The sequence below is a fragment of the Rhizobium sp. JAB6 genome, assembly GCF_003024605.1.
GTDB lineage: Bacteria > Pseudomonadota > Alphaproteobacteria > Rhizobiales > Rhizobiaceae > Rhizobium.
Genome location: NZ_PYJQ01000009.1, coordinates 1 through 113,233, shown reverse-complemented (window position 1 = coordinate 113,233; position 113,233 = coordinate 1). Strand labels below are relative to the sequence as shown.

The following is a 113,233-nucleotide window of genomic DNA, read 5'->3' as shown; positions in this document are numbered from 1 at the left end:
ACAACCAATGAGAAAAATCTTCGCTGTGTTTCTCGCGGCGTCGGTCGTGGGGACGCCGCTGGCCGCGATTGCGCAAGTCAAGCCTGCATCCGCCGGCAAGCAGGCCGTCGTCCAGAAGGACGTGGTGAAGAAGAAGGTCGTGATCCGCAAGGGCGGCTGGGTCAAGGGGCGTCGGCTCTCGGCCTCCGACCGCCGCCGCGCAACGGAGATCGACTATCGCGCCTTCCAGCTGTCCACGCCTCCGCGCGGCTATCATTGGATTCGTCTCAAGAACAACTTCCTCCTGGTCGGTATTACCAGCGGTTTGATCTCGCAGGTGCATGAGGCCCGGTAAGCCGGATGGAGCTACTGCAAGCAAATCAAGGGTGCTCGAGAGCCGCCTTTTTCGTGCCTAAAGCCTAAAGCAGCCTGAAACAAAAATCCCCGACATCTCTGCCGGGGATCGGGTAGTCTCTCTTCTCAATCTCAGTTCAGGCGGCCTGCCGCATGGGCCAGCATGGTGTAGACCTTGCCGGTATCCGAGGTGAGATAGGACTGCGTGACGGTGCGATCGCGATCGGTGCGCGCGACGTCGGCGAGCAGCTTTTCGAAATCGGCGATGTAGCGATCGACCGCGGTGCGGAATTCCGGCTCGCGGTCGTATTTGCGTTTGATCTCGTCGAAGGTCTGCTGGCCCTTGAGCGTATAGAGGCGGCGGGTGAACACGTCGCGTTCGCCGCGCTGGTAACGGCGCCACAGATCGACCGATGCATCATGATCGATGGCGCGGGCGATATCGACGGAAAGCGAGTTCAGCGATTCCACGACATGGCGCGGGTTGCGTGCGGCAGGAGCAGGAGCCTGTTCCGCCGGGGTTTTCGGCGCCGGCTGGCGGGCCGGCTGCAGACCAGCATTTTCATCGCGTGACGCGCCACGCAGCAGATCGCTGATCCAGCCGCCGCCGGCCGCTTCCTGGCGGGGGGGAGCTGCTGGTTCGGCCGGACGCTGCGGCTGTGCTGCCGGGCGTTCGGCGGCGAGCGATCCACGCAGGCCGAGGGATTCGATCGGAGGCTGCTGCGGCTGCGGTGCCGGGCGCTGAACCGGCTGTTGGGCGACCGGCGGCTGTGGCGCCGGTTGTTGCGGCCGTGGGGCTGCGGCCGCCGGAGCAGATGCGGCGGGCTGCAGCCGCGGGGCAGGCTGTGCTTCCGCCAGCGCGCGAGCAGTCGGCTCGGAAATCTCCAGCTGCTGCGTCGAGCGGCCGACGATCTGCGAGATGTCCTGCAGGGCCTTGATCTGCTCCGCGACGGCGCGACGCATGGCTGCAGCGCTCTCCTTGGCCTCTTCCGGAAGGTCGAAGGCACCGCGCTTCAGTTCGCTGCGGGTGAGGTCGAGCTCGCGGCGGATATCGCCGGCCGAGCGGCGGATTTCATCCGTTGCACCGGCGAAACGACCGATCGCGTCATCGACCGCGACACGCAGCGTTTCGCGCAGCTGCTGGGCAGCCGTATCGGAAGTCTTGCCGGCATCGGCGAGCATCTGCTCGACCTCTGACAGCGAAGCCGTGAGGCCGCCACGCAGCCGATTGGTGAGATCGCTGGAGCGGCGCTCGGCATTGGCGAATGTGTTCTCGACAGCCTGGTTGGCTTCCTCGCCAGCCTTCTGCAACGCAGTGCGCATGTTTTCCGCCGCATCTTCGGCGCGCTTCTCGGCGTCGGAGAGAACGCGACCGATATCGGCGAAGGAAGACTGTACGCTCTGGCGAAGATTGCCGGTCACCTGGTTCGACCGCTGCTCCGCACGGTCGAAAGCCGTTTCCACCATCGAGCCGAGGGCGCGCATGGTGTTCTCGATCTCTTCCGAGCGCTGAACGAGGCCGACAGCCAGGTTCTGCAGCGCCGTTTCGCGCTCTTCCAGTGTCGATACGAGGTTTGACTGGGCGGCGCCCAGGAGTTGGGATGCTTGTGTCAGCACCTTGGAATGATCGTCGAAACGACCAACGATGCTGCCGACCTGCGACAGGGTCTGGCCGGTGATCTCGGACAGCTTGTCGACCTTGCCTTCGAGGAGGCGGCTGGAGGCCGAGACCATCTCGCCGGCTTTCGCGGCGGATTCGGCGAAGCGTGACGAGGTCGCCATGAGGCGGTCATCGACGCTTGCGAATTCGCTCGCGGCATTGGACAGCAGTCCGGCAATTGCGGAGTTGTTGTCCGCCAGACGGGCGATGATGCCGTTGACGCTCGCAAGCAGGTTGTTTTCGAGCGCGCTGACGGTGTTGACGGCATGTTCGGTGCGCGACGAAATCGCGTTGATCAGCGCGGCGTTTTCGGCGCGCAGACGCTCCGTGCTTTCCTGAGCTGCCGCCGTGATGAGAGCGGCCGCCTCCTGACCCGTTGCGGCATAGCGATCGACGATCGGGCGAGCCTTTTCGTCGATCAGGCGCGAGAGCTCGGTGGAGCGTCCAGCCAGCATCGAATTCAGCTCGCGGGTGCGCTCGTCGAGCGAAGTGCGGATGGAGGAGCCACGGGCTTCCAGGGCCTTGTCGACATCGGCAAGGGTCGAGTCGATCTCGCGGGCGCGTTCCTCCAGCGAACTGCGGATCGCCGTGCTGCGCTCATCGAGCGTGCGCTCGACCTGTGCCATGGTGGCGGCGATCTGCTCGCTGCCGCCGGCAAGCGTGTTGCGAATGGCCGCGCCGCGGGCTTCCAGCGACTGTTCCGCCGAGGAGAGCGCCTGCGAGATCGTATTCACCTGGTTGCTGACGAGGCCTTCGGCTTCGGCGACCTTGTTGACGATCGCATTGCCCGCCTCCGAGAAGGTCTGGGCGACGGCCGCAGCCTGGCTTGCCAGTCGGTTCTGCGTTTCCGAGACACGGTTGACGAGGTCATCGGAACGTTCGGTCATGGCGCGCGCGAAGGCATCGCTGTGGCTGCCGAGGTTTTCAGCGAATTGCTGGCCGGTATTGGCGAGCAATTCGGCCGTGCGGGTCGCTTCCGTGTCCATGCCCTGCGCGGCATCGGCAACGGCCGTGCGCAGCGTCGTCGCAAGATTGGCGGCCTTGCCCTCGATCGTGCGGTTGACGGCTTCGAGGCCGAGATTGAGGGCCCGATCCATTGTCGAAAGGCGCTCTTCGATACGCGCAGCTGCCTGGCTGCCGCTGTCGTCGATCTTTGCCGCGCCGCTCGCCAGCGTATCGGAGAGGCGGTTGCCGGCGGCATCGACCTGGGCGGCAACGCCTGTGACGCCTTCGTGGATGCGATTTTCGAGAGCAGACAGGCTCGCCTCGACCCGCGAGCCGGTTTCGGCAAAGCGGTCCGTCATGCCGTCGATCGACTGGTTGAGGTTGGACGAGAAGGTTTCGGCCGAGCGCGCGATGTCGCCGGCGGCCTGCTGGATACGGCCGGCGATGTCGCCCGCACCGCTGTTCAGGCGCTCTTCCAGCGCCCTTGCGCTGGCGTCGATGGTCTGGCGCAGTGAAGCCTCACGGTCTTCAAGCGACATTTCCAGCATGCTCGCGCTGGTGGCGATCGAGGTGCCGATGGCGGTCGTCTGTTCCATCAGCGTGTTGTCGATCTGAGCATGGGCGTCACGCAGGGCAAGATTGATCGCATTGCTGCGGTCGTCCAGCGTGGAACGCATACGCTCATAGGCCGAGGCTAGGTTCTGATCCATCTGCGACAGACCGGCGCCGAGCGTGTTCTCCAGCTGACGTGCCGTGGTGCCGAGAACGGTTTCGACGCGATCGCTGTTGGCGCCGAGCATTTCGGAGAGGGCGCCCGTATGAGCGGCGAGCGAGCGGTCGAGGCGTTCCTGGTTTTCGCTATAGGCAGCGCGGATGGCATCTGCCTTGTCGCCAAAGGCACCGGCAACGCGGGACTCTGCATCGGAGACGCTGTTGAGGAGTGCGTTGGCGCGTTCCTCCAGGGCGCTTTCGAAGCGGTTCTGGTTTTCTGCAAGCGAAATTGCGAAGGCCATGCTTTTGTCGTCGAGCGTGTTGGTCAATGCCTCGTGGCCGCTGGTGACGGTATGGGCAATGGCCTTGGCGCTGTTGGAAAGAGTGTCTTCGAGCTTCGCGTGGCCTTCAGAAAGAGCGCTGGCAAGCGCCGTCGTCCGGTCGTCGAGGCTGTTGACGATTTTGTCGTGAGTGCCGGCGACAGTTTCCGAGAGGGCGTCGAGACGGCTGGACACCGCATCCTCAAGGCGCGACTGGGTATCAGAGAGCGAAATGGCGAGAGCCATCGCCTTATCGTCCAGTGCGTCGGCCAGCGCGTTATGGTTGCTGGTAAACGCATTGGTAATCGCCTCGGCGCGATTGGCAAGCGTCGCTTCGAGACGCGACTGCCCCGAGGTCAGCGCATCGGCGAGCGCCCGTGTCTTGCCTTCGAGCGTGTCGGCAACGCGGTCGGCATGGCCGGAGACGGTATCTTCAAGGCGGGCCTGGGCTTCCGACAATGCGATGGCCAGCGCCATCGTCTTGTCGTCGAGCGTGCTGCCGACGCTTTCCGCGTGACCGGCTATAGTGCTTTCCAGGCGGGATTGGCTTTCACTGAGCGCGATGGCGAGCGCCATGGTTCTGTCGTCCAGCGCTTCGGCCAAGGCATTATGATTGCCTGCAAATGCCTTGATGATGGCTTCGGCGCGGTTCGCGAGGGTTTCTTCAAGACGAGCCTGGCCGGAGGTCAGGGCGGCGGCGAGGGCACTGGTCTTGCCTTCGAACGTGTCAGCGACGCGGTCAGCATGACCGGCAACGGTTTCCTCCAGCCGTGCCTGGCTCTCTGAAAGCGCGATGGCGAGTGCCATCGTCCGGTCGTCGAGGGCATTCGTGACGCTTTCGGAGTGACCCGAGACGGTGCTTTCGAGCCGAGCCTGGCCCTCGGCCAGCGCGCGCGCAAGTTCATTGGTCTTGGCATCCAGCGTGCCGGCAACACGTTCCGCATGGCCGGAAACCGTGTCCTCCAGACGCGATTGGCCTTCGGAAAGCGCGATGGCAAGCGCCATCGTCTTGTCGTCGAGCGTGTCGGCCAGTTTGTTGTGGGTATCGGCCATTGCGCCGGTGATCGCATCGGCGCGGCTCGCAAGCGTGTTTTCGAGGCGCAGCTGGCTTTCGGCAAGCGAAATGGCCAGCATCGAGGTGCGCTCGTCCAGGGCGGCGGTCAGATGTTCGTGGGAACCGCTGACGGCGCTGGCAATCGCTTCCGAACGCTCGGCAAGCGTCTGCTCGAAACGGGACTGGTTATCGGCCAGCGCGCCGAACAAGGCGTTGCTGCGGGTGGCCATGACGGCATCGACCCGCTCGTGGGCGGAACTCAAAGCCTGCGTGATCTCGTTGGTGCGGGCAGAGAGGGTGTTGTTGATATCGTTGGCGCGGCCGGTGAAGGCCGAGGTGAGTTCTTCCGTACCGCTTTGCAGCGCGGCGGAGACATCGCGCGTGACACCCTGCACGGCGGATGTGAAGGCGCCGGCATGCGAGGCGAGCGTGGTGTTGAGTTCGCTCGTGCCCGAGGTCAGGGCGGAGGAAATACCTGTCGTGGCGTTCTGCAGCGCGGAGGTGATCTCGTTCGCCTTGGAGCCGATCGCGCTTTCCAATACTTCCTGGCCGGTTGCCAGCGTCGTTGCCAGAGCGAAGGACTGGTCGGTGAGATGCGAACCCAGGCGCTCGATGCTGGAAGTCAAGATGCCTTCCAGCGCATCCGAATTGCTGCCGAGCGACTGATTGATGCGGGCAAGGCTTTCCGAGAGCTTGGTGTCCAGGGAGCCGGCGCGCTTGTCGAAGGCCGAGGTGAATTCCGATACGCGTTCGTCGAAGGTCGTCGAAAGCTGCGCGATCGTCGACTGGAAGCGCTCTTCGAAGAAGCCAGAGCGCAGATCGATATCCATGATGGCGTCATCGGCCGTCGACTGCAGGCTTTGACGGAAGCTCGCGCCTTTTTCGTCGAGTGCCGTGTTGAGGCGGGACAGAACATTGTCCAGCGTGCCCGTGATGGACCGCTCGCCGCCGCTGAGGCTTTCGCTGATTTCCTTCGTGCGGGCAACCAGCGTTTCGTTGAGCTGGCGTGCACGTTCGTTCAATGCGGAGTTCAGCTTTTCGGTGTTTGCATCGAGCGTCGAAGCGCGGGTTTCGAACTGGCCGAGCAACTCCTTGCCGCGTTCGGCAAGGGTCGACGACAGGGATTCCAGACGGGAATCGAATTCGTGGCTGAGAGCGAGGCCCGAGGCGTTGAGGTTCTGCAGCAGGCTGTCGGTCTTGGCGGAAAGCAGGGTGCCAAGGGCTTGGACCGCGGAATCCGACTTCTCCATTAACGCGGCTGCGCGCGTGTCGATCATCGATGCGAAAGCTTCGCCTGATGTGGAGAGGCGCACGGCGATTTCTTCGGTCGCCAGCGATAGGTCTTCCTTGATCTGATCGTGCACGCCCGAAATCGATGAGCGGATACGCTCGGCGTGATTGACGATGGCGTCGCGTTCTGCGCCGAGCTCGTGGACGAGGCCGCGCACGCGTAATTCGTTGTCGGCGTAGCTGCGCTCCAACGCGTTGACCTCGGTATGGACGAGGGTTTCGAGCTCTGTCGCGCGTGCAATGGTGCGCTCGATGCCTTCGTTCATTGCCGAGACTTCGCGGCGAACGGCCTGACCGACCGTCATGATGCGCTCGGAAGCAATGGTTTCCGGCTCGACGAGACGCAGGGCAACTTCCGCCATGGAACGAGCCGCATTGCGCATCTCATGCGCACGCGAGATCATCATGCCGAAAGCATAGAAAAGCAGCACCGGAACGATAATGCCGACGATGCAGGCGATCACGCCGGGAAGGTCTGCGAGATCCGCGATCGAATGGATATTTCGGATCTGGGTGCCATAGAGCATGAAGGCGAGGCCGGCCCCGCCGATGATCCAGAACAGGGAGAAGATCGTGGCATTTCTCACCGCATGGCTCTGGGAGGCTCCATCAAGCGCTCTCAATATGCTGGCGGAACTTGCCCGGTTGCCGTCATTGGCGGCAGCGAGGTTCGGGTTCCTCGGTGCCTCGGCTGGGCGAGGAGGGGCGGCAGGGGCCGCAGTGCTGCGCGCGCCGCCATTCTTGCGGGCTGCATCATCCCTGGTCTGCTTTATCGGCTGTTTGGGCGGCTCAGACACATTTTGCTCCGGGATATCGGGCGTAGTGCCGCTGCGAGACTCCAAGCTCTCGTCACTGAAATCGATCTGCAAAGCTTCGTCCAACGCCTGAAAGGCCTTGTCCTCGACCGACTCGATGTACTTTTTGTTCGCCATGCGGTTACGCCTCGTTACAACTCACTCGGGCTTGCCGTGTCTTTTCCGGTAATTCCGCCGCGTCCGGAAAAAACGAACCCTGCCTCCCGTGGGGTCTTCCGCCTTCGGTCAGCACCGAGTTTGGATTTCCCATTACATTCAGAGTGGATAACTGGTTTTTCAAACGGATGTTATGAAAACATTACCATCATCCACTTCCGGGGCAAAGGCATGTGCCATCTACCCAATTTACCAGTATCGTAGTGACACATTCCCCCAGTTATGACAATTAATTCCACCTTAAAGCCAGTGGATCATTAAGGGACGATTAACCCTGTTTGGCTGTTCAATGCTGTGAAAACCCAAGTTTTTGAGGATGTTTAACGCACGTTAACCATGTCTGGAGTTTTCAGCCCTGAATGTGCCAAAATTTAACTGGATGGCCATGTCCGGGCCGCAACTATGCGGCGGGTTCCTAAAACAGTCACAGATAAAAGACGGGAGCATTGGCACATGGCCGCTTTGAACATCGCATTTGAATCTCCGGACAACGCACGGGGCGCGGCTCCCTCGCGGGAGCGGGCGATCGATCTTGTTCACCTCGGAAAGCAGACGATGGGCGACAAGGCGCTGGAAGTCGAGGTGCTGCAGATGTTCGCAAGGCAGGCACGCTCCTGTCTGCAGGAGTTCGGCAGTGGCGATCCCAAGCGCGTGGAGGCCGCATCGCATAAGCTGAAGGGCGCCGCCAGCGCCGTCGGCGCTTTCCGAGTGGCGGATGCTGCCGGAGCGCTCGAAAGCAGTGCCAGTGACGCCGCTTGCATGGCAGCGGTCACCGCCAGCGTAATCGAGGCCGAAAACTTCATTTTGAAGCTTTCGCGCTGAGCCGGGCGTCCGAAGATCAATCATACGCATTCTTGCGCCGCCAGACGGGATAGACCGTTTCGGCGGCGCAAATGTTGACTGCTCCAGCGATTTGTTGGAAGTAAAATTCCGATCGTCCTTCATTCAAGCAATTCGGAATTCACCCACATGACCAAATTGACCATCGTCGCCTTCGACGGCACGCGCTTTGACCTCAATGTCGACGAGGGCTCCACCGTGATGGAAAATGCAGTGCGCAACTCCGTGCCGGGTATCGAAGCGGAATGCGGCGGCGCGTGTGCCTGTGCCACCTGTCATGTCTATGTCGACGAGGAGTGGACCGAAAAGGTTGGCGGACCGGAGGCCATGGAAGAAGACATGCTCGATTTCGCATTCGACGTCCGTCCGAACTCGCGGCTTTCCTGTCAGATCAAGATGAAGAGCGCCCTTGACGGGCTTGTGGTGCATGTGCCCGAACGCCAGGCCTGAGGCAGGGTTTCGACGCGCCTTGCTCTATTTCCCGGCCACATTCCTGTAGAAGCTCATCATTCAAAAAGATGCCCCGCTCAGCTGGTGCAGCGAGCGAGGCAAGGCGGGCGCATCACCGCAGGCAAGGGAGGAAACACCTGCGGCTTCAGGACGCGCCAGGAGAACATTTAGCGCATGCTTCGAAAAACAAACCCCGACTGCGCCGAAGAGCGAATAAACCCGCCGACGCAGGCACTCGAAATCGATCCGTATGAGGCGTCCGCCCGGCCATTTTCGAATCGACCGGTGCATTTGTCTCTGTAATTGATAAGGAAAAACCTATTTCAGCTTCTCGTAAAGTTCAAAGAGCTGCGAAATCGCACGATTCACAACATATAGTGACCGATTTCCCACAGCCGTCATTGCTCGATACCCTTTGCGCTGGGGCAATCCCGGGGAAAGTGCGCAGCTGTTTCCGTCCGGAATTATGGGAAGCAAAGAGATAGCGCGGCTCAGAGATTCCATGAAAAGCGCAGCCGCTCGAAGGGCCGCTCTTCCGCCTATTGGGAATTGCCTTGTCGGCTGCGATAATAGAGCAGCCTCTGCATGCGGCTCGTGAAATTGAGCGCTTCGATGCGGTCGAAGCGCGCCTGATCGGCATCGTGCCGCTCGGTTTCGCGAGATGTCACCGCGTTTGCCCGTTCCTGCAACGTATCGCAATTGCCGGCGGATGGCAGAGCCAGGATCTGTTTTTCCATCTGCCGTGCATGCTGGCGAGCGATTTCGACATGCCGGTCCTCATGGCGCCGGATGTCGGCGGCCAGGGTATCCCAGATCATGGATAGCTGCTTGCTGGCGTGCCGCCGATCACGCCACCGCGGCAAGATGATTTCCGTATCGACCGTTACCTTGACGCTGGAGATGCGGCAGCGGCCGTTTGCTTCGCTATAGGTCGCATTGCCGCCGAAGCGGATCTTCGTTGCGCCGGGATGGTGGCTGCTGGAGCCTATCGCCAAGGGCCCACGCTGATTCAAGGCCGCGTCAAGCTCGTCGGCGGTGCTGCCTTTGATGTCGAAATAGGAAATGGTTTTGCGGGCGATGACTTCCGCACCGGCCACATCGGGTATGCAGACCGCGAGCAGCAAGGCACACGAGAGGGTGAACTTATGGGATGCAAGCGGCATTCGTGTTGCTACCATGTTGAACTTCTTTGAACCTTGCGGCATAGCCACTGTGAGCGCAATATCAAGCGCAAGGTTTTTCCTTTCAATGGGATGGACAGTTCGTGACGGAGCTTCGCAGCCAAACCTGGCATGTCGCGCATGGCCGCAGCATCGATGTCGGCCAGCAGAGCGTCATCATGGCTATCGTCAATGTGACGCCGGATTCCTTTTCCGATGGCGGCCACTATGAGGCCGTCGATGCTGCTGTCGCCCATGCGCTGGCTTGTGTCGAGGAGGGTGCCGCCATCATCGATATCGGTGGCGAATCGACCAAGCCGGGTGCTGCCCCCGTCAACGCTACGGAGGAGCAGGGACGAGTATTGCCTGTCATCGAGGCGCTGCGCGGGAGGACCGACGCATTGATTTCGGTCGATACCTACCGGGCCGACACGGCGCGGCTGGCGATCGGAGCCGGGGCCCATATCGTCAACGATGTCTTCGGCCTGCAGCGCGAGCCCGACATCGCCGCCATGGCGGCGCAAACGGGCGCGGGTCTCTGCATCATGCATACGGGCCGTAACCGGCAGAAGCTGCCTGATGTCATCGATGACCAGCTTTTCTTTCTCAATCGCTCGCTGGAAATCGCGGCTGCCGCAGGCGTAGACAGGCGGACGATCGTGCTCGACCCGGGTTTCGGCTTCGCCAAGGAAAATGCCGAGGAAAATCTGGAGCTGATGGCGCGCTTCAATGCTCTGCTGCGCTTCGACCTGCCTCTATTGGTCGGCACCTCGCGCAAGCGGTTCGTCGGCACGATAACCGGCCGCGAATCAGCCGATCGCGATGTGGGTACCGCCGCAACCAGCACAATCCTGCGATTGCAGGGAGCTGCGATATTCCGCGTACACAATGTCGCAATCAACAGGGACGCGCTGGCGGTTGCGGATGCTATTCTCAGGACGCGCGCGAGACTTAAAGCGTAATGCTCAAATCTACGGAGCGGTTTTCGGAACCGATCGCGCCTGTTCGAAACGGAGGGACGCCATGAGCGCTGTGACCTATACCATTACTCTGCAGAATTGCGCCTTCTTTGCCCGGCACGGCGTGCATGACGAAGAGGAGTTCCTCGGGCAGCGCTTCTTTGTCGACGCCGAACTCGATGTCGAAGCGGGCGATGCGCTGGAGCGCGATTCGATCGACGATACCGTCAATTACGGCATTGCCTTCAGCGTCATCGAGGAAATCGTGACCGGCCGTCGGCGTTATCTGATCGAGGCGCTGGCGCTCGATGTGGCGAAGGGGCTATGCCGCCGTTTTCCGAGTATCCGCCGCGCCAAAATCACGGTACGCAAGCCCAATGCCCCCGTTCCGGGCGTTCTCGATTATGTGCAGGTGAGCATTGAGCATTTTGCCTGAAGATGTAGCCGTGCGGACGACGCTCGGTCTGGGCGGCAATCTGGACAACCCGATCCACGCCATGGCGCTAGCCTTGCGCATGCTGGACGCGCGCGCCGATTGTCGGGTGGTTTCGGTGTCGCGGCTTTACCGCACGCCGCCCTGGGGCAAGACGGATCAATCCTTCTTCTACAATTCCTGTGCCGCCCTCGATACGACGCTTTCGCCGGAAGCGTTGCTCGACGTGTGTCTCGACATAGAGCGGCAGATGAAGCGCGTGCGGATCGAGCGCTGGGGACCGCGCACGATCGATATCGACGTGCTGACCTATGGAGATCTGGAACAGGCCGAGCCGCTGCTCACCATTCCGCATCCACGAATGGTCGAGCGCGGTTTCGTGCTGATGCCGCTTGCCGATTTTTCCGCCGATCTCGTCGTTAAGGACCGCACGATCCGCGACTGGCTGCTGGAAGCCGACGTCCACGGCATCGAGATTGCGGATGAAAGCCGCGATTGGTGGCGAACGGCATGAACCGCACGGATATAGAAAGAAAAAAGCCGACAAAATTGCCGGCCTTCTTATTCTGAGCTCTTGTTCGATGCCTACTGGATTGACCCGACCGCCATCTGGTCGACGTCGGCCCGCTTCAGGGTGACACCGATGACCGGCACCATCTGATCGCCGACCTTCACCGAGATGGTGACATTCATCGACTTGCTGTCTGCAATGCGGGCGATCATGGCGCCGTTGAGCTTCTGGCGGTTCAGGCCGAGAACGACCGTGTTGTCGTTGACCGTGCCGGACGTTACATCGAGACCTTTTCCGGCTGCGCCGTCCAGGAATTTTCCACTATAGGAACCGCCATTCTGCGTGATCTCGGCCGACATCGGCTGCTGAAAGACGCCGACGCGGCAGGTCCCGTCGAGCTTGACGCCGGCGCTGCTGCCATCGGATGGCTTGCCAGTGAGATTGCAGGTGAACTTCGTGCCCTTGTACTTGCCGGCGACGATTTCGCCGGGGCCGCTCCAAGTGCCCGAGATCGACTGGAAGAAGGCCCTGTCGCGGGGTGCCGCGTCGGCCGACTGCACCCAGGCGCCGGTGGAGATGGCTGCGGCGGCAAGGCTGCTGACAAGAAGAAATCGACGCGAAAACATGGACATTCCCTAGCGAGGCGAAACCGTGAAACTGGTTGTCACTTTTGCCGCAGAATGGTTAATGCTTGGTTTCCGGGGCGCAAAAGTCCCTAATTTGCAGGTCATCATGCGGGGTTGCGGCCGGTGACGTTCGGCGTGAGGTCGCCGGCGAAATCGGCAATGCCCGGCCGCCTGAGGGCCTTGAAGGGAAGCGGCCGGCAGAGGTCCATGGCGGCGATGCCGATTCTCGCGGTCATCATCCCGTTGACGACGCCCTCACCAAGGCGTGCGGAGAGTTTCGACGCCAGGCCGTGACCGATCAGCTGCTGCACGATGCTGTCGCCGACTGCGATGGAGCCGGTGACGGCGAGGTGGGCAATCACATCGCGCATCAGCCTGACCATGCCGAGCGTTCCGGGCCTGCCGCCATAGAGTTCGGCCATGGCGCGGACCAGCTTTGCCGCTTCGTAAAGAACATAGAGAATATCCACGAGAGCGCGAGGGCTGACGGCAGTTACCACCGAGACGCGTTTCGAGGCGCCGAGAATCAGTGCGCGGGCACGGCGGTCGAGCGGGCCGAGCAGCTCGCGTTCGGCAAGATCGATCAGCTGCGGCGCATCGATGATATCATCTTCGGCCGCCTTGAGGGTCGCGCGGCCTCTTGCCGTATCCGGATTGGCTTCCAGAATGGTGCAGAGGCGTTTGACCAATGCCTTGGCGCGCGCCGGCCGGGTTTCGATGATGGCAGCTTCCGCCTCCGCCTTGATGGTCTGCACGGCGGCGAGCCGCATCATTCCAGCCGTCTCGCGAATGACGATGGCAAGTACGGCCAGAATGCCGACGGCGACGACCGCCAGGGCGGCATAGCCAAGCCAGTCCGCCCGGCTGAACAGGTCGCGGATGAGCTGATCCGTCCAGAGGCCGAAGGCAAGCGAGACCAGAATGCCGAGCGCGCTGAGGGCCACCTTGCCAAAGGAGAACCCCTTGCGGCGGGGCTTGACGATGGCAGTTGCATCCGAATCGGCGCCGAGAGCCGGATTGATGAATGGATCTTCTGCATCCGGCGTGAGCACGATATCGGTATCGAAACTTTGTGGCTTGCGAACCGCCGGCGGAGCGGCCTTGTCGTCCAGCCCTGTCCCGGATGCCTCCGGTTCCAGCGTGAATGCCGCTGGGCGGCGGTTGCCGTTCGGCTCGTTTTCGGTCGATTTCGTCATGCGAGACGGTCTCCGAACAGGAACTGCATGGCGCGGTCGAGGCGGATATGCGGCACCGAAAGCTTGATGCCTTCCCCGGTTTTTTCCAGCTCCGGCGGGCGGAACCGCACGACATTCACTTCGGGCAGATGAGCCTTGGTGCCATCGGATTCAAGAGTTTCGAACAGCCAGCGCGGATTTTCGGGGAGATCGCCGGGGAAGACCGCCGTCTTGCGATTACCGTCGAAGGTTTCGCCGGCGATGGTTTCGCCGTCCATCGGCGTGCCGACGATGACGGGAAGCGTCTGCCCGTCGCGGGTCACGGTTGCCTCGCGGGTCGCCCGCACCGAAGCGATGGCCATGACATCGATCCCGGCACCGGTCATGCCGATACGCTCTATGGCGCGGTCGACGAGACGGCGCGTCAGTGCCTCCAGCCGGTCATGGCTTTCATGATGGAGGTGGTCGGCCTTGGTCGCGGCGACCAGCACGCGGTCGATGCGGCGGCCGAGCAGCGAGGACAGAAGGGAGTTTGTGCCCGGGCGGAAACAGGCCAGCACATCCGTCAGCGCCCGTTCGAGATCCTGCACCGCTTCCGGGCCGCGATTGATGGCCTGCAGGGCGTCCACCAGAACGATTTGGCGGTCGAGCCGGGCGAAATGTTCGCGAAAGAAGGGTTTGACGACGACGGCCTTGTAGGACTCGTAGCGCCGCTCCATCATCGCCCATAGCGATCCTTTCGGCGCGTTACCCTCTGAGGGCAGCTTCAGCGGCGCGAAGGTGAGGGCAGGCGAACCGTCGAGATCGCCCGGCAAAAGGAAACGGCCGGGCGGCAATGTGGAAAGCGAGCGTTCGTCGGATTTGCAGGCTTTCAGGTAATCGGCGAAAGCTGCGGCCAGATCGCGCGCCTTCATTTCATCCGCGGTTTCAGCGATATCTGCCGCCTCCGTCAAGCCGAGCCAATGACGGGACAGTTCCGCGCGAACGCCGGTCTCCGCCAGCGCCAGCGTTTCCTCGCTGAAAGCGCGGAAATTCTTGGCGAGCAACGGCAGGTCCAGCAGCCATTCACCCGGATAATCGACGATATCGATCGAGAGACGGCCGGGAGAGAACAGGCGGCTCCAGCCGCTGGCGCTTTGATAATCCAGCGTGAGGCGCAGCTCGGAAATTGCCCGCGTCGAGTCCGGCCAGATGCGGTCCTTTACGAGTGCGCGGATATGATCCTCGTACTGAAAGCGCGGCACGGCATCATCGGGCTGCGGTTCGAGACGAACGGCCGAAACGCGGCCGGATTGCACGGGCTCGAACAGCGGCAGGCGCCCGCCATTCAGAAGATTGTGTACGAGCGAAGAGATGAAGACGGTCTTGCCCGAACGGGAGAGGCCCGTGACGCCCAGACGAATTGTCGGATTGACGAGACCGGCGGCACGATCGGCCAGATTGTCAAAGGCAATGAGGGCGTCGTCGGTGAAAGAGGTCAGGCTTGGGGGCAAGGCGGGGTCCCTGGATGACAGCGTGGCCGTGAATATAGGGATGGAAACCTGCGCCGAAAAGATGAGCGGAGATGTGTCTGCAATCAGCGGCGCTACCGTGCGCGGCCCATCTCGGCGAAATCGCTATTTGGTGACAAAGTCGATCAGCACCCAGCCCGATGGCGTCGAATCGATAACGGCAAGGCCGGCTGTCGGAAAGCCGCGAGGAAGAACGCCGGCCAGAGCGTCGCGTCCGATCAGGGCCGCAAGCGTCATTTCGATGACCGGATTGTGTGCGACCAGCATGACGGAGTCCTGATCGGTCTGCGCGGCGATGAGCGACAGGTAGACATCCGGTGAGCCGTTATAGAGTTCGTCGACAAAACGGAACTCCGTGGACGGCGTGACGACGCGGCGTATAGCTTCGGCGGTCTGGCGGCAGCGCAGAGCAGTGGAGGAAATGACGAGATCCGGCTTGTAGCCTTTATCGGCTGCCTCGTCGGCGACAATCTCGGCTGCGGCGTAGCCATTGTCGCTCAAGGGACGGTCGAAATCCTTTTGGCCGGGTGCAGCCGGCAGGGCCTCGGCGTGGCGCAGAAGATAAATCCGGGAGGGCGGCGGCGAAATTGTGGTCATCGCGAATTCCGGGGCTCGGTTTCTTCAATGAGGTAGCGTCTGTTTACCGGTGCCGTCAACTGCTGCGCGATCCGCCAGAAGGCGAAATGCTCCATCATCACGGGAAGGTTACGAGCGCCAAGAATCCGGGTCGGTAAGAAGAAGCGATGAAAAATTAGACCCTTAGCCGAATTTTATGACAAATTTAAAAATCAGTTGACAGCATCTATTTGGCTTGAATCGGCACTATTGGTTGGGATATACAGCCCAGCCATATGAGATGTTCTTCAGGAGAATCGCGTTGAGTGAGAAGATCGATCTTAGCAATTATGTGCCCTCGGAAGACGAGGAGTTCATGAATCTGAACCAGCGGGCTTATTTTCGAGCGAAACTGGTAGCATGGAAAAACGATATCCTTAGAGAAGCGCGCGAAACTCTGGATCATCTGGCAGAAGAAAGCGCAAATCACCCCGATCTCGCCGACCGCGCGTCCTCCGAAACCGATAGAGCCATCGAACTTCGGGCTCGCGACCGTCAGCGTAAACTCATTTCCAAGATCGATGCCGCATTGCAGCGTATTGAAGACGGCACCTACGGCTATTGCGAAGAAACCGGCGAGCCGATCGGCCTGAAGCGACTGGACGCTCGTCCGATCGCGACCTTGTCGATCGAGGCACAGGAACGTCACGAGCGCCGCGAAAAGGTTTACCGCGACGAATAATGACGGCATCGGTTTCGACCGGATTAGTAACCGGTATAAGACCTTCGGTGCTGACGTCCTGCTGCAGTTTCGAGAATTGCGGCGTATGCTGCGAGCGTCCGGGACAGAGGCACCGGGAGCACGAAGGTGCGGGCAGGCCGATACATTGGATGAGCTGTGAGCTCGTGTTAGTAGCTGGCCGCCTCTGCGACTCGCCTGGTTGCGCCGAGAGCGCGAATCCGTAGTTGTCGTGTCGCCCGCAGCTCCCGTTGTTCAAACGACAGGAGACGCTAATGCGACGGGTTATCGGAATTGATATCCACCGAACGTTTGGCGAGGTGGTTTTTTGGGAAGACGGCCGGCTCCGCCATGGTGGCCGCGTCGACATGACGCGAACAGCTCTTGAGGGGTTCGGCAAGACACTTACGTCAACAGACGATGTTGTCATCGAGGCGACGGGAAACTGCATGGCTGTATCTCGTGTCCTTTCGCCGTTCGTGCGACGGGTCGTGATTGCTAATCCCCTGCAGGTAAAAGCGATCGCGCAGGCGCACGTAAAGACCGACAAGATCGATGCTGGCACACTGGCCAATCTCTATGCTGCTGGGTATCTGCCGGAAATCTGGACACCAGACGCCGCAACAGAACGCATGAGGAGGCTGGTGGCCCGTCGCTATCAGGTCGTGCGACATCGGACGCGGATTAAGAACGAGGTGCATTCTATCTTGAATGCTCACCTAATCCCGAAGTGTCCACATGCCGACCTGTTCAACGGCCGCGGGCGTGAATGGCTCAAACGTCAGCCTCTGCCTGACGATGAGCAGATTGCGGTCCAGCGGCATGTACGCGAACTCGACAGGCTCGGTGAAGATCTTGCGGTGCTTGATCGGCAAATTGCTGAAGGCACGATCGATGATCCCGCGGCAAAACGGCTGCTCACGATCACAGGCGTCGATCTCACCGTGGCGACGGGATTAATGGCCGCCATCGGCAATATCAGCCGGTTTGAAAGCCCGCAGAAGCTGGTCAGCTACTTCGGGCTCAATCCGCGGGTTCGCCAGTCTGGACTTGGCGCTGCCCACCACGGACGCATCAGCAAGATCGGTCGCAGCCATGCGCGGGCCATGCTGGTGGAGGCAGCGTGGGCGGCCGCAAAAGCACCGGGGCCGCTGCACGCCTTCTTCGTCCGGATCAGAGCCAAACGCGGCCACCAGGTCGCAGCCGTCGCAGTGGCTCGAAAGCTTGCGGTTCTGGTCTGGCACATGTTAACCAAGCAGGCCGACTATCTCTGGGCTCGCCCGAGTCTCGTGACACACAAGATTCGGGCAATGGAATTGCAGGCTGGGAAACCGCAGAAGAAGGGAAACAAACCTGGCCCTGCCTATGCCTATAACGTCAAGAAGCTCCGCGACCAGGAGATGCGCGTCGCTGAGCAAGCACAAAAGGGCTATGAACGCTTTGTCGATACGTGGCGTCCACGCCCGCCTGATGAGAAGGCGCGCGGACGCCTCAATCCGGCAAGGCTCGAGTAAGGTGGCCTGACGGTGCTTTCAGCCGATGCACCGCACTTCACCACGAGGTCATCCGCGCAAGGAAAAGTACCATATTTTTGAGCAAAGCGCTTGTCGATCTCATCCGTAAAATAAAGGCACGATGGAGATTTCCGTGGTGCCTTTTTCAATTCCGTCGTTTCCGAGGGGCCGCGCTTTATTTGTCGCGGCTGACGCTCATTTCGCCAAAGATGCGAGCGACTTCTTTCTGAAGAGCGCTGTCGGTTCCGGTCAGCGGAGCAAGCTCGGGCTCGACACGTTTTGCCGCGCTTGTGATCGGGGATGGTCCGGCATTCGGTTGCTGCTGCACCTGTCGCGACGCCGGCGCGTTGGGAATGATCCGTTCAGCGGTCAGGTTCTTCGACATTTCCGCTTCCAGTATGCGCTGGAAATCAGTGCTTGGTTCGGCCGATGGCGTCGGCGCGGGGATAGGTTCGGCCGGCGCCGGGCGTGCGGGAGCCGGTTGCTGCTGTGGCAGGACGACATGGCGGGCAGCGTCCAGTATGCCGGCGGCTTCGGCCTCACTGATAACGGGCCCCGGCTGAGGCGTCGGATGCGGCGGTTTGACGGCAGCGGGTTGCGGATGTTCGGCCACCTGCGGCACCGGAGCCGGCTGCACCGCAGGCTCAAGGCGTGACTCATTGCGCAGATAGGCTTCGATCTTGTCCTCGGCGGATTGCTGGCGCTGGGGAAGCGCCGCGGGAGGCGGCTCCACCGCAGCCGCCTTCGCCTGTAGCGGCTTGCGGTCTTCATATGCCATGGGGATATCGACTGGCGTCGTGGCAGTTCCGGCCCGGCTGCCATTGGAAATGCCCGATTCGATGACAATGTCCGTGGGGCCGCCGATCATGATCAAATGTTCAATGCCGTCGCGCCGAACGAGCACGAGGCGCCGGCGGGCATCGACGGCGGCGGCATCCAGCACCTGCAGGCGCGGCTGACGGTTCTTGCCGCCGCGCACGAAGGGAGAGGGTGCGCGATTGCGCATGATCCAGAGAATGCCGATCAGCACCAGCAGGGCAATGCCGACCCCGCCGGCTGCGAGAAGGAAGCGGCTGCCATAAGCTCCGGCGATGTCGTCCAACATATCGAGATACTCCGTAATTGTCCCCGATGTCGCGGTCTACAGCGCCGCGCGTCATATGTGACGCGCAAAGGTCGCTGTAGTACTTTAATCCCCTGCATAATTTTACCCTTAAATCGAATCCGATTTAGGGAGTTATGCAGTAAGCGCAACTGCTGCGGGTAATGATTTGACCATGACCCTTCTATACGGCGATCATATGAACAGGATTGCGCCGGAGACAAGATGTGATTGCGGGCTGATTGTATTCTATTGCTTGTGAATTCAAGCCTTTCTGGTCCGGCAAAGCTTTTTGCCGATGATGCAAATTGATAAAGAAGATTCGAAAGTCCGACTCTGGCGACCCCTAAACGTGTATGACATGTCGCAAGGAGAACGGCGGATACGAGGGGTTCATGACGAAGCAGCGTCCGTCCGACGAGTATAGCGTGCCGCTGGTGGATCGCGGGGTTCGTTCGGGAACGGTGCTGCGCATCATCCTGCTTGCGCTCGTTCTCGTGGCCGCCGCGGCGGCCTTCGTCGTCTTCAAGAACCAGCTGGACAATGAAGCGGTTCTCGGCGGCCTCGGCATTCTCGCCATGGTCGGCATCTTCTTCCTCGTTTCTTCGATCATCGGCTTTGTCGAGGTCATGCCGCAGCCGCAGTCCGACAGTCTGGCGCGCTCCTTCCTCAACAGCCAACCCGACGGAACCCTGATCACAGACGAGAAGGGGCGCATTGTCTATGCGAACGCCGCCTATGGCCGGCTGACCGGTGCGACCAAGGCGACGGAAGTGCAGTCGCTGGAGATGCTGCTGTCGCGGAATCGCGAGTCCAACGAGGCTCTCTATCGTCTTGCCAATGGCCTGCGCGACGGCAAGGAGGGATCGGAGGAGTTCCGCCTGCTGAAGCCGCTCGGGCCGATGGACGGAAGCGGCAATGGCGCGCATTGGTACCGGCTGAAGGCTCGCGTGCTGCCGGCCGAGCAAGGCGGCAACAAAATCCTGCATATCTGGCAGATCACCGACATCACCTCCGAGCGTGACGACCAGGAACGTTTCTTCAAGGAATTGCAGAACGCGATCGATTATCTCGACCATGCGCCGGCCGGCTTCTTTTCCGCCGGGCGCAAGGGTGAGATATTCTATCTCAATGCGACGCTTGCCGAATGGCTGGGCTTCGATCTGACGAAATTCGTGCCGGGCTCGATGACGATCGGCGATCTTGTCGCCGGCGAGGGGCTGGCACTCATTCAGTCCGTCCAAGCCGAGCCGGGATTGAAGAAGACGGTGACCCTCGATCTCGATCTGCGCCGTTTCAACGGGCAGAGCCTGCCGGTGCAGATCGTCCACAGCGTCACGTCGATGCGTGACGGCGCTCCCGGCGAGAGCCGCACCATCGTTCTGACCCGCCACAATGGTGGGGATACCGAACAATCGGCCTCTGCCGCCGCGATGCGTTTCAGCCGCTTCTTCAACAATACGCCGATGGCGATCGCGTCCGTCGACGGCAATGGCCGTATTCTTAGGACGAATGCGCCTTTCCTGAAGCTTTTTTCGGATCTGGTCTCGCGCGACGATATCGAGCGCGGCGCTGCCCTGGAGAGCGTCGTCAACGAAAGCGACCGGCCGCAGCTGCAGCAGGCGCTGGCGGCCGCCAAGGACCGGCAGGGCGATATTCCGCCGATCGATTCCCGCAATCCGAAGGACGAGACGCGGCATTTCCGCTTCTATATCAACGCCGTCATCGACCAGACCGACGAGGCGCCGGAAGAAGCCGCCATCGTCTATGCGGTCGAAGTGACCGAGCAGAAGGCGCTCGAAACACAGATGGCGCAGACGCAAAAGCTCAATGCCGTCGGCACGCTTGCTGGCGGCATTGCGCATGACTTCAACAATGTACTGACGGCGATCCTTCTGTCTTCCGACCACCTGTTGCTGCAGGCGCGGCCTTCCGATGCCAGCTTTGCGGATCTGATGGAAATCAAGCGCAATGCCAATCGTGCGGCCGTGCTGGTGCGGCAGTTGCTCGCCTTCTCGCGCAAGCAGACCATGCGGCCGACGATCCTGAACCTGACGGACGTGATCGGTGATCTGCGCATGCTGGTGGACCGGCTGCTGTCGGGCACGCATGTCAAACTCGACGTCGATTACGGGCGCGACCTCTGGCCCGTTAAAACCGATCTCTCGCAGTTCGAGCAGGTGCTGATCAACCTCTGCGTCAATGCCCGCGATGCCATGCCGGGCGGCGGCACGCTGACGCTGCGCACCCGCAATCTGCGCGCGGCCGATGTCAGTGCCTTCAACTATCCCTATCTTCCCCACGAGGACATGGTGCTCGTCGAGGTCAGCGATACCGGAACCGGTATTGCACCTGAGATCATGGACAAGATTTTCGAGCCCTTCTTCACGACCAAGGAAGTGGGTAAGGGCACCGGCCTCGGTCTTGCCATGGTCTACGGCATCATCAAGCAGTCCGGCGGTTATATCCAGCCGGAGTCGGAAGTGGGCAAGGGAACGACCTTCCGCATCTTCCTGCCGCGGCACATCGTGGAAATGCCTTCGGTGACGGAAGCCAAAGTGGTGGAAGGCCGCGATGTAGCGGCCATGGACCAGAACGCGGGTGTCGCCGCGTCGACGGAAGAGCCGGCCGATCTCACAGGCAAGTCCGCAGTCGTTCTGCTTGTCGAGGACGAAGAGGCGGTCCGCCGCGGCGGCAAGCGCATGCTCGAAACGCGCGGCTACACCGTTCACGAGGCCGGCTCCGGCGTCGAGGCGCTCGACATCATGGAGGAGCTCGATGGCCAGGTCGATGTCGTTGTCTCCGATGTCGTCATGCCGGAAATGGACGGGCCGTCGCTGCTGCGCGAACTGCGCAAGAAATATCCGGATCTGAAGTTCATCTTCGTTTCGGGCTATGCCGAGGATGCCTTTGCCCGCAACCTGCCGGCAGACGCCCAATTCGGCTTCCTGCCGAAGCCATTCTCGCTGAAGCAGCTTGCCGTCGTTGTACGCGAGACGCTGGACAAGAACTAAGTGAGAGGCGTTTTGCGCCTTCCCCATGTTGCCGACTGCGGCGCAACGGTATAAGCAACCTTCCATGATCGACCTTGCCAAGACCATTTGCCAAATGTGGTGGCGCTCCTTCTAGGAGCGGCAGTCGTCATATCTTGAAATCGACCCTGCCGCCGTGATCCGGCAGGTCCATTTCCGTTTTCCCTTCCCGATTGCGGCGGCTCCTTTTGCGGAGCTAAGAATGCATATTGCTACCAATACCCGTCCTGTCATCCTGACTGGCGACCGGACCACTGGTCCACTTCATCTCGGCCACTATGTCGGCTCGCTGAAAAGCCGCGTCGCTCTTCAGTGCAGCCACGAGCAATTTCTGCTCCTGGCGGATACACAAGCGCTCACCGACAATGCCGGCGATCCCGAAAAGGTCCGCCGCAACGTTCTGGAAGTCGCGATCGACTACCTCGCCGTCGGCATCGATCCGACGCTGACGACGATCTGCGTGCAATCGGCTCTGCCCGCACTGGCGGAGCTGACGCTGCTTTACCTGAATTTCGTCACGGTCAGCCGCCTGGAGCGCAACCCGACGATCAAGACGGAGATCCAACAGCGCGGTTTCGAGCGCGATGTGCCGGCCGGCTTTCTCTGCTATCCGGTTGCGCAGGCGGCCGATATCACCGCCTTCAAGGCGACCGTCGTCCCTGTCGGGGAGGATCAGGCACCGTTGATCGAGCAGACCAACGAGATCGTTCGCCGCATGAACCGGCAGATCGGGCGTGATGTGCTTGTCGAGGCGGCTGCCATGGTGCCAAAGGTTGGGCGGCTGCCCGGCGTTGACGGAAAGGCGAAGATGAGCAAATCCCAGGGCAACGCCATTCCGCTTTCGGCATCATCAGACGAAATCAGGGATGCGGTACGGCGCATGTATACCGATCCGGATCATTTGCGCGTCTGCGATCCCGGCAAGGTCGAGGGAAACGTCGTCTTCATCTACCTCGATGCCTTTTGCGAGGATCGGCAATTCGTCGAAGAGATGAAAGCGCATTATCGCCGCGGCGGCCTTGGCGACGTCACGCTCAAGAGACATCTTGAGGATGTCCTACAAGCGCTGCTCGCGCCGATCCGGGAGCGCCGCGCGCATTATGCCGCCGAGCCGGATTACGTCATGGGGATCGTGCGTGAAGGCACGCGAAAGGCGAGGGAGCGAACGGAGGCAACGCTTGCCGAGTTGCGGTCTGCCCTGGGTCTGTTTTCTCTGACTTGAAGGAAAGAGAACGGCCGGGGCGATCGCACCCGGCCGGTTCCTGTGACTAGAGACTTGATTATTCCGCCAGAGCGACGGCGATTTCTGCGGCCAGGCGCGCGTTGTTTTCGACAAGCGCGATATTGGTCTTGAGACTGCGGCCCTCGGTGATGTCGAAAATCGTGCTCAGCAGATAAGGCGTAACCGCCTTGCCGGTGATTTCGTCGCGCTCAGCGCTGTCGAGGGCGCGCTCGATGTAGATTTCCATCTCCTCGCGCGGGATCTCGTCGGCTTCCGGAACCGGGTTGGCGATCAGCATGCCGCCATCGATGCCGAGTTGCTCGCGGGTCATCTGGAAGTTGGCGATCGCGGCCGGGCTATTCAGCGTCAGCGGGCTCGTGAGCCCGGACGAGCGCGACCAGAAGGCCGGGAATTCGGTACTGTCGTATGTCACGACCGGGACGCCGCGGGTTTCCAGCACTTCGAGCGTCTTCGGGATATCGAGGATCGCCTTGGCGCCGGCGCACACGACGATGACGCCGGTGCGGGACAGTTCTTCAAGATCGGCTGAAATATCGAAGCTCTCTTCCGCGCCGCGATGTACGCCGCCGATGCCGCCGGTGGCGAAAACCTTGATGCCGGCGCGGGCAGCCGCGATCATGGTCGCGGCGACAGTGGTCGCACCGGTGCGGCGCTCGGCGATGGCAAATGCGATGTCGGCGCGCGAGACCTTCATCGCACCTTCCGTCTTGGCCAATGCTTCAAGCTCTTCCGGCTCAAGACCGATATGCAGCGTGCCGTGAATGACGGCGATGGTCGCGGGAACAGCACCCTCCTGCCGGATGATTGCCTCAACGCTGCGGGCCATCTCGATATTGCCAGGATAGGGCATACCGTGGGTGATGATGGTCGATTCCAGGGCGACGATCGGCGCACCGCGCAGCTTGGCGGCAGCGACTTCCTTCGAATAGGAGATCGGAAGCAGGGGCGAGATAGGCTGGGTCATTGTCATTTCCAATTCACTGAAACAGTACACGCGTTTTGAGCAGGCTTCATGACAGAAGTTCGGCCTCGGGAACAAGGGCCAACATCGTCTTCAAAAGCTCAGGAGAGAGATTTTCTGCCGTCGCATAGGGGGACTGGACCGTGATTGCCGCCGCCGCCGCGCCATGACGGACGGCTTCCGCGAGATCATAACCGGCCATCAGCGCCGAAAGAACACCGGAAGCAAGCGAATCTCCCGCACCGGTGACATCGGCCACATCGTCGACGACAGGCGGCTGCAGGCTGACGATAGTATCGCCAGAAAAGGCGATCAGGGGGCGTTTGCCGCGGGTGATGACGCCGTTGCGCAGGCCGAGCGCGCGCAAAGCACTCACCCATTCGCGCGGATCCTCCGGACGGATTTCGGTCAGCGCCGAGGCTTCGGCCTCATTGAGGAACAGGTGGTCGATGCCCGCAAGGCTTGGCTTCAGCCGCACCACTTTTGCCGGCGAAATGGCGATAGCGGCGACCGGCTTGCCGCATAGAGCGGCTCTTGCCGCAATCGCGCCCAGGGTTTCCGCCGGAAGATTCGAGTCGCAGAGAATGAGATCGGTCTCATCGAAGGCATCGCGAACGGCGCGAATCGCCAAGCGCCGTGGAACGAAAAGCTTGTAAAGCTCCATATCGGCGAGCGCGATGACCAGATTGCCGTCATTCTCGAGGATCGCGGTATAGCTCGGCGTCTTGCGATCGAGGAAGACGAAGGGCTTGTCATCGATGCCGGCATGGCTTGCGGCTTCCGCCACCAATTCGCCAGAAGGGTCGCCCCCGCGCGGCGAGATCAGCTTTACATCGAAGCCGAGGCGGGCGAGGTTTCGGGCGGCATTGAAGCCGCCGCCGCCAGGCTCCTCGAACCATGCGCCCGGGTTGCTGGCGCCGGGCGCCGTCTCGCCGAAAATGCGGCCGCGCCGGTCGATATGGGCGCCGCCGAGAACGAGAATCTTTTTCGCCATATGGTTATCCTCAGCGATCGAAAAGGCGAATCGAGCGGCGTGGCGACCGGCCCGAATTGATCATCCCGGAGCCGTAAGTGTCTGGGAAGAAAGAAGAAAACAAAAGTAGAACGAAATTCATTTTACCTTTTTCTTTCAATTGCTTGTTGTGCTCTTGCGATAAGAGAACAAATAGAGTACAGAATTCTCATCGGCGGCGACATTGCTAGAGCGGCTTCAATAACCTAAAGGTGGATCGGATGTCTCAGAATTCTTTGCGGCTTGTAGAGGACAAATCGGTGGATAAAAGCAAGGCACTTGAAGCGGCACTCTCTCAAATTGAGCGGTCGTTCGGCAAGGGCTCGATCATGAAGCTCGGCTCTAACGAGAACGTGGTCGAAATCGAAACGGTTTCCACCGGCTCTCTGAGCCTCGATATTGCGCTTGGCATTGGCGGCTTGCCGAAGGGGCGCATCATCGAAATCTACGGGCCGGAAAGCTCGGGTAAGACGACCCTGGCGCTGCAGACCATTGCAGAGGCACAGAAGAAGGGCGGCATCTGCGCCTTCGTGGATGCGGAACATGCGCTCGATCCGGTTTATGCCCGCAAGCTCGGCGTCGACCTGCAGAACCTGCTGATCTCGCAGCCGGACACCGGCGAACAGGCGCTTGAAATCACCGATACGCTGGTTCGCTCCGGTGCGATCGACGTCCTCGTCGTTGATTCCGTTGCGGCCCTGACGCCGCGTGCCGAAATCGAAGGCGAGATGGGCGACAGCCTGCCGGGCCTGCAGGCCCGTCTGATGAGCCAGGCGCTGCGCAAGCTCACGGCTTCGATCTCCAAGTCCAACTGCATGGTGATCTTCATCAACCAGATCCGCATGAAGATCGGCGTCATGTTCGGTTCACCGGAAACGACGACCGGCGGTAACGCGCTGAAGTTCTACGCCTCGGTTCGCCTCGATATCCGCCGCATCGGCGCCGTCAAAGAGCGCGAAGAGGTGATCGGCAACCAGACGCGCGTCAAGGTCGTCAAAAACAAGATGGCGCCTCCCTTCAAGCAGGTCGAATTCGATATCATGTATGGCGAAGGCGTTTCCAAGACCGGCGAACTGGTCGATCTCGGCGTCAAGGCCGGCATCGTCGAGAAGTCCGGCGCCTGGTTCTCCTATAACAGCCAGCGCCTGGGCCAGGGCCGCGAAAATGCGAAACTCTTCCTGCGCGACAATCCGGATCTCGCCCGCGAAATCGAATTGTCTCTGCGCCAGAATGCCGGGTTGATCGCCGATCGCTTCCTGCAGAATGGCGGGCCCGATGCCGATGATGGCGACGCCTCCGGGGAATAAGGGCTCCGGGAAGCAATTCCCGACCTGAGACCGAGACTGAAAGTCGAAACCGGCCGCATTGTCCAAGGGATGTGCGGCCGGTTTTGTTCGTGCGGCTGGACAGCGCCCGGAGCGAACGATAAAAGCCACTGACTTTGACGCAAGTTGTTGACGGCAGTACTGAAGGGCCCCCTATGAGCGGTGTGAATGAAATCCGGTCGACCTTCCTCGACTATTTTAAGAAAAACGGCCACGAGATCGTGCCGTCGAGCCCGCTGGTGCCGCGTAACGATCCGACATTGATGTTCACCAATGCCGGCATGGTGCAGTTCAAGAACGTGTTCACCGGCCTGGAGCAGCGCCCCTATACGACGGCCTCGACGGCGCAGAAATGCGTTCGTGCCGGCGGCAAGCATAACGACCTCGACAATGTCGGCTATACCGCCCGCCACCACACCTTCTTCGAGATGCTCGGCAACTTCTCCTTTGGCGACTACTTCAAGGAACGTGCCATCGAGCTTGCCTGGAACCTGATCACCAAGGAATTCGGCCTCGATGCCAAGCGCCTGCTGGTCACGGTCTACCATACCGACGACGACGCCTTTAACCTGTGGAAGAAGATCGCCGGCCTTTCCGACGACAGGATCATCCGGATCGCCACCAGCGACAATTTCTGGGCGATGGGCGATACCGGTCCTTGCGGTCCCTGTTCCGAAATCTTCTACGACCATGGCGACCATATCTGGGGCGGTCCTCCCGGTTCTCCGGAAGAAGACGGCGACCGCTTCATCGAGATCTGGAATCTCGTCTTCATGCAGTTCGAGCAGATCACCAAGGAGCAGCGCGTCGACCTGCCGCGCCCGTCGATCGACACGGGCATGGGCCTCGAACGCGTCGCCGCCGTGCTGCAGGGCAAGCATGACAATTACGATATCGACCTGTTCCGCGCCCTGATCGAGGCTTCGGAAGAGGCAACGGGCGTCAAGGCCGAGGGCGAGCATCGTGCAAGCCATCGCGTCATCGCCGACCACCTTCGCTCCTCCGCCTTCCTGATCGCCGATGGCGTGCTGCCGTCGAACGAAGGCCGCGGTTACGTGCTTCGTCGCATCATGCGCCGCGCCATGCGTCACGCTCAGCTGCTCGGCGCCAATGAGCCGTTGATGTGGAAGCTGCTGCCGGCGCTGATCCAGCAGATGGGCCGCGCCTATCCGGAGCTGGTGCGCGCCGAGGCGCTGACCTCAGAGACGCTGAAGCTCGAAGAAACCCGCTTCCGCAAGACGCTGGAGCGTGGCCTGTCGTTGCTCAACGACGCGACCTCGGCGTTGCATAAGGGCGACAGCCTGGATGGCGAAACCGCCTTCAAGCTCTACGACACCTATGGTTTCCCCCTCGACCTGACGCAGGACGCGCTGCGCGCGCGCGGCATCGGTGTCGACATTTCCAGCTTCACGGATGCCATGGAGCGCCAGAAGGCCGAAGCGCGCTCGCATTGGGCAGGCTCCGGAGACAAGGCGACCGAAACAATCTGGTTCGAACTCAAGGAAAAGCTCGGCGCGACCGAGTTCCTGGGCTATGACACGGAAACGGCCGAAGGCGTGATCCAGGCGATTGTCAAGGACGGTATTGCCGTCGACAGCGCCGATGCCGGTGACAAGGTTCAGATCGTCGTCAACCAGACGCCCTTCTACGGCGAATCCGGTGGTCAGATGGGCGATACCGGCGTGATTTCGAGCGACCACGGCACGCTAGTGGTCGGCGACACGCAAAAGAAGGGCGAGGGCCTCTTCGTTCACAGTTCCGAAGTTTCGGAAGGCAAGATCAAGGTCGGCGACGCCGTCGTCCTGACCGTCGATCATAACAGGCGCTCGCGCCTGCGCGCCAATCACTCCGCCACTCACCTCCTGCACGAGGCTCTCCGCGAAGTGCTGGGCACGCATGTGGCCCAAAAGGGCTCGCTGGTCGCGCCCGAGCGCCTGCGCTTTGACGTCTCTCATCCGAAGCCGATGACGGCCGAGGAACTGAAGGTCGTCGAGGATATGGCCAACGAGATCATCCTGCAGAATTCGCCTGTCACGACCCGACTGATGAGCGTCGACGATGCGATTGCGGAAGGCGCGATGGCACTGTTCGGCGAGAAGTATGGCGATGAGGTCCGCGTCGTATCGATGGGGCAGGGGGTGCGCGGTGCCAAATCCGGCAAGCCCTATTCGGTCGAGCTTTGCGGCGGCACGCATGTCTCCGCCACCGGCCAGATCGGTCTTGTGCGCATTCTCGGCGAAAGCGCCGTGGGCGCCGGCGTCCGCCGTATCGAGGCCGTCACCGGTGAATCCGCGCGTGACTATCTCGCTGAACAGGACGATCGCGTGAAGAGCTTGGCCTCGACGCTGAAGGTCCAGCCGGCCGATGTCGTTTCGCGTGTTGAAGCGCTGATGGATGAGCGCCGCAGACTGGAACGCGAATTGGCCGATGCCAAGCGTAAGCTCGCCATGGGCGGCGGCCAGGGCGGGTCGGCCGATGCGGTGCGTGAGGTCAATGGCGTCAAGTTCCTCGGAAAACCGGTTTCCGGCGTCGACCCCAAAGATCTCAAGGGCATGGCGGATGAAGCCAAGGCAGGTCTCGGCTCCGGCATCGTGGCGCTGATCGGCGTTTCGGACGATGGCAAGGCCAGCGCTGTCGTCGCCGTCACGGAGGATCTCACGAGCCGCTTCAGCGCCGTCGATCTCGTGCGCGTCGCTTCGGCCGCGCTTGGCGGCAAGGGCGGTGGCGGTCGTCCGGACATGGCGCAGGCCGGCGGCCCGGATGGCGCCAAGGCCGACGAGGCGATCGAAGCGATTGGAGCGGCGCTTGCCGGTTAAGGTTCTGATTTCCGATTGGTAATCAAAAATGGCGGATGCTTCGGCGTCCGCCATTTTTCTTTGTGCGGGCAATTCCGCAGGATTTGTCAAATCGGGTTATGCTCTTGTCGGGCCGATCGATTTGCAAGGGGTTTGACATGAGTGGTGGAACGGCGTGGACGCTTTACGAGACCCGGTTGCGACGGGTTTCGGCCTATATCCATGAGCATCTGGACGATGAGCTCGATATGGAAAAGCTCGCCGAGATCGCTTGCATGTCCAGCTATCACTGGCACAGGATCTATCGGGCGATCTACGGCGAGACGGCGACGGCGACCGTCAAGCGGCTGCGGCTGCATCGTGCCGCCGGCGATCTCGTCAACACCCGTCTATCCGTCAGCAACATTGCAAAGCGGTCGGGCTATCCCAACCTCCAGTCGTTCAACCGCATCTTCAGATCCGTCTACGGCATGCCGCCGGCGCGATATCGGAATGAGGGAAGCCACACGATCTTCGAACCCAGCACCCAAGGAAGGATCACGGTCATGTTCGACGTTACGCTTCGCACCATCTCCCCGATGTCACTGGTCGGTGTCGCCCATCGCGGCTCCTACATGCAGATCGGCCAGGCTTTCGAAACGCTTTTCGGCACCATCTTTGCCCGCGGCCTTGCAGGTCCCGATATGCGCATGATCGGCATCTATCTCGACGATCCTGACGTCGTGGAAGCGGAGAAGCTGCGCTCCTATGCCTGTGTCACCGCTGGCGACGCAGTCGTTGCCAATGCTCCGCTGGAGCGGCGCTCGCTCGACGGGGGCGACTATGCCGTGCTGCGCCACAAGGGGCCCTATGCGAACATGCACAAGGCGTATCAGTGGCTCTATGCGCAATGGCTGCCAGCCTCCGGCCGGCAGCTGCGCGATGCGGTCATGTTCGAGGAATATATCAATAATCCGCGCGACGTACCGCCAACGGAATTGCTCACGGATATTTATATGCCGCTGCAATAGCGGCATATATCCAGTCGGTGAGGATTTCTTCTCAGTGCCTTGTATTTTCAGGAATTTGCCGACTTTGGCATGGCGGCGTTGTCGATCTCGTTACCGCGGCGATAGGCATCGCGGTCGCTGACCCGACCCCAATAGTCGATGAAGGCTTGTCGCTTCTCGATGGTGCCGAAATTAAGGCCCCAGCCGACATGGGAACCGACATAGACGTCGGCGGCCGTAAAACGGTCGCCGGCGATGAACGGCGAAGCGGTCACGGCCTGTTCCAGGGTATCGAAGACATGGTCCAGGCTGCCGCAGCCCGCCATGCGCAGACGCTCAGCAGGGATTTCGAAGCCGAGGGCACGGTTGGTGACCGCCATCTCCATCGGCCCGGCGGCAAAGAACATCCAGCGGAAGTAGCGACCGCGCTCGGCCGCCGTCGGGGCAAGGCCTGCCTGTGGGAATGTTTCGGCCAGATAGGCGCAGATGGCGGCACCTTCGGTGACCACGGTGTCGCCATGCTTGATGGCCGGCACCTTGCCCATAGGGTTTATCGACAGATATTCTGGCGCTTTCATCGTGGTGCCGAAGTCGAGATATACGGTACGGTAAGGCTGGCCGACCTCCTCAAGCATCCAGCGGGCGATGCGTCCGCGCGACATCGGATTGGTATAGAAAACGAGTTCTTCTGCCATCTGCCTCTCCCTTTGTTGAGCGCATTCTTGCCACTGGTTAGCCCCGGCGGCAAGATTCAGGGCAAAAGAAAACCCGGCGATGAGGCCGGGTTTTCGTACCTGCTTATGTCGGCAAGGCTCAGGCAGCCATGGCCTTCCTGAGGTTCTCGTCGATCTTGTCGAGGAAGGCGGTGGTCGAGAGCCAAGGCTGATCGGGGCCGATCAGCAGCGCCAGATCCTTGGTCATGTAGCCGGCTTCGACGGTATCGACGCAGACCTTTTCCAGCGTCGAGGCGAACTTTGCGAGTTCGGCATTGTCGTCGAGCTTGGCGCGGTGCGCCAGGCCGCGGGTCCAGGCGAAGATCGAGGCGATCGAGTTCGTCGAAGTTTCCTGACCCTTCTGGTGCTGGCGGTAGTGGCGGGTCACCGTGCCGTGTGCGGCTTCGGCTTCGACCGTCTTGCCGTCCGGCGTCAGGAGAACCGAGGTCATCAGGCCGAGCGAGCCGAAGCCCTGGGCAACCGTGTCGGACTGGACGTCGCCGTCGTAGTTCTTGCAGGCCCAAACGTAGCCGCCGGACCACTTCAGCGCAGAAGCGACCATGTCGTCGATCAGGCGGTGTTCATAGGTGATGCCGGCTTCGTCGAACTGAGCCTTGAACTCGTTCTGGTAGACTTCTTCGAAGATATCCTTGAAGCGGCCGTCATAGGCCTTGAGGATGGTGTTCTTGGTCGACAGGTAGACCGGCCACTTGCGCATCAGGCCGTACATCATCGAAGCGCGGGCGAATTCGCGGATCGACTCGTCGAGGTTGTACATGGCCATGGCAACGCCGGCGCCCGGAGCGTTGAAGACTTCCTTCTCGATGACCGTGCCGTCTTCGCCGACGAACTTGATGGTGAGCTTGCCCTTGCCGGGGAACTTGAAGTCGGTGGCGCGATACTGGTCGCCGAAAGCGTGACGGCCGACGACGATCGGCTGCGTCCAGCCGGGAACCAGGCGCGGAACGTTCTTGCAGATGATCGGCTCGCGGAAGATAACGCCGCCGAGGATGTTGCGGATCGTGCCGTTCGGGCTCTTCCACATTTCCTTGAGGTTGAATTCCTTGACACGGGCTTCGTCCGGGGTGATCGTCGCGCATTTGATGCCGACGCCGTACTTCTTGATGGCGTTGGCGGCGTCGACGGTGACCTGGTCGTTGGTGGCGTCGCGGTTTTCGACCGAGAGGTCGTAATAGTCGATGTCGAGGTCGAGGTAGGGGAAGATCAGTTTTTCTTTGATGAGCTGCCAGATGATGCGAGTCATTTCGTCGCCATCGAGATCGGCAACGGGGTTAGCGACCTTGATCTTCTTCATGCTTCTGCCTCGTTTAAGCTGATGGGACCGGATGGTCCTGTGGGTAATAGGAAGTCCCGAGGGCTATAGCACCGCAAGTACGGAACGCAAAGCCGCTAGAGCCTCCAGCATCGCGTTTTTGATCATTCCTGACATCGCCCGCTTTTTGTGATCGGGCCATTGCCAAAGCGGTCGATGGGTCTAATGTCGCGCATGTTTTGCCTATTGCAACGGAATCATATCATGCAGAAATTTGCCGTATCCGCGCTTGCCTTCACGCTTTTCCAGTTCTCGCTCGGTGCGCATATGGCACTGGCGGCCGATGCGACGACTCCGGTCAAGGTCATCATGGATGCGACGGTCTCGAACTGGGCGGGCGGCGACAGCGACTGGCAGGATATTTTTGGCGAGGATAAGCTAAACGATATCTACAGCAAGGATTTCGGAGCGAAATACCAAGCGGCGGCGCAGTTTCCCGCCGCCGACGAGGATGGTATTTCGCCATTCGACTACGATGTCATCGTCAACGCGCAGGATGCGTGTCCGCTGGAGGATGTGAAGATTGCCGCGCAGCCGCCGAAGAACAATGTTACGGAGGTGCTTGCAACCTTCAAGAAATCCACCTGCATGGGCTCCGACGCCGATTCTCAGAAGGTGACTACGGTTCGCTTCGAGGTTATCGAAGAGGGCGGCAGGCCCGTGGTGGACGATATCGTCACCAACGACGACAATGGCAATCCGAGCTCGCTCAAGAGCGTGATGGTGGATCTCGTCAAACAACAGCAGCAACAGCCGACGGATCAGCAGCAGCAACCATCGGACAAGGCCAAGCCGGCCAATCCGCAGTGATCGGGCAAAGTACATCGCCGCGTTTGTGCGTAAAAACCTTGCCGACAGCCGCCTGTCTCGCTATTGCGGCTCCGGAATCGGGAAATAGAGCATGATGTCGTCCGAAAACCGCTCACACTTTTCGGCACCATGCTCGAATTGGCGCGATTGAGCGCGCGCGGAGATTTTAGGCGTCATGGCAGGTACGAACAGCGAGCGTCAACTTCTGGCCGAAGGGCCGGCCATCATTCTGGTCGAGCCTCAGATGGGTGAGAATATCGGCATGGTGGCGCGCGCTATGGCGAATTTCGGGCTTGCCGAGTTGCGTCTTGTCAATCCCCGCGACGGCTGGCCGAACGAGAGGGCGCAGGCGACGGCCTCCAAGGCGGATCACATCATCGAAGCGACGAAGGTCTACGAAACGCTGGAACAGGCAATCGCGGATCTCAATTTCGTCTATGCGACGACCGCGCGTGAGCGGGATGGCTATAAGCCGGTGCGTTCGCCCGTCGTTGCGGCTGAGACCCTTCGCGTCAAATTCAAGGCGGGCGAGGGCACCGGCATTCTCTTCGGCAGGGAGCGCTGGGGCCTGACGAACGAGGAAGTGGCTCTGGCGGACGAAATCGTCACCTTTCCCGTCAATCCCGCCTTTGCTTCATTGAACATCGCGCAGGCCGTGCTCCTGATGTCCTATGAATGGATGAAATCGGGCATGGAAGATCTGGGTGCCGTGCCGTTCCAGGCGATCGAGCAGCGGCCTTCGACGAAGGAGCAGCTTTTCGGCCTTTTCGACCAGCTCGAGGAGGCGCTGGATGCACGCAATTATTTCCATCCCGCCGGGAAAAAGCCGAAAATGGTCGACAATCTCCGGGCTGTCCTCTCGCGCCGGGCGTTTACCGAACAGGAAATCAGCGTCTTGCGCGGGGTGATCTCGTCTCTCGACCGTTTCTCGCGGAAGTCTCCGCGCGGCAGCGGCTCGCATCCCAGATCCGCTAAAATCCCCAAGGAAGCCTCAAGCGATGACAGCAGCGGCGAATGAGCTGAAACCGGTCCTTGTCTTCGATTCAGGGATCGGCGGTTTGACCGTGCTGCGCGAAGCCCGCGTGCTGATGCCGGAGCGCGGTTTCATTTATATCGCCGACGATGCCGGCTTTCCCTATGGGAGTTGGGAGGAAGCGGCGCTGAAGGAGCGCATCGTCGAACTCTTCGCAAAGCTGCTCGCGCAATATGATCCGGAAGTCTGCATCATCGCCTGCAACACGGCCTTCACGCTGGCGGGTGCTGCTCTGCGTACTGCCTTTCCGCAGATGACGTTCGTGGGTACCGTGCCGGCGATCAAGCCGGCCGCGGAACGCACGCGTTCGGGGCTCGTGTCGGTTCTGGCGACGCCGGGCACCGTCAAGCGTGCCTATACGCGCGACCTGATCCAGTCCTTCGCCACGCAATGCCATGTCCGGCTCGTCGGATCGCAGAATCTTGCTCGACTTGCCGAGGCCTATATTCGTGGCGACGCCGTGACCGATGAGGCCGTGTTGACGGAGATCGATCAATGCTTTGTCGAAATGGATGGCCGCAAGACCGATATCGTCGTGCTCGCCTGTACGCATTACCCCTTCATGGCCAATATCTTCCGCAGGCTCGCGCCCTGGCCGGTGGATTGGCTCGATCCGGCTGAAGCCATCGCAAGGCGCGCCCGCAGCCTGGTGCCGCAAGTGGCCGATGCCGTCCATCCCGATGATTTTGATTTTGCGGTCTTTACCTCCGGGGCACCGGATTTCCCCACGCGCCGGCTGATGCAGGGCTTTGGGCTCAGGGCTTGATCATGAAAGACAAGGTTTTGCTGCGGAAACTCGATCTCGCGGATATGCCGGCTGCCGCCGCCGTCCATCGCGCTTCCTTCAACGAACGGCTGCCGACGCTTGCCGGGCTTCATACGCCGGAAGAGGATGTCGGCTTTTGGAGCGCGGTCGTTTATAGGGATTGCCAGATCTGGGGTGCGGAAGAAGGAGGTCGTCTGGTCGGTGTCATCGCCTTTCTCGATCATTGGATCGATCAGCTCTACGTCCTGCCCGAGGCACAAGGGCGCGGCATCGGCAGCCGCCTTCTGGATGTTGCCAAGTCGGCCTATCCGGCGCTATCGCTCTGGACATTCCAGAGAAATGAGCCGGCGCGCCGCTTTTACGAAAAGCATGGCTTCTTCGTGGTTGACGAGTCGGATGGGGCGGGCAATGAGGAAAAAGAGCCGGATGTGCTTTACAAATGGGAAGCACGCTTGCACCGGTTGTGATTCAGGGTCCGGGCGGCAACGGAATATTGGAAGGTCGGTATTTGATGTCTTTTGAGAGTGATTGCAGTGTGGTCGAGGCAAGCCATGCGTCTGCGTGAATGCCATAACTTCCATGATTTTCGTCTTCTTGCGAAGAAGCGTCTTCCCGGCCCGATCTTCAACTATATCGATGGCGCAGCCGACGACGAAGTAACGCTGCGGCGAAACACGTCGAGCTTCGAAAGCTGCGATCTCGTTCCCAACGTCCTGCGTGGGGTCAGCGAGATCGACATGTCTGTCACCGTCATGGGACAAAAGCTCGCGACGCCCTTCTATTGCTCGCCGACGGCGCTGCAGCGGCTATTCCATCACCAGGGCGAAAATGCAGTTGCAGCCGCCGCCTCCTCGCTTGGCACGATGTTCGGCGTTTCCTCGCTCGGCACCGTCAGCCTTGAGGAAATCCGCAAGAAACATTCCGGGCCGCAGGTCTATCAGTTCTATTTCCACAAAGACCGTGGCCTGAACCGTGCGATGATGGAGCGGGCGAAGGAGGCCGGCGTCAATGTGATGATGCTGACCGTCGACAGCATTACCGGCGGCAATCGTGAGCGCGATCTTCGCACCGGATTTTCGATCCCGTTCAAGCTCAATCTTGCGGGCATCACCCAGTTCGCCATTAAACCTGGCTGGGCTCTCAACTATGTAACGCATGAGAAATTCCGCCTGCCGCAGCTCGACGAGCATGTCGACATGAGTGGCGGTGCCATGTCGATCGGCAAGTATTTCACTGAGATGCTCGATCCGTCGATGAACTGGAACGACGTCGCCGAGATGGTGAAGCATTGGAACGGGCAGTTCTGCCTCAAGGGCATCATGTCGGTCGAGGACGCCAAGCGTGCTGTCGACATCGGATGTACCGGCATCGTGCTGTCGAACCATGGCGGGCGGCAGCTGGACGGCTCGCGTTCGGCATTCGATCAACTGGCGGAGATCGTTGATGCCGTCGGCCCTCGCATCGATGTCATGATGGATGGCGGCGTGCAGCGCGGCACGCATGTGCTGAAGGCGCTTTCGCTCGGCGCCAAGGCGGTCGGCCTAGGCCGCTTCTATCTCTATCCGCTGGCCGCTGCCGGCCAGGCGGGCGTGGAGCGGGCGCTGAGGCATCTGCGCACCGAAGTCGAACGCGACATGAAGCTGATGGGCTGCACGTCCGTCAGCCAGCTGTCGCGGGCCAATCTGCGCTTCAGATAGGTCTCGCAATCGCCTGTGGGTTTTTTCAATCCACGGGCGCGAAGCTTGCAAATCTTTGCTAGACGGAGGCGCGTCCTTTCAGAAAGATGGGACGTATCCGCGTTTGATTCTTGCTCATAGGGGAAGTGCATTGCAGGTCGGCATCGACATGGGAACGGCGTCCGGCGGGACCAGCGCCCAGCTCGATATCGAGGAGCTGCTGGCAACCCGTCTCTTGGTGCAGGGAAATTCCGGCTCCGGAAAATCGCACCTCCTGCGGCGGCTGCTGGAGCAATCGGCGCAATGGGTGCAGCAGGTCATCATCGATCCCGAAGGCGATTTCGTCACGCTGGCTGACAAGTTCGGTCATGTCGTCGTCGATGGCGAGCGCACCGAGGCAGAGCTCGCCGGTATCGCCAACCGTATCCGCCAGCATCGCGTCTCCTGCGTGCTGACGCTGGAAGGGCTCGATATCGAGCAGCAGATGCGCGCTGCTGCCGCCTTTCTGAACGGCATGTTCGATGCCGATCGCGAATTTTGGTATCCGGTGCTCGTTGTGGTCGACGAGGCGCAGATGTTTGCGCCCTCGGTCGGCGGTGACGTCTCGGAAGATGCGCGCAAGATGTCGCTCGGCGCCATGACCAACTTGATGTGCCGCGGCCGAAAGCGCGGCCTTGCCGGCGTCATCGCGACGCAGCGTCTGGCGAAGCTCGCCAAGAACGTTGCGGCTGAGGCCTCCAACTTCCTGATGGGCCGCACCTTTCTCGATATCGACATGGCGCGTGCTGCCGATCTGCTCGGCATGGATCGCAGGCAGGCGGAAATGTTCCGCGACCTGAAGCGCGGCAATTTCGTCGCCCTCGGGCCGGCGCTCTCGCGTCGTCCGCTGCCGATCACCATCGGCGCGGTGGAAACCTCGGCGCGCTCTTCCAGCCCGAAGCTGATGCCGTTGCCGGATGCGCCGCAGGATGTCGAGGATCTGATCTTCACGCCGGACCCGGAAGAATTTGCGCGGCCCGTTGTCCGCCGCAGCACGCCGGCGCCGCGCCCGACCACCGATATTTTGGCCGAGCTTTCCCGCTCCGTGCCGGCGGCGAGCCCGGCACCTTCCGAGCCGAAAGTCAGCCAGCCGGAACTATCGAGCGAGGATCGTGAGGCGAGGGTGAGCGCGGTACTCTCCGAAATCCTCGACGACCCGGCCTCGGGCTTCCGTACCGATTCCGTGCTTTATCAGGAGTTTCTTGTACGCTTGCGCATGCGCCGCGTTCCGGGTGCCCCCATGAGCCTCTCCGAATTCCGTCGCCGTGTGGCGATCGCGCGCTCCGGTGCGGACGAGGAGGTCATGGCGACGGATCAATGGGCAACCGCACTCTCGTTGTCTGCCAGTGTCACCGATGACCTGCAGGGCGTCTTCCTGATGCTCGCCAAGGCCGCGATCAGCGGCGAGCCATGCCCTTCCGACGCCCGCATCGCTCGCGCCTACGGCACCCATTCGGCCAGACGCGCGCGGCGACTGCTAAGCTATTTCGAAGAACAGGGCAGCGTTGTCGTTCACACGGATTTCTCCGGCAAGCGCATCGTCGCTTTCCCGGACATGGGGTCCCAAACAGCGCCCGGCGATGCCAATGCGCCCGATCTGGATGGTGGCGAGCAGGCGGCGGCGGAATAGCTGCGAACTACTGATTGCCGGCGATGATATGTAGCGCCGCTTTTCCATTCTTGACGGCTGCAGCCGACAGGCGCCGATCAAGCGTTGCCAGCTGGCCGTTGTGAAATTTTGCAAGTGCCAACAAATAGGTGTCGGTGATTTGGCCGGGTGTGAGAAGCCGGGTCGAGTCCACTAAACTTTCATCTAACAAGCTGACGTCATCGGCCCAGAATTGATGACCCGGCAGACCGCGAAGCTGCGAGACCAGAAGAGCCACAGCGGAGGGAGGCCCGGGAGAATTTGGGTAGTTCGACTGGCTGAGAATCCTGACGACGCCGTTTTCCGTCAGCGGACAGGTTGCCCAGCTATCGCTGCCTAACGAATGAAACCAGTCATGGGCAATATCATGTGCTACATGGGAGGGATCGAACAGAGCAATCAGAACATTGATGTCCAGCAGAAATGTCATGGAAGCTCGTCACGAAGCTTGTTGACGAGATCAAGCGTGACGGGCGGATTGCCGGGCTTGGGTGTCAGTAGCGGGATACCATTGCGCTCCTTTAGTGCTTGCGGACGATTGAGCGATCGGCGAGCCAAATCGGAAATGACATCGCCGACGCTTCGACGCTGCTGCTCCGCCATCGTCTTGGCGGCTGCAAGCACATCGTCATCGATTGCAAGAGTTGTCCGCATGGTCACACCTTGATTGCGCATCAATCATCACGCATCAGATATAGCATCTGCTGCCACATTCTCAACCTTGGACGCGCGACGCTGTTGACATTTTCATGACGACCCCTTACAGACCGCGCCAACGCCGGGCAGAAATGTCCGGTGTTTCATTTGACATGTCCCGTGGCTTCGTCCGTTCGCTAACGTGAGAAGCCTGTCAGAGCTCGAAAACGGAGTTCAGAGGAGGGCGTGTTTCCTTCGCGGTTCGGCAACGAGCCGCCATAACACTTGAAAGGAAATGCGATGAGCAAGCGCGAATCGTCCAAGTACAAAATTGACCGCCGTATGGGCGAAAACATCTGGGGCCGTCCGAAGTCCCCGGTTAACCGTCGCGAATACGGTCCGGGCCAGCACGGCCAGCGCCGCAAGGGCAAGCTTTCCGACTTCGGCGTGCAGCTGCGCGCCAAGCAGAAGCTGAAGGGCTACTACGGCGACCTGCGTGAAAAGCAGTTCCGCGCCATCTTCGACGAAGCCAACCGCCGCAAGGGCGACACCTCGGAAAACCTGATCGGCCTGCTCGAATCGCGCCTCGACGCGATCGTCTACCGCGCCAAGTTCGTTCCGACCGTCTTCGCTGCCCGTCAGTTCGTCAACCATGGCCACGTCACCGTCAACGGCGTTCGCGTCAACATCGGTTCCTACCGCTGCAAGGCTGGCGACGTGATCGAAGTTCGCGAAAAGTCCAAGCAGCTCGTAACCGTTCTCGAATCGGTTGCCCTGGCTGAACGTGACGTTCCGGACTACATCGAAGTCGATCACAACAAGATGGTTGCGACCTTCGCCCGCGTTCCGGCCCTCGGCGACGTACCCTACGCCGTCGTCATGGAACCGCATCTGGTCGTCGAATTCTATTCGCGTTAATAAGCGGATAACTTTCTTGATGAATGAAAAAGCCGCTCGGTTTGAGCGGCTTTTTTGTCTTTGGAGCGCCTCATGACGGATTTGAAGGCCATTCTCGACGGCATTCATGCGGAGCTTTCGCCGCGCATCGGCGAGGGCAAGGTTGCCGATTATATTCCCGAGCTGGCAAAGGTCGATCCGAAACAGTTCGGCATGGCAATCGCGACAGTCAACGGCGATGTCTACAGCATCGGCGACGCCGGCGTTCCTTTCTCCATCCAGAGTATCTCCAAGGTCTTCATGCTGACCCTGGCGCTTGGCAAAGTCGGTGAGAGCCTCTGGAAGCGTGTAGGTCGCGAACCGTCGGGCACCGCTTTCAATTCCATCGTCCAGCTGGAGCGGGAAGAGGGTATTCCCCGCAATCCCTTCGTCAATGCGGGTGCCATTGCCGTCAGTGATGTCGTACTCGCTGGACATGAGCCGCGCGAGGCGATCGGTGAGCTGCTGCGCTTCGTCCGCTATGTAGCCGACGACGAGACGATCAGCATCGATGACAAGGTGGCGCGTTCGGAGACGCAGACAGGCTTTCGCAATTTCGCGCTCGCCAATTTCATGCGCGCTTATGGCAATATCCACCATCCAGTCGAGCATGTGCTCGGCGTCTACTTCCATCAATGTGCGCTTTCCATGAGCTGCCAACAGCTTGCCAAGGCGGGGCTCTATCTCGCCGCCCGCGGCAGCAACCCGATCACTGGCCATTCCGTCGTCTCGCCGAAGCGGGCGCGGCGCATCAATGCTCTGATGCTGACCTGCGGGCATTATGACGGTTCGGGCGACTTCGCCTATCATGTCGGTCTGCCCGGCAAGAGCGGCGTCGGCGGCGGCATTCTAGCCGTGGCGCCGGGTATCGGCTCGATCGCCGTCTGGTCGCCGGGCTTGAACAAGGTCGGCAATTCGCAGCTCGGTGCTGTCGCGCTGGAGATGTTGGCGGCGCGCACCGGCTGGTCTGTATTCGGCGATTGACACCATGTCTTCTCGTCCCGCTTTCTGCTATCAGCGTGGCGAGATGGAAGGAATGACGGAATGAATATCGCGACAACGGTGAACGACGACATCGATATCGAAGCTGACGATGGCGGTTCTGCCGCGCATCCTATGTTTTCCGATGCGCCGCGTTCGGTCTCCTTCAACAAGCTTCGCAAGCGCCTGTTGCGGCAGGTGCGCCAGGCGATGGAAGACTTCCAGATGCTGAAGGGCCAGAAGCGCTGGCTGGTCGGCCTTTCCGGCGGCAAGGATTCCTACGGTCTGCTGGCGCTGCTCCTCGATCTGAAATGGCGCGGTCTGTTGCCGGTGGAGATCGTCGCCTGCAATCTCGATCAGGGCCAGCCGAACTTTCCGAAGCATATTCTGCCGGAGTATCTGACCAAGATCGGTGTCGCGCATCGCATCGAGTATCGCGACACCTATTCGATCGTGAAGGAGAAGGTGGCGGAGGGGGCAACCTATTGCTCGCTCTGTTCGCGCCTGCGCCGCGGCAACCTCTATCGCATCGCTCGCGAGGAAGGTTGCGACGCGCTGGTGCTCGGCCATCACCGCGAGGATATTCTCGAGACCTTCTTCATGAACTTCTTCCATGGCGGCCGGCTGGCTTCCATGCCGGCCAAGCTGCTCAACGACGAGGGCGACTTGATGCTGTTGCGTCCGCTTGCCTATGCCGCTGAGGATGATCTCGCCAAATTTGCGACAGCCATGCAGTTTCCGATTATCCCTTGCGATCTCTGCGGCTCGCAGGATGGATTGCAGCGCAATGCCATGAAGGACATGCTCGCCGATATCGAGCGGCGCATGCCGGGCCGCAAGGATACGATGCTGCGCGCGCTGGCGCATGTGAACCCATCGCACCTGCTCGATCCCAAGCTGTTCGATTTTGCAGGTTTGATGGCGCAGGGCTCTTCGAGCGGTTCCGCTTAATTTCAGGGCTTTTGCCACACCCATGTCATCGAATCGGGCATAAGAGGAAGCCCTTTCAAAACAGAGGCTTCCTATGAATTTCTCCGATGCTGATTTCGACTACGTGATGACGATCGTTGCCGAGGCGGCGTCAAAGGAAATCATGCAGCGCTTCCGCAATCTGGATGCTGGCGACATATCGGAAAAGACGTCGGCTATCGATCTTGTGACCGAGGCCGATCTTCTGGCCGAGCGGCACATCACCGCGGCGTTGAAGACGCGTTTTCCGAAAGCCGTGATCGTCGGCGAAGAAGCCTATGAGGCCGATAAATCCGTCGTGCCGGCGCTGGCGCATGCCGACTTGGCCTTCACCATCGACCCGGTGGATGGCACATTCAATTTCGCTGCCGGACTGCCGGTTTTCGGGACGATCGTCGCCGTCGTCGCCAATGGCGAGACGATCGCCAGCATCATTCACGATCCTGTGCTTGGCGACACTCTGACTGCCATGAAGGGTGGCGGGACTTTCCTGCGCCGGCAGAGCGGGCAGGCAAGGCGGCTAGCCGTCGCCGGTCCTGCTCCCCTGGCCGGGATGACGGGCGCTATATCCTGGGGGCACATGGATGAACCGGACCGGTCGCGGATCAACGCCAATCTATCGAAGGCCCGCATGGCTTTCTCGCTCAATTGCTCGGCCTACGAATATTGGATGGTCGCCTCGGGCAAGTGGCATTTCATCGGCCATTCCAAATTGATGCCGTGGGATCACCTGGCCGGCGTGCTGGCCCATCAGGAGGCGGGCGGCTATACCGCCAAATTCGATGGTACGCCCTACAGGCCCGGCGAAACGACCGGAGGCATCATTTCTGCGCCGGATGAGGAAAGCTGGCGGATGATCCGCCGCGAAATCATCGGCGCCTGACGCGAAAGGAAAAAGCATGACATCGCTCGTTGACGTTACCACGCTTGCCCATGTGCTGCGCCGCGCGGCGCAGACGGAGATCCTGCCACGTTTTCGCAGGCTCGGCAGCGACGATGTCCGCGCCAAGAGCGAGGCGACGGATCTGGTGACGGAAGCCGACGAGCGGGCCGAGCGCATGATCAAGGCAGAGGTTGCCCGACTCTGGCCCGAGGCGCTGTTTATTGGTGAGGAATCGGTTGCCGCCGATCCATCGCTGCTGAGAAAGCTGCAGGATGCCGATCTCGCCATCATCGTCGATCCTGTTGACGGCACGTTCAATTTCGCCGCGGGGATTCCGGCCTTCGGCGTGATGGCTTCGGTCGTCTCGAAGGGCGAGACCGTTGCCGGCATCATTTTCGACCCGATGGGCGATGACTGGGTGCTGGCGGAGCGGGGAAGCGGCGCATGGCTGCGGCGACCGGATGGCGAGACGCTGCGTTTGAAGGTGGCTCAGTCGGTCCCGCTGGAAGAGTTGGTCGGCATGGCGGCCACCGGCTTTCTGCCGAAGGAAAAGCGCGCCGAAATCATGGGTAATCTCGCCAAGGTGCGCTATACGACCTGCTATCGCTGCGCGGCGCATGAATACCGCACGCTTGCGGGTGGCTATGTGCATTATCTCATGTACAACAAGCTGATGCCCTGGGATCACCTGGCGGGATCGCTGATCTCGGCCGAAGCCGGCGCCTATGTTCGCCGTTTCGACGGTTCGCCCTATCTGCCGCACCATCTTGATGGCGGGCTGCTGATCGCTGCGGACAAGGACACATGGGAACTGCTGCGGCACGAGGTCTTCACTCTCTAACCGCGAGCCGTGTGCAAGGATAGCCGGTAGGGCCCCTTGGAAAGTCACCGCGGCGAGGTTATCTTTGCTCCAACAGGCAAGAGCCTTGGTCGGCGCTTGCCGCGAGGGTGAGGCAGATGTCCGAGACGAGCCGCAAGCTGACCACCATCTTCTGCGCCGATGTGCAGGACTATACGCGCCTCATGGGTAGGGACGAGGAGGGGACGCTTTCGACCCTTCGTCGTTACCGCGATGCGATGAAACGGTTGATCGAAGCGCATGGCGGCCGGGTCATCAACACCTGGGGCGATGGCGTCTTCGCCGAATTTCCGAGCGTGGTTGAAGCCGTGCGGGCTGCGATCGACACGCAGAACGAGCTTGCCGGCTACAATGCCGTAACCGACCCCGACAAGCAGATGCTCTTTCGCATCGGCCTCAATCTCGGTGATGTGATCGCCGATGGCGACGACCTCTATGGTGACGGCGTCAATATTGCCGCCCGGCTGCAGTCGCGCGCTGCGCCGGGCGGTATCGTCATTTCCAACACCGTCTATGACCAGGTCCGTAACAAAGTGGCGGTGGGTTTCGATTTTCTCGGGCAGCTCGAGGTCAAGAATATCGAAGGTGGCGTGCCGAGCTACGCGGTGCGGATCGGCGGCGTGCAGGTTGTCGATACTACTTCCGATTATCAATCTGCCCCGGTGCGGGCTCCTGTGCGGGCCCCGGAAGTAGCGATGCAGGAAGCAGTGCCGCAAGACTGGCGCCGCCGCTACGGTGCTGTCCTAGTCGTGTGCATGGGCCTTGCCGTTCTCAACGGGTTGACCTGGCATGGCGAATTCTGGGCGAAATGGCCGATACTCGCGATCTTGTGGGCCAACGCGTATCGTTACGTGCGTAGCAACCCGCAGATCGATATGGCGATTGCCGGCCTTGTCATCACCGGCATCGGCATCGTAGCGATCAACCTTTTCACTTGGAACGGAACGCCGTGGGCGATGTGGCCGCTCTTTGGGCTTGCGATCGCTGCGGCGGTGCGCTGGGTGAGCCGGCCGCGCAGCGGCGCTTAAGAACGAGAGGCACGACGCTCAGACGTGCCCCATGCCGGGTTCCAGCGCCGGCGTATCGCCGGGATGGGTGAAGAGCTTGCCGCGCTCTGCCCACAGCGTCGCAAGAATCGACAGCACGCCAAATATGGTGAAGCCGGCAAGCAGCGGCTGTGCGGTGCCATCGAACATCTGGCCGACGATGCCGCCGATCAGAACGCCGGCTGTCGTGGAGACCGAACTGGTGATGGCGGCTGCGGTGCCCGCCAGATGCCCCATCGGCTCGAGGCTAATGGCCATGCAGTTGGTGGTGATGACGGCGAACATCATCAGCATGATCGAGATCAGCACGTAAATGAAGGTGAAGCTTGGCTGGCCGAACATGCCGACGGCGTAGCCGATAGCGCCAAGGACTGTGAAGACGATCATGGCCGCATGAGAAATTCGGCGCATGCCGAAGCTGCGGACGAAATAGCCATTGGCGAACTGCGCCACCGCGGTGCCGGCTGCCGTTGCTGCAAAAGCGATCGGAAACGTGTCGCCAAGCCCATAGACCTCGCCGAAGACCTGCTGCACCGAGACGATGTAGGCGCAGATGACGCCGGTATAGAGCGTCAGGCCGATCATGTAGCCACAGGTGATGCGGTTGGTGAGCACAGTCTTGAAGCCGGAAAGAACCGACGAGACCGAGAGCGGCAGGCGCTCTTCGGTGGGCAGCGTCTCCTTCATGCGGAAGAAGGCGACCAGGAAAAGGCCGGCGCTGACGATCCCAAGCAGGATGAAGATCCATTGCCAGTTCGAATAGGCAACGATCATCTGACCAACGAAGGGCGCTACCATCGGCATGATCATGAACACGATCATGACATAGGACATGACGCGGGCCATTTCCCGGCCGCCGAAGCAATCGCGGACGATGGCGAGCGTGGTGATACGAACGGCTGCGGCGCCGACACCCTGGGCGAAGCGCATGGCCAGCAAGGCAAACAGGCTGCCGCTCCAGGCGGCGGCAAACAGGGTCACGGTATAGAAGGCAAGACCGCCAAGCAGAATATACCGCCGGCCATAGGTGTCCGACAGGCTGCCGAAGAAAAGCTGACAGATGCCGAATCCGAGGAAATAGACGCCGATGACGAGCTGGGTGTCGTTGGGATTGGCGACATGCAGCGACTGGCCGATATTCGGCAGCGCCGGCAGCATGCTGTCGATGCCCATGGAAATGCTGGCGGTCATCAGGGCGATCGTGAGGATGAATTCCACGATGCCGAGGCCGATGCGGCTGGAGCCGGACTGCGCCGGCGGCTGGACCGCTGGCTGAGACTGAGGCGGGGTTGTCATTCGAATATGCCTGTCAATGTAAAGCGAGGGACTGATCGGCCGGAGGGGGCGCATTGTGCGGGCGGAAGAGGCGCCCTCTTTCGGCGGCCAGCACGAATACGAGACCGATCAACGAGACGGTGAAGTAGCCGATCACCATCGGGGTCGCCGTGCCGTTGAAATACTGACCGATACCGGCACCGATCGAGGCGCCGCCGACCGTGCTCATGAAGCCGAGCACGGAGGAGGCAGTGCCGGCGACGTGACCGAGCGGCTCCATGGCAAGAGAATTGAAATTCGAACCGATCCAGCCGAACTGGAACATTGCCAGAGCGAAAAACAGCATGAACAGTGGGAAGGGCATTGGTGCTGGGCCATAAAGCTGCACCAGCATCCAAATGAAGGTGATGAAGGAAAAGCCGAGCAATGCCGCATGCGAAAGCCGCCGCATGCCGAAACGGCCGACGAGCTGTGAGTTGATGAAGGAGGATAGCGCCATGAACAGCGCCACGCCGCCAAAGGCGACCGGCGTATACACGCCCAGCCCGTAAATGCCGCTATAGATCTGCTGCGCCGAATTGATGAAGCCGAACAACGCCCCGAACAGGAAGGTGCTGGCAAGGGTGTAACAGAGGGCCACGCGGTTCGTCAGAACCATCCTGAAGCCGGAGGCGACCGACCTGATAGTCAGCGGACGGACATTTTCCAGCTTCAACGTCTCCGGAAGCCGGAAATACATCCAGAGGCCGACGAGCGTTGCCATGGTGCCGATGAAGACGAAAATCATGTGCCAGGTGCTGACGAGCATGATGATCTGACCGCTTCCCGGCGCGATGACCGGAACGATCATGAAGACCATCATAATGAGCGACATTACTTCTGCCATCAGGCGGCCGCCAAATACGTCTCGAACGATGGAAATGGTGATGACACGCGTGGCCGCAGAGCCCAGACCCTGGATAAATCGCAGGGCGAGAAGGCCGGCAAAGGAGGGTATCAGAGCGATGCCGAAAGCGGAGACGACGTAGACGGTGATACCGATCAGGAGGGGCAGGCGCCGGCCAAAGCGATCCGACAGCGGACCGTAGATGAGCTGCGCCGAGCCGAAGCCGATTAGATAGGCCGTCACCACATATTGCCGATGATTCTCGTTCGTCACGCCGAGGCTGGAACCGATCTGCTGCAAAGCGGGGAGCATGATGTCGATGGCGAGCGAATTGGTCGCCATCAGGAAGGCCGCGAGTGCGATGAACTCGCGTTTGCCCATGGGCAGCTGCCCATGGGACATGGCCTGAGATGAAGTCGTCACGGTTTTATTCCCATAAACATGTCAAGGCGCCGCCCGGCGGCAGCGCCCAATTGATCAAATTTAACAATGGAAACCGGACGAGGAGCCCGGTGCCCGGTCAGGCGGCGCCGCGAACGCTGATGCCGTGTTCCTGAAGGTGTTGCTGCAACTCGCCCGCCTGGAACATTTCGCGCACGATATCGCAGCCGCCGATGAATTCGCCCTTCACGTAAAGCTGCGGAATGGTCGGCCAGTTCGAATAGTCCTTAATGCCTTGACGAATCTCGGCATCGGCAAGGACGTTGATGCCTTTATAATCAACGCCGATATAATCGAGGATCTGGACAACCTGTCCTGAGAACCCACACTGCGGGAACTGGGGCGTGCCTTTCATGAAAAGAACGACGTCGTTGTTCTTAACTTCATTGTCGATGAATTCGTGAATGCCGCTCATTGTCCAGTTCCTTTCACATGCGGGGTCAAGGTCCGCAGCGTTACATCTGTCCCTTAAATAGCAAGCAGCCGAAAAGATTTCCAGCCGCAAAACATACGCATCGTCTTTTTCATCGCATGAATGGATTTACGGATACACGGTCATCGGCGGCAATGAAAATGGCCCATTGAATTGATTTTCTGAATAGTGCGTTTTGAAAACGGGCCTTCAACTCCATGCCTGAACAACACACATGAAAGTGAAGCAAGGGACGATTAGTATTAGCCTGCTATTTAATTTACAAACGATCGGTATGTTTGTTAAAGTTTGTCGATTGGTGCGATTTGGCGCGTATCGGTCCCGTGTGAACATTGCAGTCGTATTTTGAGGGAGCGGACACCATGAGCCACCACCATTATTCAGACGGGCAGCTTGGTGAGGAGCGGGAATTTTACAGCTCTGACGACACCAGCGAAGGCGAGCGGGAATATTTCGAGCATGTTCGTACGCCAAGAGCATCGGTCCTGAATAGCACCGTGACCGTAAGCGCCATCGTTCTTATATTGAGCATCGCTTTCGGCTACCGTGCCTCGACCGCCCCGACACAGCAGCCGGCAGCGCCGCCTAGCACCCAAAAAATCATGATTGCTCCACCGGTAGACTCATGTGCCGAGGCCTCTCCATACCCCCGACATGAATGCTGAGTTAGTGCAGTGTCGCGACCGAATGGTACGAGAGCGGCCAGGAATTCTTACGAGCAGCTTCCTTTCCACCTAAGCCATGATCGTAAATACTTGATTCGATATTTCTATTTTCAGCAAATTAGGCTACTCCGCCATGAAAAAGCCGGCAGTCCATGATCATGGCTGTCTTCCGTTTTTTATCAGTGCTATCGGCGCCTCGGGGACAGACTACAATATGAATCCTATCAAGAAGAGGGTGGTTCTCCACTTCCCTGGCTTCGAGCCGCTGGACGCTGCCGCACATCGGGCTCGTTACGAGCGCTCTGCGCGGCAGAGTGCTGCCGCCTGGGATTTCACCGCGTCGGTGGATGAAATAAAGAATTTCGGTCGGGCGCCGTATTTCGACGTCACTGCGACGGCTGCGGACTGGCATTCACAAAGCCGCATTCATATCGTCGATCACAATGATCTGGTCGCCACCCTGAACGGCAGGCCGTTCTTTACGCGGGTGATGCAGGGCTATCTCGCCGCTGCAAAAGTTGCCGCTTCCGGCGGGATGACCGGTTATTTCCGGTACGCATGGCGCTTTGGCCTCTTCTTTATCTTTCCCTTTCTGCTGATGCTTGCGGGACTGATTCTCAGCCTGTCGATCGCGTTTACGCCAATCTTTTTCGGGCTGCCAGCCTGGAGCCATATCGGCAGCATCGCGCTCGCGATCGCCTTCTTCGTCTATGTTTTTCTGCCGCAGGCGGAAAAACTGCATACGCTGCATCTCTTCTCCGATTGGGAGATGGCGGTCGCGATGGCGGGTTTGAACGGAATAGGCGCGGAACAGTGGCTGGAAGCCAGCGCCGCCAGCGTCCGGCAAGCCTTGGAAGAACCCGACGCCGAAGAGTTCGTCATCTCTTCGCATAGCATGGGCTCGTCCGTGGCCGCTCATGTGATCGGCCTCTTGCTGGAGCGTGAGCCGGACCTGCTGCAGGGCAAGCGCGTGGTGTTTGCCACCCTTGGCAGTGCCATCCTGCAATGTGCTCTCATGCGGCCGGCTAACGTGCTGCGCTCACGCGTGGGATTGATCGCACGCTGCAAGGATATCTTCTGGCTCGACGTGCACTGTCTGACCGATGCGATCCATTTTTATAAGGCAAAGGTCGCCGCTGTTTGCGGGCATGAGGATGCCCGGCAGGCCTCGATCCTCTTCGTGCGCTTCAAGCAGATGCTGTCCGAAAAGCACTACAAGAAGATCAAACGGGATCTCCTGCGGGTTCACCGGCAATATGTGCTCGGCCCCGATCTTAGGGCCTTCTTCGATTTCACGCTCATGACAGCCGGTCCGTTGCCGGCCGCGGATTTCGCTGAATTCTCGGTGAAGAGATTGCCGGAGCTGAGCTTCAACTCCGGCGAAGCGGCGCGGGCACTCTCAGTCGGGCGCTGACGTCTGCAGGGCGAGAGCGTGCAGCACGCCGCCCATATTGCCCTTCAGGGCATCATAGACCATCTGATGCTGCTGCACGCGGCTCTTGCCTCGGAAAGCTTCCGCGACAACTTCGGCGGCATAGTGATCGCCATCCCCGGCCAGGTCGCGAATCGTCACCTTGGCGCCGGGAATGCCGGCCTTGATCATGTCTTCGATATCGCCGGGGTTCATTGGCATAAGTGGTACCTCGATTATTCAGCAGCGGCGAGCGCGCCGCCATCCATGAAGGCAGGAAACCACGATTCATGCGCGTCGCGCAACTGTTCAACCGGAAGCGTTAACAGGCCATCGACGACGAGTGCATCGCCGCCGACCGTTCCGAGACGGCGGAAGGGCACACCGGCGCTTTCCGCATTGATGCAGACGAAATCCGCCACATCGGCCGGAACAGCGATGACGTAGCGGGCCTGATCCTCGCCGAAGAGGGCTGCATGCGGCAATGTCTTGCATTCGCCGAGATCGATACGCAGGCCCTTGCCGGATGCCATCGCCATTTCCGCCAGAGCGAGTGCGAGACCGCCGGACGAAATGTCGTGGCAGGCCGTGACCTGACCGTTGCGGATAGCGGAGCGCACGAAATCGCCATTGCGGCGTTCGGCGAAGAGATCGACTTCCGGAGCAGGGCCGTCGGTCGAGCCGATGATATCGCGCAGATAGATCGAGGAGCCGAGATGGCTGCCGTCGACACCGATCATCAAAACGTGGTCACCTTCCGAAGCGGAGCCGATGCGGGCCATGGCCTTCCAATCCGGCAGCAGGCCGACGCCGGCGATGGTCGGGGTCGGCAGGATGGCGACACCATTGGTTTCGTTGTAGAGCGAGACATTGCCCGAGACGATCGGGAAATCCAGTGCGCGGCAGGCTTCGCCGATGCCTTTGATGGCGCCGACGAACTGGCCCATGATTTCGGGCTTTTCCGGATTGCCGAAATTCAGATTGTCGGTCGCGGCCAGCGGCTCGGCGCCGGTTGCCGTGATGTTGCGCCAGCATTCGGCCACCGCCTGCTTGCCGCCTTCGAAGGGATCGGCTTCGACATAACGCGGCGTGACGTCCGAGGAAAAGGCGAGAGCCTTGGTCGGATGGCCCTCGACGCGGACGACGCCGGCGTCGCCTCCGGGAAGCTGCAGCGAGTTGCCCTGGATCAGCGTGTCATATTGTTCGTAGACCCAACGGCGGCTGGACTGGTTGGCGGAGCCGACCAACTTCAGCAGGGTCTGACCGTAGTCTTCCGGCGCAGCGACGAGATCGGCGGGCAGGGCGGCGCGCTTGTCGGATTCCCGCCACGGGCGGTCATATTCGGGAGCCTGGTCGCCGAGATCCTTGATCGGCAGGTTGGCGACTTCTTCGCCCTGATGGATGACGCGGAAACGCAGGTCATCGGTCGTCTTGCCGACAATGGCGAAATCGAGGCCCCATTTGACGAAGATCGCCTTGGCCACGGCTTCCTTTTCCGGCTGCAGCACCATGAGCATGCGCTCCTGGCTTTCCGAGAGCATCATCTCATAGGCCGTCATCTGCTCTTCGCGCACCGGCACCTTGTCGAGATCGAGTTCGATGCCGAGGTCGCCCTTGGCGCCCATTTCGACGGCGGAGCAAGTGAGGCCGGCCGCACCCATGTCCTGGATGGCGATGACCGCACCCGTCTGCATCAGCTCCAGGCAGGCTTCCAGCAGGCATTTCTCTGTGAAGGGGTCGCCAACCTGAACGGTGGGGCGCTTTTCCTCGATCGATTCGTCGAACTCGGCGGACGCCATGGTCGCGCCGCCGACGCCGTCACGGCCGGTCTTGGCGCCGAGATAGACGACGGGGAGGCCGACGCCCTTGGCTTCCGACAGGAAGATGGCGTTGGATTTCGCGAGGCCCGCGGCAAAGGCGTTGACAAGGATGTTGCCGTTGTAGCGCGCATCGAACTCGACTTCGCCGCCGACGGTCGGAACGCCGAAGGAATTGCCGTAACCGCCTACGCCGGCAACGACTCCTGAGACGAGATGGCGGGTCTTCGGATGATCCGGCTCACCGAAGCGCAGCGCGTTCATCGCGGCGACCGGGCGGGCGCCCATGGTGAAGACGTCGCGCAGGATACCGCCGACGCCGGTCGCAGCGCCCTGATACGGCTCGATATAGGAGGGGTGGTTGTGGCTTTCCATCTTGAAGACGACGCAGTCGCCATCATCGATATCGACGACGCCGGCATTCTCACCCGGGCCCTGGATGACGCGCGGTCCCTTGGTCGGCAGGGTGCGCAGCCACTTCTTGGAAGACTTGTAGGAGCAGTGCTCGTTCCACATGGCCGAAAAGATGCCGAGCTCGGTGAAGGTGGGCTCGCGGCCGATCAGATCCAGAATGCGCTGATATTCATCCGGCTTGAGGCCGTGGGCGGCAATCAGTTCCGGGGTGATCTGGATCGAATTGGAAAGGGTCATGGGCGCTCGAGTGTCCTTGCCTGTAAAGGATTGGAAGACCGGTCAGGGATCGGGGTCTCTTTAGCGCAACTCTCCCTGTCGTGCGACAGGAAAATCACCCGCGTTCACAACACGCCGGCGTGGGTGCAGCGGAAATCGGCGATGCGGCCATGGGCGGCCGCTTCGCAAGGATCAGAATTTATAACCGATCATGATGCCGGCGCGCGTCATGCCCCCGTTAGGCCCATCGCAAAGATTGGCATGCGACGAATGCGCGATCTGCGCCATTACGTTCCAATGACTGTCGAAATTATAGCCGAGGCCGGCATATTCATGGAAGAGCAGGCGGCAGCCGAGCATCGGCCCGTGCTCTCGCCAGTCGTCGAGGTTGCCAGTGTGCACCGTGCCGCCGAAGCCGAGTTCGGTGAAGATGCCGTTGCTATGCGTGAGCGTCCAGGAAAGGCCGCCATAGACCTGCGTCGCAGAGCCCGACGTACCGATCGACGTGCCTACATGGATGCGCGGATGGGTCAGTTGATCCTTCCAGTCGGCAGTTGGATTGTAGCCGAACGGATTGAAGAGGACCTGAACGTCCGGGAAGACACCATTTTCGTGCTCGTTGCCGCCTTGGATGGAGCCGCTGGCGCCGAAACGGAGTTCGTCGAAGATTTTGACTTGAGGGGCGGGAGCCGCCGCCACCGTATCGGCAGCGATTGCGGCCGATTGACCCGCGACGAATATCGAACTGACTGTCAGAAAACTCAAAACTAAACGCTTGCTCAAAAAGCCTGCAATAGCCATACGCTCCCCCTAGTGTAGCGGGCGAATCCTCGCTTTCCTTGATAGAACGGTAGTGTGCTAAGTGTCGAGGCGGCGAATGAGTATTTGCGCAAGATGTCTGTCGATAAATTGATAAGGCTTGCTTAAATGTGACTATCGTAACCTGACGAGCCGTTTTCCAACAACCTGCGTAATGTCATGAACCCCGCCGCGACATCTTCTCGCTGTGGCGGCGACGAAAAGGCGACGCGGACGCGGTGATAGACCCTGTCGATTCGGGCGGCCTTGAATTCATCCTCATCATCAATGAGCACGCCTTCGGAGAGGGCGGCGTTCTTGAACGTCCCGGAAAGCCAGGGCTCCGGCAGCTTCAGCCACAGGAATGGCAGATGCGGATGCGAATTGAACTCGAAGCCCGATAATGCCTCGCGCGCCAATTGCTCACGGGCCTTGATCTCTTCGACGGATTTGCGGCGCAGTTCCAGGGCATGGCCGCCGAGCACGAGCCGTGCGCAGGTTTCGGCCAATATGAAAGGCAAACCGCCGGTGGTCATCTTGTGGGTGACTTTGATGCGCTGGGCAAAATGGGGCGGGCAAGCGACCCAGCCGCCGCGCACGCCGGCTGTCACCGATTTCGACAGGCTGCTGACCACGAAAGTCCGCTCCGGCGCGATGGCGGCCATTAATGGGTTCTGGTCGCCGGTCATGCCGCCGTAGAGATCGTCCTCGATCAGCCATACGCTGTGCCGGCGCGCGATGGCGGCAATAGCCCGGCGTCTTGCCTCGGGCATTGTCACCAGCGTGGGATTATGGGCTGTCGGCATCAGGAAGGCGAGGCGCGGATGCTGCTGCTGGCAAAGACGTTCGAAATCCTCCGGGACCATCCCATGCTCGTCCGAGTCTACGAGGATCGAGCGTCTCCCAAGGAGGCGGGCGGCGCGGCTGATCTGCGTATAGGTGAGGTTTTCGAACACGATCTTGTCGCCCGGCGAGGTGACGGCCGATATGACTGCTATGGCGGCGGCATGCGCGCCGAGCGTCGGCACGATCGTCTCGATTGCCGGCTTCCAGCCGTTGCGCGCGAGCCAGATCTGCCCCGCCTGAAACCAACTGGCCGGAAAATTGCGGGAATAGGAGGAGATTTCCGTCTGATGCTCGCTGCTGATATCGGCGAAGAGCTTGCCGATGATCTGACCCTGGCCGATATCGGGCGCGGCGGTCGTGTCGAAGCGGATCTTGGCATCGGGCGTATTCAGGCCACGGGTGCCGGCAAGTGCCTGCGTGATCGGATCGACCGGTTCGATCTGCTTGCCGTTCGAGCGTTCCAGCACATAGGTGCCGCGACCGACTTCACCGGCCACGAGGCCGCGTTCGTGAACGAGGGCATAGGCTCTGCTGACTGTGCCGATGGTCACGCCGATATCATAGGCAAGGTTGCGCTGCGGCGGCAGCTTCGTGCCCGGCGGCAAGACGCCATGCGTAATCGCATTCTCGATGCTGTCGGCGACGCGGATGTAAACCGGGCCCGTTCCGCTTGAAATGTCAGGAAGCCAATTTGTCATAATGACAATTTCCTAGATTGTCTCTGTCCGCGAGTCAAGATTATGACTCAATTTGTATCGTTTGGCTCGATACTCGAGAATTGTCACCATCTTGCGAGAGTGAAAATGGGCACAATAGATACAATCTGCTCGGCTGAGGCGCAAGTTGCGTCCTTGGCAGGTGCAAAGGTCCGGACGGCGGTGCCAAAGCCGCATCCGTTGCGCCGGCTTTGGGCCGTTTATCGGCATTGGCTGGAGAAGCGTGAGAGCCGCTGGGTTCTGCGATATTTGACCGACGATCAACTGAACGACATTGGCCTGACCCGGAACGAGGCGGCAGCCGAAGCAAAGAAGTCGTTTTTCTGGGACTGAACAGGCAGCCGGCCTAATCGAGCTTCAGAATGGAACAAACGAAATCGGCGCGTTCCTCCACGCCGATTTTCGGCAGCACGTGGACTTCATAGCCGAGCGCCGGATAAGCGGTGCTCAGCCGATCGTATTCCGCGACCGCTGCTGTAAAATCATGCCTCCGCTCACGATCGCCGACATAGATCTCCGGCCAGGGCGGCGTCAGGAAGACATGTCTGTTATAGCGATGCAATCGGCCGAGCGAAGTCAGCACACGCTCACCCGTCAGGTGCTCCAGCGCAGATGCGGCATCGATCAATCCCCTGTCGAAGAAGACAGTACCTGGAATTGCCGCTGCTGTCTTGCGATCGGCGAGCGACAGGGCGATCGCCCGGCGCGCGAAGGCCGCTGCATCGACCCAGGGCAAGGCGGAGCCATCGCCTTCCAGTTCCTCGATGACGATGCGTCGCCCCGGCTCTTCGACGGCATTGTGGCCGCGACGCTTGAGCGCCTCCAGCAATGTGGATTTGCCGCCGCCGGAGCAGCCCGAAAGAATGACGAATCTGTCCATGACAATGATCCCCGAGATTGAGGGCACGTCATGCATCAGCTGGGGGGCTGCCGCTAAAGCGGATGGATTTCAGGCCACAGCCTAGCTGCAAGCCTTCGAGCCCCCAGCCCAGCGATTGACGTCGCCCGTGATGCGGCCGCCGGAAGCGCCCGACATCATCGGACCGAAGGCCTGCAGCTGTGCGGGATTGCCTTCCGCTTGCACAACGAGCGACGGCCGGCCGGTCGGATGCTTCTTGTCGACGACGAGGATGCGCGGCCGACCGGTAAAGGAGTTGAGCTCCGGAGCAAGCTGATAACTGGCAAAAGCCGGGTCCGAAGACTTGAACCAGCAGGTATTGGCGTTGAGCATGATGCGTTCCATCGTTGACAGGGCGCTGTGATCGGTCGCGGTGATGCTCGGCGGGCGCGGGCCGCACGAGGTGACCAACAGCCCAAGCATCGCGATGGCAGCGGCGGAGTAAAGTCCTGTCAGAAGGCGAAGACGCATTAATTTCTTTCCAATAAGGCGGTTAGAGCTGGTCTGCCGGGTGGTATTCCGGTGCCCTGCTGTTTGATCCAATAACGCCGATTTTATGGTTGCGGTCGCGACGCGACCTATCAGGCCGCAATCACGCCGAGTGCGGACGCAAACAGACCGCGACCGTCATTGCCGCCATGGGCCGCCTCGATCAGGTTTTCCGGATGGGGCATCATGCCGAGCACATTGCCCTTGGCGTTCATGACGCCGGCAATGTCGTTGACCGAGCCGTTGGGGTTGGTGCCTTCGGCATAGCGGAAGACCACCTGGCCGTTGTCTTCGATCGCCTTCAGCGTCTCGGCATCGGCGAAATAGTTGCCGTCGTGATGGGCGACCGGGCTGCGGATGATCTGGCCCTTGGCATAGGCGGTCGTGAAGTCCGTCTCGGCATTGACGACTTCCAGCTTCACCTCGCGGCAGACGAATTTCAAAGAGGCGTTGCGCATCAGCGCACCCGGCAGCATGCCTGCTTCCAACAGGATCTGGAAGCCGTTGCAGACCCCCAAGACCTTGACGCCCTTGTCGGCCTTGTCCTTGATCGCCTGCATGATAGGCATGCGGGCGGCGATCGCGCCGCAGCGCAGATAATCGCCGTAGGAGAAACCGCCGGGAATGACGATCAGGTCGACATCCGGAATCTCCGTTTCCGTCTGCCAGACCGTTACGGGCGCATGGCCGGAAATCTTGGTCAGCGCCGCGATCATGTCGCGATCGCGATTGAGGCCGGGGAGTTGGACGACTGCTGATTTCATGATGCTGGTCCCGCAAGAGGCTAGGGATGATCGCTGGAAGCGCTTCCAGAGCCATACTCCATTGCTTCAGGCAAAGGAAGGATGGCTCGCGAAAGAGAACGATCAGTCGATCGAAATGCTGAAATTCTCGATGACCGTATTGGCGAGAAGCTTTTCACACATGGCCTTCAGATCGGCTTCGGCCTTGTTCCTGTCGGTGCCTTCCAGTTCCAGATCGAAGACCTTGCCCTGGCGGACCTGATGGACGCCGTCAAAGCCGAGCGCGCCGAGCGCGCCTTCGATTGCCTTGCCCTGCGGATCGAGAACGCCGTTCTTCAGCGTGACGGTTACACGAGCCTTGATCACGATTGTCCTTCCTGAACTTACTTGACGAGAACCGGTCCCGTGCCGCGCACGGGTTCGTTTTCATTGATGATGCCGAGGCGGCGAGCCACTTCGGAATAGGCTTCCAGCAGTCCGCCCATATCGCGGCGGAAGCGGTCCTTATCCATCTTTTCGCGAGTTTCGATGTCCCAGAGACGGCAGCTGTCCGGCGAGATTTCATCGGCGAGGATGATGCGCATCATGTCGCCTTCGAACAGGCGGCCGCATTCGATCTTGAAATCGACGAGCTGGATGCCGACGCCAAGGAAGAGGCCCGTCATGAAATCGTTGACGCGGATGGCAAGCGCCATGATGTCATCGAGTTCTGCCGGATTGGCCCAGCCGAAAGCCGTGATGTGCTCTTCGGAGACCATCGGGTCTTCGAGCGCGTCGGACTTATAATAGAATTCGATAATCGAGCGTGGCAGCACCACGCCTTCCTCGATACCGAGGCGCTTGGCGAGCGAGCCGGCGGCAACATTGCGCACGACGATCTCGAGCGGGATCATCTCCACTTCCTTGATCAGCTGCTCGCGCATGTTGAGGCGGCGGATGAAATGCGTGGGAATGCCGATCTTGTTCAGATGGCTGAAGATATATTCGCAGATACGATTGTTCAGAACACCCTTGCCATCGATGACTTCGTGCTTTTTCTTGTTGAAGGCGGTGGCGTCGTCCTTGAAGAACTGGATCAGCGTGCCCGGCTCAGGCCCCTCGTAAAGGATCTTGGCCTTGCCCTCGTAAATACGGCGGCGACGGTTCATTGGTATTGTTCTCTGTCTTTGGCGCTCATGGGACAGCGCAAGTGGATCGTATGTGGCGTCCCCATAACGGATAAGAAGCGAATTCACAATCCGCCTGCGCCTCCTTCCTCGGAATTCCGGCCTTGGCTGGATGCCGACGCCAGATTCGGGGTCCAGTCATGGACTGTTTTACAGGCTTTTATTTGTCGATGGAATGAAGGCGCCCGGTACTTCACAGGCTAGTGGGCGAGACATTCCTTCTATCCATTATTACTCGTCAATAATACTAGGGCTTTAGCTGGCTGAGAAACTTGGCAAAGACCATCGTGCCCTCAGGCCAGGGGCCGTGGCCGGATTCGGTGTTGATGTGACCGGATTCGCCGGCATCTATCAGCATCGAGCCCCAGCTGCTGGCGATGTCATCAGCATGTTCGTAGCTGCCGAAGGGATCGTTGCGGCTGGCAATCGTGATCGACGGAAAGGGAAGCGGATCACGCGGATAGGGGCCGAACGTCATCAGATGCTTCGGCCGGATGGCCGGATTGGCAACGTCAGGCGGCGCGACGAAGAAAGCGCCTGCGACCTTGTTGCGGAAATGCGGGATCGCATGGATGACGGAGGGAACGCCGAGCGAATGCGCGACAAGCACGACGGGCTTGTCCGCGGCATTCACTTCTTCTGCAATGCGGGCCACCCAATCGTCGCGCACTGGCTTCGACCATTCCGCCTGTTCCACGCGCCGCGCGGTCGAGAGCTTCTGCTCCCAGCGGGTCTGCCAGTGGTCAGGGCCGGAATTCGTATAGCCGGGGATGATCAGGATGTTTGCGTCGGAGGCTTTCATGATTTCGCCGATGTGGAAAAGGGGAGCCCGACTGTCAAGGGAAAAGGCGACAATTGCGGCAAAATTTGCTAGCATTGCCGCTGCCGGTAGCGAATGACGATGTCGGCGACCCGTTTTGCCGCCATCTTGCGCCGCCAGCCGAGCACCACGGTTGAGGAGGAGAGCATTATGACGGCCTTTCACGTCATGGCTGGAGCGGATCACAGTTTTACGCGTCCCGCCATCCGTAAGATCGCTATCGCCGATCTCGTCGATGCCCTGAAAATGGGGCTGGACGATTTCAGCGAAAAGCCATCGCACTACGTCTTCCTGTGCCTGATGTATCCGATTGCCGGCATTGCGCTGGCGATCTGGAGCACCGATCAGAATCTGCTGCCATTGCTGTTTCCGCTGATGTCCGGCTTCGCCCTGCTCGGGCCACTGGCTGCGATCGGCCTCTACGAGATCAGCCGGCGGCGGGAAAAGGGGCTGGATACGTCATGGAGCCATGCGTTCGACGTGCGCTTCTCGCCGGCCTTGCCGTCGATCATCGTAGCCGGCCTCATGCTGTTCGGCCTGTTCATCGTGTGGCTCTTCGTGGCGAGGAATATCTACTTCATCTATTTCGGCGATGGTGTCCCTCCGACGCTCTCATCCTTCGTGTCGAGCGTGCTGACGACGCGCGAGGGCCTGGCGATGATGCTTTGGGGGGATTTGATCGGCTTCCTCTTCGCTCTCGTCGCCCTGACGACCACGGTCGTTACTTTCCAGCTGCTGCTGGACCGTGACGTCGGTGTCGTTGCCGCGATCGATGCGAGTATCCGGGCGACGTTGATCAATCCGGTTCCGATCGCTGTCTGGGGTCTGATCGTGGCGGCGCTGCTTATTGCCGGTACCATCCCGATCTTTGCAGGACTGGCAGTCGTTATGCCGATCCTGGGCCATGCGTCCTGGCATCTCTACCGCAAGCTGATCGTGGCTGAAGATTAAGGGCGACCGGCCTAGGAGGCAGGCCGCTACCGTTGGAACCGCAGGCCGGTTTTCACGTTGATCCGCATCACAAGGAGATGCGGATCATGACACGACTTACCCATGTTTTCACCCGTTTCGCAGTTTTGGTTTCGGAATGGGCCGGCAAGCCGGTCATTTTCGTGCTGGCGCTGCTTTCGGTGGTTCTTTGGGGTACCAGTGGGCCGATCTTCGGTTATTCCGACACGTGGCAGCTGGTCATCAACACCAGCACGACGATCGTCACCTTCCTGATGGTTTTCCTGCTTCAGAACGCACAGACGCGTGATACACGGGCCATTCAAGCCAAGCTCAATGAACTGATCCTGACAAGCACCGCTGAAAATCGCTTCATCGGGATCGAAAATCTGGACGAGGAGGACTTGAAACATCTCGCCGGGCTCGTCGAGAAGGCGGCGAAGCGCCACCAGGAACAGGGCGGGGAAGAGGCCAGCGGGAGCGTCGAGCATAACGAGGCGGTCGTCCTCGACGCCGCGAACAAGAAAAAGAGGCGGCGCGTCAGCCCCACCGCCTCAAGCAAGGCAAAATCGGAAACGGGAAATCCTAGCCGAAAACCCGCTTGAAGATCGTGTCGACATGCTTGATATGATAGCCAAGGTCGAACTTTTCGCGGATATCTTCTTCCGAGAGAGCGGCGCGCACCTCCTGGTCGGCCAGCAGTTCCTCCAGGAAATCCTTGCCTTCTTCCCAGACCTTCATCGCATTGCGCTGGACCAGGCGATAGGAATCCTCGCGGGAAACACCAGCCTGGGTCAGCGCCAGCAGGACGCGCTGCGAATGAACAAGTCCACGGAACTTGTTCAGATTCTTCATCATATTGTCCGGGTAGACCAGAAGCTTGTCGATGACGCTGGTGAGACGGGCCAACGCGAAATCAAGCGTGACGGTCCCGTCCGGGCCGATCATACGCTCGACCGAGGAGTGCGAGATGTCGCGCTCATGCCATAGGGCGACGTTTTCCATGGCAGGGATCGAATAGGAGCGAACCATGCGGGCGAGACCGGTCAGGTTTTCCGTCAGCACCGGATTGCGCTTGTGCGGCATGGCGGAGGAGCCCTTCTGGCCCGGAGAGAAATATTCCTCCGCTTCCAGAACTTCGGTGCGCTGCAGATGGCGGATTTCGGTTGCGAGACGCTCGATCGAGGAGGCGACAACGCCGAGGGTCGCGAAGAACATGGCGTGACGGTCGCGCGGTATAACCTGGGTCGAGACTGGTTCCGGCTTCAGGCCGAGGGCGGCGGCGACATGTTCCTCGACGCGCGGATCGATATTGGCGAAGGTGCCGACGGCGCCGGAGATGGCGCAGGTGGCGACTTCCTCGCGAGCGGCGATCAGGCGCTGCTTGCAGCGTTCGAATTCGGCATAGGCAAGCGCCAGTTTGACGCCGAAGGTGGTGGGTTCGGCATGGATGCCGTGCGAACGGCCGATGGTGACGGTGTCCTTATGCTCGAAGGCGCGCCGCTTCAGAGCTTCCAGCAGCTTGTCGATATCGGCGATGAGCAGATCGCTGGCGCGCACGAGCTGGACGTTGAAGCAGGTATCGAGCACGTCTGAGGAGGTCATGCCCTGGTGCACGAAACGGGCATCGGGACCGACGATTTCCGCCAGGTGCGTCAGGAAGGCGATGACATCGTGCTTGGTAACGGCCTCGATCTCATCGATGCGGGCGACGTCGAACGTGGCCTTGCCGCCCTTTTCCCAGATGGTATCCGCCGCCGACTTCGGAATGACGCCGAGAGCGGCCAGCGCGTCACAGGCATGGGCCTCGATCTCGAACCAGATGCGGAACTTGGTTTCGGGAGACCAGATGGCGACCATTTCCGGTCGGGAGTAGCGCGGGATCATAGGCTCAAAGCTTTCTTGGCTGGCGGAAAGGGAAAACTCGGCGCCCCCATAACAAAGACGGACGGCAATCACAATGTTTCAGAGGCACAATGTTTCAGGGCCTCAATCTCTCTGGCGCGCAAGATAGGCCGAAACGACGATCAGGCAAAGCAGGCCGAGCGGCAAAAACAGGGCGAGGCCGAGGACGGCGAACTGGTAGACGGCGCTGGCGCCGGTGAACAGGAACTGGAAGATCCAGATAAGCGAGCCGAACGGCGCGTGCCAGCGCGAATAAAACCAGCGATAGTCCATGGCGAAGAGGAAGGCCGTCATTGCCGCGGTGCCGATGGAGAGGGCCAGAAAGAAGGCGGCAAAACGCGCGCTGGTCGGCCGCTGGCGGGCAAAACGCCGGACAAGGGGCACCACGACGGGCCAGGAGAGGGCGCCGCCGAAGAAATAGACGAGGGTGAGGGCGGTGAGGTGGCTGGTCAGAAGACCATTGCGCAAATAGAGCGCCGCGACCGCCGAGGCGGCCATGGCCGCGCCCCAGCCGGTCGCACCGCAGGCAATTTCGAGACAATGCGAGGCGACGGACCGTCCCCGGCCCGTGGCTGTCATGACGTTGGTCGGTTTAGTTTGATCCAACGCGGCCTCGTTCGGCGGCGGCCCTGAGATCCCCGACCGTCTGTCGGTAGGCTTCAACCGATTCGCCCTTGAAGATGGCGGAGCCAGCCACGAGGACGTTGGCGCCGGATGCCGTGATGAGAGGAGCGCTTTCGACCGAGACGCCGCCATCGACTTCGAGCTCGATCGGCCTGTCACCGATCAGGGACTTGGCGTCGCGGATCTTGTCCGCCATGGCGGGGATGAACTTCTGGCCGCCGAAGCCTGGATTGACCGACATGATCAGGATCAGGTCGATGTCATCGAGCACGTTTTCGAGCACGGAAAGCGGCGTTGCCGGGTTGAGGGTAACGCCGACCTTCTTGCCGAGATGGCGGATCGTCTGCAGCGAGCGGTGCAGATGCACGCCGGCTTCGGCGTGAACCGTGATGCGGTCGCAGCCGGCCTTGGCAAAGGCTTCCAGATAGGGATCGGCCGGCGAGATCATCAGATGACAGTCGAAAGTGGCTGTCGTGTACGGACGCAGCGCCTTGATGACATCGGCGCCGAAGGAGATGTTCGGCACGAAATGGCCGTCCATGACATCGAGATGGATCCAGTCGGCGCCGGCTTCGGTCACATCCTTGACTTCCTGCCCGAGCTTGGCGAAGTCGGCGGCGAGAATGGAAGGGGCAATGCGGATCGGCAAGGTCATGGGTAGCTGAGCTCCAACTGATGTCTACAGCGCCGCGCGTCACATGTGACGCGCTAGGGTCGCTGTAGTGCTTTAGATTATGCAGTGGCGTCTGGATTAGCACCGCTCTCGCGGGCAAACAACCGCCCGAACGGATCACCTCAATTCGACGGCGACGTCATCGGCACGAAGGTATTGCCCCGCCATTCCAGCAGGCGATAAGGGTTTTCGGTCAATTCGTGGTTCTGTCCGAACGAGATCGGGCCGATTATTGTCTGAAAAACCGTTCCGACGAGCTTTTCGGCAATGGGTTTATTGTCCGCCTTGGCGCCGTGCGCTGCCTGGCTGGCGATCTGCGCCGCTGCCGCGGCCGGCAGCGTATAGCCGTCAGGTTCGATGCCGCCTGCGCGCATCGCCTGTATCGTGGGCTGGGCTGCCGGCAGGCCGGCATAGTCGGGCAGTGCGATTGCCTGCACACCCTCCAGCAAGGGAAGGGGCTGGTCTGCGGCACGCATGGCATCGCCGCCCATCAGGACCAACGGGATGTTCTCGCTCTTGGCGTCACGGGCGATCACGGCGACATCGCTGCGGTCGCCGCCGACGAAGACGCGCGTTGCACCTGCCTTCTTCAGTCGTCGCACGAGGGCGATCTGCTGGTCCTGTCCAGGACGGTACGTATCGGTGAAAACAGGCTTCAGCCCTTTTTCTTCAAGCGCATTGCGGATAGCGCCGACCAGTTCGCGGCCGTGTATCGTGCCGTCATCGATCAGCGCCATCGGTTCCGCAACCCAGTTTTTCAGAATTGTATCGATTGCCACGGCTGCCTCGGCGCTATCGACCGGTGCCAGGCGAAAGAGGGGCCAGCCGTTCTTCAACGCGTCTTCCATGAGGATGCGCGAGCGCACGGAAACGGTGATGACGGGAATGCCGGCATCCTTGAGGCGCGGCAGCGCGCCCTCGAGGGTCTCCGTGCAGAGAAAGCCAATTGCAACTTGTGCCTTGGCAGCCACCAGCGCTTCAGCGGCCGCTCGGCCGCCATCCTCCGTGCAAGGCTCGTTGACGACGGTCGCCGTATCCTTTTGAGCCTGGACCTCGAAATTTGCGCCAGCGGTTATCTCTGCCCCCAGCGTTGCAAAATTACCGTCCTGCGGGGCCACGACGCCGATGTGAATTCCCGCGGCATAGCTGCTGCCGGCTGCCGAAAGCAGCGCAAGCAGGAGCGGAAGGCGGCGCAGAACGTTCATCAATGGAGTATCCCGGACAATTTTTCTGCTCTATTTATCCGTCTGCGGGGCATCGTCAAAGAAAAAGCAGCAAAATCGCTCTGTTTTCAATAATCCTATTGTAGAAAAGCTAACGCCTGACCGTCATATTCCATGATAGGCAAGCACGACTCAACAAAGGAGACGGTGGTGCTAGACAGGCAACGTATGGATCCGGCGCTTTATCGCGATGCCATGAGCCGCTATGCCGGCCATGTGCAGCTGGTGACGACGGCACTCGGCGCGGAGCGGCGTGGCGTGACGATCACGGCCGCGTGCTCGGTGTCGGACAGCCCCGCGACGGTTCTGATTTGCCTCAACAACAGCAACGTCAAGAACGAAATCTTCTTCAAAAGCGGCATCTTTGCCCTGAATTCGCTGGGTGCCGATCATCAAGCCCTGGCAGATGCCTTTTCCGGCAAAACGCAGCTGACTGTCGACGAGCGTTTCGCTGCCGGCAAGTTCGAGACGCTGGTCACGGGTGCGCCGGTGCTTGCCGATGCGCTTGCCGCCTTCGATTGCCGCGTACTCGAGATCAAGCAGGCCTCCACCCACAACATCATCTTCGGCGAAGTGATGGCCATACGCTATAGCGAACCGAAGCCGGCACTCCTCTATATGAACCGCGGCTATCACACGCTATAACCCCTGCAAGGGAGTTATCATGGCGGATCAGACTTTACCTTCACTGCCGAGTTCGATCGATGAGACGATGGCATTGCTCGGCGCCCAGGACTATCTGGCCGGACGCGCGCTCGGCACTGTTTTGTTTCTCGCATTGAAGATGAAACGGCCGCTCTTTCTCGAGGGCGAGGCCGGCGTCGGCAAAACGGAAATTGCCAAGGTCCTGGCGAAGGCGCTCGACCGGCCGCTCATCCGGCTGCAATGCTATGAAGGGCTGGATGTCTCCTCGGCCGTCTACGAATGGAACTATCCGGCACAGATGCTGGAAATCCGACTGGCAGAAGCATCGGGGCTCACCGACCGCGACCGTATCGAAGCCGATATCTTCTCCGAGCGCTATCTGATCCGCCGGCCGGTGCTGCAGGCGCTGTCGTCCATCGGCGGTCGGGCGCCGGTCTTCCTGATCGATGAGTTGGATCGCACCGACGAGGCTTTCGAGGCATTTCTGCTGGAGGTGCTGTCCGATTTTCAGGTGACGGTGCCGGAGCTCGGAACCATCCGCGCCGCCGAACCGCCAATCGTCATCATCACCACGAACCGGACGCGCGAGGTGCATGACGCCCTGAAACGGCGCTGCCTCTATCATTGGGTCGATTATCCTGCGGCCGAGCAGGAGCTTGAGATCATTCGCCGCAAGGTGCCTGGCTGCAACGAAGCGCTGTCGCACCAGATCGTCGCCTATGTACAGAAGCTGCGCACGCTCGATCTCTTCAAGAATCCGGGCGTTGCCGAGACGATCGACTGGGCGACTGCCCTGACGGAACTCGATCGGCTGGCGCTCGATCCCGAGACAGTTTCGGATACATTGGGCACGCTATTGAAATATCAGGACGATATCGCCCGTATACAGGGCGCCGAAGGCAAGCGTGTGTTGGACGAGGTGAAAGCCGAACTGCTGGCGGCGGGATAAGCCATGGCATCGGGCACGCAGGATGGCATCATCGTTGCGCCGTCACCGCCCGGTGACGGGCGCCTTGCCGATAATATCGTGCTGTTCGGCCGGGCGTTGCGCAAGGCCGGGCTGAAGATCGGGCCTGGTGCTATTGCGGATGCCATCGAGGCGGTTGAGACCATCGGCATCGGCTCCCGCGAGGAATTTCACGCCGCCCTGTGTTCGATCTTCGTCAAGCGTCATGAGGATCTGGCCGTCTTCGACGAAGCGTTCCGGCTGTTCTGGCGTTCTCGCGATCTGGTCGCCAAGATGATCGCGATGATGTCGCCCGTCGCGCCCGACCACCGGCAGAAGGAAAAACCGAAGCCGGGCGAGAGCCGCGCAAGCGATGCCTTGCTTAGCAACCGTGACGAACGGCGCCCGCAGCGCGAGGCGCCCGATATCGAAATAGATTCGCGATTTACCAGCTCCGGCAGCGAGGTTCTGCGCCATCTGGATTTCGCCCAAATGTCGGCGGCGGAGATTGCCGTCGCCAAGAAGGAACTGGCGAAGCTGCAATTGCCGCTGGACCGTGTGCGCACGCGCCGTTTCGCACCGTCACGCACGGTGGCCAAGGTTGATCCACGTGCGACGATGCGCTCGGCCCTTCGGACGGGCGGAGCGCTGATCCTGCCGCGCTTCCGACGGCCGAAGGAAATGCAGCCGCCGCTGGTCGTGCTGGCCGATATCTCCGGCTCGATGAGCCAGTACACGCGTATCTTCCTGCATTTCCTGCATGTGCTCACCGAACGGCGGCGGCGCATGCATACGTTTCTGTTCGGAACGCGGCTGACCAACGTGACCAGAGCAATGCGCCACAAGGACCCGGATCAGGCACTGGACGAATGCGCGGCCGCGGTGCGCGACTGGTCCGGTGGCACGCGGATCGGCGAGGCGCTGAAGGAATTCAACAGGCTATGGGCGCGCCGCGTGCTGGGGCAGGGCGCAATCGTGCTCTTGATAACCGATGGGCTGGAGCGCGAAGGTGTGGAATTGCTTGGGCAAGAGATGGATCGTCTGCATCGCTCCTGTCGGCGGCTGATCTGGCTCAACCCGCTCTTGCGCTTCGAAGGTTTCGAGGCTCGAGCGCGCGGTGTAAAAGCGATGCTCCCGCATGTTGACGAATTCCGTCCCGTTCACAATCTATTATCTCTGGCCGATCTCGTATCGGCTCTCACCGCCGGCCGCGCGGATAGCTATGATCCCAGGCGGTTTCTCGGCAAGCAATGAGGCTCCGATGTCAGATATATCCGAAAGTCTGGATCCGCTCGTGATCGCGGAGGAATGGGTGTCGGCGGGCCGCAACGTGGCCCTGGCGACCGTTGTCGATACCTGGGGGTCGGCGCCACGCCCGTCCGGTAGCCATCTGGTTATCGACGGCGAAGGCAATTTTCACGGGTCGGTTTCCGGCGGCTGCGTCGAAGGCGCCGTCATCACCGAGGCGCTCGATGTCATCGAAACGGGCAAGTCGCGCATGCTGGAATTCGGCGTTGCCGATGAGACCGCGTGGCGGGTCGGCCTCTCCTGCGGCGGCCGCATCAGCGTCTATGTCGAAAGGCTCGGCTGATGGACCGTCAGATACTGGCGCGGCTGAACGAAATGCGGCGCAAACGGCAGGCGGCGATCCTCGTCACCGATCTCTCCGGAGGCCAGGATCGGCTCATCGTCGAAGGTGATGTACTCGAAGGCGCTCTCGCCGATGCGGCTGCAGCGGCATTCCGCTCGGGCAAGTCCGCGGCACTTGAGATCGGCGGGCAGAACCTGTTCTTCAATGTTCATTTGCCGCCGCCGCGCATCGTCGTAATCGGCGCTGTCCATATCAGCCAGGTTCTCGCCCCGATGGCCGCACTTGCCGGTTTCGACGTGACGATCATCGATCCGCGCAGCGCCTTCGCCACGCCGGAACGCTTCGAGGGCATAGACCTGATCGCCGATTGGCCAGTCGACGCGCTGAAGGAGCGGCCGCTCGACAGCTATATGGCGCTGGTTGCCGTAACCCATGATCCCAAGATCGATGACGAGCCGATTATTCAGGCGCTGAAGACCGGCTGTTTCTATGTCGGCGCGCTCGGCAGCCGCAAGACGCATGCCAGCCGCCTGGAACGCATGAAGCGGGAAGGCCTGAGCGAAACCGAGCTTGTCCGCATTCATGCGCCGATCGGGCTTCCCATCGGTGCCGCAAGTCCGGCCGAGATCGCGGTCGCCATTATGGCAGAGGTCATCGCTTCGCTTCGCGGGCGGGATGTCTCGTCGCCGAAAGGCGTTGCGCTATGATCTTCGGTGAATTTTTGACGGCGGAGGCGAAGGGTGCGGTTCTCGCGCATTCCGTTCGATTGTCTGACGGCAGCTTCTCCAAGGGGCATAAGCTCACCGGCGGAGATATCGAGCGACTCGCCGCCGCCGGAATCGACCGCGTTATCGCTGCGCGCATCGAAGCGGGCGACCTTATGGAAGACGAGGCCGCGGAGCGGCTGGCGCGGGCCATCGCACCGGATCATCTGACTTTTTCCGAGTCAGCGACGGGACGGGTGAATGTTTACAGCACCGTCGACGGCCTATTCATTGCGGATCGCATGGCGGTCGATCGGATCAACACTCTCGACCCGGCGATCACCCTTGCCTGTCTCGCGGACCATGTACCGGTGCGAACGGGCGACATGGTCGCGACCTTCAAGATCATCCCGCTCGCCGTTTCCGCCGCTAAAGTAGCGGCTGGTGTCGAAATTCTGCGGCGAATGCCGGTTTTTGAGGTCAAGCCCTTCATCCCTCATGCCGTATCGCTTGTTGCTACGGAGCTGCCGTCGCTGAAGGCCTCCGTCATGGACAAGACGGCACGCATCCTTTCGCAGCGGCTGCAGCCGGCGGCCAGCGTGTTGCAGCGGGAAGAGCGGGTTGCCCATGGCGCGGCCGATGTTGCCGGCGCGATCCGTCGCGCTCTCGCGGCCCAGGATCGGCTGCCCAAACTGGTGATCGTTTTCGGCGCTTCGGCGGTCATCGATGCCGGCGACGTCATTCCGGAAGCGATTCGGCTTGCCGGCGGCGAGGTCATTCAGGTCGGCATGCCCGTCGATCCGGGTAATCTATTGGTGCTCGGCAAGGTTGGCGACGTCCATGTCGTCGGAGCGCCCGGATGCGCGCGCAGCCCGAAGGAGAATGGCTTCGACTGGGTGCTGGACCGCATATTAGCCGGCGAACAACCGACGCGGCAGGATATCAGCGGCATGGGCGTTGGAGGGTTGCTGATGGAAATTCAGTCACGTCCACGGCCGCGCGACATTGCCGCCAAGCCGGCGGCTGAGATATCGGTCGCCGTCGTCCTGCTGGCTGCCGGCAAGGCGAGCAGAATGGGCGAAGGCGGTTCGCACAAGCTGTTGGCGGAATTCGAAGGCGTACCGCTGGTTCGCCGTTCGGCATCCGTGGCCATAGCAAGCGGCGCATCCCATATCGTTGCGGTCACCGGACATCGTCGCGAGGAAATCAAGGATGCGCTAAACGGTCTTGCCGTTGAGGTTGTATTCAATCCGGATTATGCATCCGGCATGGCGAGTTCGCTGGTTGCTGGTGTCGGTACGCTGGCGGCTCAAAAGGCCGATGGCATCCTTGTCATGCTGGCCGACATGCCCGGCGTTACAAATGACGATCTGAAAACCTTGATATCAGCCTTTCGTGAGGCAAATGGTCAGGCGATCGTGCGGGCCGTATCCGGCGGGAAGCGCGGCAATCCCGTTATCCTGCCGCGCTCCGTTTTGAATGCCGTGATGCGGCTGGAAGGCGATGTCGGCGCGCGGCACATCATCGAGACATCGGGGCTGCCTGTTGTCGACGTCGAGATCGGCGAGGCGGCCCATCTCGATGTCGATACGCCCGAAGCTGTCGTGGCGGCGGGTGGCATTTTGAAGGGTTAGTGGATGGATAATATCGATATCGAGGAAATGTTTCAGTCTCTCGGGCCTGTCACCATCAAACGGATGTTCGGCGGCAAGGGTATCTATCATATGGGGCGCATCCTGGCGCTCGAAGTGGACGATGAGATTCTCCTGAAGGCAGACGATGCCAGCGCTTCCGAATTCGAGGCGGCCGGCGCGCGGCGCTGGGCCTATGAGGGCAAGAAGGGGAAAGCCGTCAACATGCCCTATTGGTCGATACCCGACGATGCGTTCGACGATCCGGATGAAATGGCGCGCTGGGTGCGGCTCGCCTATGAGGCCGCACTTCGTTCCGACAAGTAAGCCTCAGCGAAAGTCTTCTTCGCTTAAATGGGCGATGGTTGCCTTGGCAAACTCGGAAAGCGGAGCCGGCAACTCGTTTCGGCCAAACCAGCCGAAATTGGAGAGCTTGTCCGGCTCCATCAGCCGGGGTTCGCCGGAAAAATCCCTGCAGAGATAGATGAGCGAAATCCAGTGCTGCCGGTCGGCCTCGATAATGACTTCCTCGGTGCAGAGATAATCGATTTTGCCGATGGAGAGGCCGCTTTCCTCTTCCGCTTCGCGAATGGCTGCCCTGGCGGCGGGCTCCATGTAATCGACCTTGCCGCCGACGATGCTCCAGCATCCGGCTTCCGGTGCCTTGAGGCGCCGGTAAAGCAAGAGCCTGCCGTCCCGCAAGATTGCGAGGCCGGTTCCTAATCCTGGGAAATCGATGCCAGGCTTGCCCAATAGTCAAATCCCGAAATTGGGCGCAGCACCCGGCAATCCAGCCTGCTGCGCATCCGAGAGGATATATTAGGCCTTGGCGTTTGCCACAATGAGCATGAAAGCGGGGATATCGTCACCGAATCCAACCGGAGTCGGGCCGTCGTCCTGATCGCGATAGCGGTTGCGGCGCTCGCGATGATCGTCATTGGCAGCAGGGAAGGGCCGGTGGCTGTTACGAGAACCGTTATTGGATCTGTTATTGTTGTTCTCAGACTTGCGCTCGTTCTTCACGCTTTCGGCCTTTGCTGGTGCTGCTTCGATCGCTACGACGTCATTGTCCTCGACGTCGATATCAGATTTATGACTCGAGGCGTTGCGGCCTCCACGGCTGCGATCGCGATCGCGGCCCTTACCCTTCTGATCACGGCGGCGTGAGGAGGAGCGGTTGTCGTCACCGCTCTCGTCAGCAGGCGGCAGAGCCGAGAGATCGCCGTTCAGCCATTGGACATCTTCACCGATCAGTTTCTCGATCGCGTCGACATGCTTGGTGTCGCGCTTGGTGACGATGGTGAATGCGGCGCCTGAGCGACCGGCACGACCGGTGCGGCCGATACGATGGACATAATCTTCCGAATGGATCGGAACATCGAAATTGAAGACGTGACCGACATCGGGAAGATCGAGACCTCGAGCTGCGACGTCGGAGGCGACGAGAAGCTGAATCTGTCCGTCACGGAAGTTCTGCAACATCGTCGTGCGAGAGCGTTGGTCCATGTCGCCGTGCAACGCACCGACAGAAAAACCATGGCGTTCGAGCGAGCGGAAGAGATCGGCCACATCTTTCTTGCGATTGCAGAAGATGATCGCGTTCTTCAAATCCGTCTGGGCGCGGATGAGATCGCGCAGCGTAGCGCGCTTCTCATAGTCCTTGCTATGCGAGGCAACGAAGCGCTGCGTCACGGTCTTGGCCGTCGATGCCGGCTTGGCGACTTCGACGCGTTCGGGGTTCTGCAGGAAGCGGTCGGCCAGCTTCTGGATTTCCGGCGGCATCGTTGCCGAGAAGAACAGTGTCTGGCGCGTAAAGGGTATGAGCTTGGCGATGCGCTCGATGTCCGGGATGAAGCCCATATCGAGCATGCGGTCGGCTTCGTCGATCACGAAGATCTCGACGGCGCTCATCAGCAGCTTGCCGCGTTCGAAATGATCCAGCAGGCGGCCGGGCGTGCAGATCAGCACATCGGCGCCACGCTCGAGCTTGCGGTCCTGCTCTTCGAAGGAAACGCCGCCGATCAGAAGGGCGATGTTCAGACGGTGGTTCTTTCCGTATTTTTCGAAGTTTTCGGCGACCTGCGCAGCAAGTTCGCGCGTCGGCTCCAGAATCAGCGTCCGCGGCATACGAGCGCGAGCGCGGCCCTTTTCGAGCAGCGTCAGCATCGGAAGCACGAAGGAGGCGGTCTTGCCGGTTCCGGTCTGGGCAATGCCGCAGATGTCGCGGCGCTGAAGCGCAAAGGGGATGGCACCGGCCTGGATGGGAGTCGGTGTGATGTAGCCCGCGTCAGTCACCGCGGAAAGGACTTTTTGGCTCAGGCCAAGGTCAGCAAATGTTGTCAAAGGGAAAACTAATTCCGTCTTGGTTCAGTCGAACACCATGAATCGACACGCATGAACGTGCCGCAATGCAGCGCGACATAGAACCAAATACCCATGAAGTCAAGGAAAGCAGGCGCTTCAACAGGCTCGAAGTTCATTCATAACGCAATTTTTGGATTAGTGCCATCTTTGTTGCGTGTTTGTCACAATTCCGGCAGCTAAATTGCGCCCAATCCGCTGATGTAACTTGCGAGTTTCGTGCCGGCGCCGATGAAATACATCGGGTCTACGGGATGCCCGTTCTCGCGCACTTCGTAATGCAGATGTGTTCCTGTCGAGCGCCCCGTGCTGCCCGCAAGACCGATCGCATCGCCGGCGCCGACCTTGTCGCCGACTTTAACGAGCACCTGTTCCATATGCCCATAGCGGGTGGTGATGCCGTCGCCGTGGTCGATCTCCACCATATTGCCGTAGCCGCCGGTCCATCCGGCCGAAACCACCTTGCCCGGGGCGGTCGCCTTGATCTTTTCACCGGGACTGAAATGGAAGTCGGTGCCGGTATGGAGCGCCAGCGTGCCGAAGAAGGGATCCTTGCGGTTGCCAAAGGGACTGGTGACGAGCTTGCCCGGCGCCGGGTTGCGGAAGGGGAGGCTTTCGGCGGCACCCCGCACGGTTTCCAGATGTGTCAAGGCGGTATCGAGCTGCGCCATGGATTGTTCGAACTGGTCTACGTTCTCCGGAGGCGCATAAGGTCCCCCCACCCCGTCGTCCGTATCTTCACGCGCAATGCCCGCGACCTGGTTCGGCACCTTGATGCCGACATTCTGCATGATCGATTGAATAGAATTGGCGGTTTCGGACGCGTCGGCGGTGAGATTGCGGATTCGAGACAACTGATCCTGTTCGATATGCTTCAGCGACAGCGTCACCTTGGAGAAGACCCGATCCGCGCGGTCGGCGACGGTTTCGGGGGCGGGGACGTAGGCAAGGGTGGAATTGTCGGGTGTGGCGTCAGCCGGCTTGCCGCTCGTGAGAAGCTTTTCGATTGCCTTGGGGGACGTCAGCTGCGCATGTTCATTCTTCTGCGCCGCAGCGCTGGCATCCGGATGCGCGCTCTTGTCGGTCAGGCCGGAATTCTCTGCCCTGTCGAGAAGGGTGCTGAGCTTTCCGTTGCGCGAGGAGAGTTGCTGTTGCTGTTCGATCAGCTTGTCGACCTTCTCCTCTACGACCTGCTGATCCAGGAGCTGGCGCGAGGTAACGCGATCGACCTGCGCCCGCAGAGCGGCGATCCGGTCTTCATAATCATATTGCATGCGCGCCTGGCGGGCCATCGTTGCGCCGATCAGATCGTCGCGCAGGACCAGGTAGGACGTGGCAAGGAGATAGCCGATCGAGAAGATGCCGACCAGGCAGACGGCAATGGCTGCCATCCACGGCCGCACGGTCATATGACGCACCGTATCGCCGCTGGCGAGGATGATGGTGTGATGTCGCCGTTGTCTACCGAAAACCCGGTTCTGAGGCTTTGCTGTCACCGAGAATCTCCCAATCGGTGCAGTCTGGCACCTAAGGGAAGTACACGGCATTATGGTTAATGAATGCTTTCTATTGCGGTATCAAATGCCGGAAAAACCGTTTGTCCTTGGTACGTCAAGCACTGCTTGTCGATGTCAGCGAGCGATAGAAGGACGGTGTCAGCCCGGCTTCCGCCCGTGCAATGTCATTGAACGGAGCCTTCAGCGAACCGCGGAAATTGGCGCGGACCAGCTCCTGGAAGGTTCGGGCGGGGTCGCGCTTTTCCCGCGCGCACAGGAAGCGAAACCATTTCGCGCCGACGGCGACGTGGCCTTTCTCGTCATTGTAGATGACGTCGAGTATGGCGGCGCTCTCCAGGTCGCCGGTTTCGCGCATTTTCGCCTGCAGCGCCGGCGTCACGTCGAGCCCCCTGGCTTCGAGAATCAACGGCACCACGGCTAGGCGGGCGGTGAGATCGGTGCGGGTCGCATGGGCAGCCTGCCACAGGCCGTCATGGGCGGGCAGGTCGCCATAGTCAGCGCCGAGTTCGCGCAGGCGCGCCCGCACCATGCGAAAATGCTTGGCTTCTTCGAAGGCGACCTGCATCCAGCCGTCAAAGAAGGAATTGGGGACCGGTCCTGTCGCAAAACGTGCGACGATATCGAGCGCCAGATCGACGGCATTCAGCTCGATATGGGCGATGGCATGCAGGAGAGCGATGCGGCCTTTCAGCGTATGCAGCGAGCGCTTCTCCATGTTTTTCGGGGGGACCAGTTCCGGCTTTTCCGGCCGGCCAGGCCGATCGGCGAGCGGCGGGTCGAGCGGGGAACGCAGCGACAGGGTACGCGCAAACCAGCGCCTTGCCGATTCCTGGGCAAGCTCGGTCTTACGATCGAGATCGGCCGAACGGATCGCGGTGATGGCGCCGCCGCGCAGCGACGCGATGGGTTCGGGACCGCCGGACATGGCCTTAGAGCTCCCTGGCTGCGGCCAGGACGGCTTCGGCATGTCCCGCCACCTTGACCTTGTCCCAGATTGCCGCGATGCGCCCATCGGCACCGATCAGGAAGGTCGAGCGGACCACACCCATATAGGTGCGGCCATACATGCTCTTTTCCCGCCAGACGCCATAGGCCATTGCCATGGTCTTTTCCTCGTCGGAGGCAAGCGGCACGGAAAGCGCATGCTTCTTGACGAATTTGTCGTGGCTTTTCACAATGTCAGGCGAGACGCCGAGGAGGGCGACGCCGAGTTTTGCGAAGTCGGCAGCCAGCGCCGTGAAGCTAATCGATTCGGTCGTGCAGGCGGTGGTATCGTCCTTGGGATAGAAATAGATCACCAAGGGCTTTCCAGCAAAATCGGCAAGGCGAACGCGATCGCCGCCATCGCGCGGAAGATCGAAATCGGGTGCCTTGTCGCCGACGTTCAGTTGAATCGGTAAAACTTCCGCCACGGGAAAACCTTTCTTTTGCCGGTTTTTTAGATGACACTTGAGGGAAGGCATATATACTGCTCGTGTGTGCCGTCCAATGGGACGCAGCGTCACCAACAAAATTGTATAAGCGAAAGGCACGCGCAGGAGTGATCCGAGGCGAAAAGATAACATTCCGCAAAAAGGATCTCGTATCGCTCGACCATCTGCCGTCCGCTCAGGTCGAAGATCCGTTGATCGTACACGTGCCGGAGCGCAGTCGCCGCAAGCGCTCGCATATTTGGCATGTCTGCCGCATGACGATGGTTTTCTGTGCGTTTCTTGCCATCATTCTCGGTGCCGTCATCGCGACCATCGAAGGCGGCATCTTCGATGCGCCGCTGTCCCAGAAAGCGCAAACGGCTCTCGATCAGGCTATCGGCCCGCGTTACAAGGCAGAGGTGGGCGCGACCGTGATCCGGTTTACCTCCGGCCTGCGGCTAGCGCTGGAAGCACGCGACGTCAATGTCGTCGATCAGGAGAGCGGCAAGCATCTGTCGACAATGTCGGCCGTCAACATGGAGCTGGACCCTTTGGCCCTCATCGAGGGCCGGGTGGAAGTGGCAAGTGTCGCGGCTGAGGGGATCGCGCTCGATACTTCGCTGCTGCCGCAAGGCGACCCGGTGGATTTGACCACTTTGCGTGTCGATGCCCTGCCCAAAGCCCTCAATGCAGCTTTCGACAATCTCGATTTCCTCGAACGTTTCGTCCAGCGAGGCGGCACGAATTCCGTGCGCATTTCCGGCTTCTCCATGAAGCTGGCGCGGCAGGAAGGCGAGCCGATCTCTGTTGTCGTGGACAATCTGGCCTTCGAGCGCACTGCTCCGAATTCCCTGCATCTCTTTGGCCAGGTGGCGCTCAATGGTTCCGTGGCGCTTCTGGATGTGCGGGCGGATCAAAAGGAGGCCGGTCGCAGCTCCTCGCTTGCGGCCAGGATATCCAATCTGGACCTCAAGCCGCTTACGATGACCTACGACCCGAACGGTACGCCGCGGCAGGGTTTGACGACCTTCGGGGACGTCACGCTTTCGGCCGTCAAGGGGCAGGCAGGCGCAGATCCGAAGCTGAACGCCACCATCGACGTCAAGCCCGGCGTCCTCTACATGGACCATGATCCGCAGGAGCTGACGCGAGCCGATATCAACCTGGCCTACAACTTCGATCACCAAACCCTGGAGATCGCTCCGTCCAATGCGCAGTTCCTCGGGACGAGCGTGCCGTTCTCCGGCGCGCTCATCGATCTCGATCGCGTTGACGCCAATGCGGGCAAAGGCTTCGGTATCGACTTCGTGATCAAGGATGGGGTTGCCGCTTCCTCCCTATCAGGGGAAAAGCCCATCAGCTTCGATGGTCGTGCCACCGGCCGGTTCTTTTCAGCGACCAAGGAATTCCAGTTCGACAATCTCGGCATATCGACGCCGCAGGGCGCGCTTTTCGGCTCCCTGCATATGAAGCTCGGTGACAGCTCGCCGGAGATCAGTTTCGGCGGCCGTGCAGACAAGCTCGATACGGCTGTGGTCAAGCAGCTATGGCCCTTCTGGATGGCCTCCAAACCCCGAACCTGGGTCGAGGGCAATCTCTTCGGCGGATCGGTTTCTAATGCCGTCATATCCGTTTTCATTCCTTCTGGCCGGCTGCGGGAAGCGTCACAGACCGGCAGGTTGCAGCTTGGCAAGAATGAGTTGCATATCGCCTTTGATATTGACGGCGCGCGAATGAATGTTCCGGGCGACATCCCGCCATTGCGCGATACCAAAGCGCATTTCGATCTTACCGGTCCGAATATGGTCGTCGATATCGCCTCGGCGACGTCCTACTTTTCGACAGGGCGTACGATCACGCTGAGCGACAGCAGCTTCTCGATCCCGGCGACCTACGATAAGCCGCTGATGGCCGATCTCGATTTGACGATTTCAGGCTCCGGTGACGCTATCGGCGAACTTCTGACCTACAAGCCTCTGGAGGTCCTGCAGCGGACCGAGTTCAAGCCGGAGGATTTCAATGGCAAGATCGTCGCCAAGGTCGATGCCAGGATAGGGCTGATCAGAGATCAGCAGCCGCCTCAGCCGGAGTGGCAGGCGACGCTCAATCTGGACAATGTCGATCTGCTGAAGCCCATGAACAATCGCAAGATCGACAATCTGACCGGTGTAATTTCGGCCGATCCGCAATCCGTGCACCTGCAAGCCCAGGCTCAGATCGATAGCATTCCCGCCCAGATCGAGATGGTCGAGCCCACCGACGGCAAATCGGCCGTCAAGCGCGCCCGCGTCATTACGGCAACGCTGACCGATGCGCAGCGCAACACGGTTCTGCCTGGACTTCGCGATATGATCGAGGGACCGGTCAAAGTGGAGTTGACGCGTATCGATGATGACCGCCAGGGCGTGAAGGTCGATCTCGGCAAGGCTGCTCTGACCGTTCCCTGGATCGGCTGGTCGAAAGGCAGCGGCATTGCGGCGACTGCGCAGTTCGAAGCGTCCGGTCCGGACAGCCAGACGGCGCTCAAGAACTTCACGCTCAAGGGCGATGGCTTCAGCGCCAGCGGCGATCTTCTGATCAGTAAGGGGAGCCTTACCTCGGCGAGTTTCACCAGCGTGAAGCTTTCGGCGCTCGACGATTTCGCGCTCTCGCTGAAGCGGAGCAAAAGCGGCGGCTATGACGTCGCCGTGTCTGGCAATTCCGCCGACATAAGGCCGATCCTCGCGCGCCTGAAGACATCCACATCCGGCGGCCAGCAGAGTTCGAACGGGGATGAATCGGCAAGCGCGACCGTTCGCGCCAATCTCGACAAGGTGGTCGGCTTCAATGACGAGACGATCGGCAATGTCAAAGGCGTCTATTCGATTTCCGGCGGCAAGACGACGGCTGCGGATTTTTCCGGCGTGACCCGTAGCGGCGAAGCGCTCGTCACCCAGATGAGCAAAGGGGCCAACGGCGTCATCCGTATCACGAGCGGCGACGCGGGGGCGGTTGCGCGCTTCACCGACCTCTACAAGCATTTGCGGGGCGGGCTGCTCAATCTGTCGCTGCGCTCGATCGGGCAGGATGACTGGGATGGCTCTCTCGATATCCGAAACTTCTCCATCACCGATGACAAGAAACTCTCGACCATCGTGTCGACGCCGAGCGGAAAGAACGGCAAGAGCCTGAATTCGGCCGTGAAGCAGAATATCGATACGCGTTCGCAGAGCTTCGAGCGCGGCTTTGCCCGGCTGGTGATGCGGGATGGGGTGCTCTCCGTCGAAAACGGCGTGGTGCGCGGGGTACAGGTCGGGGCGACGTTCCAGGGCGTGCTGAAGGACGCCGACGGCAAGATGGACATGACGGGAACCTTCATGCCCGCCTATGGCCTGAACCGGCTGTTCGCGGAAGTTCCGATCGTCGGCTTCATCCTGGGCAACGGCAGCGATCGTGGCCTGATCGGCATCACCTTCAGATTGACCGGCACGCTGGAGAAATCGAACCTGCAGATCAATCCTCTTTCGATCATCGCGCCGGGCGTTTTCAGGCAGATATTTGAATTTTGAGGGGCGGGCGCTTAGGCCTCTGACTTTCGATAGCGAAGGCAGGAAGGATTATTTTTCTTCCGCCAATCGCTCTCATATTCGTTCCGGCCCACCGTTCATGCGTCGGGCGAATGGTCGAGCGGGGTCCACGACACGCCAGAACGGAGCGGTGCCGTTCTGGCTGATCTGCACCAGATGTCGCTGAACGGTGACGGGGCAGCAGGCATCAGTGCCATATTGCCTGGCAAGCGCCTTTCTCACTTCCGCAATATCGGACAACCGGCCAGGCGGTGCCGCCCGCAGCGCGCGGACGATCATGCTCTCGCTGGGAATCAACATGCTTTGCGTGAGGCTTCGGCCTTTGCGCCTCATCTTGATCACAGGCAGTTCATCCATAGGTCACCTCCCAGCGTGCGATTTGAACTGAGAACGAATGGGCAGACTGCAATCCGACATGGGACTAAAAAAATTCGTCAGCATCGATAATGCTCCGCGTCATTGCCGGTCGAAAATGACAAAGCCGGCGCGAGGGGCGCCGGCTTGTTCGTTCTCGTGCCGATCGGATGCCTAGGCGGCGGGCCGGATCAGGATATGTTTCTTCTTGCCGAGCGAGAGCTTGATGACGCCATCGGCGGTGACTTCGCCGCTGCCGACGATCTTGCGCTCGTCGCCGATGGGCTGATCGTTGATGCGCACTGCGCCGCCCTGGACGTGGCGGCGAGCCTCGCCGTTCGAACCGGCAAGACCGGCGCGCACGATCAGAGCCAGCAGCCCGATGCCGACTTCGAGTTCGGAGGAGGGAACATCGACCGACGGCAGATTTTCCGACAGAGCGCCTTCTTCGAAGGTCTTGCGTGCCGTTTCGGCGGCCTGCTCGGCTGCCGCGCGGCCGTGAAGGATCGCGGTGACTTCCGTCGCAAGGATTTTCTTGACTTCGTTGAGTTCCGAGCCTGCAACGGCGGAAAGCCGCGCGATTTCCTCCATCGGCAGCGTGGTGAACAGCTTGAGGAAGCGCGGAACGTCCGCGTCCTCGGTGTTGCGCCAATATTGCCAGAAATCGTAAACAGGCAGCAGGTCGGCATTCAGCCAGACGGCGCCGGAAGCCGATTTGCCCATCTTGGCGCCGGAGGAGGTCGTCAGCAGCGGAGAGGTCAGGGCAAAGAGCTGATTCGTCCCCATGCGGTGACCGAGATCGATGCCGTTGACGATATTGCCCCACTGATCCGAGCCACCCATCTGCAGGCGGCAATCGTAACGCTTGGCCAATTCGACGAAATCGTAGGCCTGCAGGATCATGTAGTTGAATTCGAGGAACGAAAGGGACTGCTCGCGGTCCAGTCGCGTCTTCACGCTGTCGAAGGACAGCATGCGGTTGACGGAAAAATGCCGGCCGACATCGCGCAGGAATTCGAGATAGTTCAGCGAACGCAGCCATTCGGCATTGTTGATCATCAAGGCCGCGTTGCCGGGTTTGTTGTAGTCGAGATAGTTCGAGAAGCAACGCTTGATAGAAGCGATATTGTCCTCGATCATGTCGATGGTCATCAGCTTGCGGGCCTCTTCCTTGAAGGAAGGATCCCCGACCATGCCGGTGCCGCCGCCCATCAAAGAGATCGGCCGATGGCCGGTCGTCTGAAGCCAGTGCAGCATCATGATCTGGGTGAGATGGCCGACATGGAGGCTCGATGCCGTCGGATCATAGCCGATATAAGCCGTCACGGTTTCCTTGGCCAAGAGATCGTCGAGACCTGCTTCATCGGAAATCTGATGAATGAAGCCACGCTCTTGCAGGGTACGCAGGAAATCGGATTTGAACTCAGCCATGATCTTGGTCTCTCGATGCCGCATGCTGGAAGGCGCGGCGAAGTCGCTATTGTTTGATGTCGCGGTGGCGCGTTTAGCACCGATTTACCGACGCGTCATCATTTTGCTGGGAGTAGCCGACAAGTTTCGGCGCCGGCGAGATGTGTAAACGGGCGCTTCTGAACTCGACAGATTGTAACATGGCCGCGAAGCTGCCGGGAATAAGCCCCGCATTCGCCCAAATCAAATCCTAATCATTTCTTGTTGATCCCGTACGCACCTCATGTTTCGTGAAAGAAACCGGTATGTCACCTCTGCTTTCGAAGATGGGATTGTCATCCAAAAAGACGATCTGGGCATTTCTTGCCATGATGTTGGTTTTGGCCGGTATCGCTGCTGCGACCCCGGCCGAAGCGCAAAGTTCCCCGGAGAAGAGAATAGCCTTCGTCGTGGGCAATGCCGCCTACAAGGTGGGTGCGTTGCCGACGCCAGCCAATGATGCCGGTCTGATCGCACAAACGTTGCAGGCAGCGGGCTTCGATGTGATCGGCGCACGCGACCTCGATCAGAATGGCCTGCGCGACGCGATGCGCGACTTTCTGACGAAAGCGAATGCGTCTGGCCCCAATACGGTAGTCTTCGTCTATCTGGCGGGTTATGGCGTGCAATATCAGGGCGATAATTATTTCGTGCCGGTAGACGCGCAGATCGCCAATGCGACGGATGTTCCTGTCGAGGCGCTGCGCATGACGGATTTCACCAAATCGCTGGCTGCGATCGACAATCGCGGCAGCATCGTCGTACTGGATGCGGCGAGAGCCAATCCATTCGTGCAGTCCAACCAACCGCTGGCCGGCGGCCTGGCGCTGGTCGATCCCGACGCCAATCAGCTGATCGCGTTCAATGCGGCGCCCGGCACGGTCGCGCCGCAGGAGGCTGGTCCTTACGGGTCCTATGCGCATGCGCTGGCGGAGATGATCCGCGTGGGCGGTCTGCCGCTTGATGATGTGTTCGACCGCACGCGCCTGCGGGTCAGCGATCTGACCAAGGGCGCGCAGATTTCCTGGGACGCCTCAAAATTCAAGAATGCCTTCACCTTCTTCGACCGCGGCCCCGATGCGCCGGCAGCCCAGGTGTCCAGCTACGACAATGCGGCAATTCGCACGAAGGCGATCCGCGATTTCGACGAGCGGGATGCTTATTTCGCAGCGCTCGATCGCGATACGCTACAGGGCTATGAGGATTTCCTGGCGGCCTATCCCAATGACTCCATGGCAAGGCGGGTGCGCGCCATCATCGCCGCCCGCCGCGAGGCGATAACCTGGCGCGAGACATGGCGGGCCGATACGCCGGAGGCCTATTGGTCCTATCTCAGGCGTTATCAGCGCGGTCCCCACGTCTGGGATGCACGCCGTCGTCTCGAACATTTCGAGGCAGCGCTCGAGCCGCCGCCGTCCTTCACCGTCATCGAATATGACGTACCGCCACCGCCGCCGCCGGAAATCGTCTATGTCGAGCGGCCGGTGCTCTACTTCGACGATGCCGACTTCGGTTATGCACCGCCGCCGCCACCCGTCTTCCTGGGGCCGCCGCCGCCGGATTTCGTCGAGCTGGCACCGCCGCAGCCGGCGGTCGATCTCTACGTATTGCCGGAGCCGACCTATGTTCCGGTTCCCGAATGGGTTGAGCCCCCGCGAGATGTCGCACCGCCGGAAAACAATGTCATCTTCAACAACATCCATAATACGGTGGTGAACAACACGGTCGTCAACAACAATACGACTGTCAACGAGAATGGAGCCGCACCGGCGGCACCTGGACTGACGACCGGACAGAAGATTGCCGGAGCTGCTGTCATCGCCGGGGCCGGTGCTGCGGCACTGCATGTTGCCCTGCCGCCATCGGTACAGAAGAAGGCGGCCGTTCAGCAGCAACAACATCCGGCCGCGGTGATCAAAACTCCGACCGGAGCCGCACCGGCGGTCGCACCTACGGCCCAGCCGCAAGCGCAGCCACAGACAGGAAACGGTGCACACGCGCTTCCAGGTGCCAACGGGCAGCCCTTGCCGGCGGCCGGCAAGGTGCCGGCCACTCCGGGAGCGGCTCCGACGAAGCAGGCCCAGCAGCCGCAGGCGGCACCGAACGCCACGCATAATCCGGCTGCCGTCACCCAACCTGCCCAGCCGGGCACGAATACCAATGCCCACCCACTTCCCGGCGCGAAGGGCCAGCCCTTGCCCGCAACCGGCAATCCGCCAAAGGCTCCTGGCGCGGCACAAACCAAGCAGGCTCAACAGCCTCAGGCAGCGCCGAACGCCACCCATAACCCGGCCATCGCCACTCAACCTGTTCAGCCGGGTACAAATGGCAACGTGCATGCACTTCCCGGCGCCAAGGGGCAGCCCTTGCCGCCGGCCGGCAATACGCCTGCGGCGAAGGGACAAAATCAGATCGCCAAGACCCCGGCGCCGCATTCGGCTCCGATCACGAAGCCGAATGCCATTGCGGCTGCGCCGAAACCCAATGCGCATGTTCAGGCAATGAAGCCGGCGGCGCCCGCCTTGGCCGCCAAGCCCCCGGTGAAGCCCAACGTGGTCAACAATGCCCGGCCGCCGGTCAACAATCAGCCTCGCGTCGTGACCGCACCGCCGCGCCAGGTCAACCCGGCCGCGTCTCAGCCGAGGCCCGCGCCGCACGAGGCTGTGCAGGCGAGGCCACCCGCTCCTGCTCCGAAGGCGCAGGCTCAACCCAGGCCGCAGCCCCAGCCCCAGCCGAAGATCGCACAGCCGCAGGTGAAGGCGCCTCCGCCGGCACCGCAGAAGCCTCCGGCAAAGAAGAACTGCGGCGCACCGGGGCTGCCTGCATGTCACTGAGCGATGATATCGAACGATGTTCTAAAGGCCCGCTTCGGCGGGCCTTCACGTTCAATATTGTCGCTTCATTGCCTTGTTGAAATCGGACCTAGCGTTTAACTGAGTGGCCGGTTCCAAATCGGTTCCGTTATATTCGTCGTGGACTGGTTTATATTCGCCACGAAAACAGGCAGGCAGATGAGTGACATCATCATACTCGAAACCCCGCGCCTCGTGCTGACGATGTGGGACAAGGGTGATGCCGAAATGATTCGGCAATTGCATTCGACCATCGAAACAACGCGCTATCTCTCGGGTGCGGCGCCATGGACGCTGGAAAAAGCCGAGGAACGGCTGAAAAGCTGGTTTGACGAACATGCGCGAGATGGCACGACCAAATATAAGATGCTGCGGCGTGACGATGGGCGTTTCATCGGCCGCGCCGGCTTTTCGCGCTTCCGGGAACGCGGACGGGGCGAGTTCGAACTCGGCTATTCGATTCGGCAGGAGGCTTGGGGCAACGGCTACGCCACGGAGATCGCAGGCGCACTCGCGCAGTGGTTTTTCAGCCGCGGTCTTGCCAGGCAATTCATCGCCTTCACCCATCCGCAAAACGCTGCATCGCAAAGGGTTTTGCGAAAGATCGGCATGCAGGATCACCCGTCGATGACGATCGACGGGATCTCGTGTCCAACTTTCAGAATGGCCCGCTAACGGCCGTTTTTCTTAGCGGATGCGCTTGGCAGCCGGCTCCGGCACCAGTTCGCCATTCAGGCGACGATCGAGATAATCCTCGCATTCGCTGAGCAGCGTCTCGACCTGACCGTTGAAGAAGTGGTTGGCGCCCGGCACGGTCTTGTGCGTGATCAGGATGCCCTTCTGCGTCTTCAGCTTCTCGACGAGGCCGTTGACGTCCTTTTCCGGCGCAACCTTGTCGGCATCGCCGTTGATGATCAGGCCGGATGACGGGCAGGGGGCGAGGAAGGAGAAATCATAGATGTTCGGCTGCGGCGCGATCGACATGAAGCCTTCGATTTCCGGACGGCGCATCAGCAATTGCATGCCAATCCAGGCGCCGAAGGAATAGCCGGCAACCCAACAGCTCTTGGAATCCGGATGGAGGCTCTGGACCCAGTCGAGTGCCGATGCCGCATCGGAAAGCTCGCCGGCGCCGTGATCGAATTCGCCCTGGCTGCGGCCAATGCCGCGGAAATTGAACCGGAGGGTCGTGAAGCCGCGCTTCTGGAACATATAGAAGAGCTGGTAAACCACCTGATTGTTCATCGTACCGCCAAACTGCGGATGGGGATGAAGGATAATCGCGATGGGGGCGCTCTTTTCCTTGGAGGGCTGATAGCGGCCTTCAAGGCGACCAGCGGGGCCGTTGAAAATTACTTCGGGCATCGATACTCCGGCTCTTCTTTTTCTGCGTTCAAACCCAACGGCACGCAGCAAGTTGACTTGACGAATGCGCTCATCTTTTCTAGAACGCAGTTTAGAACAATTCGAAACTTGATGCGGTGTTCCGCGCGTTGTCTGTGCAACGGTTTGTGGAACGTGTCATAAGGCATGCCCGGCTGAAATTTCAAGGAAAATGAGCCGGCCGCAGCAAAGCAAAGTCGCGCAGGAAGAAGATTATGGCGGCAGCACGCCTCTATCTCGACTGGAATGCTACCGCACCGCTCCATCCGGCGGCCCGCGAAGCCATGCTGCGTTCGATGGATGTTCAAGGCAACCCCAATTCCGTTCACGGCGAAGGTAGGGCGGCCCGCGCGGCTGTCGAGGCTGCACGCCGGCAGGTTGCGGCTCTTACGGGTGCGGAAGCTGCCCATGTGGTTTTCACCAGCGGCGCCACCGAGGCTGCCAATATGGTGCTGACCCCGGAATTCCGGATGGGACGCACCCCGCTTGCTGTTGGCCATCTCTATATATCGGCGGTCGAGCATCCGGCCGTGCGCGAAGGCGGGCGGTTTGCCAAGGATAATATCAGCGAAATACCGGTGACATCGGACGGCACGGTCGATCTTGCCGCGCTGGAGGCGCTGCTATCAGCCCATGACAAGGCGAGCGGCCTGCCGATGGTTGCGATCATGCTCGCTAATAACGAGACGGGAATTGTCCAGCCCGTCACGGAGGCGGCGAAGCTCGTTCAGGCGGCGGGCGGCCTCTTCGTGGTGGATGCGGTCCAGGCAGCCGGCCGCGTTCCGCTCGATATCAATGCGATCGGCGCGGATTTCCTGATCGTCTCCTCGCACAAGATCGGCGGTCCCAAGGGTGCCGGCGCGCTCGTTTCGCGCGGCGAGGTGCTGATGCCGAAGCCGTTGATTCATGGCGGGGGTCAGGAAAAGGGCCATCGCTCGGGCACGGAAAACACGCTGGCCGTCATCGGATTCGGCGCCGCTGCCGAGGCCGCCGCCGAACGCATCGAGGTTCGCAATGCTGCGATCGCTTTATTGCGCGACCGGCTGGAAGCGGGCATGGAACTGGCGGCACCCGATGTCATCATTCACGGGAAGGATGGCCCGCGTGTACCGAATACGAGCTTCTTCACGCTGCCGGGCCTGAAATCCGAAACGGGACAGATCGCCTTCGATCTTGAAGGGCTTGCCATATCGGCCGGCTCCGCCTGCTCGTCGGGCAAGGTCGGCGAAAGCCATGTGCTCGTGGCGATGGGCTGCGACCCCAAACTTGGGGCGCTGCGTATTTCGCTGGGGCCGACCACAACCGAGGCCGATATCGATCGCGCAATCAGCGCCTTTGCCCGCATCGCGGAAAGGCGAAAGCTGGCGGGTGCAGCGGCCTGACGGCCACAATTTTGCGGAAACCGAAATTTCCGCTTGCCAAGCGGGGTGAAAAGTCCCTTTTGGCCGACTACATAGGGGGCAGACATAAGTCTGCCGCAACGTTGACAAGCTGCCGGACCTTGGATCCGGCGAGATTGGAGAACGAAATGCCTGCAGTCCAGGAAACGGTCGATCAGGTTCGCCAGATCGACGTGGACCAGTATAAGTATGGTTTCGAGACTACGATCGAAGTGGAAAAGGCTCCCAAGGGTCTTTCCGAAGACATCATCCGCTTCATCTCCGCCAAGAAGCAGGAGCCTGACTGGATGTTGGAATGGCGCCTTGAGGCTTACCGCCGCTGGCTGACGCTTGAAGAGCCCACATGGGCACGCGTCGATTATCCGAAGATCGACTTCAACGACATTCATTATTACGCCGCGCCGAAGAAGTTCGCCGGTCCGAAGTCGCTCGACGAAGTCGACCCGGAACTCTTGAAGACCTACGAGAAGCTCGGCATTCCGCTGCGCGAGCAGGAGATTCTTGCCGGCGTCGAAAAGCCGAAGATTGCCGTCGATGCGGTGTTCGATTCCGTTTCGGTCGTCACAACCTTCAAGGAAGAGCTGAAGAAGGCCGGCGTGATCTTCATGTCGATTTCGGAAGCGATCCGCGAGCATCCGGAGCTGGTACGCAAGTATCTCGGCTCCGTCGTGCCGACCTCGGACAATTTCTATGCGACGCTGAATTCGGCCGTTTTCACCGATGGTTCCTTCGTCTTCGTGCCGAAGGGTGTTCGTTGCCCCATGGAGCTTTCGACCTACTTCCGCATCAACGAGAAGAACACCGGCCAGTTCGAGCGCACGCTGATCATCGCCGAAGAAGGAGCCTATGTCTCCTATCTCGAAGGCTGCACGGCGCCGCAGCGCGACGAAAACCAGCTGCACGCGGCCGTCGTCGAACTGGTTGCGCTCGATGATGCCGAAATCAAGTATTCGACGGTGCAGAACTGGTATCCGGGCGACAAGCACGGCAAGGGTGGCATCTACAACTTCGTCACCAAGCGTGGCGATTGCCGCGGCCATCGCTCCAAGATTTCCTGGACGCAGGTCGAGACCGGCTCGGCGATCACCTGGAAGTATCCGTCCTGCATCCTGCGCGGCGACGACAGCCGTGGCGAGTTCTACTCGATCGCGGTTTCGAACGGCCATCAGCAGGTCGACAGCGGCACGAAAATGATCCATCTCGGCAAAAACACGTCGAGCCGCATCATCTCGAAGGGTATTGCCGCCGGCGTCTCGCAGAACACCTATCGCGGTCAGGTCTCGGCGCATCGCCGCGCGACCAACGCCCGCAACTTCACGCAGTGCGACTCGCTTTTGATCGGCGACAAGTGCGGCGCGCATACGGTGCCTTACATCGAGGCGAAGAATTCGTCCGCGCAGTTCGAGCACGAGGCGACGACCTCGAAGATTTCCGAAGACCAGCTGTTCTACTGCCTGCAGCGCGGCATTCCCGAGGAAGCGGCGATCGCGCTGATCGTCAACGGCTTCGTCAAGGAAGTCCTGCAGGAACTGCCGATGGAATTCGCCGTCGAAGCGCAGAAGCTGATCGGCATCTCGCTCGAAGGCAGCGTCGGCTGACGCATACGAACCAGAATTAGCTTCGGCGCGTCAGGCGCGCCGCACACTCATTCCTGCGATAGGATATCAAAATGCTTGAAATCAAGAACCTGCACGCCCGCATCGCCGAAGACGGCACCGAGATCATCCGTGGCCTGAACCTGACCGTGAAGGCAGGCGAAGTCGCCGCCATCATGGGGCCGAACGGCTCCGGCAAGTCGACGCTCTCCTACATCCTCTCCGGCCGCGAGGACTATGAAGTTACCGAGGGTGACATCCTCTATAACGGCGAGAGCATCCTCGAGCTCGACGCCGCCGAACGCGCCGCCAAGGGCATCTTCCTGGCCTTCCAGTATCCGGTGGAAATTCCCGGCGTTGCTACCATGCAGTTCCTCAAAGTGGCTTTGAACGAGCAGCGCAAGGCGCGCGGCGAAGACGAGCTGACGACGCCGGATTTCTTGCGCCGCGTCAAGGATGCCGCTGCCAAGCTGCAGATCAACATGGACATGCTGAAGCGACCCTTGAATGTCGGATTCTCCGGCGGTGAGAAGAAGCGTGCCGAAATCCTTCAGATGGCGTTGCTGGAGCCGAAGCTTTGCGTGCTCGACGAAACGGATTCCGGCCTCGACATCGACGCGCTGAAGATCGTTGCCGACGGCGTCAACGCGCTGCGCTCTCCGGATCGCGCCGTGATCGTCATCACCCACTACCAGCGCCTGCTCGACTACATCGTTCCGGACACCGTTCACGTCCTCTACAAGGGCCAGGTGATCAAGTCCGGCGACAAGACGCTGGCGCATGAACTCGAAGCCAACGGCTATGCCGACATCATCGGAGCTGCAGCCTGATCGAGGCGGAAAGGACACGTCGATGAACATTCAGACGACGAACCGCCTGACAGCAGCCGAAACGGCGCTGATCGAGGCGTATAACGACCAGATGGGCGATCTGCCCGGCGATGGCGAAGTTTTCGCCGTCCGCGATCGCCTGCTGGACGAGCTAAAGACCGCCGGCCTGCCGACGCGCCGGATCGAGGCCTGGCATTACACCGATTTCAAGAACCTGCTGCGGCTCATTCCGAGCGACATAGGCAAGGGTCTTGCGGAAGCGCTGCCGCCGACAGTCGAAGGCGCTTCGGTTCTGAGCGTCCTCCAGGGCAAGGCAAGCGAGAAGGCTGCCGTCAAGAATTTAACGGTCGGTCGCTATGCTGAAAGCCTCATCAGCGGCACCGCTGCGGCTGGGCTAGAAGCGCTCGGCAAGGATGACGCCATCGGTCGCATCAATGCGAGCTTCGTGCGCGACGGCTATGTCATCGATCTGCCCGACGGCACCGAACTTGAAGCGCCGCTGGAGGTGCAGTTCGTGCATGCCGGCGGGCAGATCCACAGCCGCTTGCCGGTTTCTTTCGGATCCCACGTCAAGGCGACGGTCATCGAACGCCATCAGGCTGTCGAAGGCGCTGCCGCTCTCGTTTCGTCGGTGAGCGAAATCAAGATCGGCAAGGGTGCTGAAGTGACCTGGATCGTCCTGCAGGAACAGGGATCCGAGGATACGCATCTCGGCCAGATCCGTGTCGATCTCGGCGCCGATGCGAAGCTGAAGCTCTTCGTCATCAATGCCGGCGGCAAGCTGGTGCGCCAGGAACTGCATGTGAAGGTGACGGGCGAGGGCGCCGACCTGACGCTTCGCGGCGTCAATCTCCTCGGCGGCGACACCCATACCGACGTGACGCTGGTGCTTGGCCATGATGTTCCGCACACCGGCTCGACCGAAGTGTTCCGCAACGTGGTGTTCGACCGCGCTCGCGGCGTTTTCCAGGGCATGATCCGGGTTGCGCCCGATGCACAGAAGACCGACGCCCGCATGGCCTGCAATACGCTGCTGATGTCGGATGACGCGGAATTCTCCGTTAAGCCGGAGCTCGAAATCTTCGCCGACGACGTCCAGTGCGGCCATGGCGCGACGGTCGCCGATATCGACGAGAACCATCTCTATTACATGATGGCGCGCGGCATCCCGAAGAACAAGGCGCGGGCCATGCTCGTCAACGCCTTCGTGGCCGAGATCGTCGAGGAACTGGAAGACGAAGCTCTGGTCGAGGCGCTGGAAGGCGTTATCTCGACCTGGCTGGAAAAGCACGCCTGATTGGAGGCAAAGCCCGTGGACAAGATCGTGCCGGCAACGGCCTATGACGTCGAAGCCATTCGCCGGGATTTTCCGATCTTGGCGAAGACGGTACATGGCAAGCCACTGGTCTATCTCGACAATGGCGCCTCCGCGCAGAAGCCGCAGGTCGTCATCGATGCCATCTCGCATGCCTATTCCAATGAATATGCGAATGTGCATCGCGGCCTCCATTTCCTGTCCAATGCGGCGACGGAAGCCTATGAAGCGGCTCGCGAAAAGGTGCGCCGCTTCCTGAATGCGCCATCGATTGACGATATCGTTTTCACCAAGAATTCGACGGAAGCGATAAATACGGTCGCCTACGGCTGGGGCATGCCTGAGATCGGCGAGGGCGACGAGATTGTCGTCTCCATCATGGAACATCACTCCAACATCGTTCCCTGGCATTTCATCCGGGAGCGTCAGGGTGCGAAGCTCGTCTGGGTGCCCGTCGACGACGAGGGCGCGTTCCATGTCGAGGATTTCGAGAAAAGCCTCACGGAACGCACCAAGCTCGTCGCCATCACCCATATGTCGAATGCGCTGGGAACCGTCGTTCCCGTGAAGGAAGTGTGCCGCATCGCCCATGAGCGCGGTATACCCGTCCTGATCGATGGCTCGCAGGGTGCGGTGCATATGCCGGTCGATGTGCAGGACATCGATTGCGACTGGTACGTGATGACCGGTCACAAGCTCTATGGCCCTTCGGGTATCGGCGTTCTCTACGGCAAGAAGGAGCGGCTTGCCGAGATGCGGCCGTTCCAGGGCGGCGGCGAGATGATTTTCGACGTCACCGAGGAAAACGTCACCTACAACGATCCGCCGCACCGCTTCGAAGCAGGAACGCCGCCGATCGTCCAGGCGATTGGTCTTGGCTACGCGCTGGATTATATGGACGGTATCGGCCGGGAAGCGATTGCGCGCCACGAGGCCGATCTGGCTGCCTATGCGGCGGAACGGCTGCGCGATATCAACTCGCTGCGCGTCATCGGCACGGCGCCCGGCAAGGGCGGCATCTTCTCCTTCGAGCTTGCGGGTATCCATTCCCACGACGTCTCGATGGTGATCGACCGCCAGGGTGTCGCGGTTCGTGCCGGCACCCATTGCGCCCAGCCGCTCTTGAAACGCTTCGGCGTCACCTCCACATGCCGTGCCTCGTTCGGCATGTACAATACGCGCGCCGAAGTGGATGCCCTGGCCGACGCACTGGAATATGCACGGAAATTCTTTGCCTGAGGAGGCAAGCGATGTCACTCGACGAAAGCGAACAGAAGATCGACGTACGCGAAGGGATCGTGCATTCCAGCATTCCCGCAGATGAGCTGGCGCGCCTCAGCGACGACATCATTTCTGCGCTGAAGACGGTCTACGACCCCGAAATTCCCGCCGATATCTTCGAGCTCGGCTTGGTCTACAAGATCGATATCGAAGACGACCGCATGGTGAAGATCCTCATGACGTTGACGGCGCCTGGTTGCCCGGTTGCCGGCGAAATGCCGGGCTGGGTGGAAAATGCCGTTGGCGCCGTGGAAGGCGTCTCTGGTGTCGATGTCAGCATGACCTTCGATCCGCCATGGACGCCGGATCGCATGTCGGAAGAGGCACAGGTCGCTGTCGGCTGGTATTGAAGCTTTAAGCCGCCGGCTTTACATTGAGAGTCGAAGCGCCGGATCTTGACCCCGGTTGCGGAAGGAGAATGAGCCAATGGGCTTTGCAGTCATGAGCATGACGGATGCGGCGGCCGCCCGCGTCAAGGCGATCGTCGGTAATTCCGGTCCCGATGCCAAGGGCGTTCGCGTCGGCATCAAGAAGGGCGGCTGTGCCGGGATGGAATATACCATTGATCTGGTGACCGAGCCGAATGCCAAGGACGACCTGATCGAGCGTGACGGAGCGAAGGTCTGGGTCGAGCCATCAGCAGTACTCTATTTGCTCGGCACGGAAATGGACTTCGAGGTGACCACGCTGCGTTCGGGCTTCACCTTCACCAATCCGAACCAGACATCGGCCTGTGGCTGCGGCGAATCCGTTGAATTGAAGCCTGCCGATCTCGCCGCTCTTGCTGCGCAACGACAGGCAGCGCAACCCGCTTAAAGCTGGTTCTCCATATTTCACCGCAATGCGTTTCGTGCTTTGATCAGCACACGCCTCGATTTATCCGCGACCTCTTTGGCTCCCGGCCAAACTGGTTAAAATCGTTGGTGCGTGCGGCGGGAGAATTTTATGGCGGCTGCGGCATGGGTTTATACATTGATCCCGGCGGGCGCTGCGATCGCCGGCGCCGCGGTTGCCGTGAATACGCGGCCAGGCCCCAATCTTATCAGCGCAATCCAGCATTTTGCCGCCGGCGTCGTGTTTGCGGCCGCAGCCGGAGAAATTCTGCCTGATATCATGCACCGCGGCTCTCCTGTCGCCACAGTGACTGGCGGCGCGATAGGTGTCGGCGTGATGCTGCTGGTCAAGCAATTGGAAAACTGGGCCAAAGGACCGGTCGGTCTTCTGGCCGCCATCGGCATCGACATTCTGATCGACGGCCTGGTGCTCGGCATCGGCTTTGCGGCTGGCCCTAAAGTTGGTTTGCTGCTGACGATCGCGCTGGCGCTAGAGGTGCTGTTTCTTGGCTTGACGGTAGCGAATGAGCTTGGTGAGAGCGTTCGCTCTCGAGCCAGGATCGTCGCAATCACGGCAGCGCTTGCGCTGCTGCTGCCGATCGGCGCCTTGCTGGGAACGCCGATCGCTTCATTGCCCGGCCCGATTCTGACTGGCTTCTTCGCATTCGGGCTGATTGCGCTTCTCTATCTCGTCACTGAGGAGTTGTTGGTCGAAGCCCACGAAACGCCGGATCGCCCGTGGGTGACCGCTATGTTCTTTGCGGGTTTTCTGATCCTTCTGACTTTGGAGGAATTGATCGGCTGATCATGCGGACTCACAATGCGTGGCCGGCACCGGCGTCAGCTTGAGCCCGAGCGCCCTGACGACCTTCAGGATCGTCGCGAACTCCGGATTGCCGTCGCCACTCAGCGCACGATAGAGTGCCGAGCGGTTCATGCCGACATCCTTGGCGAGCTTGCTCATGTTGCGTGTGCGAGCCACTTCACCCAAGGCCTTGGCGATCGAGGCCGGATCATCAGTTTCGAAGGCGGCGGCGATGTAGCTGTCGGGATTGTCCACGTCGAATCGTTCCGGCATAAATCTGAATTCCAGGGCCCCATTGCTGCGTCATCAAAAACGCCGCGCATCCGTTCGGACACGCGGCGTTTTCATAGACAAGTTTCACAATAGATTTATGTCTGTTTCCGCCGAAGCGACTGAACCGCTTCGCTTTTTTGCAAAAATCCTACTCGGCTGCTTCGGCGTAGGATTCCAGCGGCGGGCAGGTGCAGATCAGGTTGCGGTCGCCATAGACATTGTCGATGCGGTTGACCGGAGACCAGTATTTGTCGACGCGGAAAGCACCGGGCGGGAAGCAGGCCTGCTCGCGCGAATAGGGACGATCCCATTCTCCGACGAGATCTTCTACCGTATGCGGTGCGTTCTTCAGCGGATTGTTGGTCTTGTCCATCCGGCCGTCGTCGATGGCGCGGGCTTCCTCGCGGATGGCCAGCATCGCCTCACAGAAGCGGTCGAGTTCGGCCTTGGTTTCCGATTCGGTCGGCTCGATCATCAGCGTGCCGGCAACCGGCCAGCTCATGGTCGGTGCATGGAAGCCGCAATCGATCAGGCGCTTGGCGACGTCGTCGACCGTCACGCCGGCGGTTGCGGCGAGCGGGCGGGTATCGATGATGCACTCATGCGCCACGCGTCCGTCCTTGGACTTGTAGAGCACGTCGTAGGCGCCCTTCAGCCGGGCAGCGATGTAGTTGGCATTGAGGATCGCCGCCTTCGTCGCCTGCGTCAAACCTTCGCCGCCCATCATCAGGCAATAGCTCCAGGAGATCGGCAGAATGGAGGCCGAGCCGAAGGCTGCCGCCGAGACCGCGCCGCTGCGGCCGTCGGTTTCCGGATGGCCGGGCAGGTGAGGCGCCAGATGCGCCTTGACGCCGATCGGGCCCATGCCGGGGCCGCCGCCGCCATGTGGGATGCAGAAGGTCTTGTGCAGGTTGAGGTGGCTGACATCGGAGCCGATATCGCCCGGGCGCGACAGGCCGACCATGGCGTTCATGTTGGCGCCATCAAGATAGACCTGGCCGCCATGCTTGTGCACGAGATCGCAGATCTCTTTCACCGTCTCCTCGAACACGCCGTGCGTCGAAGGATAGGTGATCATGCAGCAGGACAGGTTGTCGGCATATTGCTCAGTCTTGGCACGGAAATCGGCCATGTCGATATCGCCGTCGTCGCTGACCTTGACGACCACGACCTTCATGCCTGCCATCTGCGCCGAGGCCGGATTGGTGCCGTGGGCAGAGGTAGGAATGAGGCATATGTCGCGATGACCCTGGCCATTGGCAATGTGGTAGTTGCGGATGGTGAGGAGGCCGGCATATTCGCCCTGCGCACCGGAATTCGGCTGCATGGAGAAGCCGTCATAGCCGGTGATGGCGCAGAGCTTGTCCGTCAGATCATCGATCATCTCGCGGTAGCCGAGCGCCTGGTCGGCCGGCACGAAGGGATGGATGTCGGAGAATTCCGGCCAGGTGATCGGCAGCATTTCCGCCGTCGCGTTCAGCTTCATGGTGCAGGAGCCGAGCGGGATCATCGAACGGTCGAGCGCCAGATCGCGGTCGGAGAGACGACGGATATAGCGCGTCATCTCGCTTTCAGCGCGGTTCATATGGAAGATCGGGTGCGCCAGGTATTCGCTGGTGCGCAGAAGAGTCTTCGGCAGGCGGTAGGACGGCTCGAAATCGGCAATGCGGAAATTGCCGCCGAATGCGCGCCAGACGGCTTCGACCGTTGCCGGACGGGTGCGCTCGTCCAGGCTCAGGCCGATCTTGGTTTCACCGACCTTGCGCAGGTTGACGCCTTCGGCGACGGCTGCGCGCAGGATCAGACCCTGCATATGGCCGACTTCGACGGTGATCGTATCGAAGAAGGTCTCCGGCTCGACTGAGTAGCCCAATTTTTCCAGGCCCTTGGCCATCAGTACGGCCTTCTGGTGGACCTGCTGGGCGATGGCTTTGAGACCCTGCGGGCCGTGGAAGACCGCGTACATGGAGGCCATGACGGCAAGCAGCACCTGCGCGGTGCAGATGTTCGACGTCGCCTTTTCGCGCCGGATATGCTGCTCGCGAGTCTGCAGCGAGAGGCGATAGGCGCGATTGCCGCGGGCATCGACCGAGACGCCGACGAGACGCCCCGGCATGGAGCGCTTGTAGTCATCCTTCACGGCCATAAACGCGGCATGCGGCCCGCCGTAGCCAACCGGAACGCCGAAGCGCTGCGACGAGCCGATCGCGATATCCGCGCCCATTTCACCCGGCGATTTCAGCAGGGTCAATGCCAGGAGATCGGTCGCCACGACGGCGATTGCCCCGGTCTGGTGCAGGCGGGCGATCAGGCCGCTGAAATCGTCGATGTGACCATGGGTGCCCGGATACTGAAAGATCGCGCCGAAAACAACGACCGGATCGAGATCGGTGAAGGGATTGCCGACGATGACGGTCCAGCCTAGCGGCTCCGCGCGGGTCTTGATGAGCGCGATGGTCTGGGGATGGCAGCCGGCATCGACGAAGAAGGCTTTTGCCTTCGATTTCGCGACGCGTTCCGCCATCGCCATGCCTTCGGCTGCGGCGGTCGCTTCATCGAGCAGCGAGGCGTTGGCGACATCGAGACCCGTGAGGTCGCTGATCATCGTCTGGTAGTTCAGCAGCGCCTCGAGGCGGCCCTGGCTGATTTCCGGCTGGTAGGGTGTATAGGCCGTGTACCAGGCCGGATTTTCCAGGATGTTGCGCTGGATGACTGGCGGCGTGATCGTGCCGTAATAGCCCTGGCCGATGAGCGAAACGAGAACCTTGTTCTTGTTGGCGGTCTCGCGCAGCCGGTCGAGCGCCTCGCGCTCCGTCATCGGCGCGCCCCAGGTGAGCGGCGTCTTCTGACGGATTGCCGGCGGCAACGTCGCGTCGATCAGGCCGTCGAGGCTCTTATAGCCGATCACTTTGAGCATATCAGCCATCTCCGAGGGAGACGGGCCGATATGGCGGCGATTGGCGAAATCGTAGGGCTGGTAGTCGGTGAATGTGAACTCAGTCGGCGTCGTCATTATCCGATCAGCTCCTTGTAACCGGATTCATCAAGGAGACCATCGAGATCACCGACATTCTTCAGTTTAAGCTTGAAGAACCAGCCGGCACCCATCGGGTCGGAATTGACGAGGGCCGGATCGGCAGTGATGGCTTCGTTGACTTCGGTGATCTCTCCGTCGAGCGGACAATAGACTTCGGAGGCTGCCTTGACGGATTCGACGGTTGCCGCGTCGGCTCCCTTGGAGAAGCTAGCGCCGACCTCGGGCAATTCCACGAAAACGAGATCACCAAGCTGTTCGGCGGCATGGGCCGTAATGCCCACGATTGCGACATCGCCTTCGACCTTCAGCCACTCATGTTCTTCGGTGAATTTCAGCATGGATAATCCTCTCTGGAAAAGACGTTCAGCGTTTGTAGGTAGGTGTGATGAAAGGCAGGGCGCTGACGGCGAGGGGCAGGTATTTGCCGCGTACTTCAGCGTAGATGATGGTGCCCGGAGCGGTGAATTCGCTCGGCACGTAGCCCATGGCGACCGGCCCCTCGACGGTCGGTCCGAAACCACCCGACGTGACTTCGCCGATCTCTGTCTTGCCTTCGGCATCGGCATAGAGTTTGGCGTGAGCGCGTACCGGCGCCTTGCCCTCGGGCTTCAGGCCGACGCGACGGCGCGCGGTGCCGCCGTCAAGCTCGCCGAGAATGCGCGCTGCTCCAGGAAAGCCGCCAGCGCGGGCGCCGCCGGTCTTGCGGGCCTTCTGGATCGCCCATTCCAGCGCGCCTTCGATTGGCGTCGTCGTCTGGTCGATATCGTTGCCATAGAGGCAGAGGCCGGCTTCGAGGCGCAGCGAGTCTCGCGCGCCGAGCCCGATCGGCTGCACGTCCGGATGCTCCAGCAGCCGCTTGGCGATATCCTCGGCCTTGTCAGCCGGGACCGAAATTTCGAAGCCGTCTTCGCCGCTATAGCCGGAGCGCGAGACGAGGCACGAGACATCGTGGAGGCGACAATGGCGCACGTCCATGAATTTCATATAGGCGATATCGGCCCAGAGCTCGGCAAGCACATCGACGGCGCGCGGTCCCTGCAGGGCGATAAGCGCGCGATCGAGTAATGTAATTTCGCAGCTATCGCCAATATGGTCTTGAAGCTGCTTGAAATCTTGTTCTTTGCAGGCAGCGTTGACGACAACAAAAAGATGGTCATCCAGGTGGGTGATCATCAGATCGTCGAGGATGCCGCCCCTGTCGTCGGTGAAGAAGCCGTAGCGCTGGCGGCCTTCGGCGAGGCCGAGAATATCGACCGGCACCAGGCTTTCCAGTGCCAATGCCGCATCCTCATATTTGCCGGAACGGGCGCGGATCGTCACCTGACCCATATGCGACACGTCGAACAGGCCGGCGGAGGATCGAGTCCAAAGATGTTCCTTCAAAACGCCGGGCGCATATTGCACGGGCATGTCGTAGCCCGCGAATGGTACCATGCGGGCACCGAGCGACACATGCAGGGCGTGAAGGGGTGTGGTTTTGAGGGCAGCGGTCTCGTCCAATGACGCCTCCGGGTTTTGCGCTCGTTTCGAAGCGCAGAGCTCACAATTTCGGCGCGATAACGCCTGACGATGAGCCCCCTCTGTCTGTTTGCCTGAGATTGTTATCCCTTCGGCGAACGCTTGCGCGCTTCTCTCCAGAGTTCCGTCTGCCCCTTGCTGGTCCTTTGGCCTGAGAGTTTCCGGGGCGGTTGCTCCTTCGGCACCGGCTTGCACCGGATTCTCCCAACAAGGTTGATAGCCATTATCCGGTCCCGGCTGAGGATGGCAAGTGGCAAATGTCGCCGCTGAACAAATTTTTGTCGCGCCGATCAATCCTGCGTTTCCTAATGAGTACGGGCCTTTGCAATGGAGATGGGAGAGGCTATCCCTTCTCGTCAATTGAGGAGCCGGGCAGGAGATGACCATGAACCGCAACCATGCCGCCGCATTGCTGATTTCGATTGGCGCATTTTCGCTTCCGTTCGGTGGAGCCATGGCTGAGGACGGCAGCGCGATGAAATCCATGCCCGGTATGCACATGGATGCGGGTGCGGCACCTTCCGGTTCGGCCGCCGCCAAGCTTGGCGATCTCGATATCAGCGGCGGCTATGTTCGCGCCATGCTTCCCGGCCAACCGGTCGGCGGCGGTTACATTACCATTCACAATACCGGCGAGACCGACGACAGGCTCACTTCTGTCACCTCATCATCCGCCGGTAAGGTGGAATTGCACGAGATGAAGATGGAAGGCGAGATCATGAAGATGCGCGAGGTGAAAGGCGGCATCGCCATTCCCGCCGGCGCGACCGTGACACTCGCGCCGAATACGATGCACATGATGTTCAAACAGGTGAAGACGCCTTTCAAGCAGGGCGGCACGGTGCCCGTGATGCTGATGTTCGACAAGGCGGGCATGGTGGACATCAATCTGCCCGTCGTCTCAGCCAAGGGAAATTGAGCCAGAAAGTTATCCTGCCGTATAATTCGGTTTCCACTTTTCCTCGAAATGCACTAAAGCCACGTCAAAAGGCCGGGAAATCTCCGGCTGCGGGCCGATTGTCCCGTCGTTTGAATTTGCATGCTTCCGCCGAACAGATGTTTGGCTAGGTCCGGAACATGCTGCGGTATTTGAAAGAAGAAGAATGGCCGGGATTGAGCATATTAAGGTCGAGCCTGACGAGGCCGGCATGCGCCTCGACCGCTGGTTCAAGGTGCATTTTCCGGGGCTGGGCTTCGGGCAATTGCAGAAGTTGATGCGCTCGGGCCAGGTGCGCGTCGATGGCGGCCGCGTGAAGACGGATGCGCGCGTGCAGCCGGGCCAGATGGTGCGTGTGCCGCCGCTCGATGTCGATGCAAAGGGAACGAAGAGCGGTCCGATCGCGGGCAACGACCTCAAACACTCCGGCGATGCCGAGCTTCTTGCACGCATGCTGCTGCATGAAGACGACAAAGTCTATGTGCTGAACAAGCCGGCCGGCCTTGCGGTGCAGGGCGGCTCCGGCCTCACGCGTCATATCGACAAGATGCTCGAGGCATGGACGAGCAAGAAAGGCGAGAAGCCGCGGCTCGTTCACCGTCTCGACCGCGACACATCGGGCGTGCTCGTTGTTGCCCGCACCCGCGGTGCCGCGCAGAAGCTGACGGCGGCCTTCCGTGAGCGCGATACCAAGAAGACCTATTGGTCGCTGGTCAAGGGCGTGCCGCGCAAGCATGAGGACAAGATCTCCACCTGGCTGGTGAAGGAAGCGACGCCGGACGGCGACCGCATGCGCATCGCCAAGCATGGAGAGGAGGGCGCCGATCACGCCATCTCCTATTATCGCGTGCTCGAGACCGCAGCGCAGAGCCTCGCCTGGCTGGAAATGGAGCCCTATACCGGCCGTACCCACCAGCTGCGTGTCCACGCGCTGCATATGGGCCATCCGATCATCGGCGATCCCAAATATTTCGATGACGATCCGAACTGGGATTTCCCGGGCGGTGTCCAGAAGCGCCTGCATCTGCATGCCCGCCATATCGATATCCCGCATCCGAGCGGCGGACGCCTGCGCGTCACCGCGCCTTTGCCACCGCACATGGTGCAGACCTGGAACCTTCTCGGCTTCGATATGGAATCGGCAGGGGAGCCGGACGACGAATGAAGCTGGTCCTATTCGATTGCGACGGCACGCTGGTCGACAGCGCGCGGCTGATCCACGAGGTCATGGCGCGCACCTTCGTGGCCTTCGGCTACAAGCGTCCCGATGTTTCCGCGACGAAATCGATCATTGGCCTGACGCTCGATATCGCCATTGCCCGCCTGCAGGGCAAGCCACATGTCGATGACGAAGCGATCGCCATGACGGCGCATTACAAATCGATCTTTCCCGGCGTTCGCGACGAGGCCGACATGCAGACGCCGCTTTTCGACGGCATCAAGCCCCTGATCGAGACGCTCGCGGCGCGCGATGAGTTGCTGATAGGTGCCGTCACGGGCAAATCCCGCCGCGGTTTGACCCATATCCTTGAGGTCAACGAGTTCACGCCCTATTTTATCGTCTCGCGCACTGCCGACGATTGCCCGTCGAAGCCGCATCCGGCGATGGTGACGGAATGCTGCGACGAGACTGGCATGGACCGTCACGATACCATCGTGATCGGCGATGCGATCTACGACATGCAGATGGCGAAGGCGGCGGGCGCGACTGCCATCGGTGTCGCCTGGGGCTATGCTTCCGTCGAGGAGCTGCTGGCAGCAGGCGCCGATGCCATCGCCCATCATCCGAACGATTTGTTGAGCCATATTCTCTGAGGTGACGCCATGCGCGACCTGTTGAACGATCTCTCCGAAGGTTTGAGCCATCCCGATCCGATCCGCCGCGCGCAGATCCAGATGAAGAAGCCTTTGCCGAAACGCTTCTACAAGGATGTGACGATCACCGAGGAAGAGGGCGGTCATGCCGTCGCTCTTGACGGCAAGGTGGTGAAGACGCCGGCGCGCCATTCCCTGGCCCTGCCGACGGAAGCGCTTGCCCGACTGGTGGCCTCCGAGTGGGCACGACAGACTGACGTAATCGATCCCGCCACCATGCCGGTAACGCGCCTCGTCAACACGGCCATCGATGGTGTTGCGACGGAAAGCCAGGCTGTATTCGACGAAATCGTCCGCTTTTCGGGCAGCGATCTGCTCTGCTACCGCGCCGAAGGGCCGGAGCGGCTTGTCGAGCGCCAATCGGAGCGCTGGAATCCAGTGATCGAATGGGCTGCGCGCGATTTCGGGGCTCGCTTCATTCTGGCCGAAGGCGTCATGCATCAGGAACAGCCTGGAGAGGCTATCGCGGCCTTCTCTTCCGCACTGCGCAAGTACGATACGCCGATGGAGCTTGCGAGCCTGCATACGATCACCACGTTGACCGGTTCGGCAATCCTGGCGCTGGCCTTCGCGGAGGGTTTCCTGCCGCTTGTGGAGGTCTGGTCGCTCGCTCATCTCGACGAGGATTGGACGATCGAGCATTGGGGTAGCGACGAAGAAGCCGAGCAGCGTCGTGCACAACGTTTTGAAGAATTTCAGGCCGCGACAGAGGTTTTTTCCGCGCTTCGCAGTTGAATATTGTTGATTTCCAGTCCTTTATATCGATCTGCGTATCTTGCAAATTCGAAAGTCGGGGCAGGGATCATGTTGTTGTGGAGGCCAAGAGCCATACCGGCGCTCGTGGGAGTTCTGGCATTGGCCGCTTGCTCGAGCTGGTCCGTCGATCCTCCACCTCCAACCTATGCCGTGCGCAGTGCAACCGTTGTAGCCGATCAGGCTCTGCCGCCGGTCTCGCCGGCGCTGGTCACAGCCGTCAATGATCGCGTCAACGCTGCGATCGCTGCAACAAGCTTCAGTCCGCAATTGCCGCCGGTTGCCATTACCATCCGACTGAGTGACGTCCGCAAGGCGCGCGGCTTCAATCGCGACCGCAGCAGCGCCAAAATCAATATCGATGCGGCCGCGGCCGATGGCGGCTCTGTGGTTGCCATGGCGTCGTTCGAGATCAGAACTGTCGCTCCTGATCCTGCCACCGCGGATGAGCTTATGGCGGAAGATATCGCCGCGCGGGTTCGCTCCATCTTTTCGCTGAACACACCACGGCTCGCAAACTGAGCCAACAGCTTCAAACAAGGCTCGCGCCATGCTAAGCCCAAGTGGTGAGGGAGAGAGGACCGCATGAAGGAAATCCTGCAGGAACTGGAACGTCGTCGTGAGATCGCGAGACTGGGCGGCGGGCAGGCGCGCATCGACGCGCAGCATGCACGCGGCAAGCTGACGGCGCGCGAGCGCATCGATATCTTCCTTGACGGGGGCTCTTTCGAAGAATTCGATATGTTCGTTGAGCATCGCTCGACCGATTTCGGCATGGACAAGAGCAAGATCGCCGGTGACGGCGTCGTGACCGGCTGGGGTACGGTCAACGGACGAACCGTCTTCATTTTTGCTAAGGATTTCACCGTCTTCGGTGGGTCTCTTTCAGAAGCACATGCAGAAAAGATCACCAAGGTACAGGATATGGCGCTGAAGAACCGGGCGCCGATCATCGGTATCTATGACGCCGGCGGTGCCCGCATCCAGGAAGGCGTGGCCGCACTCGGCGGCTATGCCGAGGTATTTCAGCGCAATGTGCTCGCCTCCGGCGTCATTCCGCAGATTTCCGTGATCATGGGGCCTTGTGCCGGCGGCGACGTCTATTCTCCGGCCATGACAGATTTCATCTTCATGGTGCGCGACACCTCCTACATGTTCGTCACCGGGCCGGATGTAGTGAAGACCGTTACCAACGAGACCGTGACATCCGAACAGCTCGGCGGCGCCTCCGTGCACACGACGAAATCCTCGATTGCCGACGCCGCCTATGACAATGATGTCGATACCCTGTTGCAGGTACGCCGCCTCGTCGATTTTCTGCCGCAATCGAATACGGCAGCGGTGCCGGAAATCGAGTGCTATCAGTCGGTGACGGAACCGGATAATTCGCTCGATACGCTGATTCCGGCGAATGCCAACAAGCCTTACGACATCAAGGAGCTGATCCTGAAGGTGGCGGACGAGGGCGATTTCTTCGAGATCCAGGAAAGCTTCGCCAAGAACATCGTCTGCGGTTTCGGGCGCATCGAGGGTGCTACCGTCGGCTTTGTCGCCAATCAACCGATGGTGCTTGCCGGCGTTCTCGATAGCGACGCCTCTCGGAAGGCTGCGCGCTTCGTGCGCTTCTGCGATTGCTTCAATATCCCGATCGTCACCTTCGTCGACGTGCCCGGCTTTCTGCCGGGAACGGCGCAGGAATATGGTGGCTTGATCAAGCACGGCGCGAAGCTGCTCTTCGCCTATGCCGAAGCGACCGTGCCGAAGCTGACCGTTATTACCCGCAAGGCCTTCGGCGGTGCCTATGACGTCATGGCCTCGAAACATCTGCGCGGCGATCTCAATTATGCCTGGCCGACGGCGCAGATCGCCGTCATGGGCGCTAAGGGCGCTGTCGAGATCATCTTCCGCAAGGATATTGCCGATCCCGAGAAGATCGCGGCCCATACCAAGATGTACGAAGATCGTTTCCTGTCGCCCTTCGTTGCCGCAGAGCGCGGCTACATAGACGAAGTGATCATGCCGCGTTCAACGCGGCGGCGGCTGGCGCAGGGGCTCCGGATGTTGCGTAACAAGGATCTGACCAATCCCTGGAAGAAGCACGACAACATCCCGCTTTGAGTCCGTGACAACGAGTCACGGACATCACACAGAAAATTGATCCGACGTCAGAAGCCGTGTTTTCACGTTGCCAGGCGTGCGCTCTATTGCTTCCTCGTGGGGGAGTTAAAACTGGAGTTTAACATGGCGCTTTCCAATCGGCTGAACCAATATCAGCCCTATGCTCTTACTGTCTTGCGCGTCGTCACCGGCGTGTTGTTCATCGAACACGGCTTGCAGAAGCTGTTTGGCTTTCCGCTCGGCGGTCAGTTCCCGAGCCCGTTGCCGACCCTGCTGTTGGTTCAGGGTATCCTTGAAGTCGTAGGTGGACTGGCGACGATCGTCGGCTTCTTTACCCGTCCGGTCGCATTCATTCTTTGCGGCAACATGGCAGTCGCCTATTTCATGGCGCATTATCCGAAGAATTTTTTCCCGGCCAACAATGGCGGTGACGCGGCGATCCTCTACTGCTTCGTCTTCCTGTTCCTGATCTTCGCAGGTCCGGGCCTGCTGGCGATCGACAACAACAAGAAGTAAGCAGCCTCTCCGTCGGGCTCGGTTGAATTGCCGGGTCCGGCGAATAAATTCGTCTCTCGCGTGTTTACTGCGTTATCAGCGAAGCGAGAGCACTTTTGACAGGATCTCCTTCGCATCCCCTATCGAACGGAGATCCTCATGTCATTTCCCGAGCGCTTCTCGCCTTATCAGCCCACTGCGCTCGCGGTTTTGCGAATCATAACCGCGCTGCTGTTCATCGAGCACGGTACGCAAAAGGTCTTCGGCCTTCCGCCGGCGCCTTACGAAATCACGACGTTGTTCTTCGTGGCGGGAATTATTGAACTTGTCGGCGGCATCCTTGTTTTGCTTGGGCTTTTAACCCGGCCGATCGCCTTTCTCTTGAGCGGTGAAATGGCGATTGCCTATTTCATGGTGCATATGCCGATCAATTTCTTCCCGGCCAATAACGAGGGAGAGGGAGCCATCCTGTTCTGCTTCATCTTCCTGTTTCTGGTGTTTTCCGGACCGGGGAAATGGGCGCTGGACAATCGCCAGCGCCGATGACTGCCGCCTCTTAAGCAGCAAGCTTCAGCCCGGCAATGCCGACCACGATAAGGCCGATGCAAAGCAATCGGACGAAAGTTGCAGGATCGCCGAGCAACCAAATGCCCAGCAGAACCGTGCCGACGGTGCCGATGCCGGTCCAGACCGCATAGGCTGTGCCCATCGGCAAGGTTTTTACGGCCAGACCGAGAAGCACGACGCTGATGACCATGGAGATGACGGTGAGGGTAGTCGGTACCAGCCGGGTGAAGCCGTCGGTATATTTCAGGCCGACGGCCCAGCCGATTTCGAACAAGCCTGCGAGGAAAAGCAGGAACCAAGCCATTTTACGCTCCTTCGTTAAGAGCGAGGCCGTCCCCGCGATGTCTACGGCCGATTTGTATGTCGGCCGCCGCAGCCGTCTGCCTGTTTCCCATATGCCTTCGCCGCCTAGTTATTTCAAGGCGATCGAGCTACCTTTACTTTTCCAGCCGTTCGGCATGCCACTTCAGGTGATCGTCCATGAAGGTGGAGATGAAATAGTAGGAATGATCATAGCGCTCGTGCATGCGTAACGTCAGGCTGATATCCGTGCCTTTGATCGCGTCTTCGAACAGCCAGGGGCGCAGACCGTTTTCGAGGAAGCTGTCTGCCTTGCCCTGATCGATCAGGAATTCGGGGAAGCGGGCGCCGTCTTCGACGAGCGCGCAGGCGTCATAGCGGCGCCATGGGGCTTTATCGCTGCCGAGATATTTTTCGAAGGCAGGAGCCGACCAGTCCGCCGTCGAAGGCTGCACGATGGGCGCGAAGGCCGAGCAGCTCTTGAAACGCTCCGGGTTCTTCAACGCGATCGTCATGGCGCCGTGACCGCCCATGGAATGGCCGAAAATCCCCTGGCGGCTCATGTCGGCCCGGAATTGCTTAGCGATGAGAGCGGGCAGCTCCTCGGTGATGTAGGTATACATCTGATAGTTTTCGGCCCAGGGCGTCTCGGTGGCATCGAGATAAAAGCCGGCGCCTTTGCCCATCTGCCAGTTGGTGAGCTCGTCCGGCACTTCATTGCCGCGCGGGCTGGTGTCGGGGCAGACGATGATCAGGCCGAGTTCGGCGGCCATGCGGCGATACTCGCCTTTTTCCATGACATTGGCATGGGTGCAGGTAAGGCCGGAGAGATACCAGAGGACCGGTCGAGGCTCCTTGATCGCCTGCGGTGGCACGAAGACGGCGAAGGTCATCTCGCATCTGCAGGCTTCGGACTCATGCGAGAAGACACCCTGCATGCCGCCAAAGGCGGTGTTCTGGGAAATGATGTTCACGGCTGGCCTCCAGGCGCTTGGTGGATTTTTGAACGTCGGCAAAGCCGGTCGAAAGTTTCGAGAAAGGCGGAGCGGTCGCGCGGCGAGAAGGCGGCGTTGTAGCCCTTGCTTTCGCCGGTTTCGCGAAGGTGCGCGCCGAGGTCGCGCATGGCGGTCGCCATGCCGATATTGGTCTTGTCGAAGATGCGGCCGGTGGGTCCCGTCACCAGCGCTCCGGTGGCAACGCAGCGGCCGGCAAGCGGTACGTCCGCGGTGACGACGATATCGCCGGCGCCGGCATGCTCGGCGATCCAATTGTCGGCAGCGTCGAAAGCATTGGAGACGATGACGTTGTGCACCATCGGATCCCGCGACGGCCGCAGCCCGGAATTGGCGACGAAGGTCACCTCAATGCCGTGACGTTCGGCAACCTTCAGGATTTCCGGCTTGACCGGGCAGGCGTCGGCATCGACATAGATCATGATATCAAATCTTTTCAGCGATATGCGGTGCATTCCTCACGCACCGCATTCGTCCAGTCGAATGGCTTTCTGCCTCAATAGAGTACGACGCTGCGGATGCTTTCACCGGAATGCATGAGCTCGAAGCCCTTGTTGATGTCTTCGAGCGGCATGGTGTGGGTGATCATCGGATCGATCTCGATCTTGCCCTGCATGTACCAGTCGACGATCTTGGGAACATCGGTGCGGCCGCGCGCGCCGCCGAAGGCCGTGCCCATCCACGAGCGGCCCGTCACCAGCTGGAACGGACGCGTCGAGATCTCCTGGCCGGCGCCGGCAACGCCGATGACCACCGACTTGCCCCAGCCGCGATGGCTGGCTTCCAGCGCCTGGCGCATCACCCTGGTGTTGCCGGTGCAGTCGAAGGTATAGTCGGCGCCGCCGATCTGGTCGGCCCCGCGCTTCGTCATGTTGACGAGGTGAGGAACGATGTCGTCGCCGACCTCCTTCGGATTGACGAAATGCGTCATGCCGAAGCGCTCGCCCCAGGCCTTCTTGTCATTGTTGAGATCGACGCCGATGATCATGTCGGCACCGGCAAGCCTCAGGCCCTGGATGACATTGAGGCCGATGCCGCCGAGACCGAAGACGATCGCGGTTGCGCCCATCTCCACCTTGGCGGTGTTGATGACGGCGCCGATGCCTGTCGTCACACCGCAGCCGATATAGCAGATCTTGTCGAAGGGGGCGTCGGGATTGACCTTGGCGACGGCAATCTCCGGCAGCACGGTATAGTTGGCGAAGGTCGAGCAGCCCATATAATGGTGGATCTTGTCCTTGCCGATCGAGAAGCGCGAGGTGCCGTCCGGCATCAAGCCCTGGCCCTGGGTCGAGCGGATCGCCGTGCACAGGTTGGTCTTGCGGCTGAGGCAGGACGGGCATTCGCGGCATTCGGGCGTATAAAGCGGAATGACGTGATCGCCCTTCCTGGCCGACGTCACGCCCGGTCCGACATCGACGACGATGCCGGCGCCCTCATGGCCGAGGATGGCCGGGAACAGGCCTTCCGGATCGGCACCGGACAGCGTGAAATCATCGGTGTGGCAGATGCCGGTCGCCTTGACCTCGATCAGCACCTCGCCGGCCTTCGGCCCCTCCAGTTGAACCGTCATCACCTCAAGCCGCTTGCCCGCCGCAACCGCGACCGCTGCTCTTACGTCCATCGGAAATCCCTCCAAAATCAATATTCTATGATCGATATCTAACTCGACTTATCAGCGGATACCTTTGCCCACAAATCGAGTATTTCTTGCCGCATAAGCAGCGATTCTTCCCAGCGGTCGGTGGTATCTTCACCATCCCTCCCGGTGATCGCATAGGGCTTGGGGCCCAGCTCGCAGGTGAAGGCGAGCGTTGCGTCTTTTGCGGCGCGCTTCCTCCAGCTTTTGAAGCCATATTCCCACCAGCCGAGGAAAAGGTCGACCCAGGGCCGGTGATGCGGAAAGGAAATCTCGATCTGGACCTGTTCGCGTGAGGCAACGCGGCCATGAAAAGCCCAGGAGCTATCCAGTATCCGATGGATGAGTGCATGGTTCTCGTCGGATACCGGCCACGCGAATTCGCGCCCCACAAGGAAATGGGAGATATCCCCCAACAGTCGCAGATCCGGCAGCCGATCGAGGAGATCGAGCGTGAAGAATAGATCCGTCGTCATGCGGTCACGATGCGTCTCGATCCAGACGTCGACGCCTGCCTCTTCCGCCAGCTGCTGCCAGCCCTCCAGCAGCGGAATACAGTCCTCCAGCCGACGCAGCCGCACATCGGGCTGCAGGCAGATATGATGGACGTTGTATTCGGCCGCGACCTCGAGCACCGGCTTCAGATCGTCGACGGTCTTGGGGAAACATTGACCCTCCGCCTGCAGGCCATGCTGTTTGAGCAGGCCCGCGACACGAGAAACGACCTTACGGTCGTACCAATGGGTACTGATGCCTTGGAAGCCTGCGGACGCGATCTTTTCGATATTTTCCTCCAGAGAAAGCTCTGGATATTTCGCACTGCGTCGCTCCATGGACCAGAGCGACTGGAATATGAGTAAGTTCTGCATAGTTCCTCCCACCAGTGGTTTGCTCAGATCATGAATCCCAAATCTTTGCCAGCTGCGACGGTGATGGCTTTTGATCATGGACGCGTTTCATTGCAATGCGGATGTATTCGCTTGGTCGAGAGCCCTCGGCCTGAGGGTTTTTCATCAAAATACTTTCGGAGGCCTCCCCTTCCCTTGATCAGCGCCGCGGCGAAGGTCCCGCCGTGAGCAAATTTCATCAAATCAATGCTGTCGTTTCGAGCCGACGTCGCTGACACTGACCGCATAGTTCATCCACCGGGAGGCACACTATGGACGACACGCTCTACGGCACGCGCGACAAGCGCGGCGACTGGAAACCCAACAAGCTTCTGCAATATCCGCCCGTCTTCATCTGGCCGGCCAAACCGGTTGCCTTCCTGAAATGGTTCTTCGGGTATCCCGGCTATCTGACGCCCTGGAATACCGTCTATGCCGTCGTCGCAACATTGCTGTGGCTCTATGCGACACCTTCCATGGAAATGATGAAGACACTAGCGCCGGGCTGGATCGCCTATCTTCTCGTGCGCAACGCCGTCCTGGTCTTTCTGTTTTTCGGCGCCTTTCATCTGCGCCTCTACATGCAGAAGAAGCAGGGCACGAGTTTCAAATACAACAGCAAGTGGCCGTCGAAGGATAATTCGGCCTTCCTGTTCAGCAACCAGACCGTCGACAACGTGATCTGGACCTTTGCAAGCGCCGTGCCTTTATGGACAGCATTCGAAGTGCTGACGCTCTGGGCCTTCGCCCACGGCATTATTCCCTATGTCGACGTTGCCAAACACCCGATCTATTGCGCCATCATCATGCTGCTGATCCCGGCGTTCCGCGATCTGCATTTCTATCTGGTGCATCGCCTGATCCACTGGCCGCCGCTCTATCATGGGGTCCACAAGCTGCATCACAACAACGTCAATCCCGGTCCGTGGTCAGGTCTCGCCATGCATCCGGTCGAACATCTCCTGTATTTCTCCGGCGTTCTCATTCATTGGATCGTGCCCTCCAATCCGATCCATGCGCTGTTCCATCTGACGCATGCTGCTCTTGCGCCGGCTCCGGGCCATGCCGGTTTCGACAAGATCGTTATCAGCGAGGAAGCCGGGATCGATACCCATGCCTATGATCACTACCTCCATCACAAGTTCTTCGAGTGCAATTATGCCGATGGCGTGATCCCGCTCGACCAGTGGTTCGGCACCTTTCACGACGGCTCGAAGGAGGCCGAGGACCGCATGAACAAGCGCTTCATGGAACGCGCCAAGAAATACGCCGAAAAGCGGACTCGCCGCTCCGGCACGCCAAGCTGACGCGGATTGAAGGCCCGGCTGGATTTTCCGGCCGGGACCATGATCTCACGACCCGCGATGGCGGGGAAATGCCGGAACCTGCGGCCCCTTCGGTAGGCTCCGGCTCTATTGTTTGGCCGTTTAACGACGTGCCTTCTCACGCAGCTCCCCATGATCAAAAATGATCACCATCGATGTGGAATGCGAGGGGTCATTTCGCGCATGTTTGGAACCAGTCGGGAGGAAAAAACGATGCGCGATCAAAGCGCAACGTCGACCTGCTCCCAAGATTGGATGATGCCTTTCACGCCCTGCGGCGATTGCAATGAGGAGGAAGAAATGACGAACTGGGTTGATGCCTGCGCCGCTAGTGAAATCGATCAGGAAGATGTTGTTCGCTTCGATCACGCCGGGCGAACCTTTGCGCTCTATCGCAGCCCCGATGACGAGTATTTCGCGACCGATGGTCTTTGCACCCATGAAAAAATTCATCTGGCCGACGGGCTCGTCATGGACGACACCATCGAATGTCCGAAGCACAATGGCCGCTTCAGCTACAAAACGGGAGAAGCGCGAGGCGCGCCGGTCTGCATCAATCTGAAGACCTATCCGGTCAAGGTGGAGGGCGATCGCATCCTGATCGGGATCGGGGCATGAGCGGCGATGCGGGCATCATCATCGTCGGTGCGGGCGAATGCGGCGCACGCGCGGCATTGAGCCTGCGGGAGAACGGCTATTGGCACCCGATTACCCTGATCGGCGATGAGGTTCATCTCCCCTACGAGCGGCCGCCTCTTTCCAAACAGGTTCTGCTTGACCCGGCGGAGCCTCGGCTGCCCGCCGTTCTCAATGACCTCGCGCTGGCTGAAAAGGCCATCCGTCACATCGGCGGCGTATCGGCTGGCGCCATCGACGCAGCTGGAAAACGGCTCATCCTCTCGGATGGTCGCGCGTTGTCTTACGGCAAGTTGCTGCTGACGACGGGGGCCGCGCCGCGGCGACTGGCAAACACGCTTGCCAGCCCCCGCATCCTCTATCTGCGGACGATCGACGATGCGCTCGCGCTTCGTTCCCATATCCGGGCAAATATGCATGTCGCCGTGCTTGGCGGTGGCTTCATCGGCTTGGAGGTTGCCGCATCGGCGCGCAGCCGCGGCGCTGAGGTAACTGTCATCGAATCCCAGGAGCGCATTCTCAAGCGCGGCGTACCCGAGCCGATCGCCGAAACGATCGCAGCCCTGCACCGGCGCAACGGCGTCACCGTAAAATGCGGCGTGGCGGTTCTAGGGATCGAAGCGGATAAGCGATATGTCGGCATTTCCCTTTCCGATGGAGACGTGATCGCTGCCGATGTGCTCGTCGTTGGAATCGGCGCGCAGCCGCGCACCGAGCTTGCCGCTGAAGCGGGTATAGCGATCGATAACGGCATCGCCGTCAACGAGTACCTGGAAACCTCGATCGCCGACATCTTTGCCGCCGGCGATTGCTGCTCGTTTCCGCATCCGCTTTATGGCGGCCGTCGGCTGCGCTTGGAAGCCTGGCGCAATGCGCAGGATCAGGGCATTCTCGCCGCGGCCAATGTGATGGGTGCAACTCGCTGCTATCACGCCGTACCCTATTTCTGGTCCGATCAGTACGATCATACGCTGCAGATCGCCGGTCTCGTCGATGCGGGGCGCACGGTCGTCAGACGTGATCTCGGCGATGGCGCCTTCATTCTGTTCCATCTCGATGCAGAACAAAGACTGGTCGCAGCGAGTGGTGTCGGGCCTGGCAACAAGATTGCCAAGGATATTAAGCTGAGCGAGATGTTGATTGCCAGGCTCATCATCCCGCCGATCGAAGCTTTGACGGATGGCGTGAACCTAAAATCGCTCTTGCCAAAGGCAGCGTAAGAGATTGCTGCCTCGTCAACTCATGAGCAGACGACATAAGCGCTTGCCGTTTCTTAGCGCCAATCGCGGACGAAGAGTATCAGGATCGATCCTCGGCTTTCTGGTTGAATGACAGCCGATCGAGAATGGCCTGCGCGGTATTGGTGTCCGTGACCAGCGCATTGATCATTCCCGATCGTGCCGCTCCGATGATGCCGCTCGCCTTGCCGGGGGTCGCGGCAACGGCGATGCAGAGCGGCACCTTTCGTAATTGCTCGGGGGAGGCTGCAATCATCCCTTCCTCTCCATCCCAGTGCAGGATCTCGCCTTCTTCCGTGACGTAGTGGCGCAGCACATCCCCGGCTGCGTGGCTTAGAGCTTTTTCTCCCGGCAAGGCCGTTTCCGAAGGGTTTGCAGCATGCGTCAGCCCGACACCGACAATGGCCGCGTCCAGCCCGTCCCAGAGAGACGTCACCTGTTGAACTGTGGGGTCACCAAGAAATGCATCCCGGAGTTCGGCCGAAGAAATATAAGGCGCATGCAGGAAATGCGGCACGCCGCCCATCTGGATCGCCGCTTGCCGCACGAATTCATTGATCTGGAAATGGGGAGCCGCCTGCTGCATGCCGCCATTCAGCGCGACCGTGACGATGCCGGGCAAATGCGGCAGACCGGCCATCGTTACCTCGCGCACCGCCCGCCCCCAACCGATGCCGAGCGTGGAGTCGGACCGCAGGCCCGCCTGCTGCAGAAGCGCGCCGACAGGCGCGGCGAGCGCGCTCAGCACGTTTGATGAGGGCGTATCGATCACTGCGGCCGTGCGCAGCTTCAGGCCGTCGATCAGCGCAGCGCTCAAATCCTCGGCTGGTGAAAGATCGATCACTTCGATCCGGACGATCCCGACCGCGCGGGCTCGCTGCAGCAATCGCGAAACCGTCGCCGTCGACAGACCGAGCTTCCTGGCGATATCCACCTGCGCCATATCGGATTGATAGTGCAATTTGGCGACCGTATGCAGCAACGCGCGATTTGCCACAGCCTCCTGCGATTGAGACGAATTCAGATTGAAATTCCTTTCTGCAATGTGTTACACATGCGGCACTTGAGGGAGTTATCGCTCATAATAGCCGGTTTCGCAACGTTTATACCGCGCGTGAGAGCCCTCAATTTCAAGAGCAATGCCCTCTTCGAGGAGTGGAGCAGGCGTGCTCGGATAGGTGCCGTTCCAGAACGGCTGGAGGAAGGATCACATGACGAGATTGACGACAGCGGAGACGCGCGGCTATCAGCAGATTTGCGGCAGCGATGGCGCCATGATGGTGATTGCCTGCGACCAGCGCGGCGGTATGCGCAGCCTTTTGGCCAAGGACCCGGCCGAGCAGGCGGCGATCTCCGATCAGGTGCTGGGGGACACGAAGGCCGATATTGCCCGTTTCCTGGCGAGCAAGGCGTCCTGTGTTCTCGTCGATCCCATCTGCGCCGTGCCGGCGCTGATCGATGATCGCGTCCTTCAGCGCGATACGGCCTTGCTGATCGGCCTCGATGCCTCCGGCTGGGATACGTCGCCGGAGGGCTATCGTCTATCCAAGTTGGTTCCGGGCGTCTCCGCGCGCCGCGTGCGCCAGCTCGGGGCGACGGGCGGCAAGATCATGGTCTATCTGCGCTCGGATCGGGAAGCGGCCAATGTGCACAACATCCAGGTCCTGAAGCAGTGCATCGAAGATTTCGCGCATGAGGATCTTCTGCTGGTCGTTGAATTCCTGACCTACAAGTTCGATGATGAGGACGAGGCGGAGTACAAGGCGAAGCTGCCGTCTCTGATTGTCGGCGGCAGCAAGATCTGCCTCGATCTCGGCGCGAAGGTCTTGAAAATCCCTTATCCGGGCTCGTCGGAAGCCTGCGCCGAAGTCACGCGCCTTTCGGGCGACGTGCCCTGGGCGGTGCTGTCGGCAGGCGTCGACCATGCAACCTTCCTTACCCAGGTCGAGGATGCCATGCGCAACGGCGCTTCGGGCGTCATTGCCGGTCGCTCGCTCTGGAAAGACTGCATCTCGCTCGATCGTTCGGTAACGAAGGATCGGCTGGAGACGGTCGCGGTGCCTAGGCTTCGCGAAATCCAGGCCGTCATCGCGACGCACTTTAAGGGCGGAGGCTCGCACGGCGCTGATCAAAGGCAGCGCGCCCATGGCTGATATCGCCATCGGCGTCGATATTGGCGGCACGAATATTCGTGCGGCCCT

The 113,233-nt window shown here is 60.4% G+C and carries 107 protein-coding genes and 2 riboswitches; of the genes, 59 read left to right on the top strand and 48 right to left on the bottom strand.

Translation table 11 applies throughout. The annotated features are described in order from the left end of the window. Positions 1-7: 7 nt before the first annotated feature. A complete protein-coding gene (locus tag C7U61_RS10565; RefSeq protein ID WP_106998046.1) occupies positions 8-334 on the top strand; it encodes an RcnB family protein in 327 nt (108 codons plus the stop codon). A gap of 131 nt (positions 335-465) precedes the next feature. Here the strand turns inward: C7U61_RS10565 and C7U61_RS10560 are convergent, their stop codons facing one another. Then, positions 466-7,245: a hypothetical protein gene (locus C7U61_RS10560; protein WP_106998045.1), complete on the bottom strand. Its 6,780-nt coding sequence runs from the start codon at positions 7,243-7,245 to the stop codon at positions 466-468. A 492-nt stretch (positions 7,246-7,737) separates the two neighbouring features. On the opposite strand from C7U61_RS10560, the gene C7U61_RS10555 reads away from it, so the two are divergent. Next, entirely contained in the window at positions 7,738-8,106 is a 369-nt protein-coding gene (locus C7U61_RS10555; protein ID WP_106998044.1) for an Hpt domain-containing protein, read from the top strand. Between the two features lie 147 nt (positions 8,107-8,253). Then, positions 8,254-8,574: a 2Fe-2S iron-sulfur cluster-binding protein gene (locus tag C7U61_RS10550; protein WP_015340086.1), complete on the top strand. Its 321-nt coding sequence runs from the start codon at positions 8,254-8,256 to the stop codon at positions 8,572-8,574. Positions 8,575-9,113: 539 nt separating this feature from the next. On the opposite strand, the gene C7U61_RS10545 is transcribed toward C7U61_RS10550, so the two are convergent. Beyond that, positions 9,114-9,737, bottom strand: a complete 624-nt coding sequence (locus tag C7U61_RS10545; RefSeq protein ID WP_106999049.1) for a DUF922 domain-containing protein — start codon at positions 9,735-9,737, stop codon at positions 9,114-9,116. 176 nt (positions 9,738-9,913) lie between these two features. Here C7U61_RS10545 and folP point away from each other — a divergent pair, with 176 nt between their 5' ends. The 3 genes from folP to folK all read left to right on the top strand — a co-directional run bounded on the left by folP (position 9,914) and on the right by folK (position 11,640). Further along, positions 9,914-10,696, top strand: coding sequence for a dihydropteroate synthase (gene folP / locus C7U61_RS10540; protein WP_245410811.1), 783 nt, complete (start codon positions 9,914-9,916; stop codon positions 10,694-10,696). Positions 10,697-10,757: 61 nt separating this feature from the next. Then, entirely contained in the window at positions 10,758-11,129 is a 372-nt protein-coding gene (gene folB / locus C7U61_RS10535; protein WP_106998042.1) for a dihydroneopterin aldolase, read from the top strand. After that, positions 11,113-11,640: a 2-amino-4-hydroxy-6-hydroxymethyldihydropteridine diphosphokinase gene (gene folK, locus C7U61_RS10530; protein ID WP_280952771.1), complete on the top strand. Its 528-nt coding sequence runs from the start codon at positions 11,113-11,115 to the stop codon at positions 11,638-11,640. The genes folB and folK overlap by 17 nt, the downstream gene beginning before the upstream one ends. 71 nt (positions 11,641-11,711) lie before the next feature. Here folK and C7U61_RS10525 read toward each other — a convergent pair whose 3' ends face one another. The 4 genes from C7U61_RS10525 to C7U61_RS10510 form a co-directional block, all read right to left on the bottom strand. Beyond that, a complete protein-coding gene (locus C7U61_RS10525) occupies positions 11,712-12,263 on the bottom strand; it encodes a hypothetical protein (protein ID WP_106998040.1) in 552 nt (183 codons plus the stop codon). A gap of 104 nt (positions 12,264-12,367) precedes the next feature. Beyond that, entirely contained in the window at positions 12,368-13,459 is a 1,092-nt protein-coding gene (locus tag C7U61_RS10520) for a TIGR01620 family protein (protein WP_106998039.1), read from the bottom strand. Next, positions 13,456-14,931, bottom strand: a complete 1,476-nt coding sequence (locus C7U61_RS10515) for a YcjX family protein (RefSeq protein ID WP_106998038.1) — start codon at positions 14,929-14,931, stop codon at positions 13,456-13,458. Before C7U61_RS10515 ends, C7U61_RS10520 begins: the two co-directional genes overlap by 4 nt. Positions 14,932-15,054: 123 nt before the next feature. Then, complete coding sequence (locus C7U61_RS10510; protein WP_106998037.1) at positions 15,055-15,546, bottom strand: histidine phosphatase family protein; 492 nt, start codon at positions 15,544-15,546, stop codon at positions 15,055-15,057. A 280-nt stretch (positions 15,547-15,826) separates the two neighbouring features. Between C7U61_RS10510 and dksA the strand changes: the two genes are divergently transcribed. Both dksA and C7U61_RS10500 read left to right on the top strand, forming a co-directional pair. Beyond that, on the top strand, positions 15,827-16,246 hold the full coding sequence (gene dksA, locus C7U61_RS10505) for an RNA polymerase-binding protein DksA (protein WP_015340076.1): 420 nt from the start codon (positions 15,827-15,829) through the stop codon (positions 16,244-16,246). 290 nt (positions 16,247-16,536) lie between these two features. After that, on the top strand, positions 16,537-17,757 hold the full coding sequence (locus tag C7U61_RS10500) for an IS110 family transposase (protein WP_181315857.1): 1,221 nt from the start codon (positions 16,537-16,539) through the stop codon (positions 17,755-17,757). 175 nt (positions 17,758-17,932) lie between these two features. Here the strand turns inward: C7U61_RS10500 and C7U61_RS10495 are convergent, their stop codons facing one another. Continuing rightward, positions 17,933-18,862, bottom strand: a complete 930-nt coding sequence (locus C7U61_RS10495) for a flagellar biosynthetic protein FliO (RefSeq protein WP_106998035.1) — start codon at positions 18,860-18,862, stop codon at positions 17,933-17,935. 392 nt (positions 18,863-19,254) lie between these two features. Between C7U61_RS10495 and C7U61_RS10490 the strand changes: the two genes are divergently transcribed. Both C7U61_RS10490 and trpS read left to right on the top strand, forming a co-directional pair. Beyond that, entirely contained in the window at positions 19,255-21,873 is a 2,619-nt protein-coding gene (locus C7U61_RS10490; RefSeq protein ID WP_106998034.1) for a PAS domain-containing sensor histidine kinase, read from the top strand. Between the two features lie 220 nt (positions 21,874-22,093). Next, a complete protein-coding gene (trpS, locus tag C7U61_RS10485) occupies positions 22,094-23,113 on the top strand; it encodes a tryptophan--tRNA ligase (RefSeq protein ID WP_106998033.1) in 1,020 nt (339 codons plus the stop codon). A gap of 58 nt (positions 23,114-23,171) precedes the next feature. Here trpS and C7U61_RS10480 read toward each other — a convergent pair whose 3' ends face one another. Continuing rightward, positions 23,172-24,098, bottom strand: a complete 927-nt coding sequence (locus tag C7U61_RS10480; RefSeq protein ID WP_106998032.1) for a pseudouridine-5'-phosphate glycosidase — start codon at positions 24,096-24,098, stop codon at positions 23,172-23,174. 46 nt (positions 24,099-24,144) lie between these two features. Next, positions 24,145-25,089, bottom strand: a complete 945-nt coding sequence (locus tag C7U61_RS10475; protein ID WP_106998031.1) for a carbohydrate kinase family protein — start codon at positions 25,087-25,089, stop codon at positions 24,145-24,147. Positions 25,090-25,328: 239 nt separating this feature from the next. Here C7U61_RS10475 and recA point away from each other — a divergent pair, with 239 nt between their 5' ends. From recA to C7U61_RS10460, 3 genes are all read left to right on the top strand, one after another. After that, positions 25,329-26,414, top strand: a complete 1,086-nt coding sequence (gene recA, locus C7U61_RS10470) for a recombinase RecA (protein WP_095435028.1) — start codon at positions 25,329-25,331, stop codon at positions 26,412-26,414. Positions 26,415-26,587: 173 nt separating this feature from the next. After that, complete coding sequence (gene alaS, locus C7U61_RS10465; protein WP_106998030.1) at positions 26,588-29,248, top strand: alanine--tRNA ligase; 2,661 nt, start codon at positions 26,588-26,590, stop codon at positions 29,246-29,248. A gap of 137 nt (positions 29,249-29,385) precedes the next feature. Then, positions 29,386-30,237, top strand: a complete 852-nt coding sequence (locus C7U61_RS10460) for an AraC family transcriptional regulator (protein WP_106998029.1) — start codon at positions 29,386-29,388, stop codon at positions 30,235-30,237. Positions 30,238-30,284: 47 nt separating this feature from the next. Here C7U61_RS10460 and C7U61_RS10455 read toward each other — a convergent pair whose 3' ends face one another. Continuing rightward, on the bottom strand, positions 30,285-30,911 hold the full coding sequence (locus C7U61_RS10455; RefSeq protein ID WP_106998028.1) for a glutathione S-transferase family protein: 627 nt from the start codon (positions 30,909-30,911) through the stop codon (positions 30,285-30,287). 118 nt (positions 30,912-31,029) lie between these two features. Beyond that, positions 31,030-32,244, bottom strand: a complete 1,215-nt coding sequence (locus C7U61_RS10450; RefSeq protein ID WP_106998027.1) for an NADP-dependent isocitrate dehydrogenase — start codon at positions 32,242-32,244, stop codon at positions 31,030-31,032. A 222-nt stretch (positions 32,245-32,466) separates the two neighbouring features. Between C7U61_RS10450 and C7U61_RS10445 the strand changes: the two genes are divergently transcribed. The 6 genes from C7U61_RS10445 to C7U61_RS10415 all read left to right on the top strand — a co-directional run bounded on the left by C7U61_RS10445 (position 32,467) and on the right by C7U61_RS10415 (position 38,216). Next, a complete protein-coding gene (locus C7U61_RS10445; RefSeq protein WP_106998026.1) occupies positions 32,467-33,072 on the top strand; it encodes a hypothetical protein in 606 nt (201 codons plus the stop codon). 175 nt (positions 33,073-33,247) lie between these two features. Beyond that, on the top strand, positions 33,248-34,090 hold the full coding sequence (locus C7U61_RS10435) for an RNA methyltransferase (protein ID WP_106998024.1): 843 nt from the start codon (positions 33,248-33,250) through the stop codon (positions 34,088-34,090). Next, the gene (murI, locus tag C7U61_RS10430; RefSeq protein WP_106998023.1) at positions 34,071-34,871 is read left to right on the top strand and encodes a glutamate racemase; all 801 of its coding nucleotides are present in this window, start codon (positions 34,071-34,073) and stop codon (positions 34,869-34,871) included. Before C7U61_RS10435 ends, murI begins: the two co-directional genes overlap by 20 nt. Positions 34,872-34,873: 2 nt before the next feature. Further along, positions 34,874-35,338, top strand: coding sequence for a GNAT family N-acetyltransferase (locus C7U61_RS10425; RefSeq protein WP_106998022.1), 465 nt, complete (start codon positions 34,874-34,876; stop codon positions 35,336-35,338). A gap of 84 nt (positions 35,339-35,422) precedes the next feature. Beyond that, complete coding sequence (locus tag C7U61_RS10420; RefSeq protein ID WP_106998021.1) at positions 35,423-36,568, top strand: alpha-hydroxy acid oxidase; 1,146 nt, start codon at positions 35,423-35,425, stop codon at positions 36,566-36,568. A gap of 130 nt (positions 36,569-36,698) precedes the next feature. Further along, positions 36,699-38,216 (top strand): ATP-binding protein, encoded by a 1,518-nt coding sequence (locus tag C7U61_RS10415; protein WP_106998020.1) that lies wholly within the window; start codon positions 36,699-36,701, stop codon positions 38,214-38,216. Positions 38,217-38,223: 7 nt separating this feature from the next. Here the strand turns inward: C7U61_RS10415 and C7U61_RS10410 are convergent, their stop codons facing one another. Continuing rightward, a complete protein-coding gene (locus C7U61_RS10410) occupies positions 38,224-38,664 on the bottom strand; it encodes a TA system VapC family ribonuclease toxin (protein WP_106998019.1) in 441 nt (146 codons plus the stop codon). Next, positions 38,661-38,888 carry a CopG family transcriptional regulator gene (locus C7U61_RS10405; RefSeq protein ID WP_106999048.1) on the bottom strand — a complete coding sequence of 76 codons (228 nt, stop codon included), beginning with the start codon at positions 38,886-38,888 and terminating at the stop codon, positions 38,661-38,663. The genes C7U61_RS10410 and C7U61_RS10405 overlap by 4 nt, the downstream gene beginning before the upstream one ends. A 282-nt stretch (positions 38,889-39,170) precedes the next feature. Here C7U61_RS10405 and rpsD point away from each other — a divergent pair, with 282 nt between their 5' ends. From rpsD to C7U61_RS10375, 6 genes are all read left to right on the top strand, one after another. After that, positions 39,171-39,788: a 30S ribosomal protein S4 gene (gene rpsD, locus C7U61_RS10400; protein ID WP_069613020.1), complete on the top strand. Its 618-nt coding sequence runs from the start codon at positions 39,171-39,173 to the stop codon at positions 39,786-39,788. 72 nt (positions 39,789-39,860) lie between these two features. Beyond that, on the top strand, positions 39,861-40,790 hold the full coding sequence (locus C7U61_RS10395) for a glutaminase (protein ID WP_106998018.1): 930 nt from the start codon (positions 39,861-39,863) through the stop codon (positions 40,788-40,790). Between the two features lie 60 nt (positions 40,791-40,850). Further along, a complete protein-coding gene (gene ttcA / locus C7U61_RS10390; RefSeq protein ID WP_106998017.1) occupies positions 40,851-41,738 on the top strand; it encodes a tRNA 2-thiocytidine(32) synthetase TtcA in 888 nt (295 codons plus the stop codon). Between the two features lie 73 nt (positions 41,739-41,811). After that, positions 41,812-42,639 (top strand): inositol monophosphatase family protein, encoded by an 828-nt coding sequence (locus C7U61_RS10385; protein ID WP_106998016.1) that lies wholly within the window; start codon positions 41,812-41,814, stop codon positions 42,637-42,639. 16 nt (positions 42,640-42,655) lie between these two features. Beyond that, positions 42,656-43,480, top strand: a complete 825-nt coding sequence (locus C7U61_RS10380) for an inositol monophosphatase family protein (protein ID WP_106998015.1) — start codon at positions 42,656-42,658, stop codon at positions 43,478-43,480. Positions 43,481-43,596: 116 nt separating this feature from the next. Next, the gene (locus C7U61_RS10375) at positions 43,597-44,526 is read left to right on the top strand and encodes an adenylate/guanylate cyclase domain-containing protein (RefSeq protein ID WP_106998014.1); all 930 of its coding nucleotides are present in this window, start codon (positions 43,597-43,599) and stop codon (positions 44,524-44,526) included. An 18-nt stretch (positions 44,527-44,544) separates the two neighbouring features. On the opposite strand, the gene C7U61_RS10370 is transcribed toward C7U61_RS10375, so the two are convergent. From C7U61_RS10370 to grxD, 3 genes are all read right to left on the bottom strand, one after another. Next, complete coding sequence (locus C7U61_RS10370; protein ID WP_106998013.1) at positions 44,545-45,840, bottom strand: multidrug effflux MFS transporter; 1,296 nt, start codon at positions 45,838-45,840, stop codon at positions 44,545-44,547. Between the two features lie 13 nt (positions 45,841-45,853). Further along, positions 45,854-47,086: a multidrug effflux MFS transporter gene (locus tag C7U61_RS10365; RefSeq protein WP_106998012.1), complete on the bottom strand. Its 1,233-nt coding sequence runs from the start codon at positions 47,084-47,086 to the stop codon at positions 45,854-45,856. Positions 47,087-47,225: 139 nt separating this feature from the next. Beyond that, complete coding sequence (gene grxD, locus C7U61_RS10360) at positions 47,226-47,561, bottom strand: Grx4 family monothiol glutaredoxin (protein ID WP_015340050.1); 336 nt, start codon at positions 47,559-47,561, stop codon at positions 47,226-47,228. Positions 47,562-48,458: 897 nt separating this feature from the next. Here grxD and C7U61_RS10350 point away from each other — a divergent pair. After that, positions 48,459-49,658 carry a hypothetical protein gene (locus C7U61_RS10350; protein ID WP_106999047.1) on the top strand — a complete coding sequence of 400 codons (1,200 nt, stop codon included), beginning with the start codon at positions 48,459-48,461 and terminating at the stop codon, positions 49,656-49,658. Here C7U61_RS10350 and C7U61_RS10345 read toward each other — a convergent pair. The 4 genes from C7U61_RS10345 to C7U61_RS10330 form a co-directional block, all read right to left on the bottom strand. Beyond that, positions 49,644-49,877: a BolA family transcriptional regulator gene (locus C7U61_RS10345; protein WP_004108912.1), complete on the bottom strand. Its 234-nt coding sequence runs from the start codon at positions 49,875-49,877 to the stop codon at positions 49,644-49,646. The genes C7U61_RS10350 and C7U61_RS10345 overlap by 15 nt on opposite strands. Positions 49,878-49,891: 14 nt before the next feature. Next, positions 49,892-52,123, bottom strand: coding sequence for a phosphoribosylformylglycinamidine synthase subunit PurL (purL, locus tag C7U61_RS10340; RefSeq protein ID WP_106998010.1), 2,232 nt, complete (start codon positions 52,121-52,123; stop codon positions 49,892-49,894). Between the two features lie 171 nt (positions 52,124-52,294). Then, complete coding sequence (locus tag C7U61_RS10335) at positions 52,295-52,903, bottom strand: acyloxyacyl hydrolase (RefSeq protein ID WP_181315831.1); 609 nt, start codon at positions 52,901-52,903, stop codon at positions 52,295-52,297. A 122-nt stretch (positions 52,904-53,025) separates the two neighbouring features. Further along, positions 53,026-54,444, bottom strand: a complete 1,419-nt coding sequence (locus tag C7U61_RS10330) for a PLP-dependent aminotransferase family protein (protein WP_106998009.1) — start codon at positions 54,442-54,444, stop codon at positions 53,026-53,028. 42 nt (positions 54,445-54,486) lie between these two features. On the opposite strand from C7U61_RS10330, the gene C7U61_RS10325 reads away from it, so the two are divergent. Beyond that, positions 54,487-54,795, top strand: coding sequence for a DUF1127 domain-containing protein (locus tag C7U61_RS10325; protein WP_245410782.1), 309 nt, complete (start codon positions 54,487-54,489; stop codon positions 54,793-54,795). Between the two features lie 13 nt (positions 54,796-54,808). Here C7U61_RS10325 and C7U61_RS10320 read toward each other — a convergent pair whose 3' ends face one another. The 6 genes from C7U61_RS10320 to C7U61_RS10295 all read right to left on the bottom strand — a co-directional run bounded on the left by C7U61_RS10320 (position 54,809) and on the right by C7U61_RS10295 (position 58,560). Continuing rightward, positions 54,809-55,342, bottom strand: a complete 534-nt coding sequence (locus C7U61_RS10320) for an AAA family ATPase (RefSeq protein WP_106999045.1) — start codon at positions 55,340-55,342, stop codon at positions 54,809-54,811. Positions 55,343-55,423: 81 nt separating this feature from the next. Beyond that, positions 55,424-55,831, bottom strand: coding sequence for a hypothetical protein (locus C7U61_RS10315; RefSeq protein WP_106998007.1), 408 nt, complete (start codon positions 55,829-55,831; stop codon positions 55,424-55,426). Positions 55,832-55,941: 110 nt separating this feature from the next. Then, the gene (gene purQ / locus C7U61_RS10310) at positions 55,942-56,613 is read right to left on the bottom strand and encodes a phosphoribosylformylglycinamidine synthase subunit PurQ (RefSeq protein ID WP_106998006.1); all 672 of its coding nucleotides are present in this window, start codon (positions 56,611-56,613) and stop codon (positions 55,942-55,944) included. A gap of 102 nt (positions 56,614-56,715) precedes the next feature. Beyond that, positions 56,716-56,958 (bottom strand): phosphoribosylformylglycinamidine synthase subunit PurS, encoded by a 243-nt coding sequence (purS, locus tag C7U61_RS10305; protein ID WP_106998005.1) that lies wholly within the window; start codon positions 56,956-56,958, stop codon positions 56,716-56,718. A gap of 17 nt (positions 56,959-56,975) precedes the next feature. Next, a complete protein-coding gene (gene purC / locus C7U61_RS10300; protein WP_069613005.1) occupies positions 56,976-57,740 on the bottom strand; it encodes a phosphoribosylaminoimidazolesuccinocarboxamide synthase in 765 nt (254 codons plus the stop codon). Positions 57,741-58,005: 265 nt separating this feature from the next. Continuing rightward, the gene (locus tag C7U61_RS10295; RefSeq protein WP_106999044.1) at positions 58,006-58,560 is read right to left on the bottom strand and encodes an alpha/beta hydrolase; all 555 of its coding nucleotides are present in this window, start codon (positions 58,558-58,560) and stop codon (positions 58,006-58,008) included. 168 nt (positions 58,561-58,728) lie between these two features. Between C7U61_RS10295 and C7U61_RS10290 the strand changes: the two genes are divergently transcribed. Continuing rightward, positions 58,729-59,529, top strand: coding sequence for a DUF2189 domain-containing protein (locus C7U61_RS10290; RefSeq protein WP_106998004.1), 801 nt, complete (start codon positions 58,729-58,731; stop codon positions 59,527-59,529). Positions 59,530-59,615: 86 nt separating this feature from the next. After that, complete coding sequence (locus tag C7U61_RS10285) at positions 59,616-60,131, top strand: low affinity iron permease family protein (protein WP_106999043.1); 516 nt, start codon at positions 59,616-59,618, stop codon at positions 60,129-60,131. Here the strand turns inward: C7U61_RS10285 and purB are convergent. From purB to C7U61_RS10265, 4 genes are all read right to left on the bottom strand, one after another. Further along, the gene (purB, locus tag C7U61_RS10280) at positions 60,112-61,413 is read right to left on the bottom strand and encodes an adenylosuccinate lyase (RefSeq protein ID WP_106998003.1); all 1,302 of its coding nucleotides are present in this window, start codon (positions 61,411-61,413) and stop codon (positions 60,112-60,114) included. The two genes, C7U61_RS10285 and purB, sit on opposite strands and share 20 nt — an antisense overlap. 102 nt (positions 61,414-61,515) lie before the next feature. Next, positions 61,516-62,010 (bottom strand): hypothetical protein, encoded by a 495-nt coding sequence (locus C7U61_RS10275; protein ID WP_106998002.1) that lies wholly within the window; start codon positions 62,008-62,010, stop codon positions 61,516-61,518. A 13-nt stretch (positions 62,011-62,023) separates the two neighbouring features. Further along, on the bottom strand, positions 62,024-62,710 hold the full coding sequence (gene rpe, locus C7U61_RS10270; protein WP_106998001.1) for a ribulose-phosphate 3-epimerase: 687 nt from the start codon (positions 62,708-62,710) through the stop codon (positions 62,024-62,026). A gap of 140 nt (positions 62,711-62,850) precedes the next feature. Further along, positions 62,851-63,933: an ABC transporter substrate-binding protein gene (locus C7U61_RS10265; protein WP_106998000.1), complete on the bottom strand. Its 1,083-nt coding sequence runs from the start codon at positions 63,931-63,933 to the stop codon at positions 62,851-62,853. Between the two features lie 168 nt (positions 63,934-64,101). On the opposite strand from C7U61_RS10265, the gene C7U61_RS10260 reads away from it, so the two are divergent. Genes C7U61_RS10260 through C7U61_RS10230 form a run of 7 tightly spaced genes read left to right on the top strand, consistent with a single transcriptional unit; the run spans position 64,102 to position 69,795 of the window. Beyond that, the gene (locus C7U61_RS10260) at positions 64,102-64,596 is read left to right on the top strand and encodes a flavin reductase (protein ID WP_106997999.1); all 495 of its coding nucleotides are present in this window, start codon (positions 64,102-64,104) and stop codon (positions 64,594-64,596) included. A gap of 19 nt (positions 64,597-64,615) precedes the next feature. Then, complete coding sequence (locus C7U61_RS10255; protein ID WP_106997998.1) at positions 64,616-65,545, top strand: MoxR family ATPase; 930 nt, start codon at positions 64,616-64,618, stop codon at positions 65,543-65,545. A gap of 3 nt (positions 65,546-65,548) precedes the next feature. After that, complete coding sequence (locus C7U61_RS10250) at positions 65,549-66,796, top strand: VWA domain-containing protein (protein ID WP_106997997.1); 1,248 nt, start codon at positions 65,549-65,551, stop codon at positions 66,794-66,796. 7 nt (positions 66,797-66,803) lie between these two features. Beyond that, on the top strand, positions 66,804-67,133 hold the full coding sequence (locus C7U61_RS10245; RefSeq protein ID WP_106997996.1) for an XdhC family protein: 330 nt from the start codon (positions 66,804-66,806) through the stop codon (positions 67,131-67,133). Further along, positions 67,133-67,840: an XdhC family protein gene (locus C7U61_RS10240; protein ID WP_106997995.1), complete on the top strand. Its 708-nt coding sequence runs from the start codon at positions 67,133-67,135 to the stop codon at positions 67,838-67,840. Before C7U61_RS10245 ends, C7U61_RS10240 begins: the two co-directional genes overlap by 1 nt. Beyond that, entirely contained in the window at positions 67,837-69,471 is a 1,635-nt protein-coding gene (locus C7U61_RS10235; RefSeq protein WP_106997994.1) for a molybdopterin-binding/glycosyltransferase family 2 protein, read from the top strand. The genes C7U61_RS10240 and C7U61_RS10235 overlap by 4 nt, the downstream gene beginning before the upstream one ends. Positions 69,472-69,474: 3 nt before the next feature. Further along, positions 69,475-69,795, top strand: a complete 321-nt coding sequence (locus tag C7U61_RS10230) for a TfoX/Sxy family protein (protein WP_106997993.1) — start codon at positions 69,475-69,477, stop codon at positions 69,793-69,795. Positions 69,796-69,798: 3 nt separating this feature from the next. Here C7U61_RS10230 and C7U61_RS10225 read toward each other — a convergent pair whose 3' ends face one another. The 5 genes from C7U61_RS10225 to C7U61_RS10205 all read right to left on the bottom strand — a co-directional run bounded on the left by C7U61_RS10225 (position 69,799) and on the right by C7U61_RS10205 (position 74,758). Continuing rightward, on the bottom strand, positions 69,799-70,221 hold the full coding sequence (locus C7U61_RS10225) for an NUDIX domain-containing protein (protein WP_106997992.1): 423 nt from the start codon (positions 70,219-70,221) through the stop codon (positions 69,799-69,801). A 66-nt stretch (positions 70,222-70,287) separates the two neighbouring features. After that, positions 70,288-71,811 (bottom strand): DEAD/DEAH box helicase, encoded by a 1,524-nt coding sequence (locus C7U61_RS10220; protein ID WP_106997991.1) that lies wholly within the window; start codon positions 71,809-71,811, stop codon positions 70,288-70,290. A 197-nt stretch (positions 71,812-72,008) separates the two neighbouring features. Further along, complete coding sequence (locus C7U61_RS10215; RefSeq protein WP_106997990.1) at positions 72,009-73,325, bottom strand: M23 family metallopeptidase; 1,317 nt, start codon at positions 73,323-73,325, stop codon at positions 72,009-72,011. Between the two features lie 115 nt (positions 73,326-73,440). Next, positions 73,441-74,271, bottom strand: a complete 831-nt coding sequence (locus C7U61_RS10210; RefSeq protein ID WP_106997989.1) for a ferritin-like domain-containing protein — start codon at positions 74,269-74,271, stop codon at positions 73,441-73,443. 4 nt (positions 74,272-74,275) lie between these two features. Continuing rightward, positions 74,276-74,758 carry a peroxiredoxin gene (locus C7U61_RS10205; protein WP_106997988.1) on the bottom strand — a complete coding sequence of 161 codons (483 nt, stop codon included), beginning with the start codon at positions 74,756-74,758 and terminating at the stop codon, positions 74,276-74,278. A gap of 128 nt (positions 74,759-74,886) precedes the next feature. Between C7U61_RS10205 and C7U61_RS10200 the strand changes: the two genes are divergently transcribed. Next, positions 74,887-78,306 (top strand): DUF3971 domain-containing protein, encoded by a 3,420-nt coding sequence (locus C7U61_RS10200; protein WP_106997987.1) that lies wholly within the window; start codon positions 74,887-74,889, stop codon positions 78,304-78,306. 72 nt (positions 78,307-78,378) lie between these two features. On the opposite strand, the gene C7U61_RS10195 is transcribed toward C7U61_RS10200, so the two are convergent. Then, on the bottom strand, positions 78,379-78,681 hold the full coding sequence (locus tag C7U61_RS10195) for a hypothetical protein (protein ID WP_106997986.1): 303 nt from the start codon (positions 78,679-78,681) through the stop codon (positions 78,379-78,381). Positions 78,682-78,852: 171 nt separating this feature from the next. Beyond that, positions 78,853-80,109, bottom strand: coding sequence for a tyrosine--tRNA ligase (gene tyrS, locus C7U61_RS10190; protein ID WP_106997985.1), 1,257 nt, complete (start codon positions 80,107-80,109; stop codon positions 78,853-78,855). A 284-nt stretch (positions 80,110-80,393) separates the two neighbouring features. On the opposite strand from tyrS, the gene C7U61_RS10185 reads away from it, so the two are divergent. Then, on the top strand, positions 80,394-82,961 hold the full coding sequence (locus tag C7U61_RS10185) for a caspase family protein (protein ID WP_106997984.1): 2,568 nt from the start codon (positions 80,394-80,396) through the stop codon (positions 82,959-82,961). 177 nt (positions 82,962-83,138) lie between these two features. Beyond that, positions 83,139-83,654 (top strand): GNAT family N-acetyltransferase, encoded by a 516-nt coding sequence (locus C7U61_RS10180; RefSeq protein WP_106997983.1) that lies wholly within the window; start codon positions 83,139-83,141, stop codon positions 83,652-83,654. Between the two features lie 12 nt (positions 83,655-83,666). Here C7U61_RS10180 and C7U61_RS10175 read toward each other — a convergent pair whose 3' ends face one another. After that, entirely contained in the window at positions 83,667-84,344 is a 678-nt protein-coding gene (locus C7U61_RS10175; RefSeq protein WP_106997982.1) for an alpha/beta hydrolase, read from the bottom strand. Positions 84,345-84,577: 233 nt separating this feature from the next. Here C7U61_RS10175 and C7U61_RS10170 point away from each other — a divergent pair, with 233 nt between their 5' ends. From C7U61_RS10170 to C7U61_RS10135, 8 genes are all read left to right on the top strand, one after another. After that, complete coding sequence (locus C7U61_RS10170; RefSeq protein ID WP_106997981.1) at positions 84,578-85,744, top strand: cysteine desulfurase family protein; 1,167 nt, start codon at positions 84,578-84,580, stop codon at positions 85,742-85,744. 146 nt (positions 85,745-85,890) lie between these two features. After that, positions 85,891-87,360 carry a Fe-S cluster assembly protein SufB gene (gene sufB / locus C7U61_RS10165; RefSeq protein ID WP_106997980.1) on the top strand — a complete coding sequence of 490 codons (1,470 nt, stop codon included), beginning with the start codon at positions 85,891-85,893 and terminating at the stop codon, positions 87,358-87,360. A 71-nt stretch (positions 87,361-87,431) separates the two neighbouring features. Beyond that, positions 87,432-88,187 carry a Fe-S cluster assembly ATPase SufC gene (gene sufC, locus C7U61_RS10160; protein ID WP_106997979.1) on the top strand — a complete coding sequence of 252 codons (756 nt, stop codon included), beginning with the start codon at positions 87,432-87,434 and terminating at the stop codon, positions 88,185-88,187. Positions 88,188-88,209: 22 nt separating this feature from the next. Continuing rightward, positions 88,210-89,484 (top strand): Fe-S cluster assembly protein SufD, encoded by a 1,275-nt coding sequence (gene sufD / locus C7U61_RS10155; RefSeq protein ID WP_106997978.1) that lies wholly within the window; start codon positions 88,210-88,212, stop codon positions 89,482-89,484. Positions 89,485-89,499: 15 nt separating this feature from the next. Continuing rightward, positions 89,500-90,741, top strand: coding sequence for a cysteine desulfurase (locus C7U61_RS10150; protein ID WP_106999042.1), 1,242 nt, complete (start codon positions 89,500-89,502; stop codon positions 90,739-90,741). Between the two features lie 11 nt (positions 90,742-90,752). Then, positions 90,753-91,133, top strand: coding sequence for an SUF system Fe-S cluster assembly protein (locus tag C7U61_RS10145; RefSeq protein WP_106997977.1), 381 nt, complete (start codon positions 90,753-90,755; stop codon positions 91,131-91,133). A gap of 76 nt (positions 91,134-91,209) precedes the next feature. Continuing rightward, positions 91,210-91,599, top strand: a complete 390-nt coding sequence (sufA, locus tag C7U61_RS10140; RefSeq protein ID WP_106997976.1) for a Fe-S cluster assembly scaffold SufA — start codon at positions 91,210-91,212, stop codon at positions 91,597-91,599. Positions 91,600-91,728: 129 nt separating this feature from the next. Beyond that, positions 91,729-92,421 carry a transporter gene (locus tag C7U61_RS10135; RefSeq protein WP_106997975.1) on the top strand — a complete coding sequence of 231 codons (693 nt, stop codon included), beginning with the start codon at positions 91,729-91,731 and terminating at the stop codon, positions 92,419-92,421. On the opposite strand, the gene C7U61_RS10130 is transcribed toward C7U61_RS10135, so the two are convergent. The 4 genes from C7U61_RS10130 to gcvT form a co-directional block, all read right to left on the bottom strand. Beyond that, positions 92,422-92,694, bottom strand: a complete 273-nt coding sequence (locus C7U61_RS10130) for an addiction module antidote protein (protein WP_106997974.1) — start codon at positions 92,692-92,694, stop codon at positions 92,422-92,424. A 148-nt stretch (positions 92,695-92,842) separates the two neighbouring features. Continuing rightward, complete coding sequence (gene gcvP / locus C7U61_RS10125) at positions 92,843-95,707, bottom strand: aminomethyl-transferring glycine dehydrogenase (protein ID WP_106997973.1); 2,865 nt, start codon at positions 95,705-95,707, stop codon at positions 92,843-92,845. Then, positions 95,707-96,069, bottom strand: a complete 363-nt coding sequence (gene gcvH / locus C7U61_RS10120) for a glycine cleavage system protein GcvH (RefSeq protein ID WP_106997972.1) — start codon at positions 96,067-96,069, stop codon at positions 95,707-95,709. Before gcvH ends, gcvP begins: the two co-directional genes overlap by 1 nt. A gap of 25 nt (positions 96,070-96,094) precedes the next feature. Beyond that, the gene (gene gcvT, locus C7U61_RS10115) at positions 96,095-97,231 is read right to left on the bottom strand and encodes a glycine cleavage system aminomethyltransferase GcvT (protein WP_106997971.1); all 1,137 of its coding nucleotides are present in this window, start codon (positions 97,229-97,231) and stop codon (positions 96,095-96,097) included. 70 nt (positions 97,232-97,301) lie between these two features. Beyond that, positions 97,302-97,379, bottom strand: a riboswitch (glycine riboswitch). Positions 97,380-97,382: 3 nt separating this feature from the next. After that, positions 97,383-97,466, bottom strand: a riboswitch (glycine riboswitch). A 168-nt stretch (positions 97,467-97,634) separates the two neighbouring features. Between gcvT and C7U61_RS10110 the strand changes: the two genes are divergently transcribed. From C7U61_RS10110 to C7U61_RS10075, 8 genes are all read left to right on the top strand, one after another. Continuing rightward, positions 97,635-98,168, top strand: coding sequence for a copper chaperone PCu(A)C (locus C7U61_RS10110; protein ID WP_106997970.1), 534 nt, complete (start codon positions 97,635-97,637; stop codon positions 98,166-98,168). A gap of 184 nt (positions 98,169-98,352) precedes the next feature. Then, a complete protein-coding gene (locus C7U61_RS10105; RefSeq protein WP_106997969.1) occupies positions 98,353-99,351 on the top strand; it encodes an RluA family pseudouridine synthase in 999 nt (332 codons plus the stop codon). Beyond that, on the top strand, positions 99,348-100,001 hold the full coding sequence (locus C7U61_RS10100; RefSeq protein ID WP_106997968.1) for an HAD-IA family hydrolase: 654 nt from the start codon (positions 99,348-99,350) through the stop codon (positions 99,999-100,001). Before C7U61_RS10105 ends, C7U61_RS10100 begins: the two co-directional genes overlap by 4 nt. A 9-nt stretch (positions 100,002-100,010) precedes the next feature. Then, positions 100,011-100,796, top strand: a complete 786-nt coding sequence (locus tag C7U61_RS10095) for an ATP12 family chaperone protein (protein WP_106997967.1) — start codon at positions 100,011-100,013, stop codon at positions 100,794-100,796. Positions 100,797-100,865: 69 nt separating this feature from the next. After that, positions 100,866-101,336 carry a hypothetical protein gene (locus C7U61_RS10090; RefSeq protein WP_106997966.1) on the top strand — a complete coding sequence of 157 codons (471 nt, stop codon included), beginning with the start codon at positions 100,866-100,868 and terminating at the stop codon, positions 101,334-101,336. 63 nt (positions 101,337-101,399) lie between these two features. Next, positions 101,400-102,932 (top strand): acyl-CoA carboxylase subunit beta, encoded by a 1,533-nt coding sequence (locus C7U61_RS10085; RefSeq protein WP_106997965.1) that lies wholly within the window; start codon positions 101,400-101,402, stop codon positions 102,930-102,932. A 123-nt stretch (positions 102,933-103,055) separates the two neighbouring features. Further along, positions 103,056-103,448 carry a DoxX family protein gene (locus C7U61_RS10080; protein WP_106997964.1) on the top strand — a complete coding sequence of 131 codons (393 nt, stop codon included), beginning with the start codon at positions 103,056-103,058 and terminating at the stop codon, positions 103,446-103,448. Positions 103,449-103,586: 138 nt separating this feature from the next. Beyond that, positions 103,587-103,973, top strand: a complete 387-nt coding sequence (locus tag C7U61_RS10075) for a DoxX family protein (protein ID WP_106997963.1) — start codon at positions 103,587-103,589, stop codon at positions 103,971-103,973. Between the two features lie 10 nt (positions 103,974-103,983). On the opposite strand, the gene sugE is transcribed toward C7U61_RS10075, so the two are convergent. The 5 genes from sugE to C7U61_RS10050 form a co-directional block, all read right to left on the bottom strand. Beyond that, complete coding sequence (gene sugE, locus C7U61_RS10070) at positions 103,984-104,298, bottom strand: quaternary ammonium compound efflux SMR transporter SugE (RefSeq protein ID WP_106997962.1); 315 nt, start codon at positions 104,296-104,298, stop codon at positions 103,984-103,986. A 133-nt stretch (positions 104,299-104,431) separates the two neighbouring features. Then, positions 104,432-105,268 (bottom strand): S-formylglutathione hydrolase, encoded by an 837-nt coding sequence (gene fghA / locus C7U61_RS10065; protein WP_106997961.1) that lies wholly within the window; start codon positions 105,266-105,268, stop codon positions 104,432-104,434. Continuing rightward, positions 105,265-105,729: a YaiI/YqxD family protein gene (locus C7U61_RS10060; protein WP_106999041.1), complete on the bottom strand. Its 465-nt coding sequence runs from the start codon at positions 105,727-105,729 to the stop codon at positions 105,265-105,267. Before C7U61_RS10060 ends, fghA begins: the two co-directional genes overlap by 4 nt. A 74-nt stretch (positions 105,730-105,803) precedes the next feature. After that, complete coding sequence (locus C7U61_RS10055) at positions 105,804-106,931, bottom strand: S-(hydroxymethyl)glutathione dehydrogenase/class III alcohol dehydrogenase (RefSeq protein WP_106997960.1); 1,128 nt, start codon at positions 106,929-106,931, stop codon at positions 105,804-105,806. 38 nt (positions 106,932-106,969) lie between these two features. Continuing rightward, complete coding sequence (locus C7U61_RS10050) at positions 106,970-107,815, bottom strand: TIM barrel protein (protein ID WP_106997959.1); 846 nt, start codon at positions 107,813-107,815, stop codon at positions 106,970-106,972. Positions 107,816-108,105: 290 nt separating this feature from the next. Between C7U61_RS10050 and C7U61_RS10045 the strand changes: the two genes are divergently transcribed. The 3 genes from C7U61_RS10045 (at position 108,106) to C7U61_RS10035 (ending at position 111,014) form a co-directional block, all read left to right on the top strand. Next, a complete protein-coding gene (locus C7U61_RS10045) occupies positions 108,106-109,140 on the top strand; it encodes a sterol desaturase family protein (RefSeq protein WP_106997958.1) in 1,035 nt (344 codons plus the stop codon). Positions 109,141-109,458: 318 nt separating this feature from the next. Beyond that, entirely contained in the window at positions 109,459-109,776 is a 318-nt protein-coding gene (locus C7U61_RS10040; RefSeq protein WP_106999040.1) for a MocE family 2Fe-2S type ferredoxin, read from the top strand. Then, positions 109,773-111,014: an FAD-dependent oxidoreductase gene (locus C7U61_RS10035; protein ID WP_106997957.1), complete on the top strand. Its 1,242-nt coding sequence runs from the start codon at positions 109,773-109,775 to the stop codon at positions 111,012-111,014. The genes C7U61_RS10040 and C7U61_RS10035 overlap by 4 nt, the downstream gene beginning before the upstream one ends. 79 nt (positions 111,015-111,093) lie before the next feature. Here C7U61_RS10035 and C7U61_RS10030 read toward each other — a convergent pair whose 3' ends face one another. Beyond that, a complete protein-coding gene (locus C7U61_RS10030; RefSeq protein WP_181315856.1) occupies positions 111,094-112,014 on the bottom strand; it encodes a sugar-binding domain-containing protein in 921 nt (306 codons plus the stop codon). 229 nt (positions 112,015-112,243) lie between these two features. On the opposite strand from C7U61_RS10030, the gene C7U61_RS10025 reads away from it, so the two are divergent. After that, positions 112,244-113,185, top strand: coding sequence for a tagatose-bisphosphate aldolase (locus C7U61_RS10025; RefSeq protein WP_106997956.1), 942 nt, complete (start codon positions 112,244-112,246; stop codon positions 113,183-113,185). Positions 113,186-113,233 lie beyond the last annotated feature (48 nt).

Excerpts from the sequence above, each read along its gene's own strand:
- C7U61_RS10565 (WP_106998046.1), top strand. The coding sequence starts at position 8 with ATGAGAAAAATCTTCGCTGTGTTTCTCGCGGCGTCGGTCGTGGGGACG.
- C7U61_RS10560 (WP_106998045.1), bottom strand. The coding sequence starts at position 7,245 with ATGGCGAACAAAAAGTACATCGAGTCGGTCGAGGACAAGGCCTTTCAG.
- C7U61_RS10555 (WP_106998044.1), top strand. The coding sequence starts at position 7,738 with ATGGCCGCTTTGAACATCGCATTTGAATCTCCGGACAACGCACGGGGC.
- C7U61_RS10550 (WP_015340086.1), top strand. The coding sequence starts at position 8,254 with ATGACCAAATTGACCATCGTCGCCTTCGACGGCACGCGCTTTGACCTC.
- C7U61_RS10545 (WP_106999049.1), bottom strand. The coding sequence starts at position 9,737 with ATGCCGCTTGCATCCCATAAGTTCACCCTCTCGTGTGCCTTGCTGCTC.
- folP (WP_245410811.1), top strand. The coding sequence starts at position 9,914 with ATGGCTATCGTCAATGTGACGCCGGATTCCTTTTCCGATGGCGGCCAC.
- folB (WP_106998042.1), top strand. The coding sequence starts at position 10,758 with ATGAGCGCTGTGACCTATACCATTACTCTGCAGAATTGCGCCTTCTTT.
- C7U61_RS10525 (WP_106998040.1), bottom strand. The coding sequence starts at position 12,263 with ATGTTTTCGCGTCGATTTCTTCTTGTCAGCAGCCTTGCCGCCGCAGCC.
- C7U61_RS10520 (WP_106998039.1), bottom strand. The coding sequence starts at position 13,459 with ATGACGAAATCGACCGAAAACGAGCCGAACGGCAACCGCCGCCCAGCG.
- C7U61_RS10510 (WP_106998037.1), bottom strand. The coding sequence starts at position 15,546 with ATGACCACAATTTCGCCGCCGCCCTCCCGGATTTATCTTCTGCGCCAC.
- C7U61_RS10495 (WP_106998035.1), bottom strand. The coding sequence starts at position 18,862 with ATGTTGGACGACATCGCCGGAGCTTATGGCAGCCGCTTCCTTCTCGCA.
- C7U61_RS10490 (WP_106998034.1), top strand. The coding sequence starts at position 19,255 with ATGACGAAGCAGCGTCCGTCCGACGAGTATAGCGTGCCGCTGGTGGAT.
- trpS (WP_106998033.1), top strand. The coding sequence starts at position 22,094 with ATGCATATTGCTACCAATACCCGTCCTGTCATCCTGACTGGCGACCGG.
- C7U61_RS10480 (WP_106998032.1), bottom strand. The coding sequence starts at position 24,098 with ATGACCCAGCCTATCTCGCCCCTGCTTCCGATCTCCTATTCGAAGGAA.
- C7U61_RS10475 (WP_106998031.1), bottom strand. The coding sequence starts at position 25,089 with ATGGCGAAAAAGATTCTCGTTCTCGGCGGCGCCCATATCGACCGGCGC.
- recA (WP_095435028.1), top strand. The coding sequence starts at position 25,329 with ATGTCTCAGAATTCTTTGCGGCTTGTAGAGGACAAATCGGTGGATAAA.
- alaS (WP_106998030.1), top strand. The coding sequence starts at position 26,588 with ATGAGCGGTGTGAATGAAATCCGGTCGACCTTCCTCGACTATTTTAAG.
- C7U61_RS10460 (WP_106998029.1), top strand. The coding sequence starts at position 29,386 with ATGAGTGGTGGAACGGCGTGGACGCTTTACGAGACCCGGTTGCGACGG.
- C7U61_RS10455 (WP_106998028.1), bottom strand. The coding sequence starts at position 30,911 with ATGGCAGAAGAACTCGTTTTCTATACCAATCCGATGTCGCGCGGACGC.
- C7U61_RS10450 (WP_106998027.1), bottom strand. The coding sequence starts at position 32,244 with ATGAAGAAGATCAAGGTCGCTAACCCCGTTGCCGATCTCGATGGCGAC.
- C7U61_RS10445 (WP_106998026.1), top strand. The coding sequence starts at position 32,467 with ATGCAGAAATTTGCCGTATCCGCGCTTGCCTTCACGCTTTTCCAGTTC.
- C7U61_RS10435 (WP_106998024.1), top strand. The coding sequence starts at position 33,248 with ATGGCAGGTACGAACAGCGAGCGTCAACTTCTGGCCGAAGGGCCGGCC.
- murI (WP_106998023.1), top strand. The coding sequence starts at position 34,071 with ATGACAGCAGCGGCGAATGAGCTGAAACCGGTCCTTGTCTTCGATTCA.
- C7U61_RS10425 (WP_106998022.1), top strand. The coding sequence starts at position 34,874 with ATGAAAGACAAGGTTTTGCTGCGGAAACTCGATCTCGCGGATATGCCG.
- C7U61_RS10420 (WP_106998021.1), top strand. The coding sequence starts at position 35,423 with ATGCGTCTGCGTGAATGCCATAACTTCCATGATTTTCGTCTTCTTGCG.
- C7U61_RS10410 (WP_106998019.1), bottom strand. The coding sequence starts at position 38,664 with ATGACATTTCTGCTGGACATCAATGTTCTGATTGCTCTGTTCGATCCC.
- C7U61_RS10405 (WP_106999048.1), bottom strand. The coding sequence starts at position 38,888 with ATGCGGACAACTCTTGCAATCGATGACGATGTGCTTGCAGCCGCCAAG.
- rpsD (WP_069613020.1), top strand. The coding sequence starts at position 39,171 with ATGAGCAAGCGCGAATCGTCCAAGTACAAAATTGACCGCCGTATGGGC.
- C7U61_RS10395 (WP_106998018.1), top strand. The coding sequence starts at position 39,861 with ATGACGGATTTGAAGGCCATTCTCGACGGCATTCATGCGGAGCTTTCG.
- ttcA (WP_106998017.1), top strand. The coding sequence starts at position 40,851 with ATGAATATCGCGACAACGGTGAACGACGACATCGATATCGAAGCTGAC.
- C7U61_RS10385 (WP_106998016.1), top strand. The coding sequence starts at position 41,812 with ATGAATTTCTCCGATGCTGATTTCGACTACGTGATGACGATCGTTGCC.
- C7U61_RS10380 (WP_106998015.1), top strand. The coding sequence starts at position 42,656 with ATGACATCGCTCGTTGACGTTACCACGCTTGCCCATGTGCTGCGCCGC.
- C7U61_RS10375 (WP_106998014.1), top strand. The coding sequence starts at position 43,597 with ATGTCCGAGACGAGCCGCAAGCTGACCACCATCTTCTGCGCCGATGTG.
- C7U61_RS10370 (WP_106998013.1), bottom strand. The coding sequence starts at position 45,840 with ATGACAACCCCGCCTCAGTCTCAGCCAGCGGTCCAGCCGCCGGCGCAG.
- C7U61_RS10365 (WP_106998012.1), bottom strand. The coding sequence starts at position 47,086 with ATGGGCAAACGCGAGTTCATCGCACTCGCGGCCTTCCTGATGGCGACC.
- grxD (WP_015340050.1), bottom strand. The coding sequence starts at position 47,561 with ATGAGCGGCATTCACGAATTCATCGACAATGAAGTTAAGAACAACGAC.
- C7U61_RS10350 (WP_106999047.1), top strand. The coding sequence starts at position 48,459 with ATGAATCCTATCAAGAAGAGGGTGGTTCTCCACTTCCCTGGCTTCGAG.
- C7U61_RS10345 (WP_004108912.1), bottom strand. The coding sequence starts at position 49,877 with ATGCCAATGAACCCCGGCGATATCGAAGACATGATCAAGGCCGGCATT.
- purL (WP_106998010.1), bottom strand. The coding sequence starts at position 52,123 with ATGACCCTTTCCAATTCGATCCAGATCACCCCGGAACTGATTGCCGCC.
- C7U61_RS10335 (WP_181315831.1), bottom strand. The coding sequence starts at position 52,903 with ATGGCTATTGCAGGCTTTTTGAGCAAGCGTTTAGTTTTGAGTTTTCTG.
- C7U61_RS10330 (WP_106998009.1), bottom strand. The coding sequence starts at position 54,444 with ATGACAAATTGGCTTCCTGACATTTCAAGCGGAACGGGCCCGGTTTAC.
- C7U61_RS10325 (WP_245410782.1), top strand. The coding sequence starts at position 54,487 with ATGACTCAATTTGTATCGTTTGGCTCGATACTCGAGAATTGTCACCAT.
- C7U61_RS10320 (WP_106999045.1), bottom strand. The coding sequence starts at position 55,342 with ATGGACAGATTCGTCATTCTTTCGGGCTGCTCCGGCGGCGGCAAATCC.
- C7U61_RS10315 (WP_106998007.1), bottom strand. The coding sequence starts at position 55,831 with ATGCGTCTTCGCCTTCTGACAGGACTTTACTCCGCCGCTGCCATCGCG.
- purQ (WP_106998006.1), bottom strand. The coding sequence starts at position 56,613 with ATGAAATCAGCAGTCGTCCAACTCCCCGGCCTCAATCGCGATCGCGAC.
- purC (WP_069613005.1), bottom strand. The coding sequence starts at position 57,740 with ATGAACCGTCGCCGCCGTATTTACGAGGGCAAGGCCAAGATCCTTTAC.
- C7U61_RS10295 (WP_106999044.1), bottom strand. The coding sequence starts at position 58,560 with ATGAAAGCCTCCGACGCAAACATCCTGATCATCCCCGGCTATACGAAT.
- C7U61_RS10290 (WP_106998004.1), top strand. The coding sequence starts at position 58,729 with ATGACGGCCTTTCACGTCATGGCTGGAGCGGATCACAGTTTTACGCGT.
- C7U61_RS10285 (WP_106999043.1), top strand. The coding sequence starts at position 59,616 with ATGACACGACTTACCCATGTTTTCACCCGTTTCGCAGTTTTGGTTTCG.
- purB (WP_106998003.1), bottom strand. The coding sequence starts at position 61,413 with ATGATCCCGCGCTACTCCCGACCGGAAATGGTCGCCATCTGGTCTCCC.
- C7U61_RS10275 (WP_106998002.1), bottom strand. The coding sequence starts at position 62,010 with ATGACAGCCACGGGCCGGGGACGGTCCGTCGCCTCGCATTGTCTCGAA.
- rpe (WP_106998001.1), bottom strand. The coding sequence starts at position 62,710 with ATGACCTTGCCGATCCGCATTGCCCCTTCCATTCTCGCCGCCGACTTC.
- C7U61_RS10265 (WP_106998000.1), bottom strand. The coding sequence starts at position 63,933 with ATGAACGTTCTGCGCCGCCTTCCGCTCCTGCTTGCGCTGCTTTCGGCA.
- C7U61_RS10255 (WP_106997998.1), top strand. The coding sequence starts at position 64,616 with ATGGCGGATCAGACTTTACCTTCACTGCCGAGTTCGATCGATGAGACG.
- C7U61_RS10250 (WP_106997997.1), top strand. The coding sequence starts at position 65,549 with ATGGCATCGGGCACGCAGGATGGCATCATCGTTGCGCCGTCACCGCCC.
- C7U61_RS10245 (WP_106997996.1), top strand. The coding sequence starts at position 66,804 with ATGTCAGATATATCCGAAAGTCTGGATCCGCTCGTGATCGCGGAGGAA.
- C7U61_RS10240 (WP_106997995.1), top strand. The coding sequence starts at position 67,133 with ATGGACCGTCAGATACTGGCGCGGCTGAACGAAATGCGGCGCAAACGG.
- C7U61_RS10235 (WP_106997994.1), top strand. The coding sequence starts at position 67,837 with ATGATCTTCGGTGAATTTTTGACGGCGGAGGCGAAGGGTGCGGTTCTC.
- C7U61_RS10230 (WP_106997993.1), top strand. The coding sequence starts at position 69,475 with ATGGATAATATCGATATCGAGGAAATGTTTCAGTCTCTCGGGCCTGTC.
- C7U61_RS10210 (WP_106997989.1), bottom strand. The coding sequence starts at position 74,271 with ATGTCCGGCGGTCCCGAACCCATCGCGTCGCTGCGCGGCGGCGCCATC.
- C7U61_RS10195 (WP_106997986.1), bottom strand. The coding sequence starts at position 78,681 with ATGGATGAACTGCCTGTGATCAAGATGAGGCGCAAAGGCCGAAGCCTC.
- tyrS (WP_106997985.1), bottom strand. The coding sequence starts at position 80,109 with ATGGCTGAGTTCAAATCCGATTTCCTGCGTACCCTGCAAGAGCGTGGC.
- C7U61_RS10185 (WP_106997984.1), top strand. The coding sequence starts at position 80,394 with ATGTCACCTCTGCTTTCGAAGATGGGATTGTCATCCAAAAAGACGATC.
- C7U61_RS10180 (WP_106997983.1), top strand. The coding sequence starts at position 83,139 with ATGAGTGACATCATCATACTCGAAACCCCGCGCCTCGTGCTGACGATG.
- C7U61_RS10175 (WP_106997982.1), bottom strand. The coding sequence starts at position 84,344 with ATGCCCGAAGTAATTTTCAACGGCCCCGCTGGTCGCCTTGAAGGCCGC.
- C7U61_RS10170 (WP_106997981.1), top strand. The coding sequence starts at position 84,578 with ATGGCGGCAGCACGCCTCTATCTCGACTGGAATGCTACCGCACCGCTC.
- sufB (WP_106997980.1), top strand. The coding sequence starts at position 85,891 with ATGCCTGCAGTCCAGGAAACGGTCGATCAGGTTCGCCAGATCGACGTG.
- sufC (WP_106997979.1), top strand. The coding sequence starts at position 87,432 with ATGCTTGAAATCAAGAACCTGCACGCCCGCATCGCCGAAGACGGCACC.
- sufD (WP_106997978.1), top strand. The coding sequence starts at position 88,210 with ATGAACATTCAGACGACGAACCGCCTGACAGCAGCCGAAACGGCGCTG.
- C7U61_RS10145 (WP_106997977.1), top strand. The coding sequence starts at position 90,753 with ATGTCACTCGACGAAAGCGAACAGAAGATCGACGTACGCGAAGGGATC.
- sufA (WP_106997976.1), top strand. The coding sequence starts at position 91,210 with ATGGGCTTTGCAGTCATGAGCATGACGGATGCGGCGGCCGCCCGCGTC.
- C7U61_RS10135 (WP_106997975.1), top strand. The coding sequence starts at position 91,729 with ATGGCGGCTGCGGCATGGGTTTATACATTGATCCCGGCGGGCGCTGCG.
- C7U61_RS10130 (WP_106997974.1), bottom strand. The coding sequence starts at position 92,694 with ATGCCGGAACGATTCGACGTGGACAATCCCGACAGCTACATCGCCGCC.
- gcvP (WP_106997973.1), bottom strand. The coding sequence starts at position 95,707 with ATGACGACGCCGACTGAGTTCACATTCACCGACTACCAGCCCTACGAT.
- gcvH (WP_106997972.1), bottom strand. The coding sequence starts at position 96,069 with ATGCTGAAATTCACCGAAGAACATGAGTGGCTGAAGGTCGAAGGCGAT.
- C7U61_RS10110 (WP_106997970.1), top strand. The coding sequence starts at position 97,635 with ATGAACCGCAACCATGCCGCCGCATTGCTGATTTCGATTGGCGCATTT.
- C7U61_RS10105 (WP_106997969.1), top strand. The coding sequence starts at position 98,353 with ATGGCCGGGATTGAGCATATTAAGGTCGAGCCTGACGAGGCCGGCATG.
- C7U61_RS10100 (WP_106997968.1), top strand. The coding sequence starts at position 99,348 with ATGAAGCTGGTCCTATTCGATTGCGACGGCACGCTGGTCGACAGCGCG.
- C7U61_RS10095 (WP_106997967.1), top strand. The coding sequence starts at position 100,011 with ATGCGCGACCTGTTGAACGATCTCTCCGAAGGTTTGAGCCATCCCGAT.
- C7U61_RS10090 (WP_106997966.1), top strand. The coding sequence starts at position 100,866 with ATGTTGTTGTGGAGGCCAAGAGCCATACCGGCGCTCGTGGGAGTTCTG.
- C7U61_RS10085 (WP_106997965.1), top strand. The coding sequence starts at position 101,400 with ATGAAGGAAATCCTGCAGGAACTGGAACGTCGTCGTGAGATCGCGAGA.
- C7U61_RS10080 (WP_106997964.1), top strand. The coding sequence starts at position 103,056 with ATGGCGCTTTCCAATCGGCTGAACCAATATCAGCCCTATGCTCTTACT.
- C7U61_RS10075 (WP_106997963.1), top strand. The coding sequence starts at position 103,587 with ATGTCATTTCCCGAGCGCTTCTCGCCTTATCAGCCCACTGCGCTCGCG.
- sugE (WP_106997962.1), bottom strand. The coding sequence starts at position 104,298 with ATGGCTTGGTTCCTGCTTTTCCTCGCAGGCTTGTTCGAAATCGGCTGG.
- C7U61_RS10060 (WP_106999041.1), bottom strand. The coding sequence starts at position 105,729 with ATGATCTATGTCGATGCCGACGCCTGCCCGGTCAAGCCGGAAATCCTG.
- C7U61_RS10055 (WP_106997960.1), bottom strand. The coding sequence starts at position 106,931 with ATGGACGTAAGAGCAGCGGTCGCGGTTGCGGCGGGCAAGCGGCTTGAG.
- C7U61_RS10050 (WP_106997959.1), bottom strand. The coding sequence starts at position 107,815 with ATGCAGAACTTACTCATATTCCAGTCGCTCTGGTCCATGGAGCGACGC.
- C7U61_RS10045 (WP_106997958.1), top strand. The coding sequence starts at position 108,106 with ATGGACGACACGCTCTACGGCACGCGCGACAAGCGCGGCGACTGGAAA.
- C7U61_RS10040 (WP_106999040.1), top strand. The coding sequence starts at position 109,459 with ATGACGAACTGGGTTGATGCCTGCGCCGCTAGTGAAATCGATCAGGAA.
- C7U61_RS10035 (WP_106997957.1), top strand. The coding sequence starts at position 109,773 with ATGAGCGGCGATGCGGGCATCATCATCGTCGGTGCGGGCGAATGCGGC.
- C7U61_RS10025 (WP_106997956.1), top strand. The coding sequence starts at position 112,244 with ATGACGAGATTGACGACAGCGGAGACGCGCGGCTATCAGCAGATTTGC.